The 113640-nt window shown below is 63.6% G+C and carries 108 protein-coding genes and 2 pseudogenes (1 of these 110 only partly in view); 49 read left to right on the top strand and 61 right to left on the bottom strand.

Translation table 11 applies throughout. The annotated features are described in order from the left end of the window. The 5 genes in view from IVA93_RS10165 to IVA93_RS10185 are tightly spaced (at most 55 nt apart) and all read left to right on the top strand, a layout consistent with a single transcriptional unit that may run on beyond the window. Positions 1-49, top strand: the final stretch of a protein-coding gene (locus IVA93_RS10165) for an ABC transporter substrate-binding protein (RefSeq protein ID WP_018460419.1). Its footprint begins 1253 nt before the window's first position; 49 of the gene's 1302 nt are visible here — the last part of the coding sequence; the start codon falls outside the window, past its left edge; the stop codon is at positions 47-49. Between the two features lie 55 nt (positions 50-104). Continuing rightward, positions 105-1004 carry a branched-chain amino acid ABC transporter permease gene (locus IVA93_RS10170; RefSeq protein WP_018460418.1) on the top strand — a complete coding sequence of 300 codons (900 nt, stop codon included), beginning with the start codon at positions 105-107 and terminating at the stop codon, positions 1002-1004. Continuing rightward, complete coding sequence (locus IVA93_RS10175) at positions 1004-1960, top strand: branched-chain amino acid ABC transporter permease (protein ID WP_085359164.1); 957 nt, start codon at positions 1004-1006, stop codon at positions 1958-1960. The genes IVA93_RS10170 and IVA93_RS10175 overlap by 1 nt, the downstream gene beginning before the upstream one ends. After that, positions 1960-2703: an ABC transporter ATP-binding protein gene (locus IVA93_RS10180; protein ID WP_018460416.1), complete on the top strand. Its 744-nt coding sequence runs from the start codon at positions 1960-1962 to the stop codon at positions 2701-2703. Before IVA93_RS10175 ends, IVA93_RS10180 begins: the two co-directional genes overlap by 1 nt. After that, positions 2700-3371 carry an ABC transporter ATP-binding protein gene (locus IVA93_RS10185; protein ID WP_018460415.1) on the top strand — a complete coding sequence of 224 codons (672 nt, stop codon included), beginning with the start codon at positions 2700-2702 and terminating at the stop codon, positions 3369-3371. The genes IVA93_RS10180 and IVA93_RS10185 overlap by 4 nt, the downstream gene beginning before the upstream one ends. A gap of 51 nt (positions 3372-3422) precedes the next feature. Here the strand turns inward: IVA93_RS10185 and IVA93_RS10190 are convergent, their stop codons facing one another. Then, entirely contained in the window at positions 3423-3899 is a 477-nt protein-coding gene (locus tag IVA93_RS10190; RefSeq protein WP_245288578.1) for a hypothetical protein, read from the bottom strand. Between the two features lie 1185 nt (positions 3900-5084). Next, entirely contained in the window at positions 5085-6491 is a 1407-nt protein-coding gene (locus IVA93_RS10195) for a DHA2 family efflux MFS transporter permease subunit (RefSeq protein WP_247789759.1), read from the bottom strand. Between the two features lie 197 nt (positions 6492-6688). Between IVA93_RS10195 and IVA93_RS10200 the strand changes: the two genes are divergently transcribed. The 5 genes from IVA93_RS10200 to IVA93_RS10220 all read left to right on the top strand — a co-directional run bounded on the left by IVA93_RS10200 (position 6689) and on the right by IVA93_RS10220 (position 11419). Next, positions 6689-6997, top strand: a complete 309-nt coding sequence (locus IVA93_RS10200; protein ID WP_026234026.1) for a hypothetical protein — start codon at positions 6689-6691, stop codon at positions 6995-6997. Positions 6998-7017: 20 nt separating this feature from the next. Next, on the top strand, positions 7018-7905 hold the full coding sequence (locus tag IVA93_RS10205; protein WP_018460410.1) for a sigma-70 family RNA polymerase sigma factor: 888 nt from the start codon (positions 7018-7020) through the stop codon (positions 7903-7905). A gap of 1011 nt (positions 7906-8916) precedes the next feature. Beyond that, a complete protein-coding gene (locus IVA93_RS10210) occupies positions 8917-9111 on the top strand; it encodes a hypothetical protein (protein WP_018460409.1) in 195 nt (64 codons plus the stop codon). Positions 9112-9133: 22 nt separating this feature from the next. After that, on the top strand, positions 9134-9535 hold the full coding sequence (locus tag IVA93_RS10215) for a hypothetical protein (protein WP_026234025.1): 402 nt from the start codon (positions 9134-9136) through the stop codon (positions 9533-9535). 57 nt (positions 9536-9592) lie between these two features. Beyond that, the gene (locus tag IVA93_RS10220; RefSeq protein ID WP_026234024.1) at positions 9593-11419 is read left to right on the top strand and encodes an SDR family oxidoreductase; all 1827 of its coding nucleotides are present in this window, start codon (positions 9593-9595) and stop codon (positions 11417-11419) included. Here IVA93_RS10220 and IVA93_RS10225 read toward each other — a convergent pair. The 12 genes from IVA93_RS10225 to IVA93_RS41140 all read right to left on the bottom strand — a co-directional run bounded on the left by IVA93_RS10225 (position 11379) and on the right by IVA93_RS41140 (position 23469). Beyond that, a complete protein-coding gene (locus IVA93_RS10225) occupies positions 11379-13757 on the bottom strand; it encodes a glucose/quinate/shikimate family membrane-bound PQQ-dependent dehydrogenase (protein ID WP_018460406.1) in 2379 nt (792 codons plus the stop codon). The two genes, IVA93_RS10220 and IVA93_RS10225, sit on opposite strands and share 41 nt — an antisense overlap. A gap of 26 nt (positions 13758-13783) precedes the next feature. Beyond that, positions 13784-14152 carry a c-type cytochrome gene (locus IVA93_RS10230; RefSeq protein ID WP_018460405.1) on the bottom strand — a complete coding sequence of 123 codons (369 nt, stop codon included), beginning with the start codon at positions 14150-14152 and terminating at the stop codon, positions 13784-13786. 16 nt (positions 14153-14168) lie between these two features. Beyond that, positions 14169-14804, bottom strand: coding sequence for a c-type cytochrome (locus IVA93_RS10235; RefSeq protein ID WP_026234023.1), 636 nt, complete (start codon positions 14802-14804; stop codon positions 14169-14171). Next, on the bottom strand, positions 14804-15643 hold the full coding sequence (locus tag IVA93_RS10240) for a substrate-binding domain-containing protein (RefSeq protein WP_018460403.1): 840 nt from the start codon (positions 15641-15643) through the stop codon (positions 14804-14806). The genes IVA93_RS10235 and IVA93_RS10240 overlap by 1 nt, the downstream gene beginning before the upstream one ends. Next, positions 15627-17483 (bottom strand): PQQ-dependent dehydrogenase, methanol/ethanol family, encoded by a 1857-nt coding sequence (locus tag IVA93_RS10245; RefSeq protein WP_026234022.1) that lies wholly within the window; start codon positions 17481-17483, stop codon positions 15627-15629. Before IVA93_RS10245 ends, IVA93_RS10240 begins: the two co-directional genes overlap by 17 nt. A gap of 111 nt (positions 17484-17594) precedes the next feature. Beyond that, a complete protein-coding gene (locus tag IVA93_RS10250) occupies positions 17595-18383 on the bottom strand; it encodes a GlcG/HbpS family heme-binding protein (RefSeq protein WP_026234021.1) in 789 nt (262 codons plus the stop codon). A gap of 58 nt (positions 18384-18441) precedes the next feature. Beyond that, on the bottom strand, positions 18442-19380 hold the full coding sequence (locus tag IVA93_RS10255) for a cytochrome c oxidase assembly protein (RefSeq protein WP_018460400.1): 939 nt from the start codon (positions 19378-19380) through the stop codon (positions 18442-18444). Further along, positions 19368-19721 (bottom strand): hypothetical protein, encoded by a 354-nt coding sequence (locus IVA93_RS10260; RefSeq protein ID WP_018460399.1) that lies wholly within the window; start codon positions 19719-19721, stop codon positions 19368-19370. Before IVA93_RS10260 ends, IVA93_RS10255 begins: the two co-directional genes overlap by 13 nt. Next, a complete protein-coding gene (locus tag IVA93_RS10265) occupies positions 19718-20317 on the bottom strand; it encodes a cytochrome c oxidase subunit 3 (RefSeq protein WP_018460398.1) in 600 nt (199 codons plus the stop codon). The genes IVA93_RS10260 and IVA93_RS10265 overlap by 4 nt, the downstream gene beginning before the upstream one ends. Beyond that, the gene (gene ctaD, locus IVA93_RS10270) at positions 20314-22227 is read right to left on the bottom strand and encodes a cytochrome c oxidase subunit I (protein ID WP_018460397.1); all 1914 of its coding nucleotides are present in this window, start codon (positions 22225-22227) and stop codon (positions 20314-20316) included. Before ctaD ends, IVA93_RS10265 begins: the two co-directional genes overlap by 4 nt. After that, complete coding sequence (gene coxB, locus IVA93_RS10275) at positions 22224-23207, bottom strand: cytochrome c oxidase subunit II (RefSeq protein WP_245288577.1); 984 nt, start codon at positions 23205-23207, stop codon at positions 22224-22226. The genes ctaD and coxB overlap by 4 nt, the downstream gene beginning before the upstream one ends. A 139-nt stretch (positions 23208-23346) precedes the next feature. Further along, the gene (locus IVA93_RS41140; RefSeq protein ID WP_018460395.1) at positions 23347-23469 is read right to left on the bottom strand and encodes a hypothetical protein; all 123 of its coding nucleotides are present in this window, start codon (positions 23467-23469) and stop codon (positions 23347-23349) included. 30 nt (positions 23470-23499) lie between these two features. On the opposite strand from IVA93_RS41140, the gene IVA93_RS41145 reads away from it, so the two are divergent. Continuing rightward, positions 23500-23817: a DUF6894 family protein gene (locus IVA93_RS41145; RefSeq protein ID WP_231190486.1), complete on the top strand. Its 318-nt coding sequence runs from the start codon at positions 23500-23502 to the stop codon at positions 23815-23817. A gap of 14 nt (positions 23818-23831) precedes the next feature. Then, positions 23832-24299 carry a metallophosphoesterase family protein gene (locus IVA93_RS10285; RefSeq protein ID WP_026234020.1) on the top strand — a complete coding sequence of 156 codons (468 nt, stop codon included), beginning with the start codon at positions 23832-23834 and terminating at the stop codon, positions 24297-24299. Positions 24300-24319: 20 nt separating this feature from the next. Here IVA93_RS10285 and IVA93_RS10290 read toward each other — a convergent pair whose 3' ends face one another. Next, positions 24320-24508, bottom strand: coding sequence for a hypothetical protein (locus IVA93_RS10290; protein WP_083926604.1), 189 nt, complete (start codon positions 24506-24508; stop codon positions 24320-24322). Positions 24509-24778: 270 nt separating this feature from the next. Here IVA93_RS10290 and IVA93_RS10295 point away from each other — a divergent pair, with 270 nt between their 5' ends. Continuing rightward, positions 24779-24952, top strand: a complete 174-nt coding sequence (locus IVA93_RS10295; RefSeq protein WP_162847264.1) for a hypothetical protein — start codon at positions 24779-24781, stop codon at positions 24950-24952. Between the two features lie 704 nt (positions 24953-25656). Here IVA93_RS10295 and IVA93_RS10305 read toward each other — a convergent pair. Beyond that, positions 25657-25872, bottom strand: a complete 216-nt coding sequence (locus IVA93_RS10305; RefSeq protein WP_018460391.1) for a hypothetical protein — start codon at positions 25870-25872, stop codon at positions 25657-25659. 413 nt (positions 25873-26285) lie between these two features. Between IVA93_RS10305 and IVA93_RS10310 the strand changes: the two genes are divergently transcribed. From IVA93_RS10310 to IVA93_RS10330, 5 genes are all read left to right on the top strand, one after another. Further along, the gene (locus IVA93_RS10310) at positions 26286-26795 is read left to right on the top strand and encodes a DUF2243 domain-containing protein (RefSeq protein ID WP_204511969.1); all 510 of its coding nucleotides are present in this window, start codon (positions 26286-26288) and stop codon (positions 26793-26795) included. Then, positions 26767-26931: a hypothetical protein gene (locus IVA93_RS10315; RefSeq protein WP_157643156.1), complete on the top strand. Its 165-nt coding sequence runs from the start codon at positions 26767-26769 to the stop codon at positions 26929-26931. The genes IVA93_RS10310 and IVA93_RS10315 overlap by 29 nt, the downstream gene beginning before the upstream one ends. Positions 26932-26969: 38 nt before the next feature. Then, positions 26970-27755: a succinate dehydrogenase iron-sulfur subunit gene (sdhB, locus tag IVA93_RS10320; protein WP_018460386.1), complete on the top strand. Its 786-nt coding sequence runs from the start codon at positions 26970-26972 to the stop codon at positions 27753-27755. Positions 27756-27828: 73 nt separating this feature from the next. Then, positions 27829-28308, top strand: coding sequence for an NUDIX hydrolase (locus IVA93_RS10325; protein ID WP_018460385.1), 480 nt, complete (start codon positions 27829-27831; stop codon positions 28306-28308). Next, positions 28309-29169 carry an SIR2 family NAD-dependent protein deacylase gene (locus tag IVA93_RS10330; RefSeq protein WP_018460384.1) on the top strand — a complete coding sequence of 287 codons (861 nt, stop codon included), beginning with the start codon at positions 28309-28311 and terminating at the stop codon, positions 29167-29169. Positions 29170-29278: 109 nt separating this feature from the next. Here IVA93_RS10330 and IVA93_RS10335 read toward each other — a convergent pair whose 3' ends face one another. The 4 genes and pseudogenes from IVA93_RS10335 to IVA93_RS10350 form a co-directional block, all read right to left on the bottom strand. After that, entirely contained in the window at positions 29279-29515 is a 237-nt protein-coding gene (locus tag IVA93_RS10335) for a DUF3551 domain-containing protein (RefSeq protein WP_083926601.1), read from the bottom strand. A gap of 182 nt (positions 29516-29697) precedes the next feature. Next, on the bottom strand, positions 29698-30033 hold the full coding sequence (locus tag IVA93_RS10340; protein WP_143273835.1) for a hypothetical protein: 336 nt from the start codon (positions 30031-30033) through the stop codon (positions 29698-29700). A gap of 73 nt (positions 30034-30106) precedes the next feature. Next, a pseudogene (locus tag IVA93_RS10345) lies at positions 30107-30975 on the bottom strand (MBL fold metallo-hydrolase). Positions 30976-31004: 29 nt separating this feature from the next. Further along, the gene (locus IVA93_RS10350; protein WP_088930861.1) at positions 31005-31592 is read right to left on the bottom strand and encodes a NuoB/complex I 20 kDa subunit family protein; all 588 of its coding nucleotides are present in this window, start codon (positions 31590-31592) and stop codon (positions 31005-31007) included. A 224-nt stretch (positions 31593-31816) separates the two neighbouring features. Between IVA93_RS10350 and IVA93_RS10355 the strand changes: the two genes are divergently transcribed. Both IVA93_RS10355 and IVA93_RS10360 read left to right on the top strand, forming a co-directional pair. Continuing rightward, positions 31817-32314, top strand: coding sequence for a ferritin-like domain-containing protein (locus tag IVA93_RS10355; protein WP_026234016.1), 498 nt, complete (start codon positions 31817-31819; stop codon positions 32312-32314). Between the two features lie 107 nt (positions 32315-32421). Next, positions 32422-32682 carry a hypothetical protein gene (locus IVA93_RS10360; protein WP_018460379.1) on the top strand — a complete coding sequence of 87 codons (261 nt, stop codon included), beginning with the start codon at positions 32422-32424 and terminating at the stop codon, positions 32680-32682. 43 nt (positions 32683-32725) lie between these two features. Here IVA93_RS10360 and IVA93_RS10365 read toward each other — a convergent pair whose 3' ends face one another. The 15 genes from IVA93_RS10365 to IVA93_RS10435 form a co-directional block, all read right to left on the bottom strand. Beyond that, complete coding sequence (locus IVA93_RS10365; RefSeq protein WP_018460378.1) at positions 32726-33793, bottom strand: UDP-glucuronic acid decarboxylase family protein; 1068 nt, start codon at positions 33791-33793, stop codon at positions 32726-32728. 10 nt (positions 33794-33803) lie between these two features. Beyond that, on the bottom strand, positions 33804-34928 hold the full coding sequence (locus IVA93_RS10370; protein WP_018460377.1) for a CgeB family protein: 1125 nt from the start codon (positions 34926-34928) through the stop codon (positions 33804-33806). Next, positions 34925-36013, bottom strand: coding sequence for a CgeB family protein (locus tag IVA93_RS10375; RefSeq protein ID WP_018460376.1), 1089 nt, complete (start codon positions 36011-36013; stop codon positions 34925-34927). The genes IVA93_RS10370 and IVA93_RS10375 overlap by 4 nt, the downstream gene beginning before the upstream one ends. Beyond that, positions 36010-37140, bottom strand: a complete 1131-nt coding sequence (locus tag IVA93_RS10380) for a CgeB family protein (protein WP_247789760.1) — start codon at positions 37138-37140, stop codon at positions 36010-36012. Before IVA93_RS10380 ends, IVA93_RS10375 begins: the two co-directional genes overlap by 4 nt. After that, a complete protein-coding gene (locus IVA93_RS10385; protein WP_247539485.1) occupies positions 37137-38240 on the bottom strand; it encodes a glycosyltransferase family 4 protein in 1104 nt (367 codons plus the stop codon). The genes IVA93_RS10380 and IVA93_RS10385 overlap by 4 nt, the downstream gene beginning before the upstream one ends. Beyond that, positions 38237-39523, bottom strand: coding sequence for a TIGR04295 family B12-binding domain-containing radical SAM protein (locus IVA93_RS10390; RefSeq protein ID WP_018460373.1), 1287 nt, complete (start codon positions 39521-39523; stop codon positions 38237-38239). Before IVA93_RS10390 ends, IVA93_RS10385 begins: the two co-directional genes overlap by 4 nt. Next, positions 39520-40584, bottom strand: a complete 1065-nt coding sequence (locus tag IVA93_RS10395) for a GDP-mannose 4,6-dehydratase (protein WP_018460372.1) — start codon at positions 40582-40584, stop codon at positions 39520-39522. The genes IVA93_RS10390 and IVA93_RS10395 overlap by 4 nt, the downstream gene beginning before the upstream one ends. Then, the gene (locus tag IVA93_RS10400; protein ID WP_026234015.1) at positions 40584-41696 is read right to left on the bottom strand and encodes an NAD-dependent epimerase/dehydratase family protein; all 1113 of its coding nucleotides are present in this window, start codon (positions 41694-41696) and stop codon (positions 40584-40586) included. Before IVA93_RS10400 ends, IVA93_RS10395 begins: the two co-directional genes overlap by 1 nt. A 209-nt stretch (positions 41697-41905) precedes the next feature. Continuing rightward, positions 41906-43111 carry a phosphopentomutase gene (locus IVA93_RS10405; RefSeq protein WP_026234014.1) on the bottom strand — a complete coding sequence of 402 codons (1206 nt, stop codon included), beginning with the start codon at positions 43109-43111 and terminating at the stop codon, positions 41906-41908. Then, complete coding sequence (locus tag IVA93_RS10410) at positions 43099-44052, bottom strand: glycoside hydrolase 5 family protein (RefSeq protein ID WP_018460369.1); 954 nt, start codon at positions 44050-44052, stop codon at positions 43099-43101. Before IVA93_RS10410 ends, IVA93_RS10405 begins: the two co-directional genes overlap by 13 nt. Next, a complete protein-coding gene (locus tag IVA93_RS10415; RefSeq protein WP_018460368.1) occupies positions 44049-44816 on the bottom strand; it encodes a TIGR04290 family methyltransferase in 768 nt (255 codons plus the stop codon). Before IVA93_RS10415 ends, IVA93_RS10410 begins: the two co-directional genes overlap by 4 nt. Continuing rightward, positions 44813-45622: a sugar phosphate nucleotidyltransferase gene (locus IVA93_RS10420; RefSeq protein ID WP_247789761.1), complete on the bottom strand. Its 810-nt coding sequence runs from the start codon at positions 45620-45622 to the stop codon at positions 44813-44815. The genes IVA93_RS10415 and IVA93_RS10420 overlap by 4 nt, the downstream gene beginning before the upstream one ends. A gap of 2 nt (positions 45623-45624) precedes the next feature. Beyond that, on the bottom strand, positions 45625-46728 hold the full coding sequence (locus tag IVA93_RS10425; protein ID WP_018460366.1) for a CgeB family protein: 1104 nt from the start codon (positions 46726-46728) through the stop codon (positions 45625-45627). Next, positions 46725-47324: a histidine phosphatase family protein gene (locus tag IVA93_RS10430; protein WP_018460365.1), complete on the bottom strand. Its 600-nt coding sequence runs from the start codon at positions 47322-47324 to the stop codon at positions 46725-46727. The genes IVA93_RS10425 and IVA93_RS10430 overlap by 4 nt, the downstream gene beginning before the upstream one ends. Next, positions 47324-48424 (bottom strand): inositol-3-phosphate synthase, encoded by a 1101-nt coding sequence (locus tag IVA93_RS10435; protein WP_026234013.1) that lies wholly within the window; start codon positions 48422-48424, stop codon positions 47324-47326. Before IVA93_RS10435 ends, IVA93_RS10430 begins: the two co-directional genes overlap by 1 nt. A gap of 354 nt (positions 48425-48778) precedes the next feature. On the opposite strand from IVA93_RS10435, the gene IVA93_RS10440 reads away from it, so the two are divergent. Next, on the top strand, positions 48779-49066 hold the full coding sequence (locus tag IVA93_RS10440; RefSeq protein ID WP_018460363.1) for a hypothetical protein: 288 nt from the start codon (positions 48779-48781) through the stop codon (positions 49064-49066). A gap of 12 nt (positions 49067-49078) precedes the next feature. Further along, positions 49079-50041, top strand: a complete 963-nt coding sequence (locus tag IVA93_RS10445) for a glycosyltransferase family protein (protein ID WP_245288576.1) — start codon at positions 49079-49081, stop codon at positions 50039-50041. Here IVA93_RS10445 and IVA93_RS10450 read toward each other — a convergent pair. Together IVA93_RS10450 and IVA93_RS10455 are read right to left on the bottom strand one after the other, a co-directional pair. Continuing rightward, on the bottom strand, positions 50016-50759 hold the full coding sequence (locus IVA93_RS10450; protein ID WP_247789762.1) for a Crp/Fnr family transcriptional regulator: 744 nt from the start codon (positions 50757-50759) through the stop codon (positions 50016-50018). The two genes, IVA93_RS10445 and IVA93_RS10450, sit on opposite strands and share 26 nt — an antisense overlap. Before the next feature lie 613 nt (positions 50760-51372). Continuing rightward, a complete protein-coding gene (locus IVA93_RS10455; protein ID WP_198293418.1) occupies positions 51373-52380 on the bottom strand; it encodes a cupin domain-containing protein in 1008 nt (335 codons plus the stop codon). A 209-nt stretch (positions 52381-52589) separates the two neighbouring features. Here IVA93_RS10455 and IVA93_RS10460 point away from each other — a divergent pair, with 209 nt between their 5' ends. The 5 genes from IVA93_RS10460 to IVA93_RS10480 all read left to right on the top strand — a co-directional run bounded on the left by IVA93_RS10460 (position 52590) and on the right by IVA93_RS10480 (position 57261). After that, complete coding sequence (locus IVA93_RS10460) at positions 52590-53147, top strand: class I SAM-dependent methyltransferase (RefSeq protein ID WP_247295128.1); 558 nt, start codon at positions 52590-52592, stop codon at positions 53145-53147. 51 nt (positions 53148-53198) lie between these two features. Beyond that, entirely contained in the window at positions 53199-53624 is a 426-nt protein-coding gene (locus tag IVA93_RS10465; RefSeq protein ID WP_018460358.1) for a hypothetical protein, read from the top strand. Positions 53625-53778: 154 nt separating this feature from the next. Further along, complete coding sequence (gene mddA / locus IVA93_RS10470; protein ID WP_345946484.1) at positions 53779-54381, top strand: methanethiol S-methyltransferase; 603 nt, start codon at positions 53779-53781, stop codon at positions 54379-54381. 316 nt (positions 54382-54697) lie between these two features. Continuing rightward, entirely contained in the window at positions 54698-55873 is a 1176-nt protein-coding gene (locus IVA93_RS10475) for a helix-turn-helix transcriptional regulator (protein ID WP_018460355.1), read from the top strand. Between the two features lie 179 nt (positions 55874-56052). After that, positions 56053-57261: a multidrug effflux MFS transporter gene (locus tag IVA93_RS10480; RefSeq protein WP_247539474.1), complete on the top strand. Its 1209-nt coding sequence runs from the start codon at positions 56053-56055 to the stop codon at positions 57259-57261. Between the two features lie 69 nt (positions 57262-57330). Here the strand turns inward: IVA93_RS10480 and IVA93_RS10485 are convergent, their stop codons facing one another. Then, complete coding sequence (locus tag IVA93_RS10485) at positions 57331-57723, bottom strand: RidA family protein (protein WP_018460353.1); 393 nt, start codon at positions 57721-57723, stop codon at positions 57331-57333. Positions 57724-57991: 268 nt separating this feature from the next. Between IVA93_RS10485 and IVA93_RS10490 the strand changes: the two genes are divergently transcribed. Next, the gene (locus IVA93_RS10490) at positions 57992-60313 is read left to right on the top strand and encodes a molybdopterin guanine dinucleotide-containing S/N-oxide reductase (RefSeq protein WP_018460352.1); all 2322 of its coding nucleotides are present in this window, start codon (positions 57992-57994) and stop codon (positions 60311-60313) included. 83 nt (positions 60314-60396) lie between these two features. On the opposite strand, the gene IVA93_RS10495 is transcribed toward IVA93_RS10490, so the two are convergent. Then, entirely contained in the window at positions 60397-61380 is a 984-nt protein-coding gene (locus IVA93_RS10495; protein WP_018460351.1) for a helix-turn-helix domain-containing protein, read from the bottom strand. Positions 61381-61734: 354 nt separating this feature from the next. Here IVA93_RS10495 and IVA93_RS10500 point away from each other — a divergent pair, with 354 nt between their 5' ends. Next, entirely contained in the window at positions 61735-64617 is a 2883-nt protein-coding gene (locus IVA93_RS10500) for an ATP-binding protein (RefSeq protein WP_018460349.1), read from the top strand. A gap of 49 nt (positions 64618-64666) precedes the next feature. On the opposite strand, the gene IVA93_RS10505 is transcribed toward IVA93_RS10500, so the two are convergent. The 4 genes from IVA93_RS10505 to IVA93_RS10520 all read right to left on the bottom strand — a co-directional run bounded on the left by IVA93_RS10505 (position 64667) and on the right by IVA93_RS10520 (position 70301). Then, positions 64667-65623, bottom strand: coding sequence for an alpha/beta fold hydrolase (locus IVA93_RS10505; protein WP_247789763.1), 957 nt, complete (start codon positions 65621-65623; stop codon positions 64667-64669). Between the two features lie 122 nt (positions 65624-65745). Next, positions 65746-66447 (bottom strand): type 1 glutamine amidotransferase domain-containing protein, encoded by a 702-nt coding sequence (locus IVA93_RS10510; RefSeq protein WP_085384006.1) that lies wholly within the window; start codon positions 66445-66447, stop codon positions 65746-65748. 184 nt (positions 66448-66631) lie between these two features. Continuing rightward, positions 66632-67339, bottom strand: a complete 708-nt coding sequence (locus IVA93_RS10515) for a hypothetical protein (protein ID WP_085348991.1) — start codon at positions 67337-67339, stop codon at positions 66632-66634. A gap of 118 nt (positions 67340-67457) precedes the next feature. Beyond that, positions 67458-70301 carry an ATP-binding protein gene (locus IVA93_RS10520; RefSeq protein ID WP_018460345.1) on the bottom strand — a complete coding sequence of 948 codons (2844 nt, stop codon included), beginning with the start codon at positions 70299-70301 and terminating at the stop codon, positions 67458-67460. Between the two features lie 331 nt (positions 70302-70632). Here IVA93_RS10520 and IVA93_RS10525 point away from each other — a divergent pair. The 6 genes and pseudogenes from IVA93_RS10525 (at position 70633) to msrA (ending at position 75868) form a co-directional block, all read left to right on the top strand. After that, positions 70633-71303, top strand: a pseudogene (locus tag IVA93_RS10525) (sensor histidine kinase). 33 nt (positions 71304-71336) lie between these two features. After that, positions 71337-72062: a VOC family protein gene (locus tag IVA93_RS10530; RefSeq protein ID WP_018460343.1), complete on the top strand. Its 726-nt coding sequence runs from the start codon at positions 71337-71339 to the stop codon at positions 72060-72062. Between the two features lie 264 nt (positions 72063-72326). Further along, positions 72327-73640 carry an epoxide hydrolase family protein gene (locus tag IVA93_RS10535; protein ID WP_018460342.1) on the top strand — a complete coding sequence of 438 codons (1314 nt, stop codon included), beginning with the start codon at positions 72327-72329 and terminating at the stop codon, positions 73638-73640. Positions 73641-73702: 62 nt separating this feature from the next. Next, a complete protein-coding gene (locus IVA93_RS10540) occupies positions 73703-74551 on the top strand; it encodes an enoyl-CoA hydratase/isomerase family protein (protein WP_018460341.1) in 849 nt (282 codons plus the stop codon). 206 nt (positions 74552-74757) lie between these two features. Continuing rightward, entirely contained in the window at positions 74758-75180 is a 423-nt protein-coding gene (locus IVA93_RS10545) for an OsmC family protein (RefSeq protein WP_018460340.1), read from the top strand. A 172-nt stretch (positions 75181-75352) separates the two neighbouring features. Further along, complete coding sequence (gene msrA, locus IVA93_RS10550) at positions 75353-75868, top strand: peptide-methionine (S)-S-oxide reductase MsrA (protein ID WP_026234007.1); 516 nt, start codon at positions 75353-75355, stop codon at positions 75866-75868. Between the two features lie 49 nt (positions 75869-75917). Here msrA and IVA93_RS10555 read toward each other — a convergent pair whose 3' ends face one another. Continuing rightward, complete coding sequence (locus tag IVA93_RS10555) at positions 75918-76646, bottom strand: TetR/AcrR family transcriptional regulator (RefSeq protein WP_245288575.1); 729 nt, start codon at positions 76644-76646, stop codon at positions 75918-75920. 47 nt (positions 76647-76693) lie between these two features. Between IVA93_RS10555 and IVA93_RS10560 the strand changes: the two genes are divergently transcribed. The 3 genes from IVA93_RS10560 to IVA93_RS10570 all read left to right on the top strand — a co-directional run bounded on the left by IVA93_RS10560 (position 76694) and on the right by IVA93_RS10570 (position 80364). Beyond that, positions 76694-77839: an HlyD family secretion protein gene (locus tag IVA93_RS10560; RefSeq protein ID WP_018460337.1), complete on the top strand. Its 1146-nt coding sequence runs from the start codon at positions 76694-76696 to the stop codon at positions 77837-77839. Further along, entirely contained in the window at positions 77836-79332 is a 1497-nt protein-coding gene (locus tag IVA93_RS10565) for an MDR family MFS transporter (protein ID WP_026234006.1), read from the top strand. The genes IVA93_RS10560 and IVA93_RS10565 overlap by 4 nt, the downstream gene beginning before the upstream one ends. A 93-nt stretch (positions 79333-79425) precedes the next feature. After that, positions 79426-80364, top strand: coding sequence for an aldo/keto reductase (locus IVA93_RS10570; RefSeq protein ID WP_026234005.1), 939 nt, complete (start codon positions 79426-79428; stop codon positions 80362-80364). Positions 80365-80387: 23 nt separating this feature from the next. Here IVA93_RS10570 and IVA93_RS10575 read toward each other — a convergent pair whose 3' ends face one another. Then, positions 80388-83228, bottom strand: a complete 2841-nt coding sequence (locus tag IVA93_RS10575) for an ATP-binding protein (RefSeq protein WP_247453670.1) — start codon at positions 83226-83228, stop codon at positions 80388-80390. 287 nt (positions 83229-83515) lie between these two features. Here IVA93_RS10575 and IVA93_RS10580 point away from each other — a divergent pair, with 287 nt between their 5' ends. Beyond that, a complete protein-coding gene (locus tag IVA93_RS10580; RefSeq protein WP_018460333.1) occupies positions 83516-84505 on the top strand; it encodes a Bug family tripartite tricarboxylate transporter substrate binding protein in 990 nt (329 codons plus the stop codon). 6 nt (positions 84506-84511) lie between these two features. Here IVA93_RS10580 and IVA93_RS10585 read toward each other — a convergent pair whose 3' ends face one another. From IVA93_RS10585 to IVA93_RS10615, 7 genes are all read right to left on the bottom strand, one after another. Then, the gene (locus IVA93_RS10585) at positions 84512-85651 is read right to left on the bottom strand and encodes an MFS transporter (RefSeq protein ID WP_026234004.1); all 1140 of its coding nucleotides are present in this window, start codon (positions 85649-85651) and stop codon (positions 84512-84514) included. An 860-nt stretch (positions 85652-86511) separates the two neighbouring features. Beyond that, positions 86512-87744, bottom strand: a complete 1233-nt coding sequence (locus IVA93_RS10590) for a Zn-dependent hydrolase (protein ID WP_018460331.1) — start codon at positions 87742-87744, stop codon at positions 86512-86514. Beyond that, the gene (locus IVA93_RS10595; RefSeq protein ID WP_018460330.1) at positions 87737-88522 is read right to left on the bottom strand and encodes an ABC transporter ATP-binding protein; all 786 of its coding nucleotides are present in this window, start codon (positions 88520-88522) and stop codon (positions 87737-87739) included. The genes IVA93_RS10590 and IVA93_RS10595 overlap by 8 nt, the downstream gene beginning before the upstream one ends. Then, positions 88519-89292, bottom strand: coding sequence for an ABC transporter permease (locus IVA93_RS10600; RefSeq protein WP_007601313.1), 774 nt, complete (start codon positions 89290-89292; stop codon positions 88519-88521). The genes IVA93_RS10595 and IVA93_RS10600 overlap by 4 nt, the downstream gene beginning before the upstream one ends. Before the next feature lie 73 nt (positions 89293-89365). Beyond that, complete coding sequence (locus IVA93_RS10605; protein ID WP_026234003.1) at positions 89366-90310, bottom strand: ABC transporter substrate-binding protein; 945 nt, start codon at positions 90308-90310, stop codon at positions 89366-89368. A 106-nt stretch (positions 90311-90416) separates the two neighbouring features. Further along, positions 90417-91145 carry a histidine utilization transcriptional repressor HutC gene (gene hutC, locus IVA93_RS10610; protein ID WP_018460328.1) on the bottom strand — a complete coding sequence of 243 codons (729 nt, stop codon included), beginning with the start codon at positions 91143-91145 and terminating at the stop codon, positions 90417-90419. Beyond that, positions 91142-92500, bottom strand: a complete 1359-nt coding sequence (locus tag IVA93_RS10615; protein WP_018460327.1) for a formimidoylglutamate deiminase — start codon at positions 92498-92500, stop codon at positions 91142-91144. The genes hutC and IVA93_RS10615 overlap by 4 nt, the downstream gene beginning before the upstream one ends. Before the next feature lie 84 nt (positions 92501-92584). Between IVA93_RS10615 and hutI the strand changes: the two genes are divergently transcribed. From hutI to hutU, 3 genes are read left to right on the top strand one after another with little or no spacing between them, the layout of a single operon-like run. Beyond that, complete coding sequence (gene hutI, locus IVA93_RS10620; protein ID WP_018460326.1) at positions 92585-93799, top strand: imidazolonepropionase; 1215 nt, start codon at positions 92585-92587, stop codon at positions 93797-93799. Further along, positions 93799-95355 (top strand): histidine ammonia-lyase, encoded by a 1557-nt coding sequence (hutH, locus tag IVA93_RS10625; RefSeq protein WP_018460325.1) that lies wholly within the window; start codon positions 93799-93801, stop codon positions 95353-95355. The genes hutI and hutH overlap by 1 nt, the downstream gene beginning before the upstream one ends. Before the next feature lie 13 nt (positions 95356-95368). Then, the gene (hutU, locus tag IVA93_RS10630; protein ID WP_026234001.1) at positions 95369-97036 is read left to right on the top strand and encodes a urocanate hydratase; all 1668 of its coding nucleotides are present in this window, start codon (positions 95369-95371) and stop codon (positions 97034-97036) included. A 7-nt stretch (positions 97037-97043) separates the two neighbouring features. Here hutU and IVA93_RS10635 read toward each other — a convergent pair whose 3' ends face one another. Next, positions 97044-97319, bottom strand: a complete 276-nt coding sequence (locus IVA93_RS10635) for a hypothetical protein (protein WP_083926599.1) — start codon at positions 97317-97319, stop codon at positions 97044-97046. Between IVA93_RS10635 and IVA93_RS10640 the strand changes: the two genes are divergently transcribed. Further along, entirely contained in the window at positions 97312-98628 is a 1317-nt protein-coding gene (locus tag IVA93_RS10640) for an alpha/beta hydrolase (protein ID WP_247789764.1), read from the top strand. The genes IVA93_RS10635 and IVA93_RS10640 overlap by 8 nt on opposite strands. Positions 98629-98639: 11 nt before the next feature. Here IVA93_RS10640 and IVA93_RS10645 read toward each other — a convergent pair whose 3' ends face one another. The 3 genes from IVA93_RS10645 to IVA93_RS10655 all read right to left on the bottom strand — a co-directional run bounded on the left by IVA93_RS10645 (position 98640) and on the right by IVA93_RS10655 (position 100613). Continuing rightward, the gene (locus tag IVA93_RS10645; RefSeq protein WP_018460323.1) at positions 98640-98906 is read right to left on the bottom strand and encodes a TonB-dependent receptor plug domain-containing protein; all 267 of its coding nucleotides are present in this window, start codon (positions 98904-98906) and stop codon (positions 98640-98642) included. Positions 98907-98968: 62 nt separating this feature from the next. Further along, on the bottom strand, positions 98969-100036 hold the full coding sequence (locus tag IVA93_RS10650) for a hypothetical protein (protein WP_157643161.1): 1068 nt from the start codon (positions 100034-100036) through the stop codon (positions 98969-98971). Positions 100037-100328: 292 nt separating this feature from the next. Continuing rightward, positions 100329-100613: a hypothetical protein gene (locus tag IVA93_RS10655; RefSeq protein ID WP_018460320.1), complete on the bottom strand. Its 285-nt coding sequence runs from the start codon at positions 100611-100613 to the stop codon at positions 100329-100331. 172 nt (positions 100614-100785) lie between these two features. On the opposite strand from IVA93_RS10655, the gene IVA93_RS10660 reads away from it, so the two are divergent. Further along, positions 100786-101595 (top strand): ABC transporter substrate-binding protein, encoded by an 810-nt coding sequence (locus tag IVA93_RS10660; RefSeq protein WP_026234000.1) that lies wholly within the window; start codon positions 100786-100788, stop codon positions 101593-101595. On the opposite strand, the gene IVA93_RS10665 is transcribed toward IVA93_RS10660, so the two are convergent. Further along, the gene (locus IVA93_RS10665; RefSeq protein WP_018460318.1) at positions 101569-102267 is read right to left on the bottom strand and encodes an ABC transporter permease; all 699 of its coding nucleotides are present in this window, start codon (positions 102265-102267) and stop codon (positions 101569-101571) included. The genes IVA93_RS10660 and IVA93_RS10665 overlap by 27 nt on opposite strands. A gap of 217 nt (positions 102268-102484) precedes the next feature. After that, positions 102485-103537 carry a histidinol-phosphate transaminase gene (gene hisC, locus IVA93_RS10670; RefSeq protein ID WP_026233999.1) on the bottom strand — a complete coding sequence of 351 codons (1053 nt, stop codon included), beginning with the start codon at positions 103535-103537 and terminating at the stop codon, positions 102485-102487. 222 nt (positions 103538-103759) lie between these two features. On the opposite strand from hisC, the gene IVA93_RS10675 reads away from it, so the two are divergent. From IVA93_RS10675 to IVA93_RS10695, 5 genes are all read left to right on the top strand, one after another. After that, positions 103760-105238: an FAD-binding oxidoreductase gene (locus tag IVA93_RS10675; protein ID WP_247453674.1), complete on the top strand. Its 1479-nt coding sequence runs from the start codon at positions 103760-103762 to the stop codon at positions 105236-105238. A gap of 258 nt (positions 105239-105496) precedes the next feature. Next, on the top strand, positions 105497-106348 hold the full coding sequence (locus IVA93_RS10680; protein ID WP_247789765.1) for a 3-hydroxybutyryl-CoA dehydrogenase: 852 nt from the start codon (positions 105497-105499) through the stop codon (positions 106346-106348). 139 nt (positions 106349-106487) lie between these two features. Further along, positions 106488-106952 carry a group III truncated hemoglobin gene (locus tag IVA93_RS10685; RefSeq protein ID WP_247295107.1) on the top strand — a complete coding sequence of 155 codons (465 nt, stop codon included), beginning with the start codon at positions 106488-106490 and terminating at the stop codon, positions 106950-106952. A 264-nt stretch (positions 106953-107216) separates the two neighbouring features. Then, complete coding sequence (locus IVA93_RS10690) at positions 107217-107870, top strand: QcrA and Rieske domain-containing protein (protein WP_018460312.1); 654 nt, start codon at positions 107217-107219, stop codon at positions 107868-107870. A gap of 116 nt (positions 107871-107986) precedes the next feature. Next, positions 107987-109714 carry a methanol/ethanol family PQQ-dependent dehydrogenase gene (locus IVA93_RS10695; RefSeq protein ID WP_018460311.1) on the top strand — a complete coding sequence of 576 codons (1728 nt, stop codon included), beginning with the start codon at positions 107987-107989 and terminating at the stop codon, positions 109712-109714. A 306-nt stretch (positions 109715-110020) separates the two neighbouring features. On the opposite strand, the gene IVA93_RS10700 is transcribed toward IVA93_RS10695, so the two are convergent. From IVA93_RS10700 to IVA93_RS10710, 3 genes are read right to left on the bottom strand one after another with little or no spacing between them, the layout of a single operon-like run. Beyond that, positions 110021-110281 (bottom strand): hypothetical protein, encoded by a 261-nt coding sequence (locus tag IVA93_RS10700; RefSeq protein ID WP_018460310.1) that lies wholly within the window; start codon positions 110279-110281, stop codon positions 110021-110023. A gap of 57 nt (positions 110282-110338) precedes the next feature. After that, positions 110339-112651: a xanthine dehydrogenase family protein molybdopterin-binding subunit gene (locus IVA93_RS10705; protein ID WP_018460309.1), complete on the bottom strand. Its 2313-nt coding sequence runs from the start codon at positions 112649-112651 to the stop codon at positions 110339-110341. Between the two features lies 1 nt (position 112652). Beyond that, a complete protein-coding gene (locus tag IVA93_RS10710) occupies positions 112653-113105 on the bottom strand; it encodes a (2Fe-2S)-binding protein (RefSeq protein WP_007601363.1) in 453 nt (150 codons plus the stop codon). Positions 113106-113640: the final 535 nt, after the last annotated feature.

Raw genomic sequence — 113640 nt, forward strand, 5'->3', positions numbered from 1 at the left:
GCTCAAGCCGGAATTCGTTAAAATGGACGTTCCGACCTTCAAGCAGTAGGCCAGATCATCGTCCTCCGGGCAAAAACCGCAGGACGGCTTTCCTGAAGGTCTCCATGAATTCGACTCTCGCCATATTGGCCGTCCTTGACGGGATCAGTTACGCCGCCTTGGTGTTCCTGGTTTCCGTCGGGCTGAGCCTGATTTTCGGTGTGCTTCGCGTGGTGAATGTCGCGCACGGGTCGCTTTATGCCTTTGGCGCCTATCTCGCCGCGACGTTGAGCCTCGTGATTGCGCAGGTGTCGCCGTGGCTTACCTATCCCGCATTGCTGGTTGCCTCCATCGTCATAGGGTTTGTGTGCGGCGGTTTCATCGAGCGCTTCCTGTTGCGGCCGCTTTACGGACGAGACGACGTGTTGCAGCTCCTGATCACCTTCGCGGCCTTCATGATCATGGACAATCTGCAGCGTCTGATCTGGGGCGTGCAGCCCATCTTCGCTGCTGAGCCCTTGAAGCTGTTGCCGAACATCAGCGTATTCGGCGTGAACTATACGTCCTACCAGGTCGTCCTGCTTCCAGGCGTGGCAGTCGCGACGCTGTTCGGACTGCGTTACTTCTTGCGGAAAACTCTTGCGGGAGCCGTGATTCTAGCAGTAACCGAGGATCGGGAGGCGTCAACCGCCATCGGCATCGACGCCCAACGCGTCTACTCTATTACGTTCATCATCGGGGCGAGCCTGGCGGCGCTCGGCGGCGCGCTTGCTTCGCCGACCACGTCGCTGGTGCCCGGCATGGGCGCGGACATGATCGTGCTCTCGTTCGCGGTGGCAGCCACTGCGGGTCTGGGGCAGATCGAGGGCACCGCCCTTACGGCCCTTATGATCGGTTTGACGCGCGCCTTCGTCATCTATCTGCAGCCGGAGTTCGAAGTTCTCGTACCCTATCTGCTGATGGTACTGGTGCTTCTGGTGCGTCCGTTCGGACTGTTCGGTACGGTGCAGATGAGAAAAATCTGATGGCGGGCCGTATCAAGCCGATCACGGCAGTCGCAATCATCTTGTTTCTGGCCAGCGCGGTACTGCCGCTCTTCGTCGCGAGCTGGGCGACGTTATTCGCGCTCATCCTCGCCAAGGGCATCGTGGTGCTCGGCATCGTCCTGTTGCTGCAGGCGGGACAAGTATCGTTCGGACACGCGATGTTCTTCGCCACCGGCGCCTATACCGCGGCGTTCTGGGGCAAGTACATCGGCGGCGGCGATATCCTGATCTTTCTCGCGCTGGGAGGCATAACCTCTACCGTTTTTGGCCTGATCGTCGGCCTGTTCGTGGTTCGCTACAGGGAAATTTTCTTTGGAATGCTGAACCTGGCATTCTCCATGGTCTTGTGGTCGCTGCTCGAGAAAATGTTCCACTACACTAACGGCGCGGACGGCATCCGGGTCGCCCGTCCTGGCTTGTTTGGGTTTTCGTTCACGCCGGAGACGTTCCAATACGTTATTCTCTACGTGAGCCTTTTGGTCGCGATTGCTGCCTTCTACGGCGTGCAACGCTATCTCGACAGCCCGCTCGGTCACATGTTGCGGGCAATGAAATCTAACGAAACCAGGCTCGAATATCTTGGCATGTCGGCGCGGCGCGTGCTGCTCATCGGCTACGTGTTCTCCGCATTTCTCGGCGGCATAGGCGGCACTCTGGTATCGATCATTCAGCAGATCGCGACCCCCGAATTCGGCTTCTGGACCAAGTCCGGCGAGTTCGTGTTCATCGCGATCCTCGGTGGCAGCGCCCATGCTTTCGGTGCGTTTGCAGGCGCGGCGATGTTCGAATGCGTACGGTTCTATGCCGCGGCGCATCTGGCGGATTCTTGGCAGCTCATTCTCGGCGTCGTGCTGGTCGTCATCATTCTTTACGCGCCGAACGGCCTTATCGGCCTCCGCCAGCGCTACGGTCAATCCGGGCGGGGAGGGCATTAATGGCCAACGTCCTGCTTTCTGCCAAGAACATCAAGATCCGGTTCGGCGGCGTCATCGCCGCCGATGGCATCGACCTCGACGTCCTGGAAGGCGAAAACCTTGCCATCATCGGGCCGAACGGGGCCGGCAAGACGACGTTCCTCAACATCTCGACCGGTTATCTTCGGCCGCAAGCCGGCACCGTTACCTTTCTCGGCCACGACATCACCGCGCAGCTGCCACGTACGATCACCAGGCTCGGCATTGCCCGCGCCTTCCAGATACCACAGCTGTTCCTCGACCAGACCGTGATGGAGAACATGTTGATCGCGGCCGCCTCCCTGCGAGGCCGTCCGTCTGGTTTCCAGGCTCTTTCTCTCATGCCGGAAGTGCCGGAAATGAAGCGGCTGCTGGATCTCGTCGGTGTCAAATCGTATGCGGAACGAACGGCGCGCGAACTGCCCGAAGGGCAACGCAAGCTGGTCGATATTGCACTCGCGCTCGCGCTGAAGCCAAAGCTCCTCCTGATGGATGAGCCGACTTCGGGCGTCGCGTCATCAGAGAAACTCACCATCATGGACATTCTAACCACGGCGCTGGCAAAGGAGAAAGTCACCTCGGTCTTCGTCGAGCACGACATGGATATGGTGGAGCGCTATGCCAACCGCGTCGCCGTGTGGAATGTCGGCAAGATCCAGATGGTTGGGACGCCGGCTGAGGTTCTGGCGGACCCGAAGGTCCGGGAACAGGTGATCGGGATATGACACCGATGCTGAGTTTCGAGAATGTCAACGTCGCGATTGCTGACGCGCCTGTGTTGCGAAATGTGAGTTTCTCGCTGCTGCCGGGTGTGAGCGCAGCGCTTATCGGGCGAAACGGCGCCGGCAAGACCACGACCGTGCGCACTATCATGGGCTTCACAAAAGCGAGCGGCACCGTTCGTCTGGGCGGCGAAGATCTTGGAGCGATCGCGCCGCATCGCCGGCCGTCGCTGGGTCTTGGCTACGCGCCTGAGGACCGGCGTCTGTTTTCCGCCTTCACCGTCGAAGAAAATATTTTGCTTCCCGGTCGTGTCGCCAAGCTGAATCCGGACGAGACGCGGCGGCGGCTGGAGCGAGCGTATTCGGTGCTGCCGGAACTCAAAGAGCTTGCCAAACGTCCGGCGGGATCGGTCTCGGGCGGCCAAGGCAAGATGGTGGCGCTTGGGAGGGCGCTTATGCTTGGTACCCGGCTGCTTATCCTGGATGAGCCATTTCAGGGTCTCGCGCCTGTGTTAGCGCAGCGATATGCGGAAGCACTCCGGCGGCTTCGTTTGCAGGATAAGGACATTACGCTGCTGATCACCGAGTCGAATCCAAAGCTGCTCGAAACCTTTGCCGACGTGACGCTTACCATTGAAAGAGGTGAGATCGAGGCCCGCCAAGCTAATTGAAGACGCGGTGGAGGAGCCGCCGGCCTAAGCAGACCTCGGCGGTTTACCGATTCAGCGTCCGCTCTGCCACGTGATCGTGGCACTCTGTTTCGACCGTTCCTCGTAATCGTCGCGATTCAGATCGACCGTCGTTGGATTTCGGGCACGTCGGCTTAGTGCAGGTGTTTTAGTTTGTCCGCAGGGGCTGGCCGTCACATGGTCGCGGCCCGCTTCAGCCGCCCAGTTGAACAACCCCGAGGCGGCCTTGCGCATATGACGTGCGTTGCTGACGGAGGGCTTGCCGAACTTGCCCGCGACGATGTCATTCGAGAGTGTCGCGATGTCATGCTTCGTCACCCGGCGCTGACGCACCATGAATTCATGGAAATGGTCGAGATTATCCGCGCTCTCGGCAATTCGTATCGCCTGGCTGCACTGGAGCCAGGAAGCGGCTTTCTCTACGGACGCTTCACCTTCAATTTCTGCCGGGTCGTTGTGTCGTGTGTCGAGCGGTAGGCGGCACTTCGGTGGCGCCCAGGTGTCGAGCATCTACGGCAGCGACCGTTTGCTGTGCGTGCCCATTATGGTTCAACCCGTGCAGACCATCGTGCGAGGCCCATGAACTGCCTCACGCGAAGGATCGGATCAGATATCGCAGGTCTGGTTGGTGTGGGGAAAGACGGTAGCACCCTAGTGACTCGAACCCCCGACAGATCACCGCATAATCTAATACGCTTACCCTCGCAGGCCTCGGCTGCTCCGCCGCAAGTCCAAGATCCCACTGACGCGCCGAGCGCCGTTCTCCCTCGCCGCCGCCGCAACGAAATCGCAACGAATTGGGTGAAACGAGCGTGAACAAAAACGGGACGGAAGCACCTGCCGATGAGAGAAAGATCAACAACTTAGAAGATGTTCACTGCGTTCGGGACGCAGCGGTCGCAGGTACAGAAGGCGCCGCCGAGCAATTTACATTTCGTCTGTAACCTGTTGATTTCGATAGTGCTGTTGTGACGGCGTTTTACAGCTAAGTAGCTGAAAGTTATTGTGAAAGATGAGACTCTTAATCTGCGGGTTCCAGGTTCGAGCCCTGGTGCGCCCACCAAGCATAAGCCCTCTTCTTCAAGAACTGACGAGAAGGGTCGCTGAGAACAAAACGGGTCTCGTGCGACGTTTTGTTGTCGGCGTTTTTGCGGTCGGATTGCTGCGAGACTTTCCTTTGTTTCTGCCCCGTCGCCGCAGGGGACCGCTGCTGCAGAATCGGTTGGTATCGTCACAGGATGCTGCCCAACGGGCTAGATGACCCCGTCTTTGCGCATTCGTTCCAGCTCGGGCTCCTGGAGCCCGAGAAGATCACCGAGTATCTCTCGGTTTCGTGCCTCGATAGCTTCGCCAACCAGAGAATTTCTCCAAGGCGTCGCGGCCCCGTGCGCATTCGCTTGTTCGCCGGGGCAGGTGATCGAGGAGCGACGTCAAGGCGCTGCCGGGGGGCGTCGCCGCGGTCGATGTCGACGCGGCCACAGGGCCAACCGGGATCGTTACCCGCGAAGAGCTCCAGCGCGAGTCCGATCGCGCAGCCGGCATCGTCCGCAAGGCCGCCGCGCCCTGACAGTGCCTTGGGCGCGGCGGCGGCGTGGTCGAAACTGCAACCGGTATTCTACCTGCTAGCCGATCATTGAAGGCCAGCACTTGGTCGCGAAGCGATCATCTCGCCTCCGGCTTTGATGGCTGTCAGTGTCACGCATCTTGCGGCGCGGCTGCTCCGGCGGTCCGCCGCCGTGCCGGCAGGAAACACCCCGCAATCGCGCCGGCCAGTGACAGCGTCGCGGCGAGGCTCATCGCCGCGGCAAATCCGCTCTCGAAATGCGCGGCCGAATCGACCCCGCCATGCGCCGAGAAGTTCGCCACCAGCGCGGCGATACCGAACATGCCGCCGAGGAAGCGGCCCATGTTGAAGATGCCGGACGCCTTGCCCATTTCGGCCACCGCGACCGAGCTCAGGATGGCGTTCTGTGCTGCCGGCATCGCCATCGAGACGCCGACGCCGGCCAGCACCAGCGGCGCGACCAGGGCGGAGTAGGTAACCGCAGAGCTCACGAGCTCCGCGATCCAGCCAAGTCCGATCGCCTGCATCAGCAATCCCGTCACCACTAGCGGCCGCTCGCCGAACCTGTTGACGACCGCGCCGGCGATCGGGGCGGTGACGAACAGCGTCGCGGTCCAGGGCAGCAGGCGAAGTCCGGCGCCGAAGGCGTCGAAGCCCAGCGCGGTCTGGAGGAACTGCGGCAGCAGGAACAAGAAGCCGTACATCGCGGCGTAGAACAGCACGCTGGCGGACATGCCGGAGGCAAGCGCCCGCGATGCAAACAGCCGCATCGGCACCATTGGCGCGGTCGCGCGCAATTCCCAGAGAACGAAGCCGGCTGTGAACACCAGGCCTGCCATCAGCGCGGCCATGATTTCGGCGCTCGCCCAACCCACGGCGTTGCCGCGCAACAGACTCCACACCCACGCCAGCGCCGCAAGCGCGACAAGCGCCAGTCCGGGGATGTCCAATGCGGCGGCCGGGCCGAAGCTTTCGCGCAAGCGTGCCAGTACCAGGGCGATCGCGATCAGGCCGATCGGCAGGTTGATCCAGAACACCCAGCGCCAGCCGAAATGTTCGGTAATGAAGCCGCCGATGGCGGGACCGATGATCAGCGCGCAGCCGGTGATGCTGGCGAAAATGCCGAGCGCGCGAGCGCGCTCCTCGCGGCCGAACGTGCCGCTCAGGATCGCCATTGCCAGCGGCATCACCAGCGCGGCGCCGGCGCCCTGCAGCGCGCGGGCGGCGATCAGCGCGGTGGCATTGCCTGCGAGCGCACAGGCCGCCGATGCAACGACGAACAGGGCGAGCCCGGCCGCGAACATCCGGCGGCGACCGAAGCGGTCGCCGAGTGCGGAGCCGGTCAGGAGCAGCACGGCAAAGGTCAGATTGAAGGCGTTGACGGTCCATTGCAGCGTCTCGACCGGGCTGCCGAATTCGGCGCGGATGGTCGCGAATGCTGTCGTGATGATCATGGCATCGAGCGCCATCATGAAGGATGCCAGCGCGGTGACGCCGAGCACCCAGTTCTGCGCGGCGCGATTGATCGGGGTCTGCATCGCCCTGTCTCCGTGTGTCGCGCCAGCCTGTCGCGGCGCGTTCTGCGGGCTAGACGAGGGCTGAGCGGCAAAGGATGCGCCCAATAATAATTTGTTCCGGGCCGCATCCTTCGCCTGCCGGCAAACGTCCTAGGGGTGATGCGGCCATTTGCCCGATTTTGAGCGAACCAGGTCGCGACATCAGCAAGGAGCGCGCGATGAGAAGGACGTTGATCAGGTACAAGGCCAGGCCGGAGCTGGCCGATCGGAATGCCGAGCTGGTTTCGGCCGTATTTGCCGAATTGAAGGCGGCCGGCCCGGACGGCGTGCGCTACCTGACGCTACGGCTGGAGGACGACACCTTCATCCATCTTGTCGAGGCCGCGGCCGAAAACGGCTCGAGCCCGATTCCGAAACTCAAGGCATTTCAGACGTTCCAGGACGGCATCCGCGACCGCTGCGCGGAGCCGCCGCTGGTTCGTGATGTGAGGATCGTCGGCAACTATCGTATGCTGGACGAGTCCTGAACAAGCGAAGCGGAGGAGCAATGGCGCCAGACCCGCTGGCCACCATCGATACCGAGGCCCTGCTGGCGCGGATGCGGCCGAAACTGCATCGCTACTGCGCCCGCATGGTCGGCTCGGTCATCGACGGTGAGGATGTGTTGCAGGATGCGCTGATCAAGGCGATGGAAGCGCTGCAATCGGTCACGCCCGTCAATACGGAGGGCTGGCTGTTTCGCATCGCGCACAACACCGCGCTGGATTTCCTGCGTCGCCGCAACCGGCAGGAGGCGCTGCACTCGGCTGAAGAGGTGGAGATGATTGCCGACCAGCTCGATGATGTGGAAAGCCGCCAGATCGCCGCGACCAGCCTTCGCACCTTCATGCGGCTGCCGGTGGCGCAGCGCTCCAGCGTGATCCTGATGGACGTGCTCGGCTGCTCGCTTGCCGAGGTCTGCGACATCATGGATTTCAGCCTGCCGGCGGTGAAGGCCGCGCTGCATCGCGGACGCACGCAGCTGCGGGAGTTCGCCGGAGAGCCCGACGATGTGCCGCAGCCGGGCCTGTCGGAAGCAGATCGCACGCGACTCAACGCCTATGTCGGCCATTTCAATGCCCGCGACTTCGACGCGATCCGCGCCATGATCGCCGACGACGTCAGGCTCGAGCTCGTCAACCGTACCAGGCTGAAAGGCAAGGCCGAGGTGTCGAACTATTTCGGCAATTATTCGAAGAACAGCGACTGGCACCTGGTGACGGGGCAGGTCGAGGGACGTCCCGCGATCCTCGTGTTCGATCCGAATAAGCCGGCCGGGCGGGCGAAATATTTCATGCTTCTCGACTGGTCCGCCGGCAAGCTCGCCACCATCAGGGATTTTCGTCACGCAGCCTATGTTATTGATGGTGCGGAGTGCGTGGTGGATAGAGGGTGAACTCGCCTTCTCCATCGGAGCAGGCGCGTCGCTTGACTAGAAGGCCGTGGCAGGTTGAATGGGAGGACTGCCCGTCGGGCAAAACACCCGCCATCCCGTCAACCCCTCTCCACAAATATATTCCGCTTTACCGAAATTCGGAAACGGCGTATGTGTTGGCCATCCCGGCTCATCCTTGAGGGGCGATCTTGTGGTCGTCATGTTCGCGAGCCGGGCTTGCGGTGGACGCGGCAGCGTTCGGGTGCGAGAGGCCAAGGGCAGGGCGGATTGCTCTCCGTGAGCCCAAGGCTGCGTTCCGACGAGCGGCGCTGCTAGGCTTCGTCTCGTCTGTAAGTTTCCGGCTCCGTCGACAGGGCTGGAAAAACTGCGGCGAAATGGCGAGCCGTGCGTACGGCAAAAACCGTGTGGTCCTGGCCATCGTTGCTACGGTCAAGCCCTGGCGAATGCGGCATCTGCGTCAACCGGCGCGGTGCCGGTGACTTTCGCTGGGACGAGGGAGGCCAGAACGAACTCGGCTCCCGGGAGAGCACGGCATAAGCCGTCCAACCATCGCGCAGGGAAGGCCGAGTGATTGGCTACACCTGTATGCTGCTGTGCGGTTTCCTTGCGCTACATTTTCGCGCAGCGGACCGCGGGCGCCAGCCGGCACCCGGCCTTCCCTGCGCCCTCTTGGACAAGAGGGTGAAGCGACGAAGCAAAGCTCGGGCGGAATCAGCCGCGAGGATGCGAAGCTGCGCGGTTCGCCATCACGCATGCCGAACTACAGTCGCAACCAGGAGGACGAGGACCGCGAAAACGACAATCTCCATGGCATGCGAACGATTGGCCGACGACGGAGGTTCCCCGATTTCACGAGCAATGCCGAGCAGGAGCCCGCAAGGTCGCGCACAGCAGGCCCAAGACATCGCCAAGCCGGCAGTGGCCAGGCAGCGAAATTTTAAGATCATTAACAATGTTGAATCCCTGGCCGGAGCGATTGCCCTACCGTGAACCTTTCCGCCGGGGCTTTCCATGATCGATACCGCGACCAAGGCGTTGTTGCGCACCGTTCTCGACGAGGTGTGTGAAGCTGTTCCACGCTGTGAGATCGGCGCCAGGACTCGCGTAGCCTCGAAGCTTCTGGAGACTGCAAGCAGGGGCGACATCTCTGCGGATCGTCTCAAACTAGCGGCCCGCAATGCCCTTTCAGAAGTCCCGACGATGTGATGATGGTCATGTGGGGGCAGGGGTGAATTTCCACGTGACGGTCCTCAAGATCCTGGTGAGCTACCCGGATGGGTTCGCGGCCATGGAGGATCTCAAGCGGGATATGGCCATTCTGGCGACCAGCGGTCGCGACTGGACCGAGCGCACCCGGCGGCTCGCCGGGCGGGTGCCGGGGCTGGACATCTTTTCGCAAGGGCTGATCGACCGGACAAATGGCGGGTGGCGCATCACGGCCAAGGGCCGCGCCGTGCTCGGTCTGATGGAAGCTCGTCCGGACCAAGCGCCGATTGCCACCCAACAACCTCCCTCAGAACCAGAGCTTGCCCCGGCGATCTCGCGGCACATTCCGGCGGAGAGGATCCGAGGACGACTCGCCGCGCGCCGTCGCCGACGCAATGCCCGCATGCAGGCTCGGGCGTCCTAGCGAGGAACGAGCGTCGCTCCCGAAGCTTGAGCAAACGCCTTGTGATGGAAGACGCTCATGCAAAGTTCCGACGCTACCTTGTCGACGGCCCGTTTGTCGCGAGCGACGGACGATATCTGGGTCGTGGACGATGCCCCGATCAGCGCTGCCGGTCTGAAACTTCCGGTGCGTATGACCGTCATTCGGCTCTCGAACGGCGATCTTGTGCTGCATTCGCCGGTGAGACATTCGCCGACTCTCCGCGGTGAGTTGGAGCGGCTAGGGCCGATAAGGTACTTGCTCGCGCCGAATATCGCGCACTGGATGTTCCTGTCCGACTGGCAGAGAGAGCTGCCACAGGTGACGACTTTCGCGGCGCGCGGCCTTTCGGCGCGTCGGCAAGTTCGAGCAGCACGGATCCACATCGACCGCGAGCTTGGAGAGGCGACGCCTGAGGAATGGAGGGCCGACCTCGAAGCCGTCTCGGTGAACGCTCCGATGTTCTCCGAGATCGAGCTGTTCGACAAGCGCAGCCGGACACTGATCCTGACGGATCTGGTGCAAAATCTCGATCCCGATGATCTCAGCGCGTCAAACGAGGCCGCGGCAAACCTCCTCGGCATTTCCAAGCCAAACGGAACGGCGCCGGTCTATCTCCGACTGCTGCTGCGCCTCGGCGGCCGTTCCGTGCGGTCGGCAGCCGAGCGGCTCATACGGCTGTCGCCGGAGCGGGTGATCTTCGCGCATGGCGACTGGTTCGAAGCGGACGGAACCGAGCGTCTCCGGCGATCCCTGCACTGGCTGCTTCCGGCGGGCGGCTCCGGATCCGAGCCGCGGCAAATGACTGGCACGCGCGTCGTCATAACCGGTGCCTCGAGCGGAATCGGGCGTGCTGCGGCGCTGGCCTTCGCCGGAAAGGGCGCAAGCGTGGTCCTGGCGGCACGCCGTGCCGAAGTCCTGACGAGCCTCGCTGCAGAATGCGAGGCGCTCGGAGGCCGCGCATTGGCAATCCCGACCGATGTCACCGATGCCGAGGCGGTGCAGCGGCTGGCCCGAGAGGCGGAAGACGCGCTCGGTGGCATCGACGTCTGGATCAACAACGCCGGCACCGGCGTTTTCGGGGCCTATCAGGACGCGGATATCGCACTTCATCGCCGAACGATCGAGGTCAATCTCCTCGGCACGATGCATGGCGCTTTCGCGGTGCTTCCGATCTTCCTGCGCCAGAACCGCGGTATCTTGATCAACAACATCTCGCTCGGGGGCTGGGCTCCGACGCCTTTTGCTGCGGCCTACACAGCGAGCAAATTCGGCCTTCGGGGCTTCACCGCGAGCCTGCGTCAGGAGCTCAGGGCTCATCGCAACATCCATGTCTGCGGCGTCTTCCCGGCCATGGTCGACACGCCGGGCTTCGTCCACGGCGCCAACATGTCCGGCCGGACGCTCGATCCCGGTCCGCTGCTGTATCAGGCGGAGGACGTTGCCGAGACGTTCGTGAGCCTCGTCCGCGCACCCCAAGATGAGGTCGCCGTGGGCTGGCCGGCGCGTGCCGGCCAAATTGCCTACGCGATGGCTCCGCAGATTACCGAGAACATCCTGGGGGTTGCCTTCCGCTACCTGCTGTCGCGCGCGCGCCCGGCGAAGAGCAGCGAGGGCACCATGATCGAAGCTGGTCCGCAGGGCACGTCAATCGATGGCGGTTGGCTGTCACGCAAGCAGCTCCCACCTGCCGGGGTCATCAGTCAGGGGCTCGCGGCGCTGGGACTAGCTGCGGGCGTGGCTCTCCTGGCTTCAGCAGTTGCGCGTCGCGCTGGCAGATCGGGACAAGGCGTCGCCAAGCACAAGCATGTCCTGCCGAGGCAGATCACGGCAGCGCGTAGGCCCGCACGTAATCGCCGAGTTTAGTTCCGAACGAGCCGTGGCCGCCATCGACCGTGACGACATATTGCTTGCCGTTGGCCTCATAGGTCATCGGCGTCGACTGGCCGCCGGCAGGAAGGCGGTCCTGCCAAAGCCGTCTGCCATCGCGAACGTCGAACGCGCGGATGTAGTCATCCATCGTTCCCGTGATGAAGACGACGCCGCCCGCGGTGACGATCGGACCGCCCAGCATGGGAACGCCGAGCTTGAATGGCAGCGGCAGCGGGGCCTGATCGCGGATCGTGCCGATGCGATGCTGCCAGACCACCTTGTGCGACTTGAGATCGATCGCGGCGATGTTGCCCCATGGCGGGGCAAGGCAGGGGATGCCGAGCGGTGAGAGGAAAATGCCGAGGTCGACGCCATAGGGGGCGCCGTACATCGGCTGCACGCCGAGCTCGGTTCCCGGCGGATGCGCCGCGTTCGGCGCTGCCGGATTGTCTTTCCCGCGCGGCACGAGACGCGAGACGAAGGGAATCGATTGAGGGTTCGCGATCGCGATCAGGCGTTGCGGATCGACGGCAATGCCGCCCCATTCGAACATGCCGAAGTCTCCTGGAAACACCAGCGTGCCTTGTTCAGACGGCGGCGTGAACGGCCCCTCATAGCGCAGGCGCTTGAACTTGATCCGGCAGGCGAGTTGGTCGAACATCGTGCTGCCCCACATCTGCGCGTCGGTCAGCATGCCGGGCGGGCGAAAGCTCAACTCCGAGAAGGGCTGGGTCGGCGACAGCCGGTCTCCCTTCGCGGCGCCCTGCGGCACCGGCTTCTCCGGTGCGGGCACCAGCTGACGCCCGTCGCGGCGGTCGAGCACGAAGATGTCGCCGGTCTTTGCCGGGATGTAGATCGCAGGCGTCACGCCGCCGTTAAGGCGCAAATCGACCAGACTGGGCTGCGACGGCATATCCATGTCCCAGAGATCGTGGTGCACGTTCTGGAACGACCAACGCAGTTTCCCGGTCATGAGATCGAGGGCAATCAATGCCGAATCGTAGCGCTCGTTCTCGGGCGAACGGCCGCCGCCCCAAATATCCGGAGAACTCGAGCCGAGCGGCACATAGACCAGTCCGAGCTTCTCGTCGACCGCGGAAATGCTCCAGGAATTGGGTGAGCCGGCCGTGAAATGATGCGAGGCCGAGGGCATCTCGTTCGGATCGGAATTGCCGGCATCGAATGCCCAGATCAGCCGTCCTGAATAGATGTCGAAGCCGCGGATCACGCCCGACGGCACGCGATCGGAATAGTTGTCGATCACCGCTCCGCCGACGATCAGCAACTTGTCCGTGACGACGGGCGGCGAGGTGCCCTCGTAGAAGCCGAGTGTCTGGATCTCGCTGCCCTGCTTGAGATCGATCTGTCCCTGATTGCCAAAATCCTGGCAAGGCACGCCGCTCTGCGCATCGAGCGCGAACATCCGTCCGTCGTTGGTCGGTATGAAAATGCGCCCCGCACAATCGCTCGGGGCCGGCGTGCCGTCGGCAGTTATCGCGCCGGGCTTGGTCGCGTGATAGGACACGCCGCGGCAGGTCATGTGCTGGAAGGCCTTGTTGTGCTGCACCTGCGGATCGAACTTCCAGCGCAGTTTTCCGGTCGCGGCTTCGAGCGCGAACACGATCTGGTGCGGCGAGCAGGTGTAGAGCAGATCGCCCACCTTGAGCGGCGTCGCCTGGTTGGTGATCTCGTCGGGATCGTCCGGGCCCTTGTGATCGCCGGTGCGGAATTCCCAGGCGAGCTTGAGGTCCTTGACGTTGTCCTTGGTGATCTGGCTCAGCGACGAGAAGCGCGTACCGAAGCCGCTGCCGCCGTAGGCCGTCCAGTTCTGGCCGGCAGCGGGCTGGTCCGGTTCGGGAGACGCAATGGCCCCCGTTGTTTCGCCCTCAGGTATCGTGCCGGCAAGATCGCGGCGATCGCTCGTCAGGGACATGCCGACGACGATGGCTGCGGCGACCAACACAAGGCCAAGCGCCCATCGCGCTGCGCGCAAGCGAGGCGCCAGGCGGGAGGCAATGAAGGGCAGCATCAGCCACAGGCCAAGCGGCACGAGTACGTCGCCGCGCGGCGCCAGCGACCAGAAATCGAGGCCGGCCTCCCAGATCGCCCAGGCCATCGTTCCGGCCAGCAGCGCGGCATAAACCCAGAGCGCCTCGGCGCGGCGGCGCCCGAGCAGCCAGCTCGTGAGCAGAAGCATGATGCCCGCGATCAGATAGTAGACGGAGCCACCGAGGGCCTCGAGCCAGGCACCGCCAGCCAGGAGGCCCAGTCCCATGATAGCGACGAGCACAATGGTGATGGCCAGCAATGGCGCGTCACGGAGCCAATTCATTGAACGATGCATGGGAGGCATGATGGTCACTTCAGCGTATAGAGAAACGCCGCGATGTCCCGCGCGTCCTTCTGCGGGATGCCCATTCTCGGCATGGCATTGCCCGGCAACGCCCGCTGTGGATCCTCGATCCAATCAGCCATGTTGTCCGGCGAGTTCTGGATGTAGCCGGCGATGTAGGTCCGCGTGCCGATCCGATGCAAGGGTGGGCCGACATTGCCTTCGGCGCCGGCAATGCCGGGAATATCGTGACAGCCGCCGCAGTGATACTGCTTGACGAGGTCGGCGCCACGACGCGCGTCGCCGGTGAAGTTGTCCGGGCCCGCAGCCTTGCAGGCGGCGCCTGTGGTAGCCAGCAGCGCGGTGACTAGCAATCTCGTGATCGGATTTGCCATCGCTGCTTCCCGGCGATCAGGGCTTCTGGCCGAAATTGAAAGACTTGGTGGCAGACCAGGGATCGGTCGTCGAGACCTGCTCGCTCGGGACTTGCTCGACTTCGGGCGAAGGCAGATTCGCGGAAAAGGTTCGGCCCCATTGGTGGCTCGGCTCGTTGCTGATCTTGCCGATATAGGTGACGAGATCCCAGATCACGCTGTCGGGCAGCACGCCGCCCCAGGCCGGCATTCCATTCGGCCGCCCCTGGTAGATCGAGAGAAAAATGTTCTCTGGCTGCGAGCCGTAAGTAAAGTTGTTGTTGCTCAGTGCCGGACCCATGCCGCCGCCGCCATTTGGCGCGTGGCAGCCGACGCAGTTGAAGTTGACGTAGTAGGTCATCCCGCGCTGCTCCGCATTGGGATCGCCCTGCACAGGGTTCTTGATCTGCGGCGGGTCCGGCTGCGCGCCGGGATGGAGGTGACTGACGGGGACCTGCATGAAGACGCCGGGCCTGCCATTGCCGACGCTGCCACCGAAGTTCGGGCGCGGAGACAGCGTCGGCATCTGCGCCTCCTGCGACTGCGGCAAAGTCTGCTGGGCCAGTCCCGCACCATTCGGCACAACCGCCAGCAGCAACGACAGGGCGCTCGCGCGCAGCACTGGAGCAGACATCACTCATGTCCTCCCGATACCGTAACCGGTTGGTCCACCAGCGGAACGCCGTAACTGCGCAGCAGCGAGGTGATCTCGGACCGGTGCTCGTCGATGAATGCATTCAGTCGGTCGCGCAAGGCGTCGTCGCCTTTGCGCACGCCCATCGCGATGGCGAACTGGAACTGCTGAGGTGCAAAGCGCTCGTAATCCCGGATCGGCGTGACCGTCAGGGGGACGGGAGAGCGCTGGGCGAAATATCCGGCGAGCGGACCCCAGGCTGCGGCGACATCGAGGCTGCCGCTTTCGACGGCTTCGATCAGGCGCGCCGGCGGATCGGCCTGGCGATAATCACCGTAGATGGAGTAGCCGCGGACGTTGTCAACGATGCCCTGTTCGCCGAGCGCTTGCGCGGGCGGCGGATTGTTGCCGTCATCGCCGATCAGATGCACGCCGATCGCGAGGTGATGCAGGCGCGGGTCGAGCAGGGACGAAAGGTCGAGGTGCTGGTCCTGCCGCGTGACGAACACGTAGCTCGAGCGATAATACGGCTTCGTCGTCTCGACGAGATCATAGCCGGACGGCACGCCCATGACGACGTCGCATTTGCCGGCTTTCAGCGTGTTACGGATGAAGCCGCGGCGCTGCGCCCACCAGGTGTAGGAGACCTGCAGGCCGAAATGCTCGGCCACCATGGCCGCGAGCCTGTTCTCGAATCCTGCTTCGGCGCTGTTCGAGAAAGGCAGATTGTTGGGATCGGCACAGACGCGAAGCTCGCGATCCGACGCTGCCGCCGCCGTGGTTGCAAGCCCGACCAGAAAACCAAGAGCGATGCCGGGATAACTATTTCGAAGGCGCATGGCTGGTGTCCTCACCATTCGCGCCGCCGAGTTTGAAGACCAGCAGCTCACTCCCGCCCGCGGTGTAGAACGGCAAATCCTGGGTCGCACCGACAAAACCGAGCGCGCCGTTGCGCACCCGCGGATCGACCTCGGCGTTGGCCACCACACCCGGCCAGCCGCCGACGCCCGACAGGATCGCGATGTATTGCTGTCCGTCGGAGCCGCGATAGGAGATCGGCTGGCCAATGAATCCGGAGCCGGCGCGGAATTGCCAGAGGACATGCCCGTCCTTGGCATCCACGGCCTTGAACAGCCGATCCATGGTGCCGTAGAACGCGACGTCGCCTGCCGTAACCAGCGCGCCGCTCCAGACCGGCAGCTTCTCGTGGATCTCCCAGACCTTCTTGCGCGCGACGGGATCCCACGCCATGAATTCGCCGCGGTGGCCGCCGGGGCCGGCATACATGTCGACATCGGCGCCCACATAAGGTGTGCCTGCGATATAGCCGACCTGCGATGCCTTGAAATTCATGCAAAGATGCTGATGCGGCACGTAGAGCAGCTTGGTGCGGGGCGACCAGGCGGTTGGCTGCCAGTCCTTGGCGCCCGGCGCGGCCGGGCAGATGTTCTCGACGGTCTTGCCGGCGAGCGGCGTCTTCTCCTCGTTGGGGATGATCTTGCCGGTCTTGAGATCGACGCCGTTATAGGCATTGACGAATTCAAACGCGTCCGCCGAGATGACTTCGCCGGTCGCCCGATCCATCACGTACATATAGCCGTTGCGGCCCGGGTGGATCAGCACCTTGCGCGGCTTTCCATTCAGTTCGAGATCGACGAGCACATTCTCGTTGATCTCGTCGTGGTCGAACAGGTCGTGCGGGTTGATCTGGTAAGCCCATTTGGCGCGGCCGGTGTCGGGGTCGCGGGCAAAGATTGTGGTGCTCCAGAGATTGTCGCCGCTGCGCTGGTTGGCGTTCCATGGGCTCGGATTGGCTGTGCCGTAGTAGATCAGATTGAGTTCGGCATCGTAGGAGATCCATCCCCACATCGTGCCGCCGCCGACCTGCCAGCGGTCGGCCGGCCACGTCTTCACGCCGAGATCCTTGCCCTTGAGACTGTCGTAGAACGGCTTGAAGTCGTCGCCGATCAGCACGTCCTTGTCCGGGCCCGTGGCGTAGGCGCGCCACGCAATGGCCCCGGTGTTTTCATCGAGCGCGGTGACCCAGCCGCGCACGCCCATCTCGCCGCCGCTGTTGCCGACGAGCACCTTGCCCTTGACCACGACGGGAGCCATCGTGATGGTCTCGCCCTTGTTGATCTCCCCGAGCTTCGTATGCCACAGCTCCTTGCCGGTCTTGGCGTCGATCGCGACCGTGTGGTTATCAAGCGTGTTGAGGAAGACCTTGCCGTTGTCGAAGGCGAGTCCGCGATTGACGACGTCGCAGCAGGCAACGCCCGCGGCTGCCGGTTCAGGCTTTGGCGCGTAGGACCATTTCAATTCACCGCTCGTGGCATCGAGTGCGAACACACGGTTGGGGTAGGGGCCAGCATAAGGGCCGACCACATACATGGTGCCATCGACCACGAGCGGCGCCGCCTCCTGGCCGCGATCGGCACCGACCGAGAACGTCCATGCAAGCTGGAGGCGCGATGCATTGGACGTGTTGATCTGATCAAGGTTGCTATAGCGGGTGTTGGCGTAGTCGCGCGCCGCCATCGGCCACTGGCCGGGATCTTTCATGCGGCTGGCGAGATCGCTCTGTGCCGAGGCGGACGACAGCAACGCGCAGGACGCGCAAAGGGCACAAAGGAAGCCTGGAAGTCGGCCCAGCAAACGCGTGAGACCACGCACTAACATATGTAAAGATCTCCACGGCAGTGATGAGGCCGTGCGCCGTTGCAGGCCGGTTTACGAACCTACAAACGTTCCGACTTCGCTTGGTTCCAAAGAGGTGAGACCGACGACGAGCTATCTCACGACGTTGCCGGACACGCCGGCGCCGAGGTCAACTGCGATCTGATCTTCCTTGCCGTTACACTTGGGGTGGCCAAATCCAGACGGACTTTTGCCGTCGGGTCCGATGTCATAGATGATTGCGTCTTTCATGTTGGGGCTGACGCCGGCCGGCACGCGGTCGAGCCCGAGCTGGTGACGCACGCGCCAGGCCACGTTGTGATCGGCGCAGGAGCTGTCGCCGCTGACGCCCAGCGCGCCCGTGATGCCGTTGCCGTCATAGAGCGCCAACCCGCCTCCGAACACGATGGTGCCGCCGATCGGCTTGCCTACCATCGGATCCTGGGCCGTGCCGAAGTTGTCGGGAGATCCGGCGTACAAGGCTTCCGGAGACGGCGGGTTGCCGAGTGCCGCTCCGAACAGGAACCCGCCGGGCTGCGCACCGGCATAGAGATTGGCGGTCGCGATCGCCTTGTCCTTCAGGCTGAACGCATTTGCCGTATTGGCCTTCTCGGCCGCGATGGCCCGGCTGCCGAGCCACTGGTCGTCGACCTTGCCGCCGCTATAGGCAACTGCGCAGACGATGCCCTGCCGATTGACGACGGCAGCCCACTCGTTGTTGTCGAGACCGCCGTTGCTGGGGCCGCCGCCCGGCTTGACACTCTTCTTGAGGATATCGGCGAGCTTGTCATGGTCGACCGGGCACGACATCCCTGACTTGGGTTGGTCCTGCGCGCTCAAGACTGCAGGCACCAAGAATGCTGCGGTGATTGCCGTTAGCACCATGACGGATCGTTTTTCCATGTGGCCTCCGTGGAGTGTCGCAGTCGGCAGGCGAACGTTCGAACAGAAGTTGCGGTTCCTATGCAGCGTCGCTCAGCCCGGATGTTGAAGGGAGCGGCAGGCGGGAATGACCGCCGTTCGCAGTCAGCCAGCGGTGAGCAAAGAACAACGCGGCGCCGGTATAGAGTAGGCCCATGGGCACCCACATCAGGATGCCGGCGAGCTGCTGGTCCTCGAGTGCCGAGAGGCCGAATTCCCCGGCGAGGGCGCCCTGGCCTGGGATCCACAGCCGCGGCGACACGGTCAGCAGAGCTCCGAGCACGCCGGAATGCAAAATGGTGATGAAAAGGCACGCGACAGCGATGCCGTCGCGAATTCGAGTGCTACGGCCCTGACCGCGGCCATGCAGCAGCACCCACCAGAACAACAGCGCAGTCGCGAAGAAGCTGATGTGCTGGAGACGATGGATCGCCGTATTCTCGAGCGCCCACGCATATAAAGGCGGTGCATGCCAGACCCAGAGCGCTGCGCCGTGCAGGATGGTCGCGCTCATGGGGTGGCTTACAAAACGCCAGGGCCACGCCAATATCGGCAGATCGAGCATGCGGCCTGCCGCCGGGCGAAGCCGGGCCGGCAGGCTCCACAGCAGAGGACCATTGATCCGGGCGAACGCCATCAGCGGTGCCGCGACCACCATCAGCAGTTCGTGCTCGACCATGTGCGCGGTGAACAGACGCTCGCCGAGCCAGTGCAGCGGCGAGGTCACGGCAAGTGCGGCCACCAGCCATCCGGTCCAGAACGCGGCCACCTGGCGGAAGCTGACGCCACGGCCACCACCTGCATGATGCCAGAGCCGCTGCGTTCCGACATAGAAGCCGATACCGACGGCATAGAGCGGGGCCATGAGCCAGGGATCGTAGCTCCACAGCGAACCGGGATCGACATCCGATAGTCCGTGCGCATCGGCCGGCGCCGCGAGCAGCGCGAGCAGCAGTGCTGCAAAGCTCAGCGCAGGCATGGGCTGATCATGAGCGAGGCGGCGAACTGGTTCGCAATCACCAGCGCAAATAACACGCCGGAGCCGACGCCGAGCCAGGCCATGAACGTTCGTGGTCCGCCACCCCGCGCATCGGCCCATTCAGCCCCCGCGCCGCGCCGAACGGCGCGGGCCGAAATGACAGTGCCTGCCAGCGCGACGACAGCCAGAACCGCGCTCATGATCGCGCCGCTGAGCCTGGTCTGTTCGCAGGAGAAGTGCGCGAGCACGTAGACGCCCTGCAAGTTGATACCCCACGCGATGGGCCCGAGCGCAACGCCGGCCCAATAAAGCAGTCTGGAATGTCGATCGGCTGCGGTCATAGGCGTGGCACCCAATCGAGCAAGACATAGAGCGGCAGCCAGGCGAGCACGACGAAGTTCCAATAGAACACGTTGTCGGTCACGTCGCTGAACCGGCGCGGCTTCGCATGGCGCGTGAACATCAATACCGCCAGCACGACCGTGTCGCCGACATCGGTGGCAAGGTGGGTCGTGTGCAGCCCCAGAATGAGCCAAACAATGGAGCCGTAAGCTGAATTGTCCCAGCGGGTGTTGAGATGCGCGAACTCGAAGCCGCGCAGCACCAGCAGGGCAATGCCGATCAGGGCCATCACGATGAGTCCGGTCCGCACCTTCGCGAGATCCTGCCGGTGTGCGGCGCGGTTGGTGATCTCGTTCGGGATGATGCTCAGCAGATAGACCACGACTTCGGCTGTGCCTGGCCAGAGATCGGGCGGCGAGGCGCCGATCGGCCAGCTTGGGTTGACGGCGTAGAGATAGAGATAGGCACCGATGGCAATGGCAAAGCCCATACCTTCCAGCGCCATGAAGCCCATCGCGCCCCACCACGGTCCGCTGCGCGGGCCGTAGCCGTAAGTCGGCAGTTCAGCGACATTGCGGACGATGGTCTGTCTCACTCCTCGTCCTCCTTGCTGCCGCTCGGCCAGAACCAGCCGATCAAGGTGACGGCCATCGGCGGCGTGCCCCAGAGCACCGCCCAGGGCGTGAAGATCGAGCCGATGAAGAACACGGTCGTTGCGATAGCTGTGAGCAGTGGCCAGATGCTGGGTTCGGGCGAAGCCTCGCGGATCTGCGGCTCGGCTTCCGCGAGCGACGTCAGCAGGACCTCGCGCCGCTCGGCGCTCAGACCCGCGACCACGGGCAGGCTCTCGCTATCGGCCCACAGCGGATCGCGGTGCTTGACCACCGGAATGCGGTCGAAATTCTGCGGCGGGGGCGGCGATGACGTCGCCCATTCCAGCGTGGAGGCATCCCAGGGATTGTCGCCTGCGAGCGCGCCCTTACGCAAGCTGTAGACCACATTGACCAAAAGCAACGCGAAGCTGAGCGCGAAAATGAGAGCACCACCGCTGGACACGAGATTCAGGTGCGCCCAGTCCATGTCGGCGGTGTAGGTGTAGACCCGGCGCGGCATTCCGATCAGCCCGAGGATGTGCATCGGGAAGAAGGCGACGTTGAAGCCGATGAAGGCGAGCCAGAAATTCCAGCGCCCGAGTCGCTCGCTGAGCATGCGGCCGGCGATCTTGGGAAACCAGTAGTAGACCGCGCCGACCAGCGGGAACACAGCGCCGCCGATCAGGACATAATGGAAGTGGGCGACGACGAAATAGGTGTCGTGCACCTGGGTGTCGATCGGGACCGAGGCGACCATGACGCCGGACAGCCCGCCGAGCACGAAGATCACGATGAAGCCGATCACGAACAACAGCGGGGTCCGGTAGACCGGACGCCCGTCCCAGAGCGTTGCCAGCCAGCAGAAGATCTGCAGCCCGCTCGGCACCGCGATCAGCATACTGGAGGCTGTGAACAGGGCCGCGCCGAGTTGGGGCAGGCCCGTGACGAACATGTGGTGGACCCAGAGACCGAACGACAGGAAGCCGGTCGCGATCAACGAGAGGATCACCACGGGATAGCCGATCACCGGCCGTCGTGCGAACGTCGCGAGGATCGCCGAGACCATTCCCGTGCCCGGGATGAAGATGATGTAGACCTCGGGATGGCCGAAGAACCAGAACAGATGCTGCCAGAGCAGGGGATGTCCGCCCGAGGAGGAATCATAGAAGCGCGTGTTGACGAGGCGATCCAGGATCAGTGACGTCGATGCGACCATGATCGAGGGCATCGCGAACATCACAAGGAAGCTCGTCACCAGCATGGCCCAGACGAACAGGGGAATGCGGTCGAGCGTCATGCCGGGCGCGCGGAGCTTGAACACGGTCACGATGATTTCCACGGAGACGGCGAGCGCCGCGACCTCGGTGAAGGTGATCATTTGCGCCCAGACATCCGGGCGCTTTGTCGGCGTAAATTGCAGCGAGGAGAGCGGGACATAGGCAAACCAGCCAACGTCGGGGCCGACATTCAGCGCAAAGGAAATCCAGAGAAAGCAGCCGCCGAACAGAAACATCCAATAGCTGAAGGCGTTCAGTCGCGGAAAGGCGATGTTCCGCGTGCCGACCATCAACGGCACCAGATAAACGGCGAACGCCTCCATGACCGGCACGGCGAACAGGAACATCATCGTCGAGCCGTGCATCGTGAAGACCTGATTGTACTTGTCGGCGGAGAGAAACGTCTTCTCCGGCCCGGCCAGCTGAATGCGCATCAGGACCGCGAGGAGGCCGCCGAGGAGCAGGAATACGAACGCCGTGATGATGTAGCGGCGGCCGACCACCTTGTGGTCGACCGACGTCAGCGCGCCCATCCAGCCGGACGGCGTGCGCCACACTTTCTCCAGCTGTGTGGAAAGTCGAAGGCCGTTCAGGACGTCGTCCCGCAACTCATTTGGTTCAGCGGCGATGCTCACTTGAGCTGCTCCAGATAATGAATGATGGCGATCATTTCATCCGATTGCAGCGGCATCCTCGGCATGAGATTGCCGGGCTTGATGTGCTGGGGATCGGCGATCCAGGCGCCGAGCGTGGCCGAATTATTCGGCAACGTTCCCGCCGCGATGGTCGTGCGGCTGCCGATATGCGTGAGATCCGGGCCGAGCTGCCCGCCGGCCAGCGTGCCGCTAATGTTGTGGCACAAGGCGCATCCGCGCGCCCGGAACAGAGCCTCGCCCTGCTTGCCGAGCGGATCGGCAGGGCTGTTGGCGCTCTGGTTTTCATGGTGGCGCCAGCGGCCGAACTCGTCGGGTGACATCGCGATCACGGCAAATGCCATGTGGGCGTGCTGGATCCCGCAGAACTCGGCGCATTGCCCGCGATAGATGCCCGCGTTCTTCGCCGTGAATTGCAGCTCGTTCTTCTGCCCGGGGATCAAGTCCATTTTGCCGGTCAGGCTCGGCACCCAGAAGCTGTGGATCACGTCCGCCGATTCCAGCTCGACCTTCACCGGCTGGCCGGTCGGGATCCGGATCTCGTTGGCCGTCACGAAACTCTGCTGCGGACTGTCGGCCTCATAGCGGACCTCCCACCACCATTGGTGGCCGATGATCTTGAGGATGTGGGCTTTCTCGTCCTTGGCAAAGACGGTACGTTGTCCGGCATAGCTCACGAAGGAGAGACCGAGCACGACGGCGGTGGTCGCAATCCCAAGCGCGAGGATGACGCGCCCGGAGCATTCCTCGAAGGCTTGGTGAAGGTCAAGCGGCCGATCAGCCGAACGTTTTCGCCGCATCATTCCGATGCAGAGCGCGATCACGACGGCGGTCCAGACGACCGCCGACACAGCGAGGAAGATGAACAGCGTGTGCAAGATCTGGTCGGATTGCAGCCCTTGCGGATCGAGCGCCGATTGCCGGCCCGCACACGCCGTGAGCGGCCAGATCGTGCACAACACCAGAACCCTTCGCACCCAGACCTGCATTGACGCCTTGTCGCACTCCGCTTCACAGGCGGAACCGGGCAGGCCTACAAAGGTTCCTATCCGCTAATCGGAGCGATGGGCCGAAGAGGGATGTCCGACATCAATCATCGGGCTAGAATGGCCAGCCCTTCACGGCGATCACGATCGCCGCATCGCCAGCGGCCATCAGCAACAGGACGGCGAGACTGGCGATGATTGCGCCCGGCTGGGCAAGCACGCGCAACTCTCCGAGCATGTGTCGGCTCCAAAAAGCAGCAATGCCGCGATGACCCTGAGGGTTCCTGCGGACACGCCGGGCGTTGACGTGCGAGCGCCGGAACGAAGGCCCGAGATCGCGCGTTCCTGCGACGAATTGAGGGTTCACGTGCCGCGCTATCATTTTGATCTGGTCGACTCCGAGACCGTCGCCGACGAGGGAGGAGCTGAATTGCCCGACGACATCGTGGCGCTGGACGTTGCCGAGGAGATCGCGAAGAGGCTCCTTGCGGAGCGTCCCGAACTCAGGAATCGTCATTTTTCCATCCTGGTCACGAACCAGCAGGGTGAGGAGATCGGGAAAGTGCCACTGGATGTCCTGCACTGAAGTCGCGGCCTGACATGGCGTTGAGGATCGGAGTGATCTCGGATACGCACGGCCTTCTCAGACCTGAGGCCGGACGCCGTCTTGCAGGGGTGTCGCATATCCTCCACGCTGGTGATATCGGCGCGCCGGAGGTTCTGGAGAGGCTTTGCCGAATAGCGCCCGTCACCGCCATCAGGGGAAACGTCGATGTCGGCAGTTGGGCGAGGCGCTATCCCGAAACCGAAACAGTGCACCTCGGCGCTCGTTGTTTCTACCTCCTTCACGATCTCAAGGCGCTCGCCATCGACCCCGCGGCAACCGGTGTGAACGTGGTGATATCAGGACATTCGCATCGGGTGCAGGTCAACACGATCAACGGAGTGCTTTTCCTGAATCCTGGAAGCGCCGGTCCAAGGCGATTCAACCTGCCGATCACGCTGGCAACGCTCGATCTCGATGAGGGCGGCGACCTGCGGCCCACCATCCATGAGCTCGACGCGTGAACGAAGCGCATGCGTAGCAGCTAGTGGGTATTCGACTTTTGCCATCGCTCCAGATCAATCGGGGGACGCTTTGGGTCGATCTGCTCCTTCTCGGGATTTCCCTGCCAAGGCTGGTCCGTCTGCCGGTGGGTTGGCAAATCCGTCTGCTGTCGCGGATCGTCGACCGGTGTTTCTCTCGGGTCGTTTTCAGGCGCTTTCGCTTTCGGCATAACTTGTCCTCTCTGCGATCTGTCGGTGTGGTGGCACGCGATCAACGTACGCCAGCGATCCCGCCATCATCAGCTTCCGGGTGCCGTCCTTCTCCGTTTCCCGCGATAGAGCCTGGACCATGAACAAAAAGCCTTCCGTATGAACTGCGGGGTCAACACGGGCAGGAATCGTTCGTTCCTAGGGGCATGCATCAGCATCGATCAGGAACGACCGCCGCCCCATCTCATTGCCAGCGCATGAGGTCGCGAGACCGAAACAAGGAGCATGCAATGTCCAAATTGCCCCCCATACCGCCAGAGCAGCGCAGCGACAAGGGACCCGGATCTGATCCCAGGATCGAGACGGATGAAAGAGTCCCCGACCGCGAGAACTTCGACACCCAGGGTCGTCACGGCAACATCAAGCAGAACACGACAAACCAAGGCTACCAGCAGGACCGATGAATGCCACACAAGAACTCAGACAGTGAACGCTTCGGTGGTCCGGGCTCCTCGCGGCAGGATCGCAAGCACCCCGAAAAGGGAGGTCGCGAGCATGAGCGCCCTGCGCCCGGAACGGCTACCAACGACCGCAAATCACACGTCTCGGGAGGCGGTGGTGAGCGCGATCAACATCACACGCACGACGATCGTGAGAGGAGCTGAGCAATGGCTAAGACAACTTCGAGCTTGATGCTGATCGCGTTCCTGGCGACCGCGTCGATAGGGGCCGCCTCGGCGCAGAGTGGCGGTGGCGGCGGTTCGGGAGGATCGGGCGGAGCAAGCGCGAGCAGCACGAGCGGCGGCACCGGCGGTGCCACAAGCCCTGGGTCGGCAGGCCTTGGGTCTGCAGGAGCTACAAACCAGACGGGCGGTGCATCGCCCAGCCTGGGCAATCCAGGCGACGCGGCCGCGGCTTCGCGTGGCACGACGGCTACCGGCACGAACACCGCTGGAACGGCCCAATCGAGCGGTGGCGGGCCGCGAGGATCGACCACCGTCGGGCGGGCCGGCAATCCCGCAGGGGGGACCAGCAGCGGACGGATTGACGGAACTGCGACACCCGGTCCGTCGATCCCGGGCGACGCCGAAATACGCTCGGAGAACTCTCAGGATTCCCACGTCGATCGAAAGATCAAGAGCATCTGCAAAGGCTGTTAGATCGGCGATCAGGACGCCGGGTTTTCCGGCGTCCAATCGAGGTCGTCCTCGCTTCGAGGTTCGGGGTCGGGCGAGCAGGGCTTGATCTTCAGGTCATCCTCGAGCCTGGGCTGACCCCCGCCGCTTTCGACCAGACCGGCGTCTTCGGCCTTTTTCAGGGTTTCCTCTTTGGTTGAAAACGTCCGGCTCAGTTTTTCGCCGTCCTTGAACAGGGCATACGCCATATTGGCTCCTCGCGATTGGAATCATCGAAGACTTTGACGTGGGCGGACACACACGGCCACCGTCGCTCCTTTGTCGCTTGGTGAAGCTCTAGCCGACTTCCCTGAGATTGCTCAGGATCGCCAGGTGACGCTGAATGATCGGCGGCGACATCTATGCGACCTGCTGTTCGCCGGGGTGCCATCTGATCGCAAATACGACGTGGAATCTCCAATGTTGGATTCACAAGACGCTGCGACCGTTTCGAACGTTCCTATCGCCGCCGTAAGCAGCCGGGCGATGCTCCACCTGATGTCGGCATCCTGGCACGAGCCCGCAGGTTATTGGCACGGGAAGTGCGTCATGATCATAGGAACGGCAGCACTGAGGACGGTTTGTCCATCATCCAGATGCCGACCGGCGCACGAGCAAAATCATGCAACACAGAAATTCACGCAGCTTTCCGATTTCCGCGGGCGTCCTTCTCGGGCTTGGTCTGGGCGGGTTTTTTGACGGCATCGTGTTTCATCAGCTGCTGCAATGGCATCATATGTTAAGCGGCTGGTATCCGCTCAACTCCATCGACAACGTCAAGCTCAACACGACCTGGGACGGCATCTTCCACAGCGCGGCCTATGTTGTTGTGCTCCTCGGCCTGTATGTGCTGTGGCAACGGGCGCGCGGGTCTGACATCCACTGGTCGCGCGGCCAGTGTCTCGGCGCGGTGTTGCTCGGTTGGGGCATCTTCAATCTGGTTGAAGGCGTGGTTGACCATGAGGTCTTCAAGCTGCACCAGGTGAATGAGACCGTGCCTCACGAGCAGCGCATCTTCTGGGACATCGGCTTCCTGCTATGGGGTGCGGCCATGTTGGTCATCGGCGCCGCCATGACACGCGCCGGCACGCAAGGGAGGGTCCATGCGGAAAGCAGTCTACAGCCTCGCTAGAGAGACCTCGCCAGCTCTGGTCTATGCCATTTTTATATTGCTGCTGATGCTCGCTACAGCACCGGCCTTTCGCATCGTGCTGTTGGGTGTGTCGCTGGATGATCTTCTGCAACTACGCTGCTTCAATCCCGGCTGATGCGCGGTTATCACGCCTCATGTCTTCCCGGAGGTAACATGGTCGAGTTCAGGCTTCCGAAACACTCCCGCGTCGAAAAGGGAAGGATCTGGCCCAAGCCGGACAGCAAATCGTTGCGCGAATTCCAGGTCTATCGCTGGAATCCCGACGACGGACGCAATCCCCGGCTCGACACCTACTTCGTCGATATGAGCGATTGCGGGCCCATGGTTCTGGATGGTCTGATCTGGATCAAGAACAACATCGACTCCACGCTGACATTCAGGCGGTCCTGCCGCGAAGGCGTGTGCGGCTCCTGCTCGATGAATGTCGCCGGCCAGAACACGCTCGCCTGCACCAAGTCCATGAGCGAGGACGTTCCGAACGGCGAGCCGCTGCGCGTGCTGCCCTTGCCGCATCAGCCAGTGGTCAAGGACCTCGTTCCCGACCTGACGAATTTCTACGCACAGCTCGCATTGATCGAACCTTGGCTGCAAACCGTGTCACCCACACCACCGAAGGAATGGCGACAGAGCCATGAGGATCGGGCCAAGCTCGACGGGCTCTACGAGTGCATCCTCTGCGCCTGCTGCTCGACATCTTGTCCAAGCTACTGGTGGAATTCCGAGCGTTTCCTCGGCCCAGCGGCCCTGATCCAGGCGGCCCGCTGGGTCAATGACAGTCGCGACGAGGCGACGGGCGAGCGCCTCGACAAGCTCGAAGACCCCTTCAGGATTTATCGCTGTCACACCATCCTCAACTGCGCGAAGGCGTGTCCCAAGGGCTTGAATCCGGGCGAAGCCATTTCCGGATTGCGCCTCAAGATGGTCGAACGGAAGTTCTGATCGGGGACGGACACTCGCGCATAAAGGAACGATGGCTGCGGGGTAGGCTTATCGACCAAACTGGAGGCGCCTGATGGGCAAGAAACAATTCGCCGCGTTGCCGTTCATGCTGAACAATTCCGAATTGCGCGTGATGCTGATCACGACCAGGCGCAAGCGCAGGTGGAGTGTCCCGAAGGGATCGCCGATGCGCAAGACGGAGCCGCACCGTACGGCTGCGCTCGAGGCGTACGAGGAGGCCGGTCTCGTCGGCGTCACCGCAAAGCGCGCGCTGGGCTCCTTCAAGCATCGCAAGCGGAAGGGTGATCGCAAGCGGACCATGAACGTTGCCGTCTTTCCCATGAGGGTCCACGGGCAGGAGCGCTGGTGGCCGGAAAAGGGAGAGCGTGAAGCAATCTGGGTCTCGCCGAAGACGGCGGGCCGTCTGGTGCACAAGGCGCAGCTTCGTCGTCTAATCGCCCGCTTCGCGGCGCAGACGGAGAAGACCGCCCCCTCACCGCTGAGCGATGGCATGGCTCCAGGAACCCGCGTCTCGTCCAGTTATTCAAGGTAGATGAACCAGCAACCGACCGGACTCGCATTCGAGGAGCGACCGCCTCATGAGGTCTTGGCCGCGGCGATCAAGCGACGCTGCGCGATCCTGTTCGTCGGCGCCGGCGTCTCGATGGCTGTCGGCCTGCCGTCCTGGCAATCTCTGATCGACCATCTGCTGGATGACCTTGGACTTGAGCGCGACGTGATCGCTGGGATGCACGGCGGCTATCAGATGCTGGCGGAGTACTACCGGCTGAAGCGCGGCGGAATCGGCCCGCTCCGCAGCTGGCTCGACCGCAACTGGCGCGTCGACCCGGACAGGATCGCGGCCTCACGGCTCCACCGGCTGATCGTGGAGCTCGATTTTCCGACCATTTACACCACGAACTACGACCGCAACCTCGAGACGGCCTTCGAGGTCCTGGAAAAGCCCTATGCCAAGATCAGCAACGCAAAGGACATTGCAAGCGCCCGTTCCGGCGTCACGCACATCATCAAATTTCATGGCGACTTCGACGACGATGCCTCGCTCGTCTTGACCGAGACCGACTTCCTCAACCGGCTCGCGTTCGACTCGCCACTCGATATCCGGTTTCGCGCCGATGCCTTGGGCAGCACGCTGCTTTTCATCGGATACAGCATGTCCGATCCCAACATTCGGCTCCTGCTGCATCGGATTTGGCAGAGTTGGGATGAGTCCGGGCACCGCCAGGACCGACCGAGGTCCTTCGCGTTCGTCACGCAGCGCAATCCGGTGCAGGAGGCTGTATTGGCGAACTGGGGCATCACCACCATAGCGTCGCCTGACGGCGTCAGCCCAGATGATGGTGTCAGCCAGTTTTTGCTGGACATCCGCCGGCGTATCGAGCGAGAGAGCTAAAGCGGTCCCTGGCGCGCCTTGAGCGTTTGCTCTGCTGCCGCGGGGCCGCTCGGCTCAGCGGCGGGATCGGTCAGAAGGAGGATCGATGACCAGTCTGCACCTGGGCCGGTCACCGATATCCCCTATATCGCCGTGCATAGGCATAGCGAGGATTGACGCCGCAATAGGCGTGCGTTCCCGATGCAGTCGCCATGCACTGAGCGTAACTGGCGAACTGGCAGTTGCCCGGATAGCCCCAGACGCGGCCCTGAAGACAGTAGCGGTCTTGTGCGACGGCCGCCGTTGGGGAGCCGAGGCCCGTCACGAGCGCGAGAGAGGCGGCGGCCAGGAGCAATCGATGCTTCATGGAAATCTCCATTTCAACATTGAACGTGCCTCGTGAAGCGGCGTTCCAAGTGCAACGTTTACCGACTCCTCTAATTGCGACCTGAACGCGATGCGGCCCCGGCGAGGAGAGGATCTCACCGAGGCCGCTCTCATGCGCGCAACAGCAAGGGCGCGCTTTGGAGGATTGCTAACCGCGAACCGCTAGCGACGCGGCGTGGCGCCGTTGGACGGTGGGGTCGTTTCGTTGCGCATGCCGGAAGGACTGGAAGCACCTTGTCCGCCCCGCTCGACATGGGTGATGCCGCCGCCGCCGCCGGTTCCGCCTGAGCCGCCATCTCCAGCTCCAGCACCGCCTGCGCCTGCGCCGCCAGCCCCGGCACCAGCGCCCGCGCCGCCGCCAGCACCGCCTCCGGCCCCACCACCGGCGCCGCCTGCGCCACCACCGGCGCCACCGCCAGCACCTTGCGCGAACGCTGCGCCGACTGAAGCGCCTGCAAGCATTGCTGCCGTAAAGATCGTCAGGATTGTCTTACGCATCTGTCTTCTCCTTGAGGTTTCGATGTCGGATCAATCATGTGAAGCATCCACCGTTCCTAGCCGTGCAGCGTGATCAAGCTCTGTCGTCGACGACTCCGCGTCGATATTGCGAAGGCACGGCAACTTCGTCGAACCGTTGGGCGAGAGCATCGAGAGCCGCGCGCATCTGCGGCCCCTGCATGGCCGCGCCGTGCCCCGTGACGACGATCTCCGGAGCGAGTGCGGCAAGTGCGCGCACCGATGTCTTGGCGCTTCCCCAATCGGGGGTGAAATACATCGGGGGCCCGTGCATCTCCGGCGTTTGCGTCACTGCGGCGTAGACGGATTCCTGCCGCGTCGTGATGAAGGCATCGCCGGCAATCAGCACGCGGTCGCGTTCGCGCCAGAGCGAGATATGCCCTGGGGTATGGCCGGGGGTATGGATCCACTGCCATTCCGGCATGAAGGGCACGCTGTGATCACAGGGAAGATCATAAAGGCGCGATGCGACATCCACCGGCTTTGTCGGGAAGAGCGGAGAGAGCCGAGCGAGCAGCCCGCCACCGACGCTGGGATCGGCCGACGGATAGGATTGGCTTCCGTCCAGATAGGGATGCTCGGCCGCATGGGCATAAACCGGCACGTGCCATTCATTCCGTAGCGTTTCGAGCACGCCGACGTGATCGAAGTGCCCATGCGTCATGACAATGCAGGAAGGCCGGCCGTTTCCTCCAAACCGGGCTTTCGCGGCGGAGCGGATGGCGCCAGCCGATCCGGGAATGCCGGCGTCCACCAGCACCCAATTGCCGTCGCCGGCGTTTTCGAGGCCAACGAAAATCACGTTGACGATCGCGAGCTGACGATAGGCACGTCAGCGACGATCTGCCGCGTGTTGTCATTGCGGTCGAGGTCGGATTGCGCGTGCTCCGCGTCGGCGGAAGAGGGAAGCGGGATCTGCGTCATGTCCATTCAAGTCCGAGTTGGTCAGCTCACTAGCGCTCGATTGTGCCGATCCGCCGGATCTTCCTCTGAAGCAGCATCACGCCGTACAGCAGCGCCTCCGCGGTCGGCGGGCAGCCGGGCACGTAGATGTCGACCGGCACGACACGATCGCAGCCGCGCACGACCGAATACGAATAGTGGTAGTAACCACCGCCATTAGCGCACGACCCCATCGAGATGACGTAGCGTGGCTCGGGCATCTGGTCGTAGATCTTGCGAAACGCCGGCGCCATCTTGTTGGTGAGCGTGCCCGCGACGATGATCACATCCGACTGGCGCGGCGATGCGCGCGGCGCGAAGCCGAAGCGTTCGGCGTCGTAGCGCGGCATCGACATCTGCATCATTTCGACCGCGCAGCAGGCGAGCCCGAACGTCATCCACATCAGCGACCCGGTTCGCGCCCAGGTGATCAGCTCCTCCGCGCTCGCCGTGAAGAAGCCCTTGTCCGCAAGATCGTCGCGGATCGTCATGAAGAACGGATCGGAAGTGTTGTCGGGCCGTCTCTCGCCCGGACGGCCAAGTGCAGGCCGGCCAAGCGGAGGGCTTGGGTTGCTAATTTGCGGAGAGCTGTTTGTCATTTTGTTCCTGAGCGCTGCGGCCGTTTGCCGATGCGACCACGCTCCGGAAACCCGTCGGCTGTATGCAGCGTTCCTGCGGCGGTAGAGGATTTGTGTTCTGTTATCGCAGGTTAGCCTCGGGTCCGGCGGCCGGAACCCAGCGTCGGCGTCACGGATCACTCTAGGAACGATCCACCGAAACTGCGGTTGGCGGCGACAAGGCCGGTGAAATGGAGGAACATGAAATGACGAACGCAGCCCGCGATACATTCGTGGTTGGATTACGCAATGCGCATGCGATGGAAGTGCAGGCGCGAGAGTTGATGGAACGTCAGTCGGAACGATTGGACGAATATCCCGAGGTCAAGGCCAAGGTTGCCGCCCACCTTCAGGAAACCAACGAGCAGCTGAAGCGGCTGGAGAGATGCCTGGAAGCCTGCGGGGAGAGCACCTCCAGCCTCAAGGATACGACGCAATCCATGATGGCGAACATGCAAGCCATGGCACACTCTGTCGCCGGCGACGAGATTCTCAAGAACACATTCGCCAACAATGCCTTCGAGAATTTCGAGATTGCTGCATACAAGTCTTTGCTCGCCCTCTGCGGCGCCGCTGGGTTCGCGGAGGCCAAGGAGCCTCTTGAGACGTCGCTGAAGGAGGAGCAGCGCATGGCCGCCTGGATCGACTCGAACGTCGAGAAGGTGACAATGGAATATCTGGCGCATCAGCGCCAGGCGGCCTGATCGCACTCCACACCCACCACGGCGAGACCGGCGGCTTCGGCCGCCGAGTCCGCCTGCGGTCATATCGGCTCGCAGGACCGGAACCCTCTTATCCACGTTTGGCTGTAATGGCGCACATCATTTTCAGCGACTACCGTAGTCCCGCTGCCGAACAGGCCTATGAGATCGCGTGGGACTTTCTGGCCCGCAGCGGGGCGATCCACGATGAGTTCGAGGCGTGCGTGTTTCTGGCCCAGCGCATCACCATGATGGTCGAGGAAGGCCAGGAAAACCGGATCCGGATGGCCAATCGCGCGATCTCCGAATACCAGTACCATCTCGAGAACTTCTGCAAGCGGGCCCGTGGCGCGGCTGCTACACGGGCTTGAGAGTTCGCGCGGGTTCCGCGCGTTCCTCGGCTCGTTCTGCCGTTTACTGCCCATCGGCGATCGTTAGCTGTCCGCGTGCCCCGGTACGTCCGCTCCTGCGCGGTGCAATGGCCGGAACAAGTGCCGGCGCTTCCCCGGCCATGCGCATGGCGAAATAGGCGATCGTCGCCTTGAGACCGTCTTTGAGCGCCACGCGCGGGCGCCATCCCAGCGCTCGAACGGCTGTGTCGATCACCGGTTTGCGGCGCTTTGGATCGTCCTTCGGCAACTCCTCGAATCGGAGCGGCGAGATTGACTCCGTATACGCCAGCACGTCCCGCGCAATAGCCTCGATGGTGACCTCGTGGGGATTGCCCAGATTGCACGGACCAGTAATCGAGGATGGACTCTCCATGAGCAGCTGGAGGCCGCGCACGAGATCGTCGACGAAGCAGAAGCTCCTGGTCTGCGTACCACCTCCATAGATCGTGATCGGCTCTCCGCGAAGCGCCTGCACGATGAAGTTGGAGACCACGCGTCCGTCATTCTCCAGCATACGGGGTCCGTAGGTGTTGAAGATGCGCGCGACCTTGATTTCGACGCCGTACATGCGATGGTAATCGAACATCAGCGTTTCCGCGGCCCGCTTGCCCTCGTCGTAGCAGGCCCGGGGCCCGATCGGATTGACGTTGCCGAGATAGGTTTCCGGCTGGGGATGCACTTCGGGATCGCCGTAGACCTCGCTGGTCGATGCCTGCAGCACCCGGGCGCCTTTCCGTTGCGCGAGCTCCAGCATGTTGATGGTGCCGAGCACGCAGGTCTTCATCGTGCCGACTGGATCCTTCTGGTAATGCCTGGGTGAGGCTGGGCAGGCAAGGCTGTAGATCCGGTCGATGTCGCCCTCGATCTCGATGGGATCGCGCACGTCGTGTTCGATGAAGCGAAAATTCGGATGATTGAGCAGCGGGCGGATGTTGTCGATCCTTCCCGTAAACAGGTTGTCGAGGCAGATCACGGTATGACCGCGCTGCAAAAGCGCATCGCAGAGGTGGGATCCGATGAAGCCGGCGCCGCCGGCCACCAGAACGGTGGGAGAGCGGCGGGACGCGTTGATGCGGGTCTGAACTGTCATGTGCTGCCTTTCAGATTTGAGCGACCTGCATGGGACGCGAGGCGGGAAGTTGCGGGGCTTTCCGGCGGCGGCGGACCGACGCCTCGGCGTAGTAGGTCTCGACTTGCCGGGCGCGGTGGTCGGAGGTGTGGTCAGCCAGAACGCGGCGCCGTGCGTTTTCCGCGATCGTGCGCCTTTGCTCCTCGGGCATGTCGCGCAGGATCTCCACGACGTCGCGGGGGCTCGATGCGAGCAGGATTTCCCGGGAAGGCTCGAAGACGGTCTCGATTCCAGGCCACCGGTCCGAGATGACGGGCGTGCCGCACGCGGCCGCTTCGAACAACCGAACGCTAGGCGAGAAGCCGAGCGCGCGCATGTCGGCGCGGGTGGCGTTTAGCGTAAAGCGTTGCTCTGCGTAAAATCCCGGATGATGTTTGGGCGTGAGGTGCTCGATCCGGGCGACATTGGCGGGCCAGACCACCTCATCGGGATATTGCGCGCCGGCGACGACGAATTGCTCGCGTGAGAGAGTGCGAGCAGGGGCGAGCAGCAGCTGCTCCAGAACCGGCTGCCGGTCCTCGCTGTAGGTTCCGAGATAGCCAAGTGCCCATTTCTTCTCCGCGCGTTGCGGCGCGTAGATGTCGGTGTCGGCACTGCAATACAGCACCCGAGCCAGCGGACTGCCATAGTTCTCCTCGATCATGCCGGGCACCGGGCCGCCGGCAAAGGACAGGTAAAGGTCGAAGCGCGGGATCATCGCCGCGGACAGATAGTTCAGGCCCTGCTCGAGCTTCGCAAGCGTGACAGGCGTGTCAATGTCGTAGAAGGCAGTAATCCCCCGGGCGTGGGTCGTGATCCATTCGGAGATCGCGATGCCGTCGGGCACGTAGGAGCCGATGACCACCAGATCGGCATCCCGGATCATCTTTCCGAAACGCTGCGGGATGTCCTTCAAGGATTGGTAAAGCTCGACAGTCCAACCGGAAGGCTTGGCAAGATCACGATGCTCGCGATACCAGGGGACGTCGCGTTCCAGAAACGTGACGTGGTGACCTCGTCGTGCCAGGGCTTCGATCAGGGCGCGATAGGTCGTGGCATGACCGTTGCCCCAGGACGAAGTAACCGAAAGACCGACGACGACGATGGTGAGGTTCATTCTGCTGCCTCGATTCGCGAACTGCTTGCGGCAAAGAGATCGTTGAACTGGCGGGCGCGCTGCCGGTAGGTGTGATGGCTCAGAATGCGCGCACGAGCGCGCGCTGCGATCGCCTGAGCCCGCTCGGGGCGCAGTGCGGCAAGATGCTCTGCGACCTCCGCCCCGCTCGCGGCCACCAGCACCTCGCGATCTGGCTCGAGAAAATGATCAATGCCGTCCCACTGGTCGGTGATCAGGCAGGCTCCGGCACCGATGGCCTCGAACACGCGCGTTGGCGGCGAGAAGCCGTAGCGCGCCATGCTGTCGCGATTGACGTTCAGCGTAGCCAGACCGGAGCCGAAGAACGCGTTGTGGTCGCCGGTCCCGACATGCCCGACCTTATGCAGATTGGATGGCGTGTCTTTGGAGTCCCACCCCGATCCACCGAGCACGAACGTTTTGTCGGGCAATTGGCGCGCGACGTCGAGAAAGAACCGCTCGACGCGCTGCTCGCGGTCCGGGAGGCGGTTTGCCAGCAAGCTCAGATCGCACGTGAAGTGTGGATTGGGCGGCGCCGGAAAGTGCGTGGCGGGGTCGAGCGCATTGTAGATCGGCACGCAGTCTCGCGCGCCGATGCCGCGATAAGCGGATACGACAGCACCGCCGCCGCCATAGGTCAAAACCATGTCGTAGGATCGGATCGCATGGCGCAGATGATGGTCTGGATTGTCCGCCACGGACTCCAGCGTCGCGGGGGCATCGACGTCCCAGTAGATGCGCATTGCATTCGACGGAATGTCGGCGACCGCGTTCTCCAGCTCCCGATCGAAGACGCCGACGCCGCTGGCTTTGACCAGCATGTCGGTCGAGCGGGCGGCTTCCTCAAGCGAGCTACGCCAGCCCTCGGGCGTCGCGGCGTAGACCACCACCTTCGCCCAGTCGGGATCGTCGATGTCGCGATGGGCCTGGCGCTCGAAGGCATCGGGCTCGAAGAATGTGACGTCGTGGCCGAGGGCCGCAATCTCCTTCAGCATGCCGCGGTAATAGGTGGCGGCACCGTTCCAGTAGGATGAGACGAGGCTGGATCCGAAGAAGCAGATCTTCATGCGGAGGCTCCGATGTATCGCAGGGGCTGTGTCGCGTGGCTTGAAGCCCTGAGGTCCTGCACGATGCCGACAAGCTGCTCCGCCCGGTGACGGCAGGTGTGACGCTCCTTGATCGCTCGGAGTCCAGTCTCCACCGTGGCTGACCATAATTCCCGGTCATCGAGGAGCGCACGAAGCGCCCGCTTCATTGCGGTGCCGTCGGAGGCGCTGAGATAGGCACCTTCCGGGAACAGGCCTTCCGCGTCCGACCAGGGGGCCGAGACCATTGGAATGCCGCACGCCATCGCCTCGAAGATGCGAATGGTCGGAATGCCCGGTAGCAAGCGGACATAGGGACCGCGGGGGACGTGGACAGTCGCGCGTGCGCCGGCGAAAGCGATGGGAGCCCAGTGTGCGGGCAGCCAGCCGCCATACCGAATGCCCCCCGCCTGAATGGTCGCGAGGGCTGCGTCCGAATAGCGGACGCCATAGACGCCCGCGCGCAGCTTCAGCTCGGCCACGGGTTCGACCAGAAATTCGTTGAGCTCGGCGCTGCGTTCGCCGTCGCCCCAATTGCCGATCCAGACGACATCGTCGCTGCGCTCGATATGCGGCAGCGGATGATACAGGGCGATGTCGGCCGCCTCGTGCCAGGTGAAGGCTCGGTCCGCCCAGCCGAGCTTCAGATATATTTGGCGAAGGACCTCGCCGAAGGCGAGCACACCGTCGAAGCCGTCGAGGTCGAACTGCGCGAGTTCGTCCGGTGCGCTGACGGCGCGATGATGGGTGTCGTGGAACAGCAACGTGAAGGGCGCGCCGTGAGCCCGTCTCGATCCGATGTCTGCGATCAGATCAGGCGAATTCCATTCGTGGACGATGACGAGATCGGCGCCGTGCAATGCCTCATCGAGATCAAGGGAGGCGTCGTAGCGGCGGATGCCGATGCCGGGAAACAGCGTTGGAATATCCTCCATCGTCTGACTGCCACCCTCGCGGATCGCATTCAATCGGCTCCAGCCGTCGATCGGCTCGAACACGACGACCTCATGACCGAGCGCGTGAAGTTCGCGGGCATAACCGCGCAGGAAATGGGCATTGCCGTTGTTCCAGCAGGAGGTGAACGCGTGATAGAATAGAACGCATTTCATGCGCGTACCTCCATGGGGGCAGGCGCGTGATGGACGGCAAGCAGCTCCTCGTAGAGGCTGAGATAGGCGCTCGTGGTTCGGGTCAGCGAGTAGGTCAGGGAATGCTCAAAGGCGGCACGTTGCAGCCTCACCCGCTCGCGATCGTCGGTGCACAGACCTGCGAGCGCTCGATGCAGCGCCTTGCTGTCGGTGGGATCGACGAAGAGCGCGGCCCCGCTCCACAATTCCCTGAAAGTCGGAATGTTGGACAGGACGAGAGCGCATCCCGCCGCCGCGGCTTCCAGAACGGAGAGGCCGAACGGCTCATAGAGCGCGGGGCTGGCGAAGATGCCGGCCTGCCGCAAATGCGCGCGCATGACGTCGTGAGGCAAATGCCCGAGCCAGGTGATGGAAGCCGAAGGGCACTCATCCGCCGGGCCCGCGACCTGAACGGGCCAGTCCAGCCCAGGCGCCGCGGCCGCCAGGACCTCGATGTTCTTGGCGCGGTCCCAGAGCCGGCCCGCCGCAAAGATCACGTCTTGCTTCCGTCCCGCAAAGCCCTGAGGGCCAATTCCATTCCAGATCACGATGCCGCGCGAGCGAGGCCGATAAATTTCCGCAATGTCATCGTGGAAGGACTGGCTGGGACAAACCCAGGCCTGTGCCGTGTCGAGTGCGGCCGTTACCCGTTCGGTGTAGCTGCGCCATTTCGGTTCGCGGAGCCAGCTCGTATCGTGGCAGGCGTGCCCCCAGGAGTTGACGCAGGAATGCGCGACGACCATCACAGGAGCGCGCCAGGCGAAGGCCGCCTCGCGAAAACTATTGAGGTGAACGACGTCAGGCACGATTCCGGCCTCGAGCTTCGCAAGGACGCGCCTGGCCTGGACCAGATCTTGGCCTTCCGGATCCTGCCATTCGAGTGCAAGGTCCGTTTCGATCAGGCGGACCCGCGAACCACGCAGCATCTCTAGCTGGCCGGCCTGCGCGCGCGGGCCCATCGTCACCAGGGTAACGTCGGCGCCCTTCGAAGCAAGGGACGAAGCTAGAGAAGACGAGTAGGTCCAGACGCCTCCGACAGTATCGGTCGTCATCAGGATTCTGAGCTGCGAGCTGCGGCTCATGATGCCACCTGCAGTTCGAGAGCCTCGAGCGGGACCGGGCGATCGTTCTGCACGTCGCTGAACTGGTCGAACATCGCGAGATAGTGCCGGTGTGCGCGCTCCCAGGCGAAATCGTCGGGCTCGCCCCACAGCTTTCGATAATCCGGCGACCCGGGATAGGGATACAGCGGGACCGGATCGTTGGCCCAGATGCCGGCATCCTGCATGGTGCGACGCCAGCGCTGCACGATGGGGTCATCGTCCTCGGGGACTTCGATCAAATTGGCCTGGACGAAAGGAACGTGACGGCGCGCTTCGACCAGCCGTTCGGCAAGCTGGTCGGTCGTCATCTTGCAGTTCTTGGCGAGCGCGGCGCGACCCTCGACGGTGAGGCTTTCGATGCCGGCTTCAATCGAGACGCAGCCGGCGCGGCCGAGCAGAGCCAGCATGTCCGGCTTCCAAAGGTCGATGCGGGTCTGCACCCCGAACTTCAGTCCGCGTGTGGTCAGCCCTTCCAGCAGCTCCGCGTTCGGAAGGAAAATCTCGTCGATGAAATAGACATATTCGATGCCTTGACGGCGCAGACCGTCGATCTCTTCGAGAACGATAAGGGGGGGCCGCTTGCGGTAGGCGTTGCGAAAGTTCTCCTTGGCGCAGAACGTGCAGTTGTACGGACATCCCCTGGATGATTCGACCTCGGCGCCTGGCGCCTGCGGCTCGGCTTCGAAGCGGTGATGGTGATGGTGGTGTCGCCGGATCATCTCCTCCGGCCAGTCGAGCGGCGGCTGATCCTTGAACGCGACGGCCTGCGGGCCGCCATTGACGCGGAGCGATGCGCCATCGGCAAAGCACAAGCCCGGAAAGTCCCGTTCGCCATTGGCTAGACGCAGCAAGGACGCCTCGCACTCGCCCATCACGACGATGTCGGTGCCGAGCTTTCGAAGCGCCGCCCTTGGCACGGTCGAGCCATGGGGACCCACCGCGATGAGGATCGGAGCCAAGTCGCGCACCGCCATCGCAAGCTCCTGCGGAACGCGGAGCTCGGGAGGGGCGCAGCGCCAGAACAGATAGGTCGGCGCTGTCGTGATGACGATCTGGTCGGGGCCGAACGCGCGCAGCTCGGCTTCGATCTCGGTGAGAGAAAGGTCAAACATGTGGGCGTCGAGCAGCAGCGTCTTGTGCCCGGCCGCCTTCAGGTAGTGCTCGGAGATCCCGAGTTCGAGCGGAAGGTGAGGCGATCGGCAGCCGAAATAGATGCTGCCGCCAAAGTCCCAGTTTGGGTTGATGAGGGCAACACGCGTCATGCGAGCGCCTCGCGGTTGTCTTGTGACGATCCGAACCGGCCGGCCAGCCAGGTGTGAAGGGATCGGAGTCCGTCTGCGAATGAAATCTGAGGTGCCCAGCCGAGCGCGCTGGAGAGCGCGCGCGTGTCGGTCACGTACCAGGGCTGATCGCCGGGCCTCCAATCGGCAAAGCGATAGGCCACCTTGCGGCCGGTCAGATCGGTGATGCGGTCGATCAATTCCAGCAGACTGATCGCGTTGGCCGGACCACCGCCGAGATTGAATACGCGCCCACGGGCGAGCGCGATGCCATCGAGCACGGCGAGCCAGGCCGCGGCCGCGTCGGAGACGTGAAGCGCATCGCGGACCTGATGGCCGTCGCCATAGATCGTCAGCTCTTTGCTGCGGATAGCGCTGAGCAGGAAATGCGCGATCCAACCCTGATCCTCGGTGCCGAATTGACGGGGCCCGTAGATGCAGCTCATGCGCATTACCACGGTCTGGAGGCCGTAGACCCGCGCATAGTCGTGGACGTATTGATCCGCCGTTCCCTTGGAGCATCCATAGGGGCTGTAAAAGTCGAGCGGCGCATTTTCCGAGATGCCGGCCGCCAGCAGGCCGCTTTTCGGCGTGTAGCGGCGGCCGGTGAGCGCGATGTCGCCATCATCGATCAGGCGTCCGTAGACCTTGTTGGTCGAGGCGAACACGATCGGTGCGGCGTTGTTGTGGAGGCGCACGGCTTCGAGCACGTTCAATGTGCCACGCGCATTGATCTCGAAATCGGCGGCCGGATCGCTCACGCTGTCGGTGACGGCGACCTGGGCGGCCAAGTGCAGCACGGCGCGGGCTTCGCGTACGGCGTCGATCACCGGGATCGGCTCGCGAATGTCGGCCACGGTGATTGTGACCCGGTCGCCATGCCGGGACTTCAGCCACTGCGCATTCTCCCGCACGCCGGTGCGGGCGAGGTTATCCAGGATCAGCACCGGCTCGCCGCGCTCCGCGAGGCGGTCGGCGAGGTTGCAGCCGATAAACCCGCAGCCGCCGGTGATCAGGACGGGTCTGTTGTCTCGTTCACTCATCACGCGACCAATCCTCGTTGCTGCAGCTCCTTGGTGGCTCGCTCCGCCTGATCGTCGGCGATCTGGTCGGCGAGATATTCCGCCAGCTCTTCGAGCCCGTCCCTGAATGCGACGCGAGGCTCGAAGCCGAGCACGTCGCGGGATTTTCCCATATCGGCGAAGCAGTGCCGGATGTCCCCGGCGCGATATTTCCGCGTCAGCTCGGGCGCAATGTCGCGGCGCCCCATGACTTCGGCCAGATCCTCCGCGACCGACAAAATGGTGCGACTCTGACCAGAGCCGACGTTGAAGACGTCCTGCGCATGCTCCGCCTCCAGCGCCATCCGGCAGGCGCGGGCGACGTCATGGACATGGACGAAGTCGCGGCGCTGCCGGCCATCCTCGAACACGAGGGGAGGACGGCCGTTGAGCAGCCGGGCGGCGAAGATGGCCAGTACGCCGGTATACGGATTGGACAGGGCCTGACGTGGCCCGAACGCATTGAAGAAGCGTAGCGCCACCGTCGGAATGCCATACGCCTTGCCTGTGATCAGGCACATGCGCTCCTGCGCATATTTGTTGAGCGCATAGATCGAGCTCAGCGAAGGCTGCTTTGTCTCCGGCGTAGGGACGGGATCGAGCGGGTTGCCAGCGGCATCGCGCAGCTCCCAATCGCCGCGGCGAAGCTGCTCGACCGCCCGCTCCTCGCAGGCGACCACGCTCTGATCGGCGCTCCGGTAAAGGCCCTCGCCGTAAATACTCATGGACGAGGCCACCACGAGCCGCGCGACCGGGCGCTTGGATAGTGCTTGCAACAGCACGGCGGTACCGAGCTCGTTGGTTCTGACGTAGGGTTCGATGTCATACATGCTCTGGCCGACGCCGACCGCTGATGCGAGATGCAGGACCATGTCGGTGCCGCGCAACGCATGATCGACCGCGAGAGCGTCGGTGACGTCACCGACGACGAGCTCCGCGTCTTTGGCAAGATAGGCGGGACGCTGGCGGTTGCCTCCGTGGACCTGCGGCGAGAGATTGTCGAGCAGGCGGACTTCGTAGCCGGCCGCGAGCAGCGCGTCCGCTGCATGCGATCCGATGAATCCCGCACCTCCAGTGATCAATACTCGCGTCATTCACCGCTCCGTGCCGCCGTAAGATCGATCCTGCGGGATCAATCCGTGATGAGAATGAAAGCGCGCTGCTGTTCTGGTCGAGCGACCGGCGCGCCAGTCACATTTGGAAGTAGAAGCGGTGCAAGGAATGTTCGTTCCTGCGAAACCTACAAACGAAAATTTCTCTAACCTGGATCAATAACCCAGGTGAATCTGCGCGGTGCAGCAGGCTAAAAATACACGCCGTGACCCGGTGCCTGCAGCTCGAGATGGCTCGCGACCGTCGCGCCGATGTCCGCAAATCCGGCGCGCTTGCCGATCGGAGAAGTTAACCGCGCGCTCCACGCCAAAACCGGCACTTGTTCCCGCGTGTGATCGGTACCCCTCCAGGTCGGATCGCAACCATGATCAGCCGTGATGATCAGGAGATCATCCTCGCGCAGGCGGTTCAAAAGATCCGGAACTCGCGCATCGAAGGCTTCGAGCGCCGCTGCATAGCCTGCCACATCTCGGCGATGGCCGTACAGCGTGTCGAAATCGATGAAATTGGCGAACAACATCCCGCCCTCCGCGAGAGAGGCCAGCCCATCATACGTGGCATCGAACAGCGCTTGGTTGCCATCGCCGCGCAGGTTCCTCCCGGTGCCGCGATGGGCGAAGATGTCGTCGATCTTGCCGATCGTTACGATGTCACGGCCTGCGCTCTCGGCAAGATCGAGGATCGTTCGCTCCGGCGGGGGGACGGAGAAGTCCTTCCTGTGCGCTGTTCGCTTGAAGTCACCTACCGACGTGCCGATGAAGGGGCGTGCGATGACGCGCCCGATGTTGAGGGGGTCGACCAGTCGGCGTGCAACACGGCAGACCTCATAGAGGCGTTCGAGACCGAACGTCTCCTCGTGCGCTGCGATCTGAAACACGCTGTCGGCCGATGTATAGCAGATCGGTTCGCCCGTTCTGATGTGACGCTCGCCGAATTCGGCGATGATCTCCGTGCCGGAGGCGTGACAGTTCCCGAGGATGCCGGGCACTCGAGCCTGTTCGCACAGGCTCTCCGTCAGGTCGCGCGCGAAGCATGGCTTGGTTCTTGGAAAATAGCCCCAGTCGAATGGCACCGGCACGCCGGCGATCTCCCAATGGCCCGAGGGCGTGTCCTTGCCTTTGGAGATCTCGCTCGCGCAGCCAAATCGCGCATGCTCAGTTGGGCCATCGAGCCCCGGCGGCACGCGCCCGGTGGCGAGACGGCAAGCCTGGCCAAGGCCGAGCGCAACCAGATTGGGAAGCTGAAGCGGCCCCTCCCGGTGCGGTCCGTCGGCATTGCCGGCCATGCACATCTCGGCAATGTGGCCGACGGTATCGGCACCCTCGTCGCCGTAATTGATGGCATCGGGCGCGGCGCCGATCCCGACGGAGTCCATCACCAGGATCACGGCACGCATGTCGGCTCCGAGATGGCCGGGCGCGAAGACGCTGCGGACGGCGCGAGCCCGGTTTTCGCGCAATAGCGTTCGACCATCTGCGCGCAGAACTCGGCGAACTCGTTCACGTCGAGCGGCGGGCTGGTGTGATGAGGCTCGATACCCCGATGTTCCGGGGTGAAGCAGAAGGTCACCGTGACCTGAAACTCGGCCAGCGCGTCCATCTGCCGATCGAACCAGTCGAGCGCATTGGGACGGAAGCTGTCGGCCCAGGACAGGCCAGTCCTGAGATGCTGCACGCCCAGCCGGCGCATCCAGCGCACGGCGTCGTCGAGGCGGTGGTCCTCGAAGTGAAACCACTGGCACAGGCCCATCGCAGGTGCATATTGGGCGAACAGGTCCGCCGAGGCTTTCGGCGTTCCGTCCTCGCGTAGCAGGCCCATGTGAAAATGCCTGTAGTAGGATGAACCTTCAGCTTCCTTGTGCCGGGTCGTGGCCTCCCAACTCGAAGGCAGATCGTAGAGGCTGTACCAGTGAATGCGCGGAGCGCGGCCGATCAACAACTCCGCCGTTCGGGTCAGGCCCCAAGCCTGCACCTCCTCGGCGCCGAAAGACGAGACTCCCACCTCCGTGACCCAAACAGGCAGCGGGGTGACGGCCTTGATCTCGTCGATCTTGGCCGGCCATTCCGCGATCTGCCACAGGTTCCAGTCCAGCGGAAAGCCGTGCACGGCCACGACATCGACATGATCGAGTACGCCGCGCGCCTGCATGTTGCGCAGGAAGGACGGATCGATCGGCGATATGCCGCCAAGCACACGTGGGAGTGTGGGATGCGCGCTGCGGATCGCCTTTCCGGCAGCGAGCGACAGGCTCGCGAACATGGTCCAATCCGGATCGATCAGGATGTCCCAGTGCGACTTGTTGTTGGGCTCGTTCCAGATCTTGGCGGCTTCGATCATCGGCCAGTCTCCCGCGACGGATAAACCGGACCTTCCGCCTGCGGCCTTGTCACCCGTTTGCAGAGATAGACTTCCTCTTCCGGATGCGCCGCGATCGCAAAGCCGGCGCTGCGCAGCATGGCTTCGGCGCAGGCGCGGTTCGGCACCCACCAATTGGTGGGGTCGTCGGCATATTTGTTCTCGATGAAGTGCAGCTTTGGATAGCCCGGGGAATCGAACTGATCGGTGGTCCAGAAGTCATAGTTCTTGTCGAGGGAATCCACGCGGCTGTCGCCGCGCTGCATCGACTGGAACAGCAGGAGATCGTCAGCCACGTGCTCGTGGATCAGGTCGAGTGCCAGCAGAGGGTGCCGCAGGTGGTAGAGCACGCCCATGAAGATCACGAGATCGAATTTTTCGCGCAGCTGGCCGACATCATAGGCTGACATCTTGCGGAATTCGATCCTGAGCCCGTTCACCTCGGCCGCGAAGCGGGCTTGCGCGAGATATTCGTCGTCGGTGTCCAGGCCGAGGACGCGCTCGGCGCCGCGCCGCTTCATCTCCATGGCGTAGAAACCGGCATTGCAGCCGATATCGAGCACGGTCTTGCCTTCGAGGCGGTCCGGAATGATCCCGGAAAAGCGGCGCCATTTCACGTTGGGATAGTCGCCGAGAAAGTGTGAAGGCGCTGTCGGCACGCCGTTCAGGTCCAGATTGTGAAACCATGGCCCGAGCGCATCGACGCGCTGGCGGATTTCCTCGCGGGAGAGGGCGCCTCTGCTCATGCGGTCACTCCATTGTTCATTGCGGAGGCAGGGCGGATTGCCTCCGGCGAACCGCCGGCCAGCAGTCGAGAGCGTCCGTTCCCGGCGGAGCTTTCCGCGAGCAACGCCATTGCCGTCCGGTAGCCATCGATGGTGCCGACGTCGACATAGGATTCGCCGGCCTTGACGCCGAGACCCTGGCCGCCGCCCGCGATGTAGGCATTGACGAGCGTCCCGAAATATTCATCGCGGCGGTCGCGCTTCGTCCACAACGACTGAAGCTCGCGAAATCCGTGGCCGGACATCTTGAAGGCGCCCCATATCCATTTCGACACCGCATCCGGCTGCTTGACCTGGATCTCCGTGACGCGATCGCCGTCGAGCACGACGGCATCGAAGAACTCGGGATGTTCGACCGGAAACAGCAGAAACGACAGGTCGGCGGCCGGCAACGTCTGCAAGGCCGCCTTTGGGAACCATACGGTATCCGGAAGTCCGACCAGGACGTCTTCGTCGTGGCCAACGACCGTGCCCGCCCTGAACACGGCATCGCACAGCCCCGACGCATCGGGCTGCACGACATAGGCGAGCTGGGCGCTGCCATAATGATCGCCGAAATATTCGAGGATGTCCGATTTGGCGGGGGAGATCACGAAGCAGATCTTGTCGGCGCCCCCAAGGATCAGCCGCTCCAGCAGATATTCGGAGACGGCGCACGGACGGTCGATGCCGTCGTCCCGTTGGCTTCCGACCGGAAGCAACTCCTTGGAGAAGGCGAGCGGCTGGATGCGGCTGCCGCGGCCCGCGGCCGGAACGATGCCCCACATGATCAGGCCTCCTCGGGTTGCTGTCGGCGCGCGCCGAGCGATGCCGTCTGCTCGAGCAGCCAAATCAGTTCGGCTGCGCGCTTGTCGGATGTGTGCTGATCCATGGTCCGTTCATAGGCGCGCCCGGCAATGTGCTGAAGCTCGGCGTCGGCCATCGTCAACGCAGCAAGCGTGTCCTTCGCATCGCATGCGATCAGGATCTCCTGCCCAGGTACAAAGAATTCATCGAGTCCCGGCCAGTCGTCGCTGAGCAGCGGGGCCTTGCAGGCAGCGGCTTCGAACAGGCGGCCGGAGGGGCACCAGCCCATCTCGGCCATGGCGCGGCGCGTGACGTTGAGTGTCAGCCGGGATGACGCAAAGAACGCCGCGTGCTCCGACGGCGGCAAGTGCTGCACGAAGTAGATGTTTGGCGACCAGGGAAAATCTTCCGGATATTGTGCACCTCCAATCAGGAAGCGCAGATCCTGCCTGTTACGTGCGGGTTCGACGAACAGAGCCTCGAGTGCGCGCTGGCGATCCTGCGAATATGTGCCGAGATAGGACAGATCCGCACGGTAATGCGGCTGCGACGGCACCGGCCGATGGATGTCCGTATCGACGTGTCCGTAGAGCGGGCGGACGTTGCAGGCGCCGAGCCTGTCGCGAAATTCGTTGCAGATGCGGGAGCCGCCGGTGAAGCTCAGGACCAGGGCGAAATCCCGCAGGCCGCGCGGCCCGATATAGGGAACGGCCTCGCCGGCCATCAGCTTCGTCAGCGTGACCGGCGTGTCGAGGTCATAGAACACGGGCACCGCACGACCCTCGGACAGGACAAGCTCTGTCGCGGCGATCGCGTCGGGACAATAGGACGTTATGATCGCGACATCTGCATCACGGATTTCGCTCCGCGCCAAAGGCAGCACATCGTCCCAGTTCGAGAACAGTCGCAATTGCCCGCCGGGCAGTTCGTGCAAATCCCGCGCGCCCGCGTAGTAGGGCACGTCGCGCTCGAAAAAGACGACGCTGTGGCCGGCTCGCGCGAGATGCTTGCAAAGCCCTCGCCACAGGGTGGCGTGACCGTTGCCCCAGGACGAGGAAATTGTCAGGCCGAAAATGACGATCTTCACGCTGGCACCCGCTGATTGATCCCGGTGATCTTGAGTCCGCGATTGTCCACGCTGAGGGTGCTGACGCTGCCGGGGTCGATCTCGATCGAGAGGAAGTCGTCGAGCTCTTTCCGGGAATAGTGCAGCAGCGCCGCGCGGATCGGTTCGGCATGGCTGACGGCGACGACGACGGTGCCGCTACCATGATCGTTGCGCAGCTGCTCCAGATGGGCGACGACGCGCTTCTGAAGCGACCGCATGCTTTCGCCCCCCGGCGGGCGGTTCGTTCCGCGTTGTTCGTTCCAGCGCGACCAGCGGGGATCCCGGGCGAGCGCCTCGAACGACAGTCCGGTCCATTCGCCGTAGTCGAGCTCGTCGAGTGCCGGCACGATCTCGACCGGCAAGCCGAAGCGCGCCGCCAGGATGCAGGCCGACTGCATGCAGCGCCGCTGCGGGCTCGACTGAACCATGCTCGGCGGGGGCGTGAAAGTATCGGCGCATCGCGCGATTTCCTCGCAGCCGAGATCATCGAGCTCTACGCCCTTCATCCGGCCACAGAGCGTGCGGCCGAGCAGGGCATGATGGCCGTGGCGGATCAGATGAATGATCTTCGCCATCAGGTATACGCCTTGTCGTCGATGAAGGCGCGCGTTCGCCGTCCGGCCTCTTCGTCCGTGAACTGCTGAGGCGGCGACTTCATGAAATAGCTCGAGGGGCCCGTCAGCGCGCCGGCCTGCCCGCGGTCCATGGCGAGCTTGGCGCAGCGGACCGCGTCGATCACGACACCCGCCGAGTTCGGGGAGTCCCAGACTTCGAGCTTGACTTCCGCGCTCAAGGGAACACCGCCGAACGTGGTGCCCTCCAGGCGGATAAAGGCCAGCTTGCGGTCGGTCAGCCACGGCACATGGTCGCTCGGGCCGACATGGATATTATCGGCATCCATGGGCACGTCGAACTGGCTGGTTACGGCTTGGGTTTTGGAGATCTTCTTTGATGTCAGCCGCTCGCGCTCGAGCATGTTCTTGAAATCGGTGTTGCCGCCGATGTTGAGCTGGTAGGTTCTGTCCAGCCGTACGCCGCGTTCACGGAAGAGATTGGCGAGCACACGGTGCAGAATGGTGGCGCCGACCTGGCTCTTGATGTCGTCGCCGACGATCGGCAGGCCTGCATCCTCGAAACGCCGCCGCCAGTCGGGATTCGAGGCAATGAAGACGGGGATGCAATTGACGTAGCCGCAGCCGGCCTCGATCGCGCGCGCGGCGTAAAATTCGCTCGCACGCTGCGAGCCGACGGGAAGATAGGACACAAGCACGTCCGTGCGCGAGGTCGCGAGCACTTCGGAGACGTCGGCTTCCGGGACATCCGCAATCGGGACGTCGTCCTTTAGATAATGGCCGACACCGTCCATGACGGGGCCGCGTTGGACCATGACGCCGGTGGGGGCGACGTCGGAGAAGCGGTGCGTGTTGTTCGGCGCTGCGAAGATCGCCTCGGCCACGTCGCGTCCGACCTTGCCGGCATGGACGTCGAAGGCCGACGCGACCTGAATGTCGCTGATGTGGTAGCCGCCGAGATCGGCGTTCATCAGCCCAGGCACCGGTTCATTCGATTTGGCGTCCCGGTAATAGGAGAGCCCTTGAACGAAGGAGCTCGCACAATTGCCGACACCGACGATGCCGACGCGCACGCGCCGCCTGTCCTGAAGACGAGAATGCATGGCTAGAGGCCCTCCGGAAGACGTGCAGCGTTAAGGCATGCAGTGTTGAAGAGATGCAGTGTTGACGTAAGTACGTCGGCGAACGTGGGGAACGTATGTTCGTTCCTGAACTCACTGCACTATGTCCGCCTCACGTCGGATTCCGGCCGAAAAAATCTCGCGCGCTTAACCTGGGATAGAATCCCGGGCGGGTTGGTGGGAACGAAAAGCTTCCATGATGAAGATGAAGAAGATGATGTTTTGAGAGAGTCCGGCCTACGAAAGAACAAATGCTCGCGCCCGGCGTTCACGGCGAAACAGTCCGACGCGAGGGCCGATCCGTCGCTCGCTCCTTGTCAGCAATCGAGGTGTCACATGTCATCCAAATCACAAACCAGCGAAGCCCAGCAGACCACCAGCCATGATGTGATCCGGAAATGGGCGGAGGAGCGCGGCGGAAAGCCTGCAACGGTCAAGGCCACGGAGGAGGACGGACACGCCGGTATCCTGCGCATCGATTTCGATCCGCCCGACGAAGGTCTCGATCGGATCAGCTGGGACGAATTCTTCGCCAAGTTCGACGAGGCCGGCATTGCCTTCCTCCATCAGGACCAGACCAAGGATGGGAAGCCGAGCCGCTTTCACAAATTCGTACGGCGCTAGTTGGATCACCACGTGTCGGGCAGCTGGACCGAGGCGATGCGGGCAGGCGACTTCGAACGCGCCTGGGCAATCAATGACCGCGATCTGGCAATGCTTGCGTATCCACCCAAGCACACCGGGCCGCGTCACCTGCAGCGGATCTGGCGTGGTGAGGAACTGAGGGGCAAGGATGTGCTGGTCCGCTGCTACCACGGGCTCGGCGACACTATCCAGTTCCTGCGCTTCATGCGGCCGCTTCGTGACGTCGCGCGCCGCGTCACGGTCTGGTGCCAGGGCGAGCTTCTGCCGCTGGTCGAGCGAGCGGCTGGCGTCGATCGGGCCTTCGCGCTCCATGATGGTGCACCTGAGGTCGACTTCGAGGTCGATATCGAGATTATGGAGGTGCCGCATGCCATAAGGGCGAGGCGAGAGCAGGTCGAGATGCGCGCACCTTACCTGTCGTTGCCGACCAAGGTCGAACCAGCGCTCCCGCAAGACCGAGGTCTCGAACTCAGGGGCCTTGCCGTGGGCCTGGTTTGGGAAGTCGGCAATTGGGACAAGCGGAGGACCGTTCCGCCGTCCCTGTTGGGACATCTTGCCGTTCCCGGCGTGACGCTCTGCTCACTGCAACGCGGGGCCCGAACGTGCGAACTGGCCGAGATCGGCGCGAGGGACGTCAGCACGCCTGACGTTACGGTTCTCGGTCATCTCCTCCAGCGGCTCGATCTCGTCATTTGCGTCGACACTATGGTGGCCCATCTCGCGGGAGCACTCGGCTGTGAGGCGTGGGTCTTATTGCATGCGGATTGCGACTGGCGCTGGCCGGCATCCGAGGCCCATTCCCTTTGGTATCCGAGCCTGCGGCTGTTTCATCAGAGGACACCAGGCAACTGGGATAGCGTCCTTGAAGAGGTGCGGGAGGCCCTGATTGCACGCTCCGCAAGTTTCCAAGGTGTCGTCCGAAAGGAGCTCAAGCGAGCGCAAGGTCCGCCGTAAGTGGCCTGAGACGCGAGGACGACGCATCGTCGCGGCTGGACGAAATGCTCAGGTAAGTCGGATCGAATCTTGCGAGCCGCACGAGTCCCTGCCAGTCCGTGATCGTTACCGTCTTGCCCTGCCATTGCAGGAGATTGCATCGTCGCAGTTCCTGAATCGTGCGGTTGGCGTGGACCGGGGAGATGCTGCATGCTGCCGCAAGGTCCGATTGGGTGAAGGGTGACGGCAGTCTGAAATCTCTCGCCAAGCCGACGCTTTGCAGCCGGGTGGTGATCTCGCACAGCAGATGCGCCACGCGCGTCAATGCATCACGGCTACCCAGGTTCACTGTCCAGTTGCGCTGAATGGCGTGGGTGGTGAGCAGCATCAGCAGCAATGCGCGAGACATCGCGGGCGAACGCGCGGACAAATCGTGAAAGAAGCGGTGTGGCACGAGAGCGACGATGGCAGCGCCGAGCGCGATCAGGTTGCCGTCAACGCGAGGACGATAAAGCGTGTGTAGATCGGCGATGTCACCGGGAACATGGATTGACGTGATCTGCCCGTCCGCACTCTCTGCATCCTGCCACGACAGATATCCCTGAAGGAGCAGGCAGCACTGGGTGGCATCATCGCCATGCCGCAAAACGGCCTGACGCGAACCGAGATGCGCGATTGTGCTTGCCATGTCCGCGAGCAGGTGGAGATCGTCGGCCGTTACGGGAGTGAGGCTCGCCAACCGGTCGGCGAGCTTGGAGAACGCAAATCCTGCCTGCATTGGTCGCCTAATAACTCAGAACCCGTCCCCAATTTGATCGATGAGAACGACAGAGCGCATTAAACTTTGATAGTTTTACTCCATGCAGGTCATTGTTTGTCTGCCCAGCATGCGCCCAGAAGTGCGAGGGCGATCGGTCAAACGGTTCCGGAATAGTAGACGGCGCATGCGATCGTCCTCAAGGATCGGACGATTCGGGAACCGGAAGCGCGAGTCGCGCTCAGGCGAAGCATCTGTGTTTCTCGCGGCGGGATCCGCGGAGATCGCGCTAGTCATGCTCATACTGTTCCGAGAGAAACTGATTGATCGCGTCGAAGGCCTGCAACCGGTTCTTCTCCAGCAGGACCATGTGCGTGCCTTCGCCGATCTCGACCCGTCGCCGATATCGCGCGGGTTTGTGCGCACTGAAATTGGCGTGCGTGACGCGTGCCCGTGCTCCAGGTCCACGCCGAGGGCACTAGGACGTGCGTATCAGCTGGTCACATGCTCCGCTGTGCGAGATAGACAAGAGGTGCGATTCCGACCGTCCAGGGCCGGTTTGACCCGCTACGGCTCTCGCCGCGACGGCGACGCATCATTTCCTGATCGTCCCCCTATGGAGGCTCGTTCTGAAACTTGACGCTTGCGCAATCAATTGCGTTGTCAGCGTTGCCGCCATCGCGCAGGCGCCAGGCCGAATTCCCGGCTGAATGCTTCTCCGGATCCGTAACCCACTTCCTCTGCGATTTGGTCGATCGGCTTGCGTGTTTCTCGTAGGCTCACCTTGGCTGCCTGAAGCCGCCAGATGGTCAGATACCGGATTGGTGGCACCCCGATCAGGGTTGTGAAGCGGTCGACGAAGGCGCTCCGCGACATCGAGACTTCTCTCGCAAGGGACTTCCGCGGACCACGGCAGCCCGACGTTATGATGAATGGAGGCGAGCGCGCGTCCGATTTTCGGATCGGCAATCCCCTTCAGCCATCCTCCATCTTGATCGGTGTATGTCACGGAATATTGCCGCATCGCCTCTACGAACAGCAGTTCGGAAAGCCGAGACATCAGGTTTGACGAGGCGAACCTGCCGGCCGTCAGTTCGCCGGCTGCATATCGCACTGAAGCCTCGATCCAGTCGCGTGCGACCCCCTCGCGAATGTCGAGCTTCAGCACTCTTGGCAGGGCCGCGATCAACGGATTATAGGTTTCCTCGCTGCCGAGAAAACCGCACACGATTTGCGCCGGCTCACCGCCTCCGCCGTGCATAATTTTTGCCAGCCCCCCATCCGGTGACGGCTGAATGAGATGACGCGCGTTTGTCGGTACCAGACCCGCGTCGCTGGCGAGTGTATGAACATCGTTTCTGGGCAGCAGTACGATCTCGCCGGCCCGCACCTCGACTGTAGGTTCGCTGTCGACGCTGAGCAGAAATTTTCCGGCGATGACGAAGTGGTAAGCGATCAGCAGCGAGGGCTTGACCGCGAAGGTCACGCAGTCCTCAGCGACGATCTGCGTATGGACGCTCCACGGCGCGGTGAACCGCGCATCCAGAAAAATGCCGCCGGTCAGGCGAACCGATCGAAGCACTTCCGATAGCGGATCGATCATTAGGCTAATCTCAGATTTGGACGATCGGTCAACTGATCCGGCTGGGCGATCATTCACCGTGGCGGTCCCCGCGCTTATACGGGGCTCATGAATGAACTGCCAAGCAACCGATTCCTCCACGTTTCCTTGAGACGCTGTCCAGACGGTCAGGCGGACGCGGAACCGGTTGCGGAAGAATGGAAAAGCGGGACGCCACGACGGGGTTCTGGATGGCAACCAAGCAGACGGATATCCCGATCATGAGCATCGCGCAGGCTACCGCAACCGTCACGCCGTATATCGATTTCTGGAACGCTGTACTGGCTCCGAAATTCAATGCGTGGCGGCACATCCTCGCCGGCGGCCTTCACCTGCATAGCGCTAAAGTCTTCCCGTCGCTGCCGATCAGAGCCGGCGACAGGGCCCTGGATGTGGGATGTGGCTGGGGCGACACCGCAATTGAACTTGCGCGGCGCGTCGGACCGACCGGATCCGTCCTCGGCCTCGATTGCTGCAATGCCTTCCTCGACGTCGGCCGCGCAGATGCGAAGGAGGCAGGGGTGACCAATCTCAGCTTTCTCGAAGCGGATGTTCAGACCCATCCGTTCGAGCCGGTACATGATTTTTGCTTCTCTCGCTTTGGAACCCAGTTCTTCGAAAACCCAACGGCTGGCTTGAGCAACTTGCGATTTGCGCTCAAGCCGGGTGGACTGATGACGATGGTCGTCTGGCGCGAACGGGCGGACAATCCGTGGCTTACACTGTCGAAGGAGGTTCTGCTTCGCTAGCTGCCGCCCGTCAGGGAAGACGCTGCAACCTGCGGGCCCGGACCGTTTTCTATGACCGATCCCGAGGCCGTGACTCGGCAATTGATGATTGCCGGCTACGGCGGCATCAGGTTCGAACGGATCGATGCCGAAGTCTTGGTCGGGCGAGATCTTGACGAAGCGGTCGCGTTTCAGCTCGCGATCGGTCCCGCAGGGGAGGTTTATCGCGAAGCCGGTCCGAAGGCTGCTCGTTTGTTTGATACGCTGGTGGCGGCCTTGAAGGACGAGTTGAAACAATTCGTCCGCCCTGAAGGCGTGATGATGAATTCAAGCTCTTGGATGGTCACCGTGCAGAATCCGGGATCACCGCCGCGGCCCCGGGGTGACGTACCCGCGCCAGTCGCTGCTCGAAATCTCTTCATTGTAAGCACCGCCGCAGCCGCCGCCGCTATCGGACGAATCGATGCAAAAAAAATGAACTCTCTGGGAGAAGATTGATGGCAGGTCTAGTTGCGGTCCTCTACGGCACTGCCGCTTACGGTGTCACGCTCGTCGCCTTGCTCTATCTCACTGGCTTCACCGGGAACCTGCTCCTCCAAAGTCTATCGATTCCGGGGCCATTGGTCCGGTTCTGGCAAGCATTGTTATCGATGTGCTGCTAATCGGAGTGTTCGCGATCCAGCACAGCGTGATGGCGCGTCAGGGCTTCAAGCGCTGGTGGACGCGAATCGTGCCGGCTTCGGTCGAGCGCAGCACCTACGTGCTGTTCGCCAGCTTTGCACTGCTGTTGCTGTACTGGCAGTGGCAGCCGATCCCCACGCCGGTCTGGACCGTGAACCACCCGGTCGCGGCGGGGGCGATCGACGCCGTCTTCTGGCTGGGTTGGGTCGTGCTGGTGGTCAGCACGTTTCTTCTCAATCATTTCGAGTTGTTCGGCCTCAGCCAGGTGTTCATGCACCTGTTCGGTAAACAACCGCCCGAAGCCAAATTCCGCACGCCGTTGCTCTACCGGTATGTCCGCCATCCGATCTATCTCGGCATCCTGCTCGCAGTCTGGGCCACGCCTGCGATGACGGTCGGTCATCTGGTCTATTCGCTTGGCATCACAGCCTACATCCTGATCGGCATTCAGTTGGAAGAGCACGATCTGATCCAGCAGTTCGGCAACCGGTATCGCCGCTACCGCCGTCACGCGGCCATGCTCGTCCCGCTTTCATGCCGAAGCTTCGCCGCGTCCCAGGACGCCGACATCTGACCCGAGACGCTCGTCAAGACAGGCCAATCAGTCCGCAAGCAGGGGTGGATTCAAGCGGCGCGGCGTCCGGTCGCAGCCGTATCGACACGGCCAGGGCGGCGTGCGCATCGCGTTCTGATCAACTCATTTCAACCTGCGGCGTCCGGCCAAGAGGATCACCGACCGCATGACCATCCTCCATTTGAAGGATGGCCGATATTCCCTGCGGCTCCGGTGGGACACGATCAAAATGATTTGAGCGCGATACCGGCTCGCTATCAGCGGAAAAGCTTAAAGTTGTCTCACAGCTATCCTCACACCGGGGGCGCGTCTTCGAATGAACAGGGTTTCACATCCGCGGTCGGTTTCGGAATCGTCGAAAGACAATTCAGATGATCAGCAGCAACTGAGCGACCTGATCAGCGTCATCTACGATGCCGCCATCGATCCCTCTCGTTGGGAAGACGCCATCGTCAGCATCGTGCAATTCGTTGGCGGCGCAGCAGGCGGGCTGTTCTGCAAGGACGTCGGTGTCCAGCACGCCACGGTGCCCCATCGCTTTGGATTTGACGTGCCGTTGCGGGTCGAACTCTTTCGGCAGATTTATTCCTCCGCGGAGGGGCACTTTCTCGGTGACCTCGAGCAGCCGATCGCGACGACCGATTTGATGTCTTTCGCAGCACTCACCCAGAGTGAACTATACCGGCAGTGGGCCGAGCCCCAGGGGCTTGTCGATTTTGTCAGCGCGGTTGTCGACAGGACCACGGTCAGCACAGCTATTTTCGGGGTCTTCCGCCACCGGCGAAATGGGCTCGTCGACGAGCACGCGCGCCGGCAAATGAGGCTGATCGCGCCGCATATCAGGCGTGCCGTCGTGATCGGCAAGATGTTCGAGTTCAAGGCCGCTGAACTCGCGACGTTCGTTGACACGCTGGACGGGCTCGGTGCTGGCATGTATCTCGTCGATCCCGGTGGACGTCTCATTCACGCCAATACGGCCGGCAATGCCATTCTCGACGCTCGTGATATTCTGAGTTCCGTGGGCGGGCGGCTGGTCGCCAGCGATCCTCAGGTCGACCGCACCCTGCGAGATGTCTTCGCCACCGCGGGGCAGGGCGATGCCGCACTTGGTATAAGGGGCATCGCGTTGCCGCTGACCGGCAGGGAGGGCGACCGCTATGTGGCCCATGCATTGCCCCTCACGTCAGGCGCGCGTCGGCGTGCTGGTATTGTTTACACCGCCACGGCGGCCTTGTTCGTTCGCAAGGCGTCGCTGGCGGTTGCTTCTATTCCCGGAGCCATCGGCAGCGCGTTCAAGCTGACGCCGACCGAACTCCGCGTGTTGCTGGCCATCGTCGAGGTCGGTGGCGTTCCTGAGGTCGCTATGGCGTTCGGGGTCGCCGATAGCACGGTTAGGACGCATGTCAGCCGGTTGTTTGAAAAAACAGGCACCGCGCGCCAGGCGGATCTCGTCAAGCTGGTTGCAGGCTATACGACGCCCCTGGCGGGATAGGAGAGAGGGCGCTCATTGCAGCACCCAGAAGCAGCAAATATTTGCGCGCTCCTCCCACATTCGCAGGACGACACCCAAGCAGTGGTTGTTCAGGATGGCATGCGTCCGGCCAGCATGCAGTGGGTAGGTGATCAGGCGTCCCTGCCTCGCCGCATCTGGACAGGACTTGGGAGCGCAGCATGTCCATTGAAGTCGAGGGCACGGTTTCTGCGGCGGGGCACGGACGTCAAGCAGGGGCGGCGGCGCGCAGAATAGTGATTTGTGCCCTGGCGGCGACAGGAATCCTTGCGACCAACATCTTCTTGCCTTCGCTGCCGGTCATCGCGGACGATTTGCATGTATCCAGCGCGGCGGTCACGTCGGCCTTCACGATCTTTCTGGCGATTTTCGCCATAGGGCAATTGATTGCCGCCCCGCTGTCGGACCGGTTCGGGCGACGCATGCCGATTCTGATAGGGCTCGGAATTTTCATCGCCGGTACGATCTGGTGCGCTTTCGCGCGCGATCTATCGAGCCTGCTGATCGGCCGATCAATGCAGGCTTGCGGCGCATGTGCGGCTTCGGTGCTTTCACGTGCGATCGCCCGGGATCTGTTCGATGGCCAGGCACTTGCAAAGGTCATGGCCTCGATCACCATGGCAACCGCGGCCGCCCCAGGCTTTTCACCGCTGCTGGGGAGTGCGCTCGATCTATTCTTTGGCTGGCGCTCGGAATTTGCTTTTGTCGCGGCCTTCGCGCTCTGCACGGCTTTGGCCTATGCGACCTTCGTCGGCGAAACCAATGACGGCGCGCGTCGTTCTCTGAATCCGCTCAAAATTGCCGGCTTCTATCTGGAGCTTGTTCGGGATCGCCGGTTCGTTGCGCCTGCTAGAACCGCTGGACTGGTGATGGCCGGTCTTTTCGCGATTTTCTCCAGCGCGCCGCGGGTGCTGCTCGAATCGTTTGGATTCTTGCCAATCAAACTTGGTGAGCTATTTGCGGGCGTGGTCTTCCTGGTGTTTGCGGCCGGCATGCTGGCGCCTAGGCTATCGGCGCGGGTTGGTTCCTGCCGTGCGACGTCGGTCGGCTTGGGACTAACCGTCCTCGGAGGCGCCGGGCTGCTTTGCGCGGTGCTGCTCGCGAACGGCGCGCTGCTGCCATTTCTGTTAGCGGCTTCCGTCTTTCTGTTCGGCGTGGGAATAGTGAGCCCGCTGTCGAGCGCGGCAGCGCTGTCGCCGTTTGGCAGCAAGGCCGGTATCGCCGCAGCCCTGTTCGGATTCTCGCAAATGGCGGGCGCTGCATGCGGTGCCTCTCTCGCGGCGATTGTCGCCAGCGATCCGGCCGTCGGGCTAGGAATCGTGCTGACAGTAACGTCGCTCGTGGCGGTTATCCTTCACGAGCGGCGCTAATCTGAGGTGGATCTTGCCGAGAACACAATGGGTTTGGTGTGAGGTTCTTTGCGGCGCCCTGGCATGCCACTATTGTCGAGCGGCGATGGCCGTGATCTCGAGTTTGACGCCGGGACCGAGATCCGCCACGCCGATTGCGGCGCGCGCCGGCAGATGAGCCTCTGCAAAATGCGCCTTCCAGGCCGCGTTGAAGTCTGCCTTCTCCTTGAGGCTCGTCATGTAGATGGTCACCTGCAAGACGTTGCTCAGATCGGATCCGAGGGTCTTGAGCAGCTGCGCCAACTGCCCGAGGACGTCATTTGCCTGGCCCGACATGTCGAGGCTCGTGTCCTCTGGGACGATTCCACCGATGTAGAGCACGCCATGATGCTCGACCACTTCGTGGAGCAGACCCTCGTAGGGCAAGACGCGCTTGATCATGATGGGACCGATGTTGTGTGTGACGGGCGGCATATCGCACATTTCAATGTCAGTGTCGTCGCAAAGAGATCTCGCGCCAAGTCTCACCGAAAGACGGACCGCGCGGCTCTGAATGCAACCGACTAAAGCGCTGGACGAAAAATCGCCGCCGGGTCGTTCCTGCGAACGTTCGCCAATCTGTCCTTGCACGAGCGCCCGGCATTTTCGCCGGCCCTGACCCGACGACATCGAAGCGCGGATCGCTATACTGCGACGCGGATGACATCGGTGCGGCCGGGACAGTGCCGCGACCGGAACAAGGAATGCGACGATGGACGATACGATTGGCTTCCCCGACCCCGGCCTCGACCTGTCCGACGGCTTCAAGCCGCACACCTCGCATTGGGGCGTGTTCTCGGCACGTCAAGGCGAGGCCGGGCTCGAGGTCAGGGCCTATGCGGGCGATCCCGATCCGAACCGCATCATCGACAATTTTCCCGGCGCGCTACGCCATCAGGCGCGCATCACCCAGCCGGCGATCCGCCGCGGCTGGCTCGAACGCGGTCCGGGTCCGGACGATCGCCGCGGCCGCGATGAATTCGTATCCGTCAGCTGGGAAAAGGCGCTCGATCTGCTCGGCGACGAGCTGGCACGCATCCGTGATACGCGCGGCCCCGGCGCGGTGTTCGGCGGCTCCTATGGCTGGTCGAGCGCGGGCCGCTTCCACCACGCCCAGAGCCAGGTGCATCGCTTCCTCAACATCGCCTTGGGCGGCTATGTGCGCTCGGTGAACTCCTATTCCTCCGGCGCGTCCTCGGTGCTGCTGCCGCAGATCCTCTGCGGCTACGAGGATATCACCAAGCGCAATGTCACCTGGGAGCAGATCGCGGCTGATACCGACATCGTGCTGGCGTTCGGCGGCATGGCGCTGAAGAACTCGATGGTCGCAGGCGGCTCGATCAGCAAGCATGTCGAGCGCGGCGCGATGGAAGCTGCGCGCCGCCGCGGCTGCGCGTTCATCCTGGTCAGCCCGTTGCGCGAAGACCTGCCCGTCGAGGCCGGCGCCGAGTGGATGACCTGCGTGCCCGGGACCGACACCGCGCTGATGCTCGGCATCGTTCATACGCTGATCGCGGAGAACCTGCACGACCAGGCCTTCCTCGATCGCTACACCGAGGGCTGGCCGGTCTTCCTGCGCTATCTCACCGGCGAGAGCGACGGCCAACCCAAGCACGCCGAATGGGCCGCCGCGGTCTGCGGCGTCGACACCGACACAATCCGCAAGCTGGCGCGCCGGCTCGCCGGCAAGCGCGCGCTCATCACCGTCTCTCATTCGCTCCAGCGCGCCGAGCATGGCGAGCAGCCGGTGTGGATGGGCATGGTGCTGGCGGCAGCGCTCGGCCAGATCGGCCTCTCCGGCGGCGGCTACGCCTATTCGTTGGGGGCAATCGGCTATTACGGTCGCCGCGTCAACGACGTGCCGGGGCCGACATTAGGGCAGGGCCGCAACGCTGTCCGCGATTTCATTCCGGTGGCGCGCATCGCCGACATGCTGCTCAATCCCGGCAGCGCCTATCGCTACAACGGCGAGACGCGCACCTATCCGGATATCCGCCTTGTCTACTGGGCCGGCGGCAATCCCTTCCATCACCACCAGGACATCAACCGCCTGCGCAAGGCGTTTGCGAAAGTCGACACGCTGGTCGTGCACGAGCTCGCATGGACTGCCACGGCCCGGCATGCCGACATCGTGCTGCCCTCGACGATGACGCTCGAACGCGAAGACATCGGCTATTCCAGCAACGATCCCCTGATGGTCGCGATGCACCGGATCGCCGAGCCGTTCGGCCTTGCGCGCGACGACTACGAGATCTTCGCCGATCTTGCCGACCGTCTCGGTGCGCGCGAGCCCTTCACCGAGGGGCGGACGTCACGTCAGTGGCTGGAACATCTTTATGAGCCGACCCGCGCCTCGCTCGAAGCGCGCGGCCTGGAAGCGCCGAGCTTCGAAGAGTTCTGGCGGCGCGGCAGCCTGGTGGTGCCGCAGCAGCCCGACGACGGTGGCCGGCTGCGCCGCTTCCGCGACGATCCCGTCAATCATGCTTTGCCCACGCCGAGCGGTCGCATCGAAATATTCTCTGCCAAGATCGCAGGTCATGGTGATGCGGATTGCCCGGGCCATCCGGTCTGGCTGGAGAAGTCCGACACGCCCAAGCCGGGGGCGCCGTGCTTCCTGGTCGCCAACCAGCCCGTGACGCGTCTGCATAGCCAGCTCGATTTCGGCGGACATTCGCTTCAAAGCAAACATCGCGGCCGCGAGGTCGCGCGCATGAACCCGCAGGACGCAGACGCACGCGGGATCAAGCACGGCGACATCATCCGGCTGTTCAACGCGCGCGGCGCCTGTCTCGCCGCGGTCCACGTCACCGACGGCATCGCGCTCGGCGTGGTCCAGCTCCCGACCGGCGCCTGGTACGACCCGATGGACCCCGAAGACGACGCGCCGCTCTGCGTGCACGGCAATCCGAACGTGCTCACCCGCGACGTCGGCACGTCGTCCTTTGCGCAAGGCTGCACCGGTCAGCTCACGACAGTCGAGGTCGAGAAGTTCACCGGCAATCTGCCGCCGATCCGGGCTTTCGATCCGGTGTAGAAAAAAAGGGGCCGTCCTGTGTGGGTGCAGGGACGGCCCCGAGTGGCTCGCAGGCCCGGGAGGATGAGGGCGCGAGCGAATGCTTACGCGGCTGCGCTGATCCAGTCCCTCTCCGTAGCAGGACGACGCGGCGGGAGTGCTTGCACCTCTCGCCGTTCGCCCTTGCTGGCGAGGCGCCAGCGTGCCGGGGATTGATCGGTGATGCGCTTGAAGACAGTCGAAAAATGCGCCTGCGTGCTGAAGCCGACGGCGAGTGCGATCTCGGCCAGCGGCCGCTCGGTGGTCGCCAGCAACGTCTTGGCCTGCTCGATCCGGTGATTGAGCAGATATTCGCGGGGGCGATAACCGGTCGCGACGCGGAATTGCGCCGCAAAGTGCATTCTGGACAGGCCGGCGACATTGGCGAGCTCGGACAGGCTGATGCAGCGGTGGAAATGATCGGCGATATATTGCTCGACGCGCCGCAGCCGCCATTTCGGCAGGGCATTGACCTTGGCGCGTGGCAATTCCAGCCGCGCCAGATGCATCGCGAGGGTTTGGCCAATGCAGCGCGTGAACTCGTGGTCCGCGGCGTCGCCAAGTTCGATCAGCGCCTTGGCAAGCTCGGCCGCGAGCGGATCGCGCAACAGGACGAGATCATTCAAACCTTCAGTTCCGGAAAATTGTGCCGGAAATTGATCCGCGGAGATGTAAAAGTGCAAGAAGGCGCATGGCGACTGGAATTGTACGGCGAGGGGCTTTGACGGCGCGGTGAGATACAGTGTGCCCGCGGGCATGGTCCCGTCGAAAATGACCTGGCGATCCCGGGTCAGTTTCGCGCGCGTGGTCTTGAGGGCGATGCCGACGAAATAGCGATCCTCGGGCGTCGTCGCTTGGTGCGACGAGGTGCTCCGCGGGTCTTCCCATCGCGAGATCGCGATGTCCTCGGCCGCCGCTCCCGTGCGCGGATCGATCTGACGCCATTGACGCTCCCGAATGATCGCGTGTGTTGCCCGGGGGAACTCGCAATCCCCCGAGGTGCCCGGAAATTCAATCCAGGCATCACCTGCCTGCAAATTGGTCAACATCGTTCGTCCTCTCCGGGCGTTCTCCGCTGTTTGCAACCAGCAAACGCGCAAAGCCCACGTTTTCCATGGTGAGAGGATAGGCGTGAGCTGACCTGCAAGCTCGTTAGTGGTGATTAGGATGTGTTAGTTTTTGTGGGAGCGCATCAGGTGCGGCATCCCGTCTCAGGAAGCGTCGTTTTTGTACAGTTTATCAGACATTTGCGTATCCCCGACACGACTCAGGAGAGCACCGGTCATGGCGTGGAGATCGATGTGGAGGTGTGAGTTCTGTGGGTTGCCCTCGCTGGACCTCGCACTGGCGCCGGGTATAGTCGCGCCGCATTTCGCTGGAGCGGCCGTCAAGATGAGCCAAAAGTGATCGAGCTCTCGGCAGGACAGGGCCCCCGCGGCCGCGACGCCGCGGCGATCCCAGATTTCGATGCCGTCGCGTTCGGGCCATTTTCGCTGCGGTCGCGGCTGCTGGAGAAGGATGGCTTGCCGGTCAGGCTCGGCAGCCGTGCGATGGATATTTTGCGCCTGCTGGTCAGTCGCGCCGGCGAAGTGGTCCCGAAGAACGAAATTCTCGGCTATGCGTGGTCCGGACTTTCCGTCGAGGAGGTCAGCCTGCGCGTCCATGTCGCGGAGCTGCGCAAGGTGCTCGGCGACGGAAAGGATGGTGCCCGCTACATCACCAACATCCCGGGCCGGGGCTATTGCTTTGTCGCGCCCGTGCGGCGTGGCGGGCGCGCGGAGGTGGCTACACCGGCGTCGCGTGTGCCTGAAAGGGCCGCGCCGCCACCGTCGCTACCGCGCCGATTGGACCGGATGGTCGGGCGAGAGGACGCCGTGGCCGAGTTGGCAGCGCGCTTGCTCCGCGATCGCTTCGTCACGCTGCGAGGGCCGGGCGGCATCGGAAAGACCACCGTTGCGACTGCGCTCGCGCACGAGATGTGCGATAGCTTCGACGGCAACGTCCATTTCCTCGAATTCGGTCCGCTCAAGGACGGAGCGCTGGTCGCGAGCACGGTTGCAGCCGCGTTGGGCCTCGTCGTGCACCACGAGGACCCCTCGGCCAGCATCGTCAATTTCCTGCGCGGCCGCCGGCTGCTTCTCGTGCTCGACAGCTGCGAGCACGTCATCGAGGAGGTCGCGCGCCTTGCAGAAAACATCTACCGGGAGGCGCCTGGCATCGTCATCCTCGCAACCAGCCGCGAGTCGCTGCTGGTGGAAGGCGAGCAGATTTTCGAGCTCGTTTCGCTCCCCGGTCCGCCGCAGGGCACCCGCCTCAGTGCCGGCGAGGTGCTTGCTTATCCCGCCGTGCGCCTGTTCGTCGATCGCGCCGTCGCGGCGGGGCATCGCGACGACATCACCGACGAGGATGCCGAAGTCCTGGCCCGGATTTGCGGCAAGCTCGACGGCATCGCGCTGGCGATCGAGCTGGCTGCCGCACGTGTCGGTCTCTATGGACTGCGCGAGATGGCGGCGCTGCTCGACAACCGGCTGCAGCTCGAATGGCGCGGGCGGCGGACGGCGCCGCCGCGGCAGCAGACGCTCGGCGCTACGCTCGACTGGAGTTTCGGTCTGATCGGCGAGAGCGAGCGGATCGTATTTCAGCGCCTCGCCGTCTTCGCAGGTCACTTCACGTTGAGGGGCGCGATAGCAGTCGCGGCCGGGGCGGAGATGGCGGAGGATCGCGTCGTCGAGGCCCTGGAGCAACTCGTGGTGAAGTCGCTGGTTTCCACCCAGCCGGACGGCGCATCGCGGCGCTATCGCCTGCTCGACGCAACGCGTGCCTATGCCCTGCAGAAACTGGCCGACGGCGGACAGCTGGCGCAGATCGCGCATCGTCATGCTCTCTATGTTCAATGCACGCTCGAAGCGGGCATGAGGGACAAGGAGGGCGGCGATCATGCGTCACGTTTGCAGGAAAGCGCGAGCCTGCTCGCCGATGCCCGCGCTGCGCTGCAATGGGCTTATGCCAACGACGACGGCGCCGGCTTGCGCGTGCCGCTCGCCGGCAGCTGCACAAGGCTGTTCGTCGAACTCAATTTGCTGAACGAGGCCCGCATCTGGTCCGATCGCGCACTCGCAATGCTGGACGAGGCCGACCGGGGCGGCGCATGGGAGCTCGAACTTCAGTCGACGCTCGGTCACGCCTTGATGTTCACCGAACGTAACAGCGAGCAGGCGGAAGCGGCGCTCAGGCGCGGGCTGGAAATAGCGGAAGCGCTTTCCGATCACGCCAACACATTCAGGCTGTTGTCCCGGCTCAACATGTTCTACCGCCGGACCGGTCGCTATCGGCATCTGGTGCCGACTGCGCTTCACGCCGAGCGGATTGCCCGCGTCATCGGCGATACCGCGGGCATCGCCGGGAGCAAAGCGCTGCTCGGCGTGTCATATCACCTCGCCGGAGACCAGGCCGCGGCGCAGGCTCATCTCGACCAGGGCCTGCGAGACGACGCTGCGCTCCGCGGCACCCAACCCGGGCATTTCGCCTACTCACGCACACCGCAAATTCCGCTCGCGCGCGTGCTATGGCTGCGCGGCTTTCCCGATCGTGCGCTCGAATGCATCCGGCCGCTGGTCGGCGCTTCGGCGCCGCATGACGTGGTCATGCATTGTATCGCATTATGCTGGTCCGCTTCGGTATTCGGCTGGCTCGGCGACTGGTCGTCGGTCGAGGCGATGACCGGTCGTCTGACCGCGCATGCGAGCATGCACGGGCTCGTGCCTTACGAAGCCGTCGCGGCGGGTTTTCGGGCGCAGAGCATGATCGCTCGGGGCGAGGCGGCCGGCGGCGTCGACCTGATGCGGAGTGCGCTTCCACGCCTGCATGCCGACCGCTACGAACTCTATGCCTCGGCGTTCGCCGCGGATCTGTCTCGGGGCCTGGTCAGCTTGGGACAATTGACGGAAGGCATTCAGGTTCTTCACGAAACCATTCTGCGGGTCGAGCGGGAAGGCGGCGCGTTCGACATGCCCGAGCTGCTCCGTCTGCGGGGAGAGCTGGAGGTCCAGGGCGGCAATCCCGACGCGGCCGAGGCCGATCTTGTCGCCTCGATCTCGCTCGCCGAACAGCAGGGCGCGCTATCGTGGCGGCTGCGAGCCGAGATGTCGCTGGCGCGGCTTCGAACCCGGCAGCATGTGCAAAATCCGCTCGAACAGCTCGCTCAAACCTATGCCCGGTTCTCCGAAGGGTTCGAGACCGCCGATCTCATTGCAGCACGACGCATGTTGAACGAACCGGGGGCCTGAACAGTCGATACGACCGTCTCTTCTCGCTGCTGAGCGCGTCCATCAGCGCTCAACCCTTGTGTCCAGCCAGCTGCCCCAGGAAGTCGCGGACAAGCAAAGCGATCTCGTCGGTGGCTTCATCCAGCGCGAAGTGGCCGGCTTCGAGAATGTGAACCTCGGCATCCGGCACGTCGTCGCGATAGGCCGTCGCGCCTGCGACGGCGAATGACGGATCGTATTCGCCCCAGACCACCAGCGTCGGTGGCCGCGTCTGGCGCAACCAAGCCTGCCATTTCGGATAGGAGGCGACGTTGGTCCGGTAATCCAGGAACAGCGTGGTCTGAATCTCGGCCTGGCCGGGACGCGTCAGGAACGCGTATTCGTCGATCCAGGTGTCGGGGTCATAGCGCTCGGGACGCGGACTGGAGCCGAGATGCCGCTGACTCGTCGCCTCCAGGGACGTAAAGTTGGCCTTGAGCGCCTCGACCTCGTGCGCCGGGTCGGCCCAGTACTTCGTGCGCGCATTCCAGAGCGGGCTCAGCCCCTGCTCGTGCGAAACCGCGTTCTGGACGATGACACCGCGGACGCGTTCGGGATGCGCCAGCGCCATGCGGAAGCCGACAGGGCCTCCGTAGTCCTGCATGAACAGGACGTAGTCGGTGAGGCCGAGCTTCGTTGTGAGCTCGCCGATCACGGCGGCGATGTTGTCGAACGTATAGGTGAAGTCGCATGGCGGCGGCGCGCTGCTGTTGCCGAAGCCGGGATAGTCCGGCGCGATGAGATGATATTTGTCGGCGAGCAGCGGCATCAGCGGCTCCCACATCCGCGACGACGAGGGAAATCCGTGGAGCAGCAGCACCGTCGGAGCGTCGGTGGGCCCAGCCTCGCGGTAGAAAATCTCGAGACCCCGGATATCGGTCTTGTGATAGCTGATCGAGCGCCGGCTCGATCGCAGATCCTGTGCCGAGGCCTGCACGGTCGCGCAGGCCAAAGCGGCCGAGAGGGCAAGAGTGGCTGGGATGTTCATGTCATCGCTCCGAATCCGGCATGTGAAGTGAAGATGTGTCGCAAGTAGGGGACATCCGCTTGTGACGGCGGCGTCGAGAGGCACCATCGCGGGCGCCTCTCGCGATGTGCCGCATCTGGGCTTTACGACGCGCGCGCCAGCGGCTCGCCCTTCAGGGCGGCGAGCAGGGCCTGCGCGGCCGGACCCGAGGAGTGCGGGTTCTGGCCCGTGATCAAGAGGCCGTCGGTGACGACGTGAACGCCCCAGTTTGCCGTCTTCGAGAAGACGGCGCCAAGCTTCAGCATTTCGTCTTCGACCAGGAAAGGCACCACCTTGGTGAGGCCGACGTCCTCCTCTTCACCATTGGTGAAACCGGTCACCTCCTTGCCCTGAACCAGGGGCTTGCCGTCGGGCGTCTTGACGTGGCGCAGCGCACCAGTCGAATGGCAGACCACGGCGACTGTCTTGCCGGCGGCAAGGAAGGATTCGATGAGCTTGACCGAGTCCTTGTCCTCGGCGAGGTCCCACATCGGGCCGTGACCGCCGGGATAGAAGACGGTGTCGAAATCTTCCTGCTTGACGCTGTCGAGGCGAACCGTCTTGTCGAGTTGGGCTTCGGCGGCGACGTCGGCCTCGAAGCGTAGCGTCAGGTCGGTGCGGAATTCGCGCTCGTTGCTCTTGGGGTCAAGCGGCGGACGGCCGCCTTTCGGCGAGGCGAGGGTGATCTCGGCCCCGGAATCCCTGAAGATGAAATAGGGGGCGGCGAGCTCCTCGAGCCAGAAGCCCGTCTTGCGCCCGGTGTTGCCGAGCTGGTCGTGCGAGGTGATGACCATCAATATTTTCATGACCGTTCTCCTTGAGTGCGTTTGCTGCGATGACGCGCTCCATTGCGGTGGAGATGCGCGGAGCTGGGTCTCGTTCGAGCACGTCACGTCGTTCGTTGCTCGCGAACCCAATCTGCGCTCAAGGCCGACTGTTGGCTCGTTATGTATTGTTAGACGTTGAGAGTTGGAGATATCGCGCGGGCCGCTACTCGAAGACGGCGTCAAAGATCTCGACATCCATCAGCACGGGCTTGGCGACCACGGTTCCGTCGGGCCGCAGCGTCTGCGCGCGTCGGAGCGTCGGCACCACGATGCCGCCGAAGCTGTCATGGGCCCAGGAGTAATGCGCGACTTTCATTCCGAACAGATCGTGATCGGTCCGCCGTTGCAATGCGTTCTCGTCGAAATAGAAGATCTGTTCGGGCGCGAGCGTGATCAGGCTCGGTGGGAATTGCGCCCGCAGCCGCCGCCATGACTCGTTATTCTCCTGCCACGGCGGCAGCTCCTCCACCAAGACATCGGGATGGGCGAGCAGGAATGGATTGGTCAGATAATTCCAGATCGCGACGCCGCAGAAGAAGACGAGATGCAGCTCGCCCGCGAGCGCGGGCGAACCGGCCTCGGTGAACGCAAGACTCGGATTGCGCCAGGTCCGCAGAATCTCACCTTCGAGGCTTTCGATCGTGATCGCGTCCGGCTGAAACGAGCCGGAGTGTTCGCCTCCGGTGATGCCGGTGAAGCGGACCGATTGCGTGCGGGTCGAGCCCTCCGCCGTCACGTCCTTGAATTCGCTGGCATGTCCGGTGCTGGAGAACAGCGTTCCCGCGACGGAGAGGTGAAGCGTGAACCGGCTCAAGCTATTCCAGCGGGCCATTCCGCCGCTGGCATCAATTACATCGTCAAGAAGCGCCATGTCCCGCCATATCCACCATGAAGTGCCACCACCATGGCGGGGCGGATGCGGCTTGGCGTGTTAGAATTTGTTAGGAGTTGCGAGCGGATAGCCTTGCGGTATCTCATTGAAGATACTCTCAATTCAGCGCCGCAAGGAGCTCCCTGGCGGCGACGAGATCACGGGTCTGGAGGCCCTCCTGGTACCGCGCGACGAGGGGGGCGAGCAGGGCGCGTGCGTCGGCGGCTTTTCCGGCCCCGCGCCAAACCCGGCCGAGACTAATTGCCCCCCGCAGCTCCCAGCCGAGCGCGCTTTGGCGGCGTGACAGATCGAGCGAGTCCAGGAAGCAGCTTTCGGCTTCCGCGGCATTGCCCGACCGGGCGAGGATGTCGCCCTTGACCCTGAGCATCTCCGGCATGTCGAAGGATTCGCCATGATCGGGGATCTCTGCGATGGCATCGTTGATGGTCTGCAAGGCTTCGTCGGCCTGGTTCTGCGCCACAAGTCCCTCCGCGAGCGCGGTCGCAAACACCGTGGTCATGATCCGGTGTCGCGTCGCGTACAGCGTGGCCTGGCTGCGGCGGAGGTGCTCGATGCCGGCGGCGACGTCGCCGCGGCGAAGCAGCAGCTCACCCTTCTGGCCGATGCCGACCGCGTGATAGGGCCCGAGGAAGTGGCGCGCGGAATGATCGATCAGCCGCTCGATCAGGATTTCCGCATTGGCCAAGTCGCCGACCCAGAGGAACACGTAGATGGTCCAGATCAAGGAAATACCGAGAGTGAGCGGCTGTTCGAGCAGTTCGGCTTCGCGAACGGTGTATCTCGACGCCTCGATCGCACGATCGGGCCGGCCGGTGAGCCAAAGCCCGCGTGCCAGCGCCACCAGTGCGACGATGCGGTCGTCATAGCCGAGATGGCCGATATTCAGCCGCTGCGAGCCGGGATTATGCAACATCGCGCTCTCGCAGAGCTGCACCGCCTTGTCCTGGTTGCCGATCAAATGATGGGCGACGCCCAGCATCCATTCGACGTTCAGCGTGCTGGCGGGATCGTTCAGCTTCCGCGCGACGCTCTCGCCCTGTTCCCCGGTTCCGAGTGCTCCGTGAAAATCTCCGACCCTGGTGAGATAGATGTGCAATCCGCGGAGCAGCCAGAGCTGCCAGTGCAAATCCTGGAGCTCCTGGGCAAGCTGGAGACTGCGCGTGAATGCCGAGCGGACCGCTTCGGTATTGCCCTGCGTGAACATCGCGGAGACGCCGAGCGCGGCCTGCAAGATCATTTCATTGCGGCCATCCACCGCGCTCGCGTCGAGGGACGCCAGCGCCTGCTGGGTCCAGCGGTAGCATTCCGTCAGCAATGTCAGCTCAAGGAAGAATTGCGCCGCTGACGCCGCCAGATCCACGCCGATCGTTCGGTCCCCGCCGTCCGAAAAGCTCCAGGTCAGCGCGGCCCTGACGTTGGGCAGGTGGTCGGCATAAGGAAGGAAGCCGCCGGCGCTCTGCATGCCCGTGGATTTGACGGCGATGTCGCGCAGGAAGTCGCGGAAATATTCGGCATGGGCACGTGCGACGCGGTCCGCTTCGCCGTTCTCGACGAGCTTCTCCGCGACGAAGGCACGTGTGGTGTCGAGCAGGCGATAGCGCAGCCGCCGCTCCGCAGGCGAGGTCGCGATCAGCGATTTGGAAAGCAGATTGGAGATCGCCTCGGCGGCTTCTGCTTCGCCAATGCCCTGACAGGATGCGACCGCAAGCGCGGCTTCCAGGGTGAATGGCCCGACGAATGCCGACAATCCGCGCAGCGTTGCGCTTTCGGTTGCCGGCAGCAAATCATAGCTCCAGGCGAGTGCCGCACTCAGGGTGTGGTGCCGCGGCACAGCGGTGCGCCGCCCGCGCCACAGCAGCGAGAAACGGCTGTCGAGCAGAGAGGCCGTCCCAGCGATGCCATAGGCATTCACGCGCCCGGCCGCGAGCTCGATGGCGAGCGCGATGCCGTCCAGCCGACGGCAGATATCGGCGACGAGCGGCGCATCCTCTTCGCTGAGCTCGAATTCGCTCAGACTCTCTGCGATGCGTTCCACGAAGAGCTGAGTTGCAGGATAGGCAAGGATGTCGGCGATGCCGAGCCCGTCGCGCTGTGGCGGGCAATCCAATGGAAACAGCCGATGGACACGCTCACCTTCGGCGCGGAAAGATTCGCGGCTGGTGGCGAGAATATGCAGCTCGCCCGCTTCCCGGACGATGCGCTCGGCCAGGGGGGCGAGATCGTCGAGGATGTGCTCGCAACTGTCGAACACCAGCAACATCCGCCGGCTGCGCAGGAATGCCAGCAACCCCGGCATCGGGTCGTCGGAATTGACTGTCAGGCCCAGCGCGGCCGCAATCGTTCCCGTAACGAGCCGGGTCTCCCTCAGTGCGCCGAAATCGACAAAACACACTTGGCCGTCGAAGGCCTGGAACTCGCGATGCGCGACCGCCAGTGCGACCGAGGTCTTGCCGATCCCGCCGGGGCCCACGATCGTGACGAAGCGATGCAAGGCAAGCTCGGCGGAAATCTTCTCGACCGCATCGTCTCGCCCGATCATCTTCGCGAGCGGCGAGGGCAGCGAGCGCGGCGCAGCAACGGGCAGGCTGGTCCGGTTCTCCGATGGGGCGGCCCGGAGCAGCGCGGCCGTGAAGCAATAACCCCGTCCGGGGACGTTGACGACGTAGCGGGAGCCTTCGCCCGGATCGCCCAAGGCCTTGCGCAGCGTCGTGATGTGAAAGCGCAGGCTGCCTTCGTCCACATTCACGTCGGCCCAGACCCGCCGCATCAACTCACGCTTGTCCACGACCTCGCCCGCGCGCTCGGCGAGAAAAACGAGAATGTCGAGCGCACGGCCACCGAGGTGAACCGGGGCGCCGTCCTTCTCGAGCAGCCGCGTCTTTGCGAACAGCCGGAATGGCCCGAAAGCAATGGCCGAATCCTGGTCGTTAGTGTCCGGCACGGGCCAATCATTCCAGTGAGAGCTGAACTCTGCACTTTGATCTAGCAGAAGGGAACCCTGAGTAAACTGGCCGAAAGTGGCGAAATCGCGTGGAGGGTGCCGGCAATTGGCCGGTCGCGCGCGACGATCCGTCGCAAATTGTACTCAACGCGAGCCTCTTTCGAAGCGATCGGGACAACCCGGCAGTGTGCTTGACCGACCAGCTCACGTTCGGAGTGCCCGTCGTCGTACCCCATCATAACAGAATCTTGCAACGTCTAACGAGCAATGCGCGCGAACTGCATCCAGTATCTGTTCCGAGTTTGACGCTAATTCCAACGGGGAGGCTACGATGTCCGGTATCAATGCTCGGCCGAATGACGACGTCGTTCGATCTCAATTTGTGGCCAGTTTAGACGATCAGTCGCGTGACTGGGAGCTCGTGCTGCGGGAATCCCACCATCGGATGAAGAATACGCTGACGATACTCGGTGCGTCAGTCCGCCGCGATTTCACCAGAACGGGTACCAGGGATGTGTCGCTTGCAGCGGACCGGCTCGAGCGGCGCATTGTCGCCTTCGGCAGGCTCTATCAACTCTTGTCCGACAATGACGACCATACGGCGATCCCGGTGGCGGCCTTCTTCGAAAATCTGTGCGGAGCGATTTCCGAGGCCGTGCTGGAGCCGGCGGGCATCCGCTGCGAGGCTGCAATTGAAAGCGGCACGCTGCCGGCGTCGCAATGCCATCGGCTCGCGCTGATGCTGACGGAGCTGGTAACGAATGCGGCCAAGCATGCCTTCCCGAACAGGAATGACGCACTGATCCGCATCGAGACGGCCAATCGCGACGGCGCCTGGTTCTGCACGGTAATAGACAACGGGATCGGCGCGACGGGCCGCTTCAGGGCACCGGCAGCCGGATTCTCGAAGGACTCGCACGCAGCATTCACGCCCGGCTGCAGGGCGAGGCGGGAGAGGACGGCACACGCGTAACCATCGTGATGCCGATCGCAGCTGCTTGAAGCTCGTCTTAAATCCAACCCAGGGAGTTCGACATGGCCACTACCGAAATCGACCGCGACGCCGCGGCCAAGCCTTCCAACAAGCCTTCCAACAAGTCTGCCAACGAGCCTTCGGTATCGCGTAGCGTTGATCAGAGGCTCGAGGTGATCGTGATCCCCGTGTCCGATGTTGATCGCGCCAAGGCCTTCTACGCGCGTCTCGGTTGGCGACTGGACGCCGATTTTGCCTCTGGCGATGATTGGCGCGTGATCCAGTTCACGCCGCCAGGTTCGGCCTGCTCGGTGATTTTTGGCAGGAACGTGACGGCGGCAGCGCCGGGCTCGGTGCGAGGCCTCTACCTGATCGTCTCCGATCTGGAGGCGGCGCGAAAGGATCTGCTGGACCGCGGCGTCGAGGTCAGCGCTCCATTCCACGGTGCCGGCGATGTTCACGCGGGGACCGACGAGCCTTATCTCTCCGGCAGCGTTCGGGTGAGCGGTGCTGACCCGAAGCGCGGCAGCTACGGCTCATATGCGTCGTTCAGCGATCCCGACGGCAATGGCTGGTTGTTCCAGGAGGTCACGACGCGATTGCCGGGACGGATCGCGGGCGACGGCACGACATTCGCTTCGCAGGCTGCGCTGGCCGCAGCACTGCGCCGCGCGGCGGCGGCCCATGGCGAGCACGAAAAGCGGACCGGCGGGCACGACGAGAACTGGGCCGATTGGTACGCCGATTACATCGTCCGCGAACAGGCGGGCCAGCCGCTGCCATCCTGAGCTGGGCAGCACGGATTCTTCGACTGATGCAAGCCGACACGGCGCGCGATGACTGAGCTCATCGCGCGCCGTGTTGTTTTGGCGGCGCGCGTCGCGAGTCGACGATCGCTCTCCTCGGTGTCGCGCGGCTCGCAACGGCTAACGCGCTCTAACAACCCATAACGAGCAAATTGCCAGGGCCTGCGCCAATCTCTCGGCATGGCGAACCGAGGCGTTTATGTCAAATTCGGTCAGCGTCACCGACCAAAGCCAGGGAGATCGAACATGACCACGCAAGCACGTACCGACATTCTCAATCCAGACCGCCGTCAACTGTTGAGTCAAGCCGCGATGACCGCGGTCGCGGCAAGCGTGTCGAGCCTGCTGCCGCTGCATTCTGCGAAGGCCGGCGTGAGCGGGGCGGTCCGCCCGTTCCACGTCAGCGTGCCCGAGCAGGATCTGCTCGATCTCCGTCGCCGTCTCGCCGCGACGCGCTGGCCTGATCGTGAGATCGTTGCCGATCAATCGCAGGGCGTGCAACTGACGACGGTGCAGCAGCTCGTGAGCTACTGGCAGAACGACTACGACTGGCGCAAGATGGAGGCGCGGCTGAATGCCTTGCCGCAATTCGTCACCGAGATCGACGGCGTCGACATCCATTTCATTCACGTCCGCTCCAGGCACGAGAATGCCTTGCCGATGATCGTCACGCATGGCTGGCCCGGTTCGATCATCGAGCAGATGAAGATCGTCGGCCCGCTCACCGATCCCGCCGCACACGGCGCGACGGCGGCGGACGCTTTTGATCTCGTGATCCCTTCGCTCCCAGGCCACGGTTTCTCCGGCAAGCCGGCGGAGCTGGGCTGGGATCCCCAGCGCGTCGCGCGTGCCTGGATCGTGCTGATGAAGCGGCTCGGCTACAACCGCTATGTCGCGCAAGGCGGCGATTGGGGCAATGCCGTGACGGAGCAGATGGCAGTGATCGCGCCGCCGGAACTGCTCGGCATCCACACCAACATGCCCGCGACCGTTCCTGACGACATCGCCAAGGCGCTTCAGCCCGGCGGATCGCGGCCGTCGAACCTCTCGGCCGACGAGCGCTACGCTTACGATCAGCTCGATGACTTCTACAAGCACGGTCTCGGCTACGCGATCGAGATGTCCAACCGGCCGCAGACACTCTATGGCCTGGTGGATTCGCCGGCGGGCCTCGCGTCCTGGATGCTCGACCATGATGCGCGCAGCGCCGCAATGATCGCCCGGGTGTTCGACGGCAAGACGGAAGGGCTGTCGCGCGACGACGTGGTCGACAACATCGCGCTCTACTGGCTCACCAACACCGCGGTGTCGTCGGCGCGGCTGTACTGGGAGAACAAGCTGGTGTTCTTCGAGCCCAAGCACATCAAGATCCCGGTCGCCGTCAGCGTCTTCCCGGACGAGATCTACGCTGCGCCGCGCAGCTGGACCGAGAAGGCCTATCCGAGGCTGATGCACTACAACCGTCTCGACAAGGGCGGCCATTTCGCCGCCTGGGAGCAGCCCGCGTTGTTCTGCGCGGAAATGCGCACCGCCTTCCGACCGCTGCGTCAGTCGATCTGAGACCTGCGGGGACGCGCACTTCCGCGCGTTCCCTTCTTTCCCCACAGACCAGGAATCCAATCATGAACCGCCCCGAACGCACCTTCACGACCGACCAAATCCGCCTGGAACGTCGGCTGCCGTCGTATTGGCGTGTCACCTTCGACATGCCCCCAGTCAATATCTTCGGCCCCAAGCAGCTTCCGCTTCTTGATGACGTCGTCAAGGCGATCGAGACCGATCCTGAGGTGAAGGTCGTGGTGTTCGACAGCGCCGTCGAAGGCTTCTTCATCACGCATTACGACTTCCTCGCGCCGCTGGAGGATTCGCTTCGTATCCCGCCGGGGCCGACGGGCCTGCAGGCACTGCCCGACATGCTGGTGCGTCTCAGCCGCGCGCCGGTGGTTTCGATTGCCTCGATTAGGGGCCGTGCGACCGGCGTCGGCAGCGAACTGGCGCTGGCAAGTGATATGCGCTTTGCCAGCCGCGAAAAGGCGGTCCTGTCGCAATGGGAGGTCGGTGCGGGCCTGGTGCCCGGCGGCGGCCCGATGGCGCGGTTGCCGCGCCTGATGGGCCGCGGCCGCGCGCTCGAGGTTCTGCTTGGCGCCGACGATATCCACGGCGATCTCGCCGAACGTTACGGCTATGTGAACCGCTCGTTGCCGGATGCCGAGCTCGATGGCTTCGTCGAGGCGCTGGCCATGCGCATCGCGTCCTTCGACAAGGAGGCGATTGCCGAGACCAAGCGCCTCGTCGACGTTGCGAGCCTGCCACCGGATATCGAGATCAAGCCGGAATGGGACGCGTTCCTGGCCTCGCTCAGCCGCCCGGCAAGCCAGAGCCGCATCAAGGCGCTGATGTCGCGCGGCTTCCACCGCGCCGGTGATGTCGAGAACCGGCTCGGCTTCCATGTCGGACAGATCGGTAGCTAAAGCGTTTTCAAGCGAAGTGGATACCGGTTCGCGTGAAGAAAACGCGTCAAAGCAAGAATCAAGTTCCGTTCCGATTTTATCGGAACGGGATTTGGCGGAACTGCTGCGGCGCTCGGCCGGTTGGAACGGCGACAGGCAGTCGTGCCAATGTCGCTTTCGTACCGTACCGAGTGCCGGTGCTAAAAAAATCAACCAGGAGAATTGAGATGATCCGCAAGGCAACAGCAGTCTGGAAAGGCACCGGTCGCGATGGCACTGGTCAGTTATCGAGCGAATCCGGCGTGCTCGCCGCGACGCCTTATTCGTTCAAGACCCGCTTTGAGAACGAGAAGGGCACCAATCCCGAGGAATTGATCGCTGCGGCCCATGCCGGCTGCTTCACTATGGCGCTGGCCTTCGGCCTGCAACTCGCCGGCTTCACGCCGGACGAGCTCACGACTGAAGCTGCGGTCAGCCTCGAGCCGGAAGGCAAAGGCTTCAAGATCAGCAAATCGGCGCTGACGCTACGTGCCAAGGTGCCGAACCTCGACGACGCTGGTTTCGCCAAGATCGCGGGCGAGGCCGAGAAGAACTGTCCGGTGTCGAAGGTGCTCAACGCCGCAATCACGCTCGACGCGAAGCTGACGTAAGGCGCGCTCAATTTATGTCCATCTGGTTCTGCTTGGGGAAGCTGAGGTCGTCGAAGCTTTGGCCTCCACGAGAGGAACCGGATGGGCAAATGCCTGGCTTTCGACTGGGCCGCCGAAAGCATAGGATGCGACGGGTTCAGAACGGACAGACCGATCAATTGGGAGTGGAGATATGACAACGGAACGCGCAATTTTGGCCGGAGGCTGCTTCTGGGGCATGCAGGATCTGATCCGCAAGCAACCGGGCGTGGTCTCCACCCGCGTCGGCTATACCGGCGGCGCGGTGAAGAATGCCACCTACCGCAACCATGAAGGTCATGCCGAAGCGATCGAGATCACCTTCGATCCCGCCAAGACCAGCTTTCGGACGATGCTGGAGTTCTTCTTCCAGATCCACGATCCGACCACGCTCAACCGCCAGGGCAATGATTTGGGCACGAGCTATCGCTCGGCAATCTTCTATACCAGCGACGAGCAGAAGCGGATCGCCAAGGACACGATTGCAGACGTTGAGGCGTCCGGTCTCTGGCCTGGCAAGGTCGTGACCGAGGTCGCGCCCGCGGGCGAGTTCTGGGAAGCCGAGCCGGAGCATCAGGATTATCTCGAACGCTATCCGGACGGGTACACCTGCCACTTCATCCGCCCCGACTGGAAGTTGCCGCGGCGCGGGGCTGCCGCGGCAGGCTAAAGCTGGTCGTCGCTATTGCCGGGGAGAGCCATGGCTGAAATCCGCGAGATCATCGCCGGCATCCGCAGATCACATCGACCGCTTTTCGGGCCATCTCCCTCAGCTCGGAGCGGCGGGCGCCGGCACGGGCGCGAATGGCGATGGTGTGCATCGTGGCTGAAGCGAGAATGGCAAGCGCCGCCGGATCGGCGTCGCGCTTCAGTTCGCCCTTGTCCTGCGCGAGCCGGAAGCGGGCTTCGAAATCGGCATCTATCATGCGCAGTCCCGCCGCAACGCTGCTCCGGATCGCGGCATCTTCTGCGACTTCGGTCACCGCCGTCCCCACCACGAAGCAGCCGCGTGCGGCTCCCTTGCCGGAAAAGTAGATCGACAGCGCCGCGTCATAGGCCAGGATCAGCGCTTCGTCCAAGGGATGGTCCCCGGCGAGAGCCTCACGCGTCGCGGCAAGGCTGATCTCCCAATACCGCGCGAGGGCCTCGAGATAGAGCGCATGCTTGTTGCCGAACACCGCGTAGAGGCTCGGCGGACTCATCCCGGTCGCGGCAGCGACCTTGTCCAGGGAGGTACCGGAATAACCGGTCCTCCAGAACGTTTCCGTTGCCCGCTTCAAGGCCGTCTCTGCGTCGTAGGCCGGTGGGCGTCCCCGGCGCGCCGGGCTCGTTTCGCTCTTTTTCCGTGCCATATCGTCAGAACCCCGGTTGGCATGTTCCACACGCATATTTGTATGGATCGTTATAAAAATCAAGGTCGCGGACTTGATCGCCGCGTCGGGGTACAATATTTGTAACGAACGTTATTAAATAGATTGAACCCGAGGATCTTCCGATGCGTTTCGATTTCGCGCCAATCGCCGGCGGGCTCGGCGTTCGCAACAGCTTCCGCCCGAGCGACGCAGCCGCCCAATGGTTTGGGGCAGGGCTCGGCAAGCCGCTGCGACGGCCGCTGATGCTTGCGCTGCCGATGGCGGCGGCCGTGGTCGGCGCATTCATCTATCTGGCGCAGGAGCAATATGTCTCGACCGACGACGCCTTTGTGCGTGCCGCCAAGGTGACCATCAACGCGCGCGTTTCCGGCCAGGCGGTCGAGATAGCCGTGCGTGACAACGAGCGCGTCCGGCGGGGGCAGGTGCTGTTTCGCATCGACCCGGAGCCTTATCAAATTGCCGTCGACCAGGCCGAGGCGCGCCTCGGCAGTGCGCGGCTCCAGATCGAATCCCTCAAGGCGACCCACCGTCAGCAGCAGGCGGAGCTGCAGTCGGCCAAAGAGACGGCTACGTTCGACGAGCACGAATTCGACCGCAAGAGGATGCTGGTTGCCTCCGACTTCACGCCACGCGCGGTCTATGAACGGGCCGAGACGGATCTCAAGGTCGCTCGCCAGCGCGTGGCGTCGGTCGAGCAGCAGATCGCCACCACGATCGTCGCACTCAACGGCGAGCTTGAGGGTGATGTCGATCGCCATCCGGCAGTCCGCGCAGCCAAGGCACAATTCGACCGTGCGCGGCTGGATCTCTCCTACGCCACCGTGACGGCGCCGGACGACGGCATCGTGACCAAGGTCGACGATCTCCAGATTGGTGGCTTCGTCAATGCCGGGGCACCGACGTTCTCGTTGCTGTCGAGCCGGCACGTCTGGGTCGAGGCGAATTTTCGCGAGACCGGTCTCACTCATATGCGCCCTGGCCAGGAGGCGACGATCGACGTCGATGCCTATCCCGATCGCAAGTTCAAGGCACACATCGTCAGCATGAGTCCGGGGACCGGCTCGGACTTCTCGCTCCTGCCGCCCGAGAATGCGACGGGAAACTGGGTCAAGGTCGTCCAGCGATTGCCGGTGCGCTTGGAACTCGACGATCTCGATCCAAACCGGCCGCTGTTCTCAGGCATCAGCGTGACGGCGCGGGTCGATACAGGCCATCGCCGCAGCTGGGCGCATCTGCTCCAACCGGCGCTTGCGATGGAGGGCAAATGAGTACGCCCCTCCCATCGTCCACGGCGCCCGGCGGTCATCACGCGATCGCCGCGGCCGCCCTCATGGCGACCTACATGCAGGCCGTCAACATCTCGATACCGAACGCGGCGCTACCCCATATTCAGGCGACGCTCTCGATGGCCAATGACGAGGTCGGTTGGGTGTTTTCCTCGTATATCGCGGCGAGCGCCGTGACCATGTCGATCACGCAATGGCTGGCGGGACGCTACGGTCGGAAGGTGGTCTATCAGGCCGCCGTCACGATCTTCGTGTTGGGTCTCGCGCTCGACGCGCTGGCGACGACGTCGATTCAGTTCGTGCTGGCGCGAATCCTCCAGGGCGCGGCGAGCGGACCGCTGGCACCGCTCTCGCTGGCGATCCTGCTCGAGGCGACATCGCCGGTGCGACATGCGCGCATGAGCCTGGCGTGGACCGTCTGCTCCCTACTCGGCATCAGCAGTGGCCCGGCCATTGGCGGCTGGCTCAGCGAATATTACGGCTGGCCCTCGATCTTCTATTTCAGCCTGCCGATGACGGGCTTCATTTTCCTGACGATGGCTCAGCTGCTCCGCGAGAAGCGGGCGGAGCGGAGCCGGTCCTTCGACTTCTTCGGTCTGACGACGTTCTCCGTCGGCATGATCGGGTTGCAGATGTTGCTCGACCGCGGGGAGCGCCTCGAATGGTTCGCCTCGACGGAAATCTGGATCGAGGCGGGCGCCTCCGTGCTCGGCTTCTATCTCTTGATCGTGCACGTCATGACGACAAAGGAGCACTTTCTCCGCACGGCGCTGTTCAGGGACCGCAATCTCGTGCTCTCGACGGTCATCTCCTTCGCGCTTGGCTTCGTGCTGCTGCCGACCCTGGCCTTGACGTCCCCGATGCTGGAGGAATTGCTCAACTACCCCGTCGACACCACCGGATACATGACCGTTCCTCGCGGCGTCGCGCTGGTGGGGGCGCTGGTGCTGACGAGCCTGGTCCCGGCGCAGATCGACTACCGGCCGTTCCTCGTGGGTGGAATGACGCTGGTGGTCTATGCCAACTGGCTGATGCTTGGCTATTCACCGGCGATGGATTGGCGGCCGGTCGTCGAGGCCGGCCTGCTCCAGGGAGCGGGTCTCGGCATGTTGCTGCCCGCGCTCGCCAGGGCCGCGTTCGGCACGCTCGATCCGAAGCTCCGCCCGGAAGGCAGCGCGCTGATCAACCTGTCGCGCCTCTATGGCAGCACCATTGGCATCGCGGTCGTCCAGCTCTTCTTCTACGCCAACACGCAGGCTGTGCATGTCGCACTCGCAAAGAACCTCACGCCCTATCGTGTCGCCGCTTACGTCGGGGGCTCGGTCGGCAAGCCGGGTCTTGCGGCCCTCAACGGCATGGTCACGCGTCAGGCGGCGACCGTCGCGGTCATCGACCAGTTCGAGATCCTGATGTTCGCCATGCTCGTCATGATTCCGCTCGTGTTTTTTCTCCGTAAGCCGCGGCCTACCGGTTAACGCCTGGAGTCGTGGAATGACATCGCATCGTCAATTTCGAATACCTCGTCCCTTACTTTTGAGGGAGCTGAGGGCAAACAAAGGAGCATCAGCATGACAACGTCGGATTCGCTTCGTTATACGAGAATTCTAACTCATCAATCCGGGACGATTCCCGCGGTGGGATTTGGCACGCTCATTCCGGATCCGCTCGTGACCAGGCGGGCCACCAAGGCTGCATTGGAGGCCGGATTTCGACATCTTGATTGCGCGGAGCGCTATCGCAACGAAGAGGCGGTCGGCGATGCGCTGCGGGAGGCATTCAAGGCGGGGACGCTTCAGCGCAAGGACCTGTTCGTTACGACGAAGCTATGGAACACCAATCATCGGCCGGAACGGGTCAGGCCTGCCTTCGACGGCAGTCGCCGGCGGCTGCAACTCGACGAGATCGATTGCTACATCATCCATACGCCCTTTGCCTTTCAACCCGGCGACGAGCAGGACCCGAGGGATGAGCACGGTCGGGTCATCTATGATTCAGGGGTTACGCTGGCGGAGACATGGGGGGCGCTGGAGCGCCTCGTCGACGAGGGGCACTGCAAGTCGATCGGTCTGTCGGACATCACCCTGGACAAGCTGCGCGAGATCGTTTCGATCGCGCGGATCAGGCCCGCCATGGTGCAAGTCGAATCGCATCCGTATCTTCCCGAATGGGACCTGCTCGACTTCTGTCGAGAGCACGGGATTGTCTTGCAGGCGTTTGCAGCGCTGGGACACGCCATGAAGCCGAACGTGCTAGCCGATCCGGTGATCACTGCCATCGCGGAGCGCTTGCACAGGACGCCGGCTCAAATTGCGCTGGCGTGGGCGGTCCAGCGCGGCACCGCTTTCCTGACGACTTCGACCAATTCCCGGCGCATCCAGGAAAACTTCGATATTTCGGCCTTGCCCGAAGACGCCATGCGAGAGATGAGGGACCAGATTACGACAAACATCAGGTTCAACACGGTCGTCGAGACCGGCGTGCCCGGATTCATTCCGCGGGCCGGATGAATCGGCGCCGGTCAGCCGACTCGTCAAGCCCGGAGCTGCTCGATCAGATCGTGGGCGCTGCGGATCTCGGCAATGCCGGCGCCCTCGGTGAACGGCCCGCATGCGCGTTGCAGAATTGCCAAGGCCTCCGCGCTCTGGCCGGCCCCGATCATGTACCGCGCCAGGCTGACCGCGCTTCGCAGCTCCCAGAAAAGCGCGCCTTGCTGGACGGCAATGTCCATGGCCTCGCGAAAGCGCGCCTCGGCATCCTCTGAATGCCGGGCGTTCCTGAGCATCAACTCTCCCTTGATGCGGATCAGCTCCGGCAGATACCAGAGCTCCTGCCGGTCGTTGCAGCGGGTCAGGACATCCTCGATCACGTCGAGCCCGCGATCGACCTGGTCGGCCTCTCCGGAACACGCGGCGAGCTCGCCGAGCAAGGGCAGAAAGCGCGGCAGGAAGCGCGCATCGCCGGCGCGATTGAGCTCCTCGCGCAGCAGCGGCAGGCCGGTCGTGACGTCGCCGCGCCTGACCATGACTGCGGCGTTGAAGGCCCGTGCCCACAGGCCCCACAGCCGGATGGCGTGGCGCTCGGTGTGTTCGAGCAGCTCGATGCCGTGACGCTCGGCGGCGTCGAAATCGCCGGACCAGAAGGCGATCGGGCAGGCGGCTTGTCCGAGCACGCTGCAGAATGTCAGCGCGTGGCCGTTGGCGCGGCCTTCCTCGATGTTTCTGGCGGTGAGGGCCTGAGCCTGATCGGCCAGACCCTGAAGCCACAGGATGCGAGCTCGAAAATATTGCGTCGATATTCTCAGATCGAGCGGGAAGATTTTCGGCTTCTCCGCCAACACATGCAACGATGCATTGACCCGGTCGATGCGCAGCCGAGCCTCGTTCTGATCCCCGAGATAATGCAGCGCGACGGCCATCAGCCGGTCGCCCAGCATGACATCGGTCCTGTCGGGCGAGTTCGCGGCTGCGTTCGCAAAGCGATCGGCGAGCGCACGGGCCTTGCCGAACTGTCCGTTATTGAACTGGTCGATGCACAAGCCCCAGAGCGCGCGCAGCCGGAAATCCTTGTCGTCGAGCCTGTCAGCCAGCTCGAGGGTCGTCTCGAGGATCGGCCGCGCCTCGCGCGCGCGGCCCTCGCCATACATCAGCGACCATCCGAGCGCCGACAGCAGCTGCATGCGGATGCGGTCGTCGTCGGCGGTGTCTCCGAGCGCCGCGAGCGCCGTTCTGCTGCGCTCACGGCATTCCGCGAACAGCGAAAGACGCACCCACAGCGTGACTGCGGCCGACGTCAGCGCGATCCCGAGTTTCGGCTCGCCGTCGGGCCCGAAGGCCCAGTCCAACGCCGCGCGCACATTGTCCAGCTCCGCGCCATACATGCTCAGCCATTCGGGCAGCGGCGTCGAAATATCGGCCTCCGCGCGCTGGAATAAATCGCGAAAATGCTCGGCATGACGCCGCGCGAACTGCCCGGCTTCGCCGAGCTCGTTGAGTTTTCCGTATGCATAGGTGCGCGTGGTGTCGAGCAGCCGATAGCGCAGCGTCCGCGAGCCGGACGGCGAAATCAGAGACTTGGTCACCAGGCTGTCGATTGCTTCGAGGGTCTCGGAGGCGTTGAGGCCGTCACCCGACGCGACCGCCGCAGCCGCCTCCGGCGCGAAAGGCCCGGCGAAGACCGACAGGCGTCGCAGCGTTGCGCTCTCCGCGGCAGGCAGAAGGTCGTAGCTCCAGTCGAGCGCCGCAGCGAGTGTCTGGTGCCGCGGCACGGCGGTGCGTCGGCCGCGCCATTGCAGCGAAAAGCGGCTGTCGAGCAGGGATGCCGTGCCGGCGATGCCGTAAGCATTGACGCGGCCCGCCGCGAGCTCGATTGCCAGCGCGATGCCGTCGAGGCGCCGGCAGATGCTCGCGACGAGGGGGGCCTCTTCCGCGCTGAGCTGGAACGGGCCCGAGCTCTGCGCAATGCGCTCCACAAAGAGCTGAGCCGCAGGGTAGGCAAGGACCTCGTCGACAGCAAGCCCTTCGCGCTCGGGCGGACAGTCCAGCGGGAACAGCCGGAAAATTCGCTCGCCTTCGCTCCGGAACGACTCGCGGCTGGTTGCGAGAACACGAAGCTGCGGTGCTTCGCGAACGATGCGCTCGACCAGCGGCGCCAAATGATCCAGCACATGTTCGCAACCGTCGAAGATCAGCAGGGCCGGGTCGGTCTTCAGAAACGTCAGCAGGGCCGGCGTCGGATCCTCCGCGCTGATGGTCAGTCCGAGCGCCGAAGCAATGGTGGTCGCGATGTGACTGGCATCCCTCAGCGGACCGAAATCGACAAAGAAGACTCGCCCGCCGAAATCCTGGGAGCGGCGATGCCCGACGGTGACGGCGACCGAGGTCTTGCCGATGCCGCCCGGGCCGACGACGGTCATGAAGCGATAGAGCGAAAGTCCGTTCAAGATCTTCTCGATGACACCTTCCCGGCCGACCATCCTGGTGAGCTGAGCGGGCAAGGAGCGGGGAGGGGCGCTTTCGGCCGGGAGCGGGGCGGCCGGAGGAGCTGCTTGAGCGAACGAGGCGACAAAGCAATAGCCGCGGCCGGGCACGTTGACGACGTAACGCGCCGACTTGCCGGTGTCGCCGAGCGCCTTGCGTAGCGCTGCGACATGGAAGCGCAGGCTACCCTCGTCGACATTGACGCCGGCCCAGATGCGCTTGACCAGCTCTCTCTTGTCGACCACTTCTCCGGGGCGTCCGGCAAGGAAGATGAGAATGTCGAGCGCGCGGCCGCCGACATGAAGCGGCGAGCCCTCCTTCTCCAGGAGCCGGGACTTCGGAAACAGTCGAAATGGCCCAAAGGAAATGGCCGAATCTTCGCTACGATCTGGCACGCGCCATCGCCCCCTCGAAGGGAGTCAAAAGGTATTACTTTCTGATCTAACAGAACGAGGCGTACAGTAAACCGGTCGAAAGCAGTGGGCAGGGCTGACAGCCCTGCGCGGACGGATGGCTCGCCGAAATAATGCTTGTGAAATAAAGAGTTAGGCCGACATGACAATGCGATGACGCCGGGGCACGGCCGGATGGAGCATTGACTGTGATGCCGGATTGCTGCGATGGCATGGTCCGGGAGCCGGTCCCGCCACCACATTGACTGCCGACTTCCGGAATTTCCAGCATGGCCTCTTTCACGCGGCGACAATTGGTGCACGCGTTGTCGGGCGCAGCGGCGCTCGCCGCGCTTCCCCGCAGCGGACAAGCCGCCGACTATCCGTCTCGTCCCATTCGCCTGGTGATTCCCTACGGAGCCGGCGGATCGGGTGACCAGATCGCGCGCCCCTGGGTGGACAGGATGCCGTCGCTGCTCGGGCCGACCTTCGTCGAATATATCGGCGGCGCGGGCGGCGCCATCGGGACCGCGGCGGTCGCGCGCGAGGAGCCCGACGGCTATTCGCTGCTGCTCGGCAACGGCAGCACGCAGGTCATCATTCCCATGACGGCGGCAAATCCCGGATATTCCGTTGGCGATTTCCGCGCCATCTACCGGCTGATCAACAGCGCGCTGGTTTTCGCCGTCAATCCTTCGGTGCCTGCCGCAAACCTGCGCGAGTTGATCACCTATGCGAAAGCCAATCCAGGAAAGCTGTCCTATGGCACGCCGGGGATCGCCACCGGAAACCATCTGGTCGGCGAATCCTTCAAGCAGCAGGCCGGCGCGCTGGACATCGTCCACGTGCCCTATCGCGGCATCGCGCAGGCGACCAACGACCTCGTCAGCGGCCAGATATCGCTCGTCATTGCCGTCATGTCCGTTCAATTGCAGCAGCTGGCCCAAGCGGGAAGAGTCAGGCTGCTTGCGGTCACCACCGAAACGCGGCTGAGCGGCGCGCCGGAGATCCCGACCGCCGTCGAATCCGGCATGCCCGGCATCCGGTATGAGGGATGGTTCGGTCTGTTCGCACCCAAGGACACCGACGATGCGATCATCGACCGGATCGCGCAGGCGACGCGGCTCGCCATGGCCGATAGGGCGCTTCTGGCGAGCTATCGCGCCCAGGGCATGGAGCCGGACAACGATTCAAGCCCGGACAAATTCCAGCGCATCGTCGAGGCCACATCCGCAAGCCTCGCGCCCCTGATCAAATCGATCGGGCTGATCAATTTGTGAAGCCGCTCAGGCATCGGCGCGCGTGACAATGCGCGCCGTCAGCGTGACGAGGCCCATCAGCGCGGTCAGGAGCCAGAACGCCACCGGCAATCCGCCAAGACGTGCGATGAAGCCGACACCGGCGGGGCCCACGAGAACGCCGGCGTAGCCGGCGGTCGTGATCGCCGCGACGGCGAGGCCCGTTGGCATCACCTTCTGCCTCGCCGCTCGGCGGAACAGCACCGGCACGAGGTTGGATGCGCCGAGGCCGATGAGTAGGAAGCCGCCTATGGCGACCGCCACGACGGGAGCGGTGAGCAGGACCACGAAACCCGCGATCGCAATCAGGCTGCCCCAGAACAATGTCGTGCGGTCTCCGATGCGCGCGACGACGGCGTCGCCGCCGAGCCGCCCAATCGTCATCGCGACCGAGAACACGATGTAGCCGATCCCGCCTTGCGCTTCGGAAACGAGACCCGCGCCGATGACGAGCAACGCGCCCCAATCGAGCATCGCGCCTTCGACGAGGAAGGTGATGGCGCAAAGCAGCGCGAGCAGGAGCACGGCGCCATGCGGCAGCACGAACAGCGGTCCTTCCTGCACCTGCACGGAGCGAAGCAGCCGCGGCCAGGCCCCAAGCATCGCGATCAGCATCAGGACGGAGCAGATCAGCGTGCAAGCGAGCGCGCCGAGTTGCAGCGAGAGCAGTGCGGTCATGAGCGCGGCCCCGGCGAAGCCGCCGATACTGAACAGCGCGTGGAAGCCGGACATCAGCGGACGTCCCGCGGCGCGCTCCACCTCAACCGCGTGGATGTTCATGGCGACATCGATGGAGCCGAGCGCGGCGCCGAATGCGAGGAGTGCCAGCGCCAGCATCGCGGGCGAGTTCGCGATTGTCAGCAGAGGCAGGACCAGGGCAAGACCGATCCCGCCCGCCATGATGATCGGCTTGCTGCCATAGCGCGCACTCAGCACGCCGGTCAGAAGCATCGCGACGACCGAGCCGATGCCGAGGCTGAGCAGGAGCAGTCCGAGGATGCCGTCGTCGACGGCGAGCCGCGCCTTCGCGAACGGCACCAGTGGTGCCCAACACGCCATGCCGAAACCCGCGACGAGGAAGGCAAGTCTGGTCGCAAGGCGTGTCGCTGGCCTGTCGGCAGAAGACATGGGAACTCCGGGAAGGGGGAATCAGGGCAGGGGCAATCGACAAGCCCCGCAATTGTCGCGTCTTTATGTCCGCGGCGGACTCGGATTGTCGCAGGCGGCCCCCGGGCGGCCGCAAGCGGACACCAGGCCTTTTGGCTCGTCACCGGCATCTCGGCGCGCCGGTGGGCTGCGCCGTCGGGCGAAACACCTTGACAGCCCGACCCGCACCGGTGTCAAGCCGCACTGATGAAAATATTCCGCTTTACCGAAATTCGGAAACGGCGTATGTGTTGGCCATCCCGGCTCATCCTTGAGGGGCGATCTTGTGGTCGTCATGTTCGCGAGCCGGGCTTGCGGTGGACGCGGCAGCGTTCGGGTGCGAGAGGTGTGGGCAGGGCGGATTGCTCTCCGTGAGCCCAAGGCTTCGTTCCGACGAGCGGCGCTGCTAGGCTTCGTCTCGTCTGTAAGTTTCCGGCTCGGTCGACAGGGCTGGGAATACTGCGGCGAAATGGCGGGCCGTGCGTACGGCAAAACCGTGTGGTCCTGGCCGTCGTTGCTACGGTCAAGCTCTGGCGAATGCGGCATCTGCGTCAACCGGCGCGGTGCCGGTGACTTTCGTTGGGGCGAGGGAGGCCAAAGAGAACTCGGCTCCCGGGAGAGCACGGCATAAGCCGTCCAACCATCGCGCAGGGAAGGCCGAGTGATTGGCTACACCTGTATGCTGCTGTGCGGTTTTTCTGCGTGTGCTTTTCGCGCAGCGGACCGCGGGTGCCAGCCGGCACCCGGCCTTCCCTGCGCCCTCTTGGACAAGAGGGTGAAGCGACGAAGCAAAGCTCGGGCGAAACACGCCGCGAGGATGCGAAGCTGTGTCTGTAATCGTTCTAGCCGCCGAGTATCCGCTGGCAAGCGTCGACAAACACCTGGGCGCCGGTGACGATGTCGACGTCGGCGGTGTTCTCGGTCCAGTGATGACTGATGCCGCCGATCGACGGTACGAACAGCATGCCCGCGGGCATGATTGTCGCCAGCATCTGCGCGTCGTGGCCGGCGCCGCTGGGCATGCGGATGGACCGTCCGCCGGCCAGGGCCTTGCTCGCGGCTTCGATCGCGTCCTGGATGCCCGCGTTCATCATGGCCGGCGCACCGGTGCGCAGTTTGTCCACGGTGACGGTGCAGGGGCCGTTCGCGCTGACCTCGTCCGCCATGCTCCGCAGCAGTTCTTCCAGCCGTGCGACGACGGAAGGATCGTCGTCGCGGATCTGGAACAGCATTTCGGCCGCACCCGGAATGATGCTCGGTGCGCCCGGATCGAGCGTGATGCGGCCGGTGGTCCAGACCGTGCGCAGGCCGCAGCTCTCGGGGAAACGCTTGTCGATCGCGACGCAGAACTTTGCCAGCGCCAGCCCGGCATCCTTCCGTGCAGCCATGCGGGTCGTGCCGGCGTGATTCTGTTCACCGACGAAATTGATCTGGTATTGCCAGATGCCGACGATGGAGGTGACGACGCCGATCGCAAGGCGACCGCTTTCGAGCGTGTCGCCCTGCTCGATATGGGCTTCCAGATATCCGACGTGCCGGCCCGGCTCGGCGGCGATGCGTGGTCGTCCTGCGAGCCCCATGTCGGCAAGTGCGGCCCGCATGGTGCGGCCGCTGGTGCGGTCGCGTGCGGCATCGATGTCGGTCTCGGTCAATTGGCCGACATAGGAGCGCGAACCGAGAAAGTGTCCAAAGTGTCCTTCCTCGTCGCACCAGGCGGCAACCTCGACCGCGCCTTCGAGCGAGGGATCGGCATTGAGCACGCGGGCCGCTTCGAGCGCGTAGACGACCCCGAGCGGGCCGTCGAGCCAGCCGGCGTAGTTCTGGCTTTCGAGGTGCGATCCCGCGAGCAGCTTGGGTCCCGACTTTGCGCTGGTGCCAAAGACATTGCCGATGCCGTCGATCGCGGCGGAGAGGCCTGCGTCGGGCAGCTTCTGCACCAGCCAATCCAGCGAAAGCTTGTGCGGCTCGGAGAAGGTCGGCTTGTGCACGCCGGTCTTGTACGCGCCAATGGCACGGAGCGCATTGAGATCGGCGAGAACGCGCTCGCCGTTTGCGCGTGAAAAGGTGTTAGGCATGCTCGGCAACCTTCAACGCCTCGGTGCGGATCTCCTCGACCAGCCGTTCCTTCAACTGCACAAATTCGGGCGTGGTCTTGATCTTGTAGGAGCGCGGATGCGGCAGGTCCACATTGATCTCGGCCTTGATGCGGCCGGGACGCGCGCTCATGACGATGACGCGGCTGCCGAGGAAGATCGCTTCCTCGATGTCGTGGGTCACGAACAGCACGGTCTTCTGGTCGCGCTCCCAGATCCCGAGCAGCATTTCCTGCATCAGGGCTCTCGTCTGGTTGTCGAGCGCGCCGAAGGGCTCGTCGAGCAGCAGGATCTTGGGATCATTGGCGAGCGCGCGCGCGATCGCGGTGCGCTGCTGCATGCCGCCGGAGAGCTGCTTTGGCCAATGGTTCTCAAAGCCGGACAAACCGACCTGGCGGATGAAGGCATCGGCGACCTTGTTTCGCTCCACCTCGGGCACGCCGCGCTCGCGAAGGCCGAAGGCGATGTTCTCGCGCACCGTCAGCCAGGGAAACAGCGTGTAGGACTGGAACACCATGCCGCGGTCGGCGCCCGGGCCAGTCACCTCGCGTCCGTCGAGCACCACACGTCCGCCGGTCGGGCGATCGAGGCCGGCGACGATGCGAAGCAGCGTGGACTTGCCGCAGCCGGAAGGGCCGAGGATGGTGACGAAGTCGTTGTTGCCGATCACAAGGTCGGTCGGCTCCAGCGCCCTCGTTGGCGCGTTGCCGTGGCGCGCGGGAAAAGTTCGCGAGACCTGTTCGATCTTGAGGATCGTCATGCGAGCCTCCAGGGAAACAGCCACGCGTTGAACGCCTTGAACAGGAAGTCCGAGACGAGGCCGATCAGCCCGATCACGATGATGCCGAAGATGATCTGGCCGGTGTTGAGCAGCGCCTGGCTGTCGGTGATCATGTGGCCGATGCCGGAGGAGGAGCCGATCAGTTCGGCGACGATGACATAGGTCCAGGCCCAGCCCAGCACCAGCCGCAGGATCTCGGCGATCTCCGGCGCGGAAGAGGGCAACAGCACGCGGCGGATGATGCCGCGGTCGCTGGCTCCCAGCGTATAGGCCGCCTCGACCAGGTCGCGCCGCGTGGTGCCGACGGTCACCGCGATCATCAGGATGATCTGGAACACCGAGCCGATGAAGATGACGAGCAGCTTCTGCAGCTCGCCGATGCCTGCCCACAGGATCAGGAGGGGAATGAAGGCGGAGGCCGGCAAATAGCGCGCAAAGGAAACGAACGGTTCGAGGAAGGCCTCGACCGGCTTGTACGCGCCCATCAGCACGCCGAACGGCACCGCGATGATTGCGGCCAGCACGAAGCCGCCGACGACGCGCCAGATCGTCATGCCGATGTCGAACAGGAAGCCCTGTTTGATGATCAGATCGACGCCTTCCTGCACCATGGTCAGCGGGTTGGCGAGGAACACCTTCGACACATGGCCGCCGAAGGTCGCCCAGGACCAGAGGGCTACGAACACCACGAAGAACGCAAGGCCGTAAGCCACGCGCTGCCTTGACGTCACGGGATCGAGGGGACGCATCAAACTGTCTATCCGGGCGGTGAACAAGTTTGCCGGCCCCGCGGCGAGACTGGGCCGGCGGCTCCTGGGAGATTTACTTGATATAGCTGGCGTCGAAGAGATCCTCGACCTTCGGCGCGGCCTTGATGATCCCGATCTCGAGCAGGAGGTCGGCGGCCTCCTTGTTGAAGGTCAGGAAATCGCCGGCGAAGAATTTCTGGTTCGCGGCCTTGTCCTGCCAGCGCAGATATTTTGCCGAGTTGCCGAACGCCTCGCCGCTCTGCTTCACGTCGGCACCCATGATCTCGTAGGCCTTGGCCTGGTCCTTGGCGATCATGTCGAGGGCCTCGAAATAGCTGTCGGCGAGCGCCTTGGCGGCCTTCGGGTTCTCGGTGAGGAATTTCGGCGTGCAGCCGAACGTGTCCATGACCATCGGATAGTCGAGCGTGGTCGCGATGATCTTGCCCTTGTCGGGGGCGGCACGAACCGTCGACAGATACGGCTCATAGGTCATCGCGGCATCGTTCTGGCCGGAGACAAAGGCCTGTGCCGCCGCCGCCGGCTCGAGGTTCACGACAGTGACGTCCTTCACCGACAAGCCGTTCTTCTTGAGCATCCAGGCCAGCGCGAAATAGGGCGAGGTACCGGGCGCGGAAGCAGCAACCGTCTTGCCCTTCAGATCCTTGATCGCGGCAAGCTCGTTGCGCACGGCCATGCCGTCGGCGCCGTAGCTCTTGTCGAGCTGGAAGATCTGCTTGGTCGCGACGCCGTTGGCGTTCCAGGAGATCCAGGTCTCCACGGTGGTCGCCGCGCACTGGACGTCGCCGGACGCGATCGCGAGATGGCGATCCTTCTGCGGAATCTTCTTGATGGTGACGTCGAGGCCGTTCTTCTTGAAAATGCCGGCTTCCTTCGCCAGCGTCAGCGGCGCGAACCCGGTCCATCCGGAAATGCCGACGCCGACCTTGACGTCGTCGGCGAGCACGGGGGTGGAGACCGCAAGTGCAATGACTGCCGCAAATACTTTCGAACTACGCATGATTGTCGTCCTCTTGCCGATCGATGGATTGACGTCCTGTTGATCTTGGTCGGTCCTCGCGGACCGTTGCCCGAAGCTTTGCACGATTTGTGCCGACATCGTCCTCTCAGCCTCCCTTGAATCGGGCGACAAGGCGGTGAGAGTCACCGGGATAGAGCAGCCGCACGGCGGTGATCGTGCGCGCGCTGCGCCAGGTATAGCGGTCGATCACGAGGCAGGGCGCGCCGACGGCGATGTCGAGCGCTTCGGCCGTGCGATCGTCCGCAACGATAGCGCTGATCGTATGCTCGGCCTCTGTCCATGGCACATGGTGAAGCAGCCACGAGCCGGGCGGCTCACGCGAAAAATCCGCGGCCGCCGCATCCGGCACCGACGCGAGATCGATCAGCCGGTCCTCGACGGCGAACGGCACGTTGTCGGCGCTGTGGCGGCAGGTGATCGCGACGACCTTGCCGGCCTTCTTGACGCCGAGGCGGTCGCGGTCGGCAGCCGTTGCGGCGCGGAGCTTGCGGCCGATCAGCTCGTAGCCGTAAGCGCGCCCGAGCGCGGTGATCTCGGCGCGCATGTCGGCGATCTTGAGCACGGCGGATTGATGTTGCGGGCGTCGCACGAAGGAGCCGGCACGTCGCCGCCGCTCGATCAGGTCGGCTTGCGCGAGCTCCGACAGCGCCTTGTTCACGGTCATGCGCGAGCAGCCGTAACGCGCCACCAGTTCGTGCTCGAACGGGATGCGATGCCCGGGCGGCCACTCGCCGGTCAGAATGCGCTTCTCGATATCGGCGCGGATCCGCTTGTAGAGCGTCGGCTTGTCGCCGGCATCTGTGGCGAGGCTCATGCGACGAGCCTCCGCACCGATGCGTTGAAGTGTTCGCGCGCGGCCTGGCGCAGTCTGTGCCGCCCGCCTTCGACGACCTTGTCGCCGCCGGCCCAGACGCAATCGATCGCGCCGTTGCCCCCAGCGAAGATCCAGCCGTCGATGGCGGCATCGCGCGCGCGCCCCGCCAGCGAGGGATGCGTGATGTCGAGCGTGACGATGTCGGCGCGTGCACCTGGCGTCAGACCGACTGACATCTGGGCTAGTGCCCGCGCACCGCCTGCAAGCGCATGATCGAACAGGGCGCGTCCCGTCGAGCGGCCTGCGCCGGCAGAGAGCACGTTGCGTTCACGGTGCTTGAGCCGTTGGCCATATTCGAGCTGACGCAGCTCGTCGGCGACGCCGACCAGCACATTGGAATCCGTGCCGACGCCAAAGGCACCGCCGGCACCGACGAATTCGCGCGCCGGGAAAATGCCATCACCAAGGCTTGCCTCGGTGATGGGGCAGAGGCCGGCGACCGCACCGGTCCTAGCGAAGGCGCGGACTTCCTCGTCCGTGGTGTGGGTGGCGTGAATGAGGCACCAGCGTTGATCGACGGGTGCGTGCTCCAGCAACCATTGCACCGGACGTCGTCCGGACCACGCCAGGCAATCCTCGACTTCCTTCACCTGCTCGGCGGCATGAATGTGCACCGGGCCGCCCTCCGCGAGTGGAATGATCGGTGCAAGCTCGGCCGGCGTCACCGCGCGCAAACTGTGCGGCGCGATGCCGATATTCGCGCCCGGCAGTCGTTCAATCGCCTTGCGCGAGGCAGCCATCAGTGCGGAAAATTGATCAACCGTACAGATGAAGCGGCGCTGGCCGGCATGCGGTGCTGCGCCCCCAAATGAGCCATGCGCATAAAAACTCGGCAGCAGCGTCAGCGCAATACCCGAAGCTTCGGCGGCCTGCGCGATGCGTGCGGCCATTTCGCCGATGTCGGCGTAGGGCGAGCCGTCGCGATCATGATGCAGATAATGGAATTCGCCGACGCGGGTAAAACCCTGCTCCAACATCTCGACATAAAGCAGTGTCGCGACCGCTGCGACGTCGTCAGGCGTCATCGCCAGCGCGAAGCGGTACATCGTCTCGCGCCAGGTCCAGAAGGTGTCGGTGCTATCGCCGCGCAGTTCCGCGAGACCCGCCATGCCGCGCTGGAAAGCGTGGCTGTGCAGGCTCGCAAGTCCCGGAAACGCGATGTCGTGGCGTTCATCGCCGGAGACCGGCGCCATGCCCGGCGTCACCTCGGCGATCGCGCCGGCGGTGATCACCACCTGCACGTCATTGGCCCAGCCCGAGGGCAGGAGCGCGGAGGCGAAATGCAGTCGTGTCATGTTTCCATGCCGGCTGGACAGAACCGCGACACGATTATATGTCTAGACATATAAGTCAAGCATCCCACGCGAAGGGACAGTTGCATGGCAGAACGCTTCGACCGGATCTGGCATAACGCCCGGCTCGCCACGATGCGGGCCGATGGTCCCGATCTCGGTGAGATCGAGCACGGCGTGATCGCCGCGCGCGGCGGCCGTATCGCTTATGCGGGTTCGCAGACCGATTTTCCGGCGAGCGCCGATGCAGCCGACCGGATCGATTGCGGAGGGCGCTGGATCACGCCCGGTCTCGTCGACTGTCACACCCATCTGGTCTATGGCGGTAACCGCGCCCATGAGTTCGAGCTGCGCCTGAAGGGCGCGAGCTACGAAGAGATCGCGCGCGCCGGCGGCGGTATCGTCTCGACAGTGGCCGCGACGCGCAAGGCAAGCGAGGCCGAGCTCGTAGCACACGCGCTGCCGCGGCTCGATGCGCTGATTGCCGAGGGTGCCACCACGGTCGAGATCAAGTCCGGCTACGGCTTGGACACCGAGACCGAGATGCGGCAGCTGGCCGCCGCGCGAAGCCTGGGCCGTCAGCGGCCGGTCGCGATCCGCACGTCGTTTCTCGGCGCGCATGCGCTGCCGCCAGAGGCCGATGGCGACAAGGATCGCTACATCGATCTCGTCTGCAGGGAGATGTTGCCGGCGGTCGCGAAGGCGGGCCTCGCCGATGCCGTCGATGCCTTCATGGAGGGGATCGCATTTTCCGGCGAGCAGACGGGGCGGGTGTTCGAGACGGCGAGGCGGCTCGGACTTCCGGTTAAGCTGCATGCTGACCAGCTCTCGAACCTCGGCGGGGCTGCGCTCGCCGCAAAATTCTCGGCGCTCTCGGCCGATCACCTCGAGCACACCGACGAAGCCGGTGCAGCGGCGATAGCGAAGGCCGGAACGGTGGCCGTGCTTCTGCCCGGCGCCTTCTACTTCATCCGCGAGACGCAAAAACCGCCGGTCGAGGCGTTCCGCAAGCACGGCGTTGCCATGGCGCTCGCGACCGACTGCAATCCGGGCAGCTCGCCGCTGACCTCGCTGCTGCTCGCCATGAACATGGGCGCGACGCTGTTCCGGATGAATGTGGCCGAGTGCCTTGTGGGTGTCACCCGCGAAGGCGCGCGAGCGCTCGGCGTGCTCAATGATACCGGCACGTTAGAGGCCGGCAAATGGTGCGACCTTGCGATCTGGGACATCGATCGCCCCGCCGAGCTGGTGTACCGTATCGGCTTCAATCCGCTTCACCGCCGGGTGTGGAGGGGACAGTGATGGAGGAGAGCACAGCGATCGTCGTCAAGCCGGGAACGGTTAGCCTCGACGATCTCGCGCGCGTGCTCGAAGGCGCATCTGTCGTTCTCGATCCCTCGTTCTGGCCGCGCGTCGACGCGGCCGCGGGGATCGTTGCAAGGGCTGCGCGAGCCGACGTCCCCGTGTACGGGATCAACACCGGCTTCGGGAAGCTGGCGTCGAAGCGGATTCCACCTGACCAGACCGCGCTGCTCCAGCGCAATCTCATCGTCTCGCATTGCTGCGGCGTCGGTGCGGCGACGCCCGAGCCGATTGTCCGGCTGATGATGGCGCTGAAGATCATCTCGCTCGGGCGCGGTGCTTCCGGCGTGCGCCGCGAGGTGATCGAGCAGCTGCAGGCCATGCTGGCGCGGCGCGTCTCACCGCTGGTGCCGCAGCAGGGTTCGGTCGGTGCTTCTGGCGATCTCGCGCCGCTCGCGCATATGACCGCTGTGATGATCGGCGAAGGACAGGCGTTCGTCGACGGCAAGAGCGTATCAGGCAGCGACGCGCTCGCCGCAGCCGGCCTACCGCCACTGACGCTCAGTCCCAAGGAAGGGCTCGCGCTGATCAACGGCACGCAATTCTCCACTGCCTACGCCGTCTCCGGCGTGCTGCGCGCATTTCGCCTGGCCCGCGCCGCGCTCGTCACCGGCGCGCTGTCGGTCGATGCCGCGATGGCTTCGACGGCGCCGTTCCGCCCCGAAATCCAGGCGCTGCGCGGCCATTCGGGACAGATCGCGGCCGCGGCAACCTTGATGGCGCTGCTCGACGGCAGCGACATCCGCCTGTCGCATCTCGAAGGCGACGAGCGCGTGCAGGACCCCTATTGCCTGCGCTGCCAGCCGCAGGTCGCAGGCGCGGCGCTCGACCTGATCCTGCAGGCGGCGCGGACGCTGATTATCGAGGCCAATGCCGTCACCGATAATCCGCTTGTCCTGGTCGAGACCGGCGAGATCGTCTCCGGCGGCAACTTCCATGCCGAACCGGTGGCTTTTGCCGCGGATACCATCGCGCTGGCGCTGTCGGAAATCGGTGCGATCAGCGAGCGGCGCATCGCGACGCTGGTCGATCCCGCGCTCAATTTCGGCCTGCCGCCGTTCCTCACTCCCGATCCCGGTATCAATTCCGGCTTCATGATCGCCGAGGTGACGGCGGCCGCACTCTATGCCGAGAACAAGCAGCGCGCGGCCGTGTGCTCGATCGATTCGACGCCGACCAGCGCCAACCAGGAAGACCATGTCTCGATGGCCGCGCATGCTGCACGGCGCCTGTCTGACATGGCGGACAATCTCGCCACCATCCTGGGCATTGAGCTGCTGGTCGCCGCCCAAGGCATCACGCTGCGCGCGCCGCATGCGACCAGCGCGCCGCTCGCCGCCGTCATCGCCGCACTGCGCGAGCAGGTGCCGCAGCTCGGCGCCGACCGCTACATGGCCGGCGATCTCGCCAGGGCTGCAGCGCTGGTCGAAGCCGACGCGCTGCCGGCTGCGGCGCTCGCCGTACTGTCAACTGACCCGTTTCCGACACTTGCCTGACGAGGTGTTCCGCATGAACCGCCGACTGGACAACGACCGCACCATCCGCGCGCCCCGCGGCAGCGAAATCAGCGCCAAGAGCTGGTTGACCGAAGCTCCCTTGCGCATGCTCATGAACAATCTCGATCCCGACGTTGCAGAACGTCCGAGCGAGCTCGTCGTCTATGGCGGCATCGGCCGCGCCGCGCGCGACTGGGAGAGCTTTGACCGGATCGTTGCTTCGCTGCGCGAGCTCGAGGACGACCAGACGCTGCTGGTCCAGTCCGGCAAGCCGGTTGGCGTGTTCCGCACTCATGCCGACGCGCCGCGCGTCCTGATCGCGAATTCCAACATCGTGCCGCACTGGGCGACGCTCGATCATTTCAACGAGCTCGATCGCAAGGGCCTGATGATGTACGGCCAGATGACGGCGGGTTCCTGGATCTATATCGGCAGCCAGGGCATCGTGCAGGGCACCTACGAAACCTTCGTTGAAGTTGGCCGCCGCCACTATGGCGGCAGCCTCGCCGGCAAATGGATTCTGACGGCCGGTCTCGGCGGCATGGGCGGCGCGCAGCCGCTGGCTGCGACCATGGCCGGGGCCTCGATGCTGGCGGTCGAATGCCAGCCGAGCCGCATCGAGATGCGTCTGCGCACCGGGTATCTCGATCGCCAGGCCGCAACGCTGGACGAGGCGCTTGCGATCATGGCCGACGCAGCGAAGACGAAGAAGGCGGTCTCGGTCGGCCTGCTCGGCAATGCCGCGGAGATTTTTCCCGAGCTGGTCCGCCGTGGCGTCAGGCCCGACATCGTCACCGATCAGACCAGCGCGCACGATCCGATCAACGGCTATTTGCCGAAGGGCTGGACGCTCGCCGAGTGGGAAGCCAAGCGCGCTGCCGACCCCAAGGCCGTGGAGCGCGCCTCGAAGACCTCGATGGTTGAGCACGTCCAGGCCATGCTGGATTTCCATGCACTGGGCATTCCGACCCTCGACTATGGCAACAATATTCGCCAGATGGCGCAGGACATGGGCCTGAAGAATGCCTTCGATTTTCCCGGCTTCGTTCCCGCCTATATCCGTCCCTTGTTCTGCCGCGGCGTCGGGCCGTTCCGCTGGGCCGCGCTGTCGGGCGATCCCGAGGACATCTTCAAGACCGACGCCAAGGTCAAGGAGCTGATGCCTGACGACAAGCATCTGCACAATTGGCTCGACATGGCCAGGGAGCGCATCAAGTTCCAGGGCCTGCCGGCGCGGATCTGCTGGGTCGGGCTCGGCGATCGCGATCGCCTGGGCCTTGCCTTCAATGAGATGGTGGCGCGCGGCGAATTGAAGGCACCCATCGTGATTGGCCGCGATCATCTCGACAGCGGTTCAGTGGCGAGCCCCAACCGCGAAACCGAAGCGATGAAGGACGGGTCGGACGCTGTGTCCGACTGGCCCTTGCTCAACGCCCTGCTCAATTGCGCCAGCGGCGCGACCTGGGTGTCGCTGCATCACGGTGGCGGCGTCGGCATCGGCTATTCCCAGCATGCCGGCATGGTGATCGTCGCCGACGGTACGCCGGAAGCGGCGAAGCGGATCGCGCGCGTGCTCTGGAACGACCCTGCCAGCGGCGTCATGCGCCACGCCGACGCGGGCTACGACACCGCGATCGACTGCGCCCGCGACAAAGGGCTCGACCTGCCGAGCCTGCGCTAGGCGCGACTTAGGCCACGACCCTGGCTTCGGCGCTGCCGAGGCGCTGGCGTTCCTTTGCGAGATACTCGTCGATCGCGTCGCCGTGCATGGGCTTTGCGAAGTAGTAGCCCTGGATGAAGTCGCATCCCAGCCGGCCTGGAGTAACCGTGCCTGCCCGTTTTGAGCATGGCGGCCATAGCCGCAACGCGGCCGGCTGAGGTTTGACCGCGCACAGTCGGCTCGTCATACTTTGCGCCAAGGCGAGCCAGAAAGACTCGTCGGTATCGGGAGCTGAAATGACCAAATCATTCTCCGTCCTTGCGGGGACGCTGATTTCCGTCGTCTCCTTCACTTCGATTGCCTTCTCGCAGCCGGCCTGCGTCACCCAGAACATGGCCGTGCCGCCTGGGGCCAACACCACCGACAAGGCGGGCCCGTTCTTCATTGATACGACGGGTCTTGACTTCAAGACGGCGCCTCCGACGCGCGATCCATCCAATCCCAATTATCCACGCGCCACAGAGCTTCCTGACGGAACGCTGCCGCCACCGGGTGCCGAGGGCAATTTCATCATCGGTCCCACCCACAATCCTGCGCCGGAGACGATCGCGAAGGAGGGCGTGCCGCGTGGGACGACAAAGTCCTTCACGCTGTCGTCGAAGGAGAGCACCATCTACAATCCTGGCCTGATCCGCGATGACGCCGCCGGCTGCACCAATTCCTCGATCATGACGACCGTCACGGCGCCGGACGACAAGTCGCACATGATCGTCACCACCAGCCATCCCGGCGTCTGGTCGCGCACCATCGACGTCTATGTGCCGGCGCAATATGTGCGCGGCAGCGAGGCGCCGTTCATCGTGGTCGGCGACGGCGGCTCCAACGCCTGCAAGGACCTCGCCGTCACGCTCGACAATCTGATCGCGCAGCGCCGCGTGCCGCCGATGATCGCGATTCAGATCGGCAATGGCGGGCAGGACGCGCAGGGCAGTCAGCGTGGCCGCGAATATGACGCGGTGTCAGGTGCCTACGCGCAGTTCGTCGAGCGTGAAGTGCTGCCGCTGGTCGAAAAGAACGCCGATGTCAAGCTGACCAGAAATCCCGATGGGCGTGCGACCATGGGGCTGAGTTCGAGCGGTGTGGCCGCCTTCACCATGGCGTGGTTCTATCCGGATCTCTATCACCGCGTGCTGGCGTTCTCGCCGACCATGGTCAACCAGCAATGGCCGCACGACCCGTCGCTGCGCGGCGGTGCCTGGGAGTATCACAGCGCATGGACGGGGCCAGCCACACCCCATCTCATCTCCAAGGCGGGCGTGCTCACGCCGGCCGAGCCGCCCGGCCTGCCGCTGATCGTCGCCGCGCCGACCAAGCCGATCCGGTTCTGGTTCTTCGGCGGCGACCAGGACCTGTTCTATCCGAACCCCACCATTCCCGATGGCATGCACGACTGGACCCTCTCCAACGCGCTGATGGCCAAGGTGCTCGCGGAGAAGGGCTACCACTATCAGTTTCTGTTCGTCCGCAACGCCAAGCACGTCGACCGTCCCACGATCGCGCAGACGCTGCCGTCGGCGCTGGAGTGGGTCTGGAAGGGCTATCCTATCCCCTGAGCGAAAGTAGCCTAGCGCCCGATCGTCACGCCGGCGGTCGAGCGCATGGCGTCCTTGAGGCTCGTCGCGTTCTTGTCGTCGAGGACCTCTCGCGTCAGCACGGTGGTCTGGCCGGGCGTGTTGAGGATCGTCTCTCCGCGCGAAAAGGAGAGGCGGTCGGCCTTGTAGGGTGAGGCCTGATCGGTCGTGGGCGCATGGCGTTTACTGGATGCGGCGAAGGCTCCTTGCGAGACGCAGAGGACGACAATCACGACCAGTCGCAACGATCTTGCGGGCATGCGATCTCCCAAATTCAGGGCGTTAGCCTAGCATATGGGCTGCTCGTCACTGGAATAAAGGGTCAGGCGAGAGCGGCCTGGCGTTCCCGCATTAATTCGCGGACCGGATCGGGTTTCCCCGGCTCGGCGAGCCGTGTAAAACTGCGCTGGCTTGCATGCGCGGGGGCTTCGACAATCACGCCTTCGCAGACGATCTGTCCGCCGAGCATCCGGAATTCCAGCTTGTCGTAGCGCGGCATCGTCTCGCCGGGCGCGGGCGGCAGCAGCCCGACGCTGCCCTGGATGTTCAGCGTGGCATCATCGGCGCCGTGGAGGCGGGGATTCCACATCCTGATCCCGGTCTCCGCCCAGCGCTGCCGGATTAGCGCGGCGCGGTCGGCGGGCTCTGCGGCTCTCACGCGAGCTTTCGGTGCATACGGGATCTCCGGAGCCGGAGACACGAGGGCCGGAGCTGGCTCGATAGTTGTGACGACGCCGAGCGTCTCGGTGGAGTCTTCCGCGGCGCCGGGGGAAGGATCGCTCTCGATGCTATCCTCAGGGACATGCTCCGGCGAGATGTCGCGATCGGCGAACGCGACACACGTGTCGTCGAGAGTCGAGGAAGTATCCACGTCGACGACCAGAGCGATGGCGTCAACCGTGACGACCTCGACATCGACAGAAGAGGCCTTCTCCGCCACAACGGGCTCAACGTCGGCCGAAAGTTCGGAAGTTGGATCGCTGTTGATGATGAGTTCGGGGACGTCGACCGCTTCGCGCACGACGTCGATAGTCGCGACCGAAACTTCCACGACGATCGGCTCGACTTCCGTCGGCGTCTCCTGGGATGAATCGTCGCTGCCGCTGACATCGGCTGGCGTTTCCGACGGGCTCTCCGCGATGACAGGGCTGGAGGTGTTGTCTTCGGCGGCTGAAGCCGCGACCGGGACGTCGCAGTGCGACGTATCCGCGTTGATGCTGGTGTCGAGAGCCGGAGCCGTATCTGCAATTTCTGCAACAATGGCGGGTGAGGCGTCTACTGCGTCAGGCGTGACGTCGATGCTGCCACCGTGCGGCGCGGGGCGAAGCCGGGTGAACGCCCATTTCACCGCGGCGATGCGGCGCAGCAACGATATCAGTCTCGAAAGCACTGGGAGTTGTCCAAGAGGTACTCGGCTTGAGGCCATCGCTGATTCGCCAGCAATGTAAAAATCCCCGGCTGTCACACTGATGTCAATGTAGGTAGGACCAATTGCAGAACATCCACGCCTTCAGGGCGCGCGGCTGCGATTTAGCCGGCGTGACTGTAACCAAGGTGCAGCCCCGCCAATACGCTTCGTTCGACACCAACACCTTCGCACATGACATCGACAAGCTTTGACGGCACAAAGGTTCTGGAGAGGGGACGATCGCCCCTCTCCAGGATTTTCGATCGATACCGGCCTACTTTCCGGCGCCGGAGCCGGAGCCAGCGCCGCCGCCGGCCTGGCTGCCCATGTTATTGGTGTTGCTGCCGCCGGCCGACGGGGTCTGCTTGCCCTTGCTGTCGGCGGCCTCGTTCTGCATGTTCGACGACGCGCCGGTTGTCATGCCCTTGGTCGCGGGGCCCCGCGACGAAGGGCCAACGTCGCCCTGGCCGGATGCGCCTGGGGCGGGTTGTGTCTGCGCAAAGGCGCCGCCGGTCGCCAGCGCCATGATGCACGCGGATGCCAAAATGATCTTCTTCATCTGGTTTCCTCCTGGGTTGCCTTGACGACAACTTGCGCGCGGAGCGGACGTTCCTCACTTAGGAGCGCCGCGAGGCTCATGACCAAGCGCATTGCGGCGCTGTCGAGGTTCCCTGTACAGCTCTATCGACGGTAAAGTTTGGAACATCGAGCATCTTGTGTAAGGACGAGGCATGAAAAGGATAATGACTCTCGGAGCGGTTCTGCTCTGGTCCACCATCGCGTTCGCACAGGAGCGCACCATTACTGTGGCCTCGACGACGTCGACGGAACAGTCGGGGCTGTTCGGTTACTTGCTGCCGCTGTTCTCGAAGGCCAGAGACGTTGACGTGAAGGTCGTTGCCGTCGGTACGGGTCAGGCGCTCGACATCGGGCGGCGCGGCGATGCAGATGTCGTGTTCGTCCATGACAGGCCTGCCGAAGACAAGTTCATGTCCGAAGGCGAGGGCGTGAAGCGCTTCGACGTCATGTACAACGACTTCGTCATTGTCGGGCCGAAGAGCGATCCCGCCAAGATCGCCGGCGGCAAGGATGTGGCCGAGGCGCTGCGCAAGATCGCGGCCGTGAAGGCGCCGTTCATCTCGCGCGGCGACAAGTCCGGCACGCACGCGGCCGAACTGCGGCTGTGGAAGGAGGCAGGCATCGACCTCGGTGCCGCCAAGGACGGCTGGTATCGCGAGATTGGCCAGGGCATGGGTCCAGCACTGAACATGGCGTCGTCGTCGAACGCCTATCTGCTGTCGGACCGCGGCACCTGGTTGTCATTCAAGAACCGCGGCGACCTTGCCGTCCTCACCGAAGGCGACAAGCGGCTGTTCAACCAGTACGGCGTCATGCTGGTCAATCCGGCCAAGCATTCGAACGTGAAGGCGCGGGACGGGCAGGCCTTCGTCGACTGGCTGATCTCTCCTGGGGGGCAGGAGGCCATCGCGGGCTACAAGGTCGGGGGCGAGCAGCTATTTTTCCCCAACGCGTCCCACTAGCAGGAAGGCGACGGTCGACACTGCGACGCTGAGTGCGAGCAGGATCAGCCCGAGCCCGAGCGCCAGCGGCAGGTCGCCCTTGCTGGTCTCCAGCGCGATCGCGGTCGTCATCGTGCGCGTGAAACCGCGAATATTGCCACCGACGATGAGGATGGCGCCGACCTCGGCGATCGCGCGCCCGAAGGCTGCGAGAAAGGCCGTCAGCAGCGAGGTCCGGCCCAGCGCGAACAGCAAGCCGATGCTGCGTAGCGTTGACAGCCCGTCGATACGTGCGAGGTCGCCATACTCCGCCCACAGCAGGCTCGCCGGCCGGTGCACCAGTGCGACCACGATCGGTGTGGCGAGCAGCGTCTGCGCGACCACCATGGCCGCCGGCGTGAACAACAGGCCGGCGGCCCCGAGCGGGCCCGAGCGCGACAGCAGAAGATAGAGCGCGAGCCCGACCACGACCGGCGGAAGGCCAAGCAAGGCATTGGTCAGGACGATGATGACCTGCCGCCCACGGAACCGGGTGATCGCAAGCAGCGCCCCGAACGGCGCCCCGATCAGAAGCGCGAGGATGCTGGCAGTCAGGCTGACGCGCACCGACAGCCCGACGATGCCCAAAAGCTCTGCGTCGGCCTCGCCGATCAGTGTGAATGCGGCGCCGATGGATCGCGCGAAGTCGTTCATCCGTGCCCGAGCTTCGGCGCCCGCCACGATGCCTCGGGTGCGCCGATTTCGGGACTGCGGGGGTGATTCACGTATATTTCCCTGAGGGCAGCGTCGTGCAAGGCAGCGGCGGAGCGGTTTGGTAACCCGAATTTGACCGGAAATCAAAGCCTTGCGCGGCATGGGTACGAGGTGGCGTTCGGCCTCATCTTTTGCCCGATGCGGGGACGGTCGGGGCTCAGATCAAGCCGCGCAGCACTTCAACGAGCCGGGCACACTCGGCCTCCGTTCCGATCGTGATGCGCAGAAAGTCCTCGATGCGCGGCTTTCCGAAATGCCGGACCAGAACGCCACGCTGGCGAAGCGCTGCCGCGAGATCTGCTCCGCTCCGGCTTCGATGGCGCGCGAAAACGAAGTTGGCGAGCGACGGCAGCACATCGAAGCCGAGTTGTCTGAGATCGCGGGCCAAGGTTTCGCGGCTTGCGATGATACGGGCACGGGTGTCTCGGAACCAGCCGTCGTCCTCGATCGCGGCGACGGCGCCGGCGATCGCGAGGCAATCGAGCGGATAGGAGTTGAAGCTGTCCTTCACCCGTTCCAGCGCTTCGATCAGCGGTCGTTGGCCGATGGCAAAACCAACTCGCAGGCCAGCGAGCGAGCGCGACTTCGAGAAAGTCTGGATAACCAGCAGATTGTCGTGGCGTGCAACCAGCGGCACGGCGCTCTCGGCGCCGAAATCGACATAGGCCTCGTCCACCACCACCAGCCGGTCCGGCTGTTCGGCCAGCAGCCATGCGATGGCGTCGCGCTGAAGGGCGATGCCGGTAGGAGCGTTCGGATTGCAGAGCAGGATGGCGCTCGATGGTCGCCTGTAGTCGGAGATATCGATCCTCATCGCAGCATCGAGCGGCACCTCGTCATGCGTTATTCCATAGAGGCCGCAATAGACAGGGTAGAAGCTGTAGGTGACGTCGGGGAATAGAAGCGGTGGTTCGTGCTTCAGAAGTGCCTGGAAGGTGTGGGCCAGCACCTCGTCGGAGCCGTTGCCGACGAACACTTGCTCGGGCGCCACATCGCAATGGGCCGCGATGGCCTCGCGCAGGCGCGTTGCGCGCGGATCGGGATAAAGGCGCAGCCGCTCCGCGGCCGATGCGATCGCCGCCAGCACGCGCGGCGAGGGCGGGTAGGGATTCTCGTTGGTATTGAGCTTGACGATGCCGTCCTGCTTGGTCTGCTCGCCGGGGACATAGGGCGAAAGCGTGTGGACGACTGGACTCCAGAAACGGCTCATGAGCTCCAATCCGAATTTGATCGGGGCACAGTAGGGTATGCGGGAGCCCGGTGGAAGTGCGCCTGCGTTCAGCATTGCAGGCAAATCCGCACGAGGCTTACTGCCGGAGACGTTCCCGCAAGCGCGACCCCTATGCTAGGGTCATTGCACCACCGCCCAGAATGAAAAAGAACGAAGGCCGGCGCGCCCCAAGGCGCGCAACGGCCGAAAAGAGAGGAACACATGCCGGGTGCAGCCCTTCCCACCGCCCCCTCGATTCCGAGCGCGCCGGTGACGTCAGCCGTTCTCGACCGCTTGCGGGCCATCGTCGGCGACAAAGGCCTGATCGTGGACGAGCAGGACAAGCTGCCCTTCGTGACCGACTGGCGCGGCACGCTGGCGGGGCAGGCCGCGGCGATCGTGCGTCCGGCCATCACCGCGGAAGTCTCCGCTGTCGTCAAGCTCTGCTACGACAACGGCATTGCCATCGTTCCGCAAGGTGGCAACACCGGCCTGATGGGCGGTGCCACGCCGTGGCCCATGCACCGCGGCATCGTGCTGTCGCTTGGTCGCATGAACCAGGTGCTGAATATCGATGCCGTCGGCTATGCTATGACTGTGGAGGCGGGCTGCATCCTCGAGACGCTTCAGGACACAGCCGCGCGCCACGACCGCCTCTTTCCGCTCAGCCTCGGTGCTCAGGGCTCGTGCATGATCGGAGGTAATCTGTCCACCAATGCCGGCGGCGTGCAGGTGCTGCGTTATGGCAATGCGCGAAATCTGGTGTTGGGTCTCGAGGTCGTGCTGGCTAACGGCGATATCTGGGACGGCCTGCGCGCACTCAAGAAGGACAACACCGGCTATGACCTCAAGCATCTGTTCATGGGCGCCGAAGGGACGCTCGGCATCATCACCAAGGCGGTGCTGAAACTCTGGCCGGCGCCGAAAGACGTGTGCACGGCATGGCTCGCAATTCGCGATCCCAAGGCAGCCATCGACCTTCTGTCGGAGGCGCATGCCGCTTCCGATGACAATGTCGGCTCCTGTGAGCTCATCAGCCGTGCGTGCACCGACATGGTGCTGCGCCACATTCCCGGCACCCAGGATCCCCTCAAGGCTGAGACGGAATGGTATCTCCTTCTCGAATGGTCATCGGCACGGCCACGGCAGGACGGAGGCACGGGCATGTCGGACAGGATGGAGCAGTTCTTGGCCGACCAACTCGAGACGGGCCGGGTGCTGGATGCGGTGATCGCGCAAACCGAAGCGCAGTCGCGCAACATGTGGCGGATTCGCGAGAGCGTGGCCGAGGCATCGCGCACCGAAGGTCCGGGCTTGAGCTACGACGTGTCGGTCGCGGTCTCCAGGATTCCCGAGTTCATCGACAGCGGTCTCGAGGCCGTACTCGCAATCCTGCCGGCGATCCGCCCCTATCCGCTCGGCCACATCGGAGACGGCAATGTGCACTTCTCCTTCATGGGCCCGAAGGGCATGGACCGCGATACGCTCTCCCAATATTCCGCGGCGATCACACGGGCCGTCAACGACCTCGTCACCTTCATGGGCGGCTCGATCTCGGCGGAACATGGCATCGGCATCGAAAAGCTCGACGAGCTCCAGCACTACCGTTCCCGGACCGAGCTCGACATCATGCGCACGATCAAGCGGGCGCTCGATCCCAAGAACATCATGAATCCGGGCAAGGTGCTTCGTCTCGGTTGAGCTGTGCCCACCTCAAGCCCGGTGCTCCCGAACGCTCGGCGCTCACGGAGACGGATGCCGCGGATAGGCCGGGCCAAACAGCCGGGGGCGTCAAATCATGCCGTGTGGCGGCCGAAAGGCGGCTTTATTCCCGCCTTGGATGCTTTAAGGAAGGGACAGGATCAGGTCGCACCCGCCCGGGGGCGGTGCTAGACCCTGATGCAGGAACAAAGGGGCGGGCCGGCATGGCACGTCCGCAAGGATGAAGGATTTGAGGCAATGATCCAAAGCGTTGGCATCATCGGGGCAGGCACCATGGGGAACGGCATCGCGCAGATCTGTGCCGCGGCCGGGCTTTCGGTCGTGATGGTCGATATTTCCGATGCGGCGGTGAACCGCGGGATTTCGACGGTTGGCGTCAGCCTCGAGCGCCTGGTCAAGAAGGAGAAGATGTCGGCGGGCGATCGCGACGCCACGCTCAAGCGCATCACCGGCACCACCGACCGCGCCAAGCTCGTCGATTGCGATCTCGTCATCGAGGCCGCGACCGAGAACGAGGAACTCAAGGTCAAGATCCTGAAGGATCTCTGTGCGACGCTGTCGCCACGCACGCTGCTCGCCACGAACACCTCGTCGATCTCGATCACGAAGCTCGCCGCGGCGACCGACCGTCCCGACCGATTCATCGGCATGCACTTCTTCAATCCGGTTCCAGTTATGGCGCTGCTGGAGCTCATCCGCGGCTTGCAGACCTCCGACGACACCCACGCCAAGGCGCTCGATTTGGCCAAGCGCGTCGGCAAGGTGGCGATCACGGCCAAGAACAGCCCGGGCTTTGCCGTCAACCGCATCCTTTGTCCGATGATCAACGAGGCGATCTTCGCGCTGCAGGAGGGGATTGCGACGGCGGAAGAGATCGATGCCGGCATGAAGCTCGGCTGCAACCATCCGATCGGCCCGTTGGCGCTCGCCGATCTCGTCGGGCTCGACACCATGTTGTCGGTGATGGAGGTCTTTTACAAAGGCTTCAACGACCCCAAATACCGTCCGGCCCCCTTGCTCAAGGAAATGGTCGATGCCGGCCATCTCGGCCGCAAGACGGGGCAGGGCTTTTATACCTACAGCGCCTGACAACGGCGCGGGCGGCGGGCGTTGAGTGTGCTCGCCGCCAGACCCCGCGATTTGCGCTGCGACAAAGACGCCGCGCGCAATCGGCCCGACAATGTCGAACGGGCGCCGTGCGGGAACAACGGAACGGATAACAAGGGACATGTCGGATCGACTGAAGGCCGAGCGCGAGGCTGCGACCGCGCGGCGGAATTTGCTGACCCAGGATGCAATCGAGCGCACGGGGATCACCGAAGAGATGATCGGGGAACTCGTGACCCGCTTCTACGGGCGCATCCGCGAGGATGAGCTGCTGGGGCCGGTGTTCGCGAACGTGCAGAATTGGGACGAGCATCTGGCCAAGCTCCGGGATTTCTGGTCGTCGGTCGTGCTGATGAGCGGCCGCTACCATGGTTCACCGATGCGGGCGCATATGCCACTGAACCTGATCGGGGATCATTTCGACCGCTGGCTCGATTTGTTCGAACAGACGGCACGCGAGGTCTGCCCGCCGCCGGCAGCCGCGCTCTTCATCGACAGGGCGCGCCGCATCGCCGACAGTTTTGAGATGGCGTCGGCAACGTTGGCCGGACGCATCGCTGCGCCGCGTCACGTGCTCCGCTCCTAGAACACAAAACGCCTGCCTGAGAAATGCGCAGCCGCGCTGATGGCGCTACGATGGCGCCGAGCGTCGGCGCATTGCACCAATACCGGCAGCATTGATCTGATCTGCAAAATCATCATGCCGGTCGCGTAGCGTGACGTTGCAATTAGAAAAATGCGCGTAAATGCGCGTGTTCTCGTTCAATCAGTGCGAGCATAACCATGTGATGCACTGCGGGAAAAAATCTTTGCCTTTTTTTCGGCAGAGTTCCAGCGCCTGCTTGCGGGCATGTCGCGTGCATCGTTCAACACATCCTCTTCATCCTCCGACAACACAGCGGAATCCGACGCTGACGCCTGCACGGAGCAAACCCGGCGGGCGCTGTTGATGAATGCGCTGGCCACCACGGCGTGCCTCGCCTGTTCCACGCAGGTCCACGCGGGCGAGGATGCGCCCGGCTCCGACGAACGGCCTCAGAAGGGCGATCTGCTCGTGTTCTCCGAAGGCGATCAGGAGGGAAAGCCCGTCACCGCGGCCGCTCTGTCGGCCGGCGGACCGCCGGTGCATGCCTGGCCGAAAGATCCGAAGACATCGGTCGTGCGCAGCGCCTCGCGCCTCAATGAGATTCTGATCATCCGCCTTGACCCCACCGAGCTCGACGAGCAGACGAAAGCGCGCGCTGTCGACGGCATCCTCGCCTATTCGGCAATCTGCTCGCATGCCGGCTGTCCTGTCACGGCCTGGGTGAAGAGCGATGTCGGCGACAAGGAAGTGCTCAAATGCATGTGCCACAACTCCGAATACGATCCTCGCGCGGGCGCGCAGGTCGTGTTCGGGCCGGCGCCGCGACGGCTCGCTGCGCTGCCGCTGGCGCTGGCTGACGGCTCGCTCAGCGTCGCCGGGAACTTCATCGGAAAGGTAGGTGGCGCGCAGCCGGGATGATGGGCGTGCGGGTTGTGCCCGCGTCACGAGAGGCCGCATCCGCCGATGGGCGGACGACGGGACGAACGACAAGAATTCAAAACAAGAATTCAAACGGATATAAAAGGGGAACGTCCATGACCAGGAAGCAATGGTTACTGTCCGGCTTTGTCGCCTTCACGTGTCTTGCATCGACCGCCGCCATGTCAGGCCCGATCGAGAACTACGCGCCGGTTACCGCGCAGCGGTTGGAAAACCCGGAGCCCGCCAACTGGATGCTTTACCGGCGGACCTATGACGGGCAGGGCTACAGCCCACTCGACCAGATCAACACCTCGAATGTGAAGAACCTCACCCCGGTCTGGACTTTCGCGACCGGCGTGGTCGAAGGTCACGAGGCGCCGCCGATCGTCAACAACGGCGTGATGTTCGTGGCGACCCCGATGGGCCAGGTGATCGCGCTGAACGCCAAGACCGGCGACGAATATTGGCGCTACAAGCGGCAGCTCCCCGACGACCTGTTCCAGTTGCATCCGACCAGTCGCGGCGTCGGCCTCTGGGAGGACAAGCTCTATCTGGCCACTACCGACGACCATGTCGTCGCGCTCGACGCCAAGACCGGCAAGGTGGTGTGGGACACCAAGGTTCAGGATTACAAGAAGGGCCAGTACATGACCCTTATGCCGCTGATCGTCGACGGCAAGGTCATCGTGGGCGGCTCCGGCGGCGAGTTCGGCGTGCGCGGCTATGTCGCCGCCTATGACGCCAAGGACGGCAAGGAGCTCTGGCGGACCTATACGATTCCGGGCGAAGGCGAACCCGGCCACGACACCTGGCAGGGCGAGGACTGGAAGAACGGCGGCGGCTCGGCCTGGATGACCGGCAATTACGACAAGGACACCAAGACGATCTATTGGGGCGTAGGCAACGCCGCGCCCTGGCCCGGCGAGATGCATCCGGGCGACAATCTCTATACCTCGTCGGTGCTCGCGCTCGATCCGAACACCGGCAAGATCAAGACCTATCATCAGTATCACCAGAACGATTCCTGGGATTGGGATGAGGTCGAAGCGCCGATGTTGATCGACCTGCAACGCGACGGTCGCAACATCAAGAGTCTGGTCCATCCGGGACGCGATGCGATCTTCTGGATACTCGAGCGCACGCCGACCAAGATCAACTACGTCGCCGGTTGGCCGTTCGTCTCCACCGACGTCTGGAAGGGCATCGACGCCGAGAGTGGCAGGCCGATCGTCGATCCCGCGCACAAGCCGATGGTCGGCAAGCGCGTGGAGTTCTGTCCGTCGCTGTGGGGCGGCAAGGATTGGCCCTCGGCGGCCTACAGCCAGAAGACCGGCCTCGTCTACGTGCCCGCCAACGAGAATTTCTGCGGCGGGTTCACCGGCGAGAAGGTTCCGCTCAAGCCCGGCGAACTCTGGCTCGGCACCAAGCCGGAGGACATCGGGCTGAAGACGAAGCCCGGGGCGGATCATTTCGGCGAGCTCCAGGCCTGGGACCCCGTTACGGGCAAGAAGATGTGGCAACACAACTTCCCGAAATCGCAGCTGTTCGGATCGGTGACGGCGACCGCGGGCGATCTCGTCTTCGTGGGCGGCACCAACGACCGCAACTTCCGCGCCTTCAACGCCAAGAGTGGCGAGCTGCTGTGGGAGCAGAAGACCAACTCCGGTATCATGGGCATGCCGGTGTCCTATGAGATCGACGGTACGCAATACATCGCGATCCAGTCGGGATGGGGCGTGGATGCGCAGCGCATCCAGGATGCCCTCGTGACCAACAATATCGGCATCGAAGCCAACGTGCCGCAGGGCGGCGTGATCTGGGTGTTCGCGCTGAAGAAATAGGCCCCGCTGGCGGATCGAAAGAAGCGGAGTGTCAGGGGGCAAATGCGGCGGACGGTAACGTCCGCCGCATTTTGCGTGGGCGTTGTCCCTTCTTCCCCTGCGGGAGAAGGTGGCGCGAAGCGCCGGATGAGGGGTTCTATCCGCGCGTCTCAATGTGCGGACCCGCGCAGGCATACCCCCCACCCACGCGTGATCGTGGCAACTGGCGTCGCTGCCCTCTCCCGCAAGGAAAGAGGGCACATCGATGCGCTTCGGCGAAGAAGTAGAGCCGATAATCGCGATGTCAAAACGCCGATGCTCAGATCGCTACTTCCCCTCGCGCTCGACCTTGTCCTTTTCCTTCTGGTTCATCTCGCGAACCTTGGGATCGGGATTGTGCTGCCCGGTAGTCTGGGTGGTCGAGGGCGGCGTGGCATTGGCGTTGGGCAGCGAGTTCTGGTCCGGCGTGCTGGGGCGCGTCGCCGTTGTCGGCGGCGTGGTGTTGCTCTGGGCGTATGCGCCAGTGGCCGTCAAAAGAAAGGCGCTCGACAGCAACGAGACTGCGAGCGCCTTTGGGATATGGGTCATCGATCTGCTCCTGTCAGATCGATGCAAACGGCGCGAGGCCGCCTTGTGTTCCCGCCTTTACGCTTCCAATTGCTTGCCGAGCGGAAGGCTGCGGATGCGCTTTCCGGTCGCGGCGAAGATGGCGTTCATCAGCGCCGGCGCGAATGGCGGGACGCCAGGCTCGCCCGCGCCGCTCGGCGGCGTGTCGGGTCCTGGCGGCACGATGTAGACGTTGGTCACCGCAGGGGATTCGTCGATCCTGAGGACCTGGAAGTCGTCGAAGTTCTTCTGCTGCACCTTGCCGTCCTTGAAGGTGATCTCGCCGTATTTGGCGAGACTGAGCCCCATGATCGCCGCGCCCTCGATCTGGGAGGCGATGCGCTCGGGGTTGACATAGGTGCCGCAGTCGATGGCGGTGTCCACCCGCGGCACCGTCAGCTTGCCCTTGTCGTCGACGGCCACCTCGACGATGGTCGCGATATAGCTGACGAAGCTGCGGTGCACGGCGATGCCGAGGCCATGGCCCTTCGGCACTTGACGGCCCCATTCGCCCTTCTCGGCGACCAGCTCGACCACCTTGCGCAGGCGCGCGGTGTCGATCGGATAGCTGTCCAAGGGCTCGCCGTAGTTCCACATGTCCTTCACGGCGGGCTTGACGATGCGCGGGCTCCCGATCAGCGCGAGCAGCGTCTCCTTCTGGTCGCGGCCGGTCGCATGGGCGATCTCGCCCACCATCGACTGGACCGCGAAGGCGCGCGGGATGTTCGAGACCGAGCGGAACCAGCCGATGCGGGTGAACGCCGCGGCTTCCGGGTTCTCGCAGGAGATGTTAGCGATCTCGAACGGCATGTCGACGAGGCCCATGCCGAGCTCGAAGGGCGCCTCATGCTTTGCACCCGCCGCGAACGTCGAGGCGATGCTCGGGGCCACGCTGCGATGGCGCCAGGCGATCACCTTGCCGCTCTTGTCGAGCCCCGCCTCGATCCGTTCCACGGAGACCGTGTGCAGGAAATCGTGGCGGACGTCGTCCTCGCGCGTCCACTGCACCTTGACGGGTACGCCGAGCTCCTTCGACAGCAACGCGGCCTCGAGCGCAAAGTCGCATTTCGACTTGCGGCCGAAACCGCCGCCGAGCAGCGTGACGTTGACGGTGACATTGCCCTCGGGAATGCCGAGCGTCTTCGCGACGTCCTCGCGCGTACCGCCCGGGCTTTGCACCGGCGCCCAGATCTCCGCCTTGTCACCCTTGACGTCGGCGACCGCCACCGGCGGCTCCATGCTGACATGAGCAAGATGCGGCAGATAATATTCGCCGACGACGACCTTGTCGGCGCCCTTCAGAGCAGCCTCGGCATCGCCTTCCTGGCGCACCACAAGGCCCGGCTTGCGCGAGGCCTCCTCGAGCTCCTTGCGGTAGGCGACGGAATCGTATTTGCCGTTGGCGCCATCGTCCCAGGTCAGCTTCAGCGCGTCGCGACCCTTGATCGCCGCGCCGGTATTGCGCGCGATCACGGCAACGCCGCCGAGCGGCTGGAATTTCGACGGCCATGGCCAGCCGCGCACCTCCATCACCTTCTCGACACCCGGGACCTTCAACGCCGCGTCCGGATCGAACGAGACCAACTTGCCGCCGGTCACCGGCGGGCGCGCGATCACGGCATACTTCATGCCAGGCAGCCGCACGTCGGCGCCGTAACGCGCTTTGCCGGTGGTGATGTCATGGAGATCGACGATGCCGATCTGGCCCTTGCCGAGATAGCGGAAGTCCTTGGGGTCCTTCAGCTTGAGCCCTTCGATGCTCGGGACCGACTCCTTGGCAGCGTCGGCTGCGAGCTCGCCGAACCCGAGCTTGCGGCTCGTCGCGCTGTGGACGACTTCGTGATTGACGGCCTTGACCTCGGTTGCCGGCACACCCCAGCGTTTCGCGGCGGCCTGCTCAAGCATGGTACGGGCGGAGGCACCGATCTGGCGCATCGGCATCAGATAATGCCGCGTGCTGCGCGAGCCGTCGGTGTCCTGGTTGCCGAACTTGACCTCGTCGCCATGGGCCTGTTCCACCTTGACCCGTGACCAGTCGGCTTCCATCTCCTCGGCCACGATCAGCGGCAGGCTGGTGCGCACGCCCGTTCCCATCTCGGCGCGGTGGGCGAGGATGGTGACGGTGCCGTCGGGCGCGACCGCGACGAATACGCGCGGATCGACCACGACGCCGTGCGGCATCTTGCCGGCGCCGGTCTCGTAGGCGAACGCCTGGCGCGACATCACGGGCGCCGCGAGCACAAAGCCGCCGGTGATGCCGAGCCCCTTCAGGATGCTGCGGCGCGAAACCTTCTCGACCTTGATGTTCTTCTCGAAGCCACGAAGCTTCTTCGGGTTGTCGATGAAATTCATGTCACACTCCCGTCGATGCGAGATGGACCGCATTCTCGATGCGCTGGTAGCAGCCGCAGCGGCAGATGTTGCCGGACATCGCCTCGCGGATCTGGTCGTGCGACGGCTTCGGGTTGTCCATCAGCAGCGCAGCCGCCTGCATGATCTGGCCCGCCTGGCAGAAGCCGCACTGGGGTACGTTGACCTGACGCCAGGCCTTCTGCACCGGGTGATCGCCGTTCGGATGCAGTCCCTCGATCGTCGTGATCTCGCGGCCGGCGACGTCGTTGATCGACGTGATGCAGGCGCGCACGGCTTCCTTGTCGACGATAACGGTGCAGGCGCCGCACAGGGCCTGGCCACAGCCGAACTTGGTGCCGGTCAGCCCGGCCTCGTCGCGCAGGAACCAGAGTAGCGGGAGATCCGGGTCGCCGTCCCAGCTCTGTTCCTGGCCATTGATCTTCACCTTGATCATGATCGTCCCTCGCTCTTCATAAGCTTGCCGATTTCAGATTTTCCAGATGCCGGTCGGTGCAACGCCCGCTGCGCGGCGTCGCGTTCCAGCCGTCCTCCCGCGCGGGCAGATCCCGGCAGGACTCAGAGGAATGCCAATGTCATGTCCGGATGTGCTCGATACCTCCCGTCGTGTTCTTGATTATTGAATTTCGCGCGGCATCGTCACGACGCGATCGTAGCAGGATCGCTTCGGTCTGGCGTTCACAGCCAAGTGTTTTCCAATCAGCTGTTCTCGACGGGAAAAGATTGCAACGAAGGTTTGTCAAAAGCAGGGCGCCCCATCGCGCCGCGCGCCTCTCGAGATGGGCGCACTAAAAAAAGAGCTTCGTCCGCCAGAAGACCTGTGCGGACGAAGCAGGATGCCTCAGTCGAGGGAGGGAGAAACGCAGGCCGCGGACTTCAAGCCGGAAGCCGGCGGCCCTGCGCAGTCATTCAGAGACCAGGACTGAGGGAGTTGACGGTCCCCACACAAGTGCAGTTGAAAAGCGGCGGCA

Source organism: Bradyrhizobium sp. 155 (assembly GCF_023101105.1).
GTDB lineage: Bacteria > Pseudomonadota > Alphaproteobacteria > Rhizobiales > Xanthobacteraceae > Bradyrhizobium > Bradyrhizobium canariense_D.

Excerpts from the sequence above, each read along its gene's own strand:
- IVA93_RS10170 (WP_018460418.1), top strand. The coding sequence starts at position 105 with ATGAATTCGACTCTCGCCATATTGGCCGTCCTTGACGGGATCAGTTAC.
- IVA93_RS10175 (WP_085359164.1), top strand. The coding sequence starts at position 1,004 with ATGGCGGGCCGTATCAAGCCGATCACGGCAGTCGCAATCATCTTGTTT.
- IVA93_RS10180 (WP_018460416.1), top strand. The coding sequence starts at position 1,960 with ATGGCCAACGTCCTGCTTTCTGCCAAGAACATCAAGATCCGGTTCGGC.
- IVA93_RS10185 (WP_018460415.1), top strand. The coding sequence starts at position 2,700 with ATGACACCGATGCTGAGTTTCGAGAATGTCAACGTCGCGATTGCTGAC.
- IVA93_RS10190 (WP_245288578.1), bottom strand. The coding sequence starts at position 3,899 with ATGCTCGACACCTGGGCGCCACCGAAGTGCCGCCTACCGCTCGACACA.
- IVA93_RS10195 (WP_247789759.1), bottom strand. The coding sequence starts at position 6,491 with ATGCAGACCCCGATCAATCGCGCCGCGCAGAACTGGGTGCTCGGCGTC.
- IVA93_RS10200 (WP_026234026.1), top strand. The coding sequence starts at position 6,689 with ATGAGAAGGACGTTGATCAGGTACAAGGCCAGGCCGGAGCTGGCCGAT.
- IVA93_RS10205 (WP_018460410.1), top strand. The coding sequence starts at position 7,018 with ATGGCGCCAGACCCGCTGGCCACCATCGATACCGAGGCCCTGCTGGCG.
- IVA93_RS10210 (WP_018460409.1), top strand. The coding sequence starts at position 8,917 with ATGATCGATACCGCGACCAAGGCGTTGTTGCGCACCGTTCTCGACGAG.
- IVA93_RS10220 (WP_026234024.1), top strand. The coding sequence starts at position 9,593 with ATGCAAAGTTCCGACGCTACCTTGTCGACGGCCCGTTTGTCGCGAGCG.
- IVA93_RS10225 (WP_018460406.1), bottom strand. The coding sequence starts at position 13,757 with ATGAATTGGCTCCGTGACGCGCCATTGCTGGCCATCACCATTGTGCTC.
- IVA93_RS10230 (WP_018460405.1), bottom strand. The coding sequence starts at position 14,152 with ATGGCAAATCCGATCACGAGATTGCTAGTCACCGCGCTGCTGGCTACC.
- IVA93_RS10235 (WP_026234023.1), bottom strand. The coding sequence starts at position 14,804 with ATGTCTGCTCCAGTGCTGCGCGCGAGCGCCCTGTCGTTGCTGCTGGCG.
- IVA93_RS10240 (WP_018460403.1), bottom strand. The coding sequence starts at position 15,643 with ATGCGCCTTCGAAATAGTTATCCCGGCATCGCTCTTGGTTTTCTGGTC.
- IVA93_RS10245 (WP_026234022.1), bottom strand. The coding sequence starts at position 17,483 with ATGTTAGTGCGTGGTCTCACGCGTTTGCTGGGCCGACTTCCAGGCTTC.
- IVA93_RS10250 (WP_026234021.1), bottom strand. The coding sequence starts at position 18,383 with ATGGAAAAACGATCCGTCATGGTGCTAACGGCAATCACCGCAGCATTC.
- IVA93_RS10255 (WP_018460400.1), bottom strand. The coding sequence starts at position 19,380 with ATGCCTGCGCTGAGCTTTGCAGCACTGCTGCTCGCGCTGCTCGCGGCG.
- IVA93_RS10260 (WP_018460399.1), bottom strand. The coding sequence starts at position 19,721 with ATGACCGCAGCCGATCGACATTCCAGACTGCTTTATTGGGCCGGCGTT.
- IVA93_RS41140 (WP_018460395.1), bottom strand. The coding sequence starts at position 23,469 with ATGCTCGGAGAGTTGCGCGTGCTTGCCCAGCCGGGCGCAATCATCGCC.
- IVA93_RS41145 (WP_231190486.1), top strand. The coding sequence starts at position 23,500 with ATGACCCTGAGGGTTCCTGCGGACACGCCGGGCGTTGACGTGCGAGCG.
- IVA93_RS10285 (WP_026234020.1), top strand. The coding sequence starts at position 23,832 with ATGGCGTTGAGGATCGGAGTGATCTCGGATACGCACGGCCTTCTCAGA.
- IVA93_RS10290 (WP_083926604.1), bottom strand. The coding sequence starts at position 24,508 with ATGCCGAAAGCGAAAGCGCCTGAAAACGACCCGAGAGAAACACCGGTC.
- IVA93_RS10295 (WP_162847264.1), top strand. The coding sequence starts at position 24,779 with ATGTCCAAATTGCCCCCCATACCGCCAGAGCAGCGCAGCGACAAGGGA.
- IVA93_RS10305 (WP_018460391.1), bottom strand. The coding sequence starts at position 25,872 with ATGGCGTATGCCCTGTTCAAGGACGGCGAAAAACTGAGCCGGACGTTT.
- IVA93_RS10310 (WP_204511969.1), top strand. The coding sequence starts at position 26,286 with ATGCAACACAGAAATTCACGCAGCTTTCCGATTTCCGCGGGCGTCCTT.
- IVA93_RS10315 (WP_157643156.1), top strand. The coding sequence starts at position 26,767 with ATGCGGAAAGCAGTCTACAGCCTCGCTAGAGAGACCTCGCCAGCTCTG.
- sdhB (WP_018460386.1), top strand. The coding sequence starts at position 26,970 with ATGGTCGAGTTCAGGCTTCCGAAACACTCCCGCGTCGAAAAGGGAAGG.
- IVA93_RS10325 (WP_018460385.1), top strand. The coding sequence starts at position 27,829 with ATGGGCAAGAAACAATTCGCCGCGTTGCCGTTCATGCTGAACAATTCC.
- IVA93_RS10330 (WP_018460384.1), top strand. The coding sequence starts at position 28,309 with ATGAACCAGCAACCGACCGGACTCGCATTCGAGGAGCGACCGCCTCAT.
- IVA93_RS10335 (WP_083926601.1), bottom strand. The coding sequence starts at position 29,515 with ATGAAGCATCGATTGCTCCTGGCCGCCGCCTCTCTCGCGCTCGTGACG.
- IVA93_RS10340 (WP_143273835.1), bottom strand. The coding sequence starts at position 30,033 with ATGCGTAAGACAATCCTGACGATCTTTACGGCAGCAATGCTTGCAGGC.
- IVA93_RS10350 (WP_088930861.1), bottom strand. The coding sequence starts at position 31,592 with ATGACAAACAGCTCTCCGCAAATTAGCAACCCAAGCCCTCCGCTTGGC.
- IVA93_RS10355 (WP_026234016.1), top strand. The coding sequence starts at position 31,817 with ATGACGAACGCAGCCCGCGATACATTCGTGGTTGGATTACGCAATGCG.
- IVA93_RS10360 (WP_018460379.1), top strand. The coding sequence starts at position 32,422 with ATGGCGCACATCATTTTCAGCGACTACCGTAGTCCCGCTGCCGAACAG.
- IVA93_RS10365 (WP_018460378.1), bottom strand. The coding sequence starts at position 33,793 with ATGACAGTTCAGACCCGCATCAACGCGTCCCGCCGCTCTCCCACCGTT.
- IVA93_RS10370 (WP_018460377.1), bottom strand. The coding sequence starts at position 34,928 with ATGAACCTCACCATCGTCGTCGTCGGTCTTTCGGTTACTTCGTCCTGG.
- IVA93_RS10375 (WP_018460376.1), bottom strand. The coding sequence starts at position 36,013 with ATGAAGATCTGCTTCTTCGGATCCAGCCTCGTCTCATCCTACTGGAAC.
- IVA93_RS10380 (WP_247789760.1), bottom strand. The coding sequence starts at position 37,140 with ATGAAATGCGTTCTATTCTATCACGCGTTCACCTCCTGCTGGAACAAC.
- IVA93_RS10385 (WP_247539485.1), bottom strand. The coding sequence starts at position 38,240 with ATGAGCCGCAGCTCGCAGCTCAGAATCCTGATGACGACCGATACTGTC.
- IVA93_RS10390 (WP_018460373.1), bottom strand. The coding sequence starts at position 39,523 with ATGACGCGTGTTGCCCTCATCAACCCAAACTGGGACTTTGGCGGCAGC.
- IVA93_RS10395 (WP_018460372.1), bottom strand. The coding sequence starts at position 40,584 with ATGAGTGAACGAGACAACAGACCCGTCCTGATCACCGGCGGCTGCGGG.
- IVA93_RS10400 (WP_026234015.1), bottom strand. The coding sequence starts at position 41,696 with ATGACGCGAGTATTGATCACTGGAGGTGCGGGATTCATCGGATCGCAT.
- IVA93_RS10405 (WP_026234014.1), bottom strand. The coding sequence starts at position 43,111 with ATGCGTGCCGTGATCCTGGTGATGGACTCCGTCGGGATCGGCGCCGCG.
- IVA93_RS10410 (WP_018460369.1), bottom strand. The coding sequence starts at position 44,052 with ATGATCGAAGCCGCCAAGATCTGGAACGAGCCCAACAACAAGTCGCAC.
- IVA93_RS10415 (WP_018460368.1), bottom strand. The coding sequence starts at position 44,816 with ATGAGCAGAGGCGCCCTCTCCCGCGAGGAAATCCGCCAGCGCGTCGAT.
- IVA93_RS10420 (WP_247789761.1), bottom strand. The coding sequence starts at position 45,622 with ATGTGGGGCATCGTTCCGGCCGCGGGCCGCGGCAGCCGCATCCAGCCG.
- IVA93_RS10430 (WP_018460365.1), bottom strand. The coding sequence starts at position 47,324 with ATGGCGAAGATCATTCATCTGATCCGCCACGGCCATCATGCCCTGCTC.
- IVA93_RS10435 (WP_026234013.1), bottom strand. The coding sequence starts at position 48,424 with ATGCATTCTCGTCTTCAGGACAGGCGGCGCGTGCGCGTCGGCATCGTC.
- IVA93_RS10440 (WP_018460363.1), top strand. The coding sequence starts at position 48,779 with ATGTCATCCAAATCACAAACCAGCGAAGCCCAGCAGACCACCAGCCAT.
- IVA93_RS10455 (WP_198293418.1), bottom strand. The coding sequence starts at position 52,380 with ATGATCGATCCGCTATCGGAAGTGCTTCGATCGGTTCGCCTGACCGGC.
- IVA93_RS10460 (WP_247295128.1), top strand. The coding sequence starts at position 52,590 with ATGGCAACCAAGCAGACGGATATCCCGATCATGAGCATCGCGCAGGCT.
- IVA93_RS10465 (WP_018460358.1), top strand. The coding sequence starts at position 53,199 with ATGACCGATCCCGAGGCCGTGACTCGGCAATTGATGATTGCCGGCTAC.
- IVA93_RS10475 (WP_018460355.1), top strand. The coding sequence starts at position 54,698 with ATGAACAGGGTTTCACATCCGCGGTCGGTTTCGGAATCGTCGAAAGAC.
- IVA93_RS10480 (WP_247539474.1), top strand. The coding sequence starts at position 56,053 with ATGTCCATTGAAGTCGAGGGCACGGTTTCTGCGGCGGGGCACGGACGT.
- IVA93_RS10485 (WP_018460353.1), bottom strand. The coding sequence starts at position 57,723 with ATGTGCGATATGCCGCCCGTCACACACAACATCGGTCCCATCATGATC.
- IVA93_RS10490 (WP_018460352.1), top strand. The coding sequence starts at position 57,992 with ATGGACGATACGATTGGCTTCCCCGACCCCGGCCTCGACCTGTCCGAC.
- IVA93_RS10495 (WP_018460351.1), bottom strand. The coding sequence starts at position 61,380 with ATGTTGACCAATTTGCAGGCAGGTGATGCCTGGATTGAATTTCCGGGC.
- IVA93_RS10505 (WP_247789763.1), bottom strand. The coding sequence starts at position 65,623 with ATGAACATCCCAGCCACTCTTGCCCTCTCGGCCGCTTTGGCCTGCGCG.
- IVA93_RS10510 (WP_085384006.1), bottom strand. The coding sequence starts at position 66,447 with ATGAAAATATTGATGGTCATCACCTCGCACGACCAGCTCGGCAACACC.
- IVA93_RS10515 (WP_085348991.1), bottom strand. The coding sequence starts at position 67,339 with ATGGCGCTTCTTGACGATGTAATTGATGCCAGCGGCGGAATGGCCCGC.
- IVA93_RS10530 (WP_018460343.1), top strand. The coding sequence starts at position 71,337 with ATGGCCACTACCGAAATCGACCGCGACGCCGCGGCCAAGCCTTCCAAC.
- IVA93_RS10535 (WP_018460342.1), top strand. The coding sequence starts at position 72,327 with ATGACCACGCAAGCACGTACCGACATTCTCAATCCAGACCGCCGTCAA.
- IVA93_RS10540 (WP_018460341.1), top strand. The coding sequence starts at position 73,703 with ATGAACCGCCCCGAACGCACCTTCACGACCGACCAAATCCGCCTGGAA.
- IVA93_RS10545 (WP_018460340.1), top strand. The coding sequence starts at position 74,758 with ATGATCCGCAAGGCAACAGCAGTCTGGAAAGGCACCGGTCGCGATGGC.
- msrA (WP_026234007.1), top strand. The coding sequence starts at position 75,353 with ATGACAACGGAACGCGCAATTTTGGCCGGAGGCTGCTTCTGGGGCATG.
- IVA93_RS10560 (WP_018460337.1), top strand. The coding sequence starts at position 76,694 with ATGCGTTTCGATTTCGCGCCAATCGCCGGCGGGCTCGGCGTTCGCAAC.
- IVA93_RS10565 (WP_026234006.1), top strand. The coding sequence starts at position 77,836 with ATGAGTACGCCCCTCCCATCGTCCACGGCGCCCGGCGGTCATCACGCG.
- IVA93_RS10570 (WP_026234005.1), top strand. The coding sequence starts at position 79,426 with ATGACAACGTCGGATTCGCTTCGTTATACGAGAATTCTAACTCATCAA.
- IVA93_RS10580 (WP_018460333.1), top strand. The coding sequence starts at position 83,516 with ATGGCCTCTTTCACGCGGCGACAATTGGTGCACGCGTTGTCGGGCGCA.
- IVA93_RS10585 (WP_026234004.1), bottom strand. The coding sequence starts at position 85,651 with ATGTCTTCTGCCGACAGGCCAGCGACACGCCTTGCGACCAGACTTGCC.
- IVA93_RS10590 (WP_018460331.1), bottom strand. The coding sequence starts at position 87,744 with ATGCCTAACACCTTTTCACGCGCAAACGGCGAGCGCGTTCTCGCCGAT.
- IVA93_RS10595 (WP_018460330.1), bottom strand. The coding sequence starts at position 88,522 with ATGACGATCCTCAAGATCGAACAGGTCTCGCGAACTTTTCCCGCGCGC.
- IVA93_RS10600 (WP_007601313.1), bottom strand. The coding sequence starts at position 89,292 with ATGCGTCCCCTCGATCCCGTGACGTCAAGGCAGCGCGTGGCTTACGGC.
- IVA93_RS10605 (WP_026234003.1), bottom strand. The coding sequence starts at position 90,310 with ATGCGTAGTTCGAAAGTATTTGCGGCAGTCATTGCACTTGCGGTCTCC.
- hutC (WP_018460328.1), bottom strand. The coding sequence starts at position 91,145 with ATGAGCCTCGCCACAGATGCCGGCGACAAGCCGACGCTCTACAAGCGG.
- IVA93_RS10615 (WP_018460327.1), bottom strand. The coding sequence starts at position 92,500 with ATGACACGACTGCATTTCGCCTCCGCGCTCCTGCCCTCGGGCTGGGCC.
- hutI (WP_018460326.1), top strand. The coding sequence starts at position 92,585 with ATGGCAGAACGCTTCGACCGGATCTGGCATAACGCCCGGCTCGCCACG.
- hutH (WP_018460325.1), top strand. The coding sequence starts at position 93,799 with ATGGAGGAGAGCACAGCGATCGTCGTCAAGCCGGGAACGGTTAGCCTC.
- hutU (WP_026234001.1), top strand. The coding sequence starts at position 95,369 with ATGAACCGCCGACTGGACAACGACCGCACCATCCGCGCGCCCCGCGGC.
- IVA93_RS10640 (WP_247789764.1), top strand. The coding sequence starts at position 97,312 with ATGACCAAATCATTCTCCGTCCTTGCGGGGACGCTGATTTCCGTCGTC.
- IVA93_RS10645 (WP_018460323.1), bottom strand. The coding sequence starts at position 98,906 with ATGCCCGCAAGATCGTTGCGACTGGTCGTGATTGTCGTCCTCTGCGTC.
- IVA93_RS10655 (WP_018460320.1), bottom strand. The coding sequence starts at position 100,613 with ATGAAGAAGATCATTTTGGCATCCGCGTGCATCATGGCGCTGGCGACC.
- IVA93_RS10660 (WP_026234000.1), top strand. The coding sequence starts at position 100,786 with ATGAAAAGGATAATGACTCTCGGAGCGGTTCTGCTCTGGTCCACCATC.
- IVA93_RS10665 (WP_018460318.1), bottom strand. The coding sequence starts at position 102,267 with ATGAACGACTTCGCGCGATCCATCGGCGCCGCATTCACACTGATCGGC.
- hisC (WP_026233999.1), bottom strand. The coding sequence starts at position 103,537 with ATGAGCCGTTTCTGGAGTCCAGTCGTCCACACGCTTTCGCCCTATGTC.
- IVA93_RS10675 (WP_247453674.1), top strand. The coding sequence starts at position 103,760 with ATGCCGGGTGCAGCCCTTCCCACCGCCCCCTCGATTCCGAGCGCGCCG.
- IVA93_RS10680 (WP_247789765.1), top strand. The coding sequence starts at position 105,497 with ATGATCCAAAGCGTTGGCATCATCGGGGCAGGCACCATGGGGAACGGC.
- IVA93_RS10685 (WP_247295107.1), top strand. The coding sequence starts at position 106,488 with ATGTCGGATCGACTGAAGGCCGAGCGCGAGGCTGCGACCGCGCGGCGG.
- IVA93_RS10690 (WP_018460312.1), top strand. The coding sequence starts at position 107,217 with ATGTCGCGTGCATCGTTCAACACATCCTCTTCATCCTCCGACAACACA.
- IVA93_RS10695 (WP_018460311.1), top strand. The coding sequence starts at position 107,987 with ATGACCAGGAAGCAATGGTTACTGTCCGGCTTTGTCGCCTTCACGTGT.
- IVA93_RS10700 (WP_018460310.1), bottom strand. The coding sequence starts at position 110,281 with ATGACCCATATCCCAAAGGCGCTCGCAGTCTCGTTGCTGTCGAGCGCC.
- IVA93_RS10705 (WP_018460309.1), bottom strand. The coding sequence starts at position 112,651 with ATGAATTTCATCGACAACCCGAAGAAGCTTCGTGGCTTCGAGAAGAAC.
- IVA93_RS10710 (WP_007601363.1), bottom strand. The coding sequence starts at position 113,105 with ATGATCAAGGTGAAGATCAATGGCCAGGAACAGAGCTGGGACGGCGAC.